Here is a 115,343-nt window from a genome sequence, read left to right as displayed (position 1 = left end):
CTTCGACCTGGCCGGAGGGGTGAAGCTGGCGATCTGGGGACACGATGACCTCGTTCACGACACCGGATTGCCAAAGGGCACAATTTGCTCCACCGCCGGCAGTATCGGTCACAATGTCCTGCAGCGCGAGGATGTCGATGACATCATGACAAGAGCCGAGCAAGCCGGAGCCGTTGTCATCAAGACACCGCAGGACACGTTCTATGGCGGCTATGCAGGCTACTTCGCTGACCCCGACGGGCACTTGTGGGAGATTGTCTGGAATCCTCAGATGCTGCCGGAGGACTAGGACCGTCATTGTCAGGCCCTTGGCTTGTTTCAGGGGGCCTGGTGTCCGCAAAGGGCTCAAACCGGCCTTGCGGCGGCGCGGCAGACCTGCCGTATCCCGAACGGCTTCACTGGCGCCGCTTCCGGCCCGGAGCCGGCGTTCGTGCGATCCAGCCTAACGACTGCTCCCAAGCCTTTCGAGACGTGCGTGTTAGTCCTCCTATTGTATTGTCGGGCCTAATCGCTGGTCTGCTCTCCGGATCCATGTTGACGAGATCTGGACGTCAGAGACTGCTTGGTAATGCGCCGTAAGGGCCGGAACGCCAGTGGAGGACGGCGAAGCCGTTGCGGTGCCAGTCTGGCTTTGGCATGTATGTTCGTCAATGTGGACTTGGAGAGCACTTGCTCTTTGGTGGACGGAAGATTGCTAAATGGGAAAAAGAGCGAAAAATCATCACATTGTTCCTGAGGTTCTTCAGCGCCAGTTTGCTATCGCGGATGACCCTAAGCGTATTTGGCGCGCCAAAAGACACATGAATGGCAATTATCGAAAACTGGAACGGAAACTCATTAATAAGTCTTTTGTGATCCGTGACTATTATACAATTCTAGAGAACGACGAACGTTCTGACCGGGTAGAACGAGATTATTACGGTATGATCGATAACTTTCTGGGGCAGTGGCTTCCAGAAGTAATAGGTATCTTTCAAGAAGGCAAAATCCCCTCATTCAACCCGAAAAATTTGGATGATACTCGGAAGGTCGTTATGGCCATGCTGAAACGCACGCCAGACTTTATAAAGGACCTTGACGATTTTGCGGTGGGGCGAGATCTCGTTGAGACCTGCTTAAGGGAAGCTCCCGAAGATACATCTGCCAGCCAAAGGGAAATTTGGGAAGCGGAACTTGCCGACGAACAAAGGCTTCGTGACATAGGAAGGCACATCCGAGTTGCCGCTTCCCTCAAAAATAGTCAGCGGATAGAAGAGGCGTTAGCTGAGCGGTCTCCACGTTGGGCAATCTCTGAGACCAAGCATTCATACGTACTGTCCAGCATGATGGCTTATCGAATTGGGAATGGTGGTCCTAATGGGCTTTCCAATCCCGAAATGGAAATTTGGATGCCAATCACACCGAAGATTGCATTTGTATTGGTACGCGACCCGGACAATACAATTCCGATGATAGTAAAGGATGAACCTGAGCATATTCGTCAGATCAATGAATATGCTATGAACAACTGCTTCGAGTTGGCTTCTCATTCGGAATTATTGTTGAAGTCACTCCTGAGGCAATAATGCTTCGATGGTGCCGCGCACCATCTTTCCCAGATGGATCCTTGATCCGAGCCTCATCGATCTGGATCACCTTGCCAATCTCTTTGCCGTCAATATCGTCAGTCATGCCTTGCTCCCTTCCGTAACAATAGAGGGAATCGTCTCAACCTGAAAATGTGCGAAAGATTTTGTACGTTATCCTTTTTCTGATAGAGACCGCGAAGACGCATGCAGGATAATGTGTGCTTGAGGGGGGCGGAATGGCTGAAGAGTTCGTCGAAGTTCGGAGAAACATCACCGCATTTATGGCGTCGCTTCGTCATACCATTGAGCGGCCCTTCCGTGGCCGGGCACCAAAGGCTGAGGAGCAACGCGAGCGCTATACGCGCACGATAATGATGGTTGAAGAAGCGCGCATCCGCTTCAACACCTACACTCGCTACCGCGAAGAGCCCACACGAGGCGAATGGGCTTCTGCACGCGATGAGCTTCTGTCATTCGTGAACGCTTTTGTGCACTCCGACGTCGTTGATCCCGCTGTGTATGACCGACCTTTCGTGCTCAGGCCGATGATTTCCCACGACCGCGATAATCCAAGCGCATTCATGCAAATGTTCATGGATGGTGAGAACCGTGTGGCAGTTTCCGACGCCTTGATTAGATTCAGAGAGTATGTCGAAGGTTCAGGTGCTGGACTTGCGGAAACGCAGGGATCCCTAACCTTAGACGATTTAGATCGTATCGTGCCTCGTCAACAAGTTGCACCAGTTCAATTCGACATTGTCGAAGATCGCATCGTTGTCGCGAGCCGCGCACCTAAGACGGCTGAGGCGGACCGGGCTAACATTCAGTCTGCGTTGGAACACATTCGCGGAAGCGGCGAACAGCTTCTAAACAATCTGGCGAATTCCAACTGCGATCGGCGGTTACTTGAAAGTGTGAGCGAGCTTCACTCGCAACTGATATCAGAAGGTAACGTCGTCAAAATCGGGTTAACGAACATGGCCTGCGGCGTTATGGGAGCGCAATTTCAAGAGGAGCTTCCCGACGCCATCGCAGGAATGTTAAATGCGTATAATGCGAGCATATCCCTTTACGTTGCTCAGTTCCCTGAGTGGGAGCAGTTCACGCAAAGAGCATCGTTGATTGACCTTGACGAAGATGATGTTGCTGAAGTCGATATTGCCGCAGACGAGGTTATCGCGTTTCTTTCCCAACACCCTGCGCTTGCCGATCCTGAAGTTCCTAAGACTATTGCGCACATTCGCCAATTTCTCGCACTTCCGGGGACATCATCTAAGCGTGCGGCGTTCGCCATGATTCGCACGATTGAGAACTTGGTTTCAAGTATCGTTCGGCATAGCCTAAACTTCTTCAACAAAACTACGGAAAACATGGTGGACGTAGCGTCAAAGGCCGCCGCCAAACTCATAATAGGGCTTCTTGGCGTTGCCTTAATGAGCGCGTCGGGGATTGGCCCGGCAGCAATGCGCGCTGGCGCCCCATGGGTTAAACAAGCTGCCGAGATCGTCCAGAAGCAGATTGAGAAAGCGGCGGAGTGATTGTCCTCCAATACCTTGGTGCTCAGCACGGCCGCCTCCCGCCCAAACGCCCTCTTCATGCCCCCGCTACAACGCCCTGCTGCCGCCCCTACCCTCGTCCGACAAACGGCATCTTCGTCGCCATGACCGTCATGGTCAGCACATTGGCGTCCAGCGGCAGGCCGGCCATGTAGACGACGGCCCGGGCCACATGGGCCGGGTCGATGGTGGGTTCGCTCATGGTCTCGCCATTGGCCTGCAGCACGCCGCCGCTCATGCGGGCGGTCATGTCGCTGGCGGCGTTGCCGATGTCGATCTGGCCGCAGGCAATGTCGAAGGGGCGGCCGTCGAGGGCGGCGGATTTGGTCAGGCCGGTGACGGCGTGCTTGGTGGCCGTATAGGGTGCCGAATTGGGCCTTGGCGCCGTTGCCGAGATCGAGCCGTTGTTGATGATCCGCCCGCCGCGCGGGCTCTGGGCCTTCATCATCCGGAAGGCCTCCTGGGTGCACAGGAAGACGCCGGTGAGATTGGCGGCGACGACCCGGTTCCATTCCTCGAAGCCGATGTCCTCCAGCGGAACGGAGGAATTGGAAATGCCGGCATTGTTGACCACCAGGTCGATGCGGCCGAACCTGCCGGCGATGTCGTCGAAGAGCGCGCGCACGGAGGCCGGGTCGCCCACATCGGCCGTGCAGCAGGTCACCTCGCCGCCGGTTTCCGCCGAAAGCTCGGCGGCGGCCGCCTCAAGCACCTCCTTGCGGCGGCCGGAGATGACCACACGCCAGCCTTCGGCGCTCAGACCCTTCGCCATGGCCCGGCCGAGGCCGGTGCCGCCGCCGGTCACGAGGGCGATCCTGCCTGTCACGTCGAATCCCTTGTCTGTCATGCGTGCGTGCCTCCCAGCTCGTCTTCAAGATGTATGCGAATGATGTCGTCAAAGCATGTTTCGGCACGAAAGCCCAGTTCGCTTGCCCGCCGGGCATCGAAATCGGTCGGCCATCCGGCGACGATCCCGGCGATATGCGCATCCGGGACGCGGCGGATGAGGCGCACGGCCCTTTCGCCCGCCACGCGGCGCAGTGCCGCGATCTGCTCGCCGACCGTGGCCGAAAGCCCCGGCATGGACAGGCTGCGGCGCGGGCCGATGCGCGCGCTGTCCATACAGGCGGCGTGGACGAGGAAACCGATGGCGGCGCGCGGGCTGGCGAACCAGTGGCGCACCTCCTCCCCGACCGGCAGAACGGCCTCCTTGCCGGCCAGCGGCTCGCGCAGGATGTTGGAAAAGAACCCCGAGGCCGCCTTGTTGGGCGTGCCGGGCCGGATGCAGATGGTCGGCAGGCGCAGGCCGATGCCGTCGAGAATGCCCTTGCGGGTATAGTCGGCCAGCAGCAGTTCGCAGATCGCCTTCTGGGTGCCGTAGCTGGTCAGCGGCGCGGTCAGGAAATCGTCGCCGATCCGCTCCGGAAACGGCTGGCCGAAGACGGCAATCGACGAGGCGAAGATGAGGCGCGGGCAATAGGGCGCGCGCGCACTCTCGTGGCGGATGGCCTCGAACAGCATGCGGCTGCCGTCCAGATTGACCGCGTAGCCCTTCCCGAAATCGGCTTCCGCCTCGCCGGAGACGACGGCGGCGAGATGAAAGATCATGTCCGGCCGCCCGGCGATCAGCTTTTCCGCCGCGCCGGGCATGGCAAGATCCAGGGTCACCGGGGTCGAAATGGCCTGAAGGGACGGCGGCACCGGCGGCGCGAAGGCATCGGCCAGGGTCAGCCGGCCGACCTGCGCGCCGAAGACGGACGGCTCCGCCGCCAGCCTGTCCACCAGCTTGCGGCCCACCATTCCGGCGGCGCCGATGATGAGTATATGCATCCAGTTCCTCCTCCCGGGCAGGACCGGACCGGCGGCTCTTTCGCCCTGAAGCAAATCGTGTAGCCTAGGCTGCCCGCCCTGCCGCGCGTTTTCGCGACTGTAGATCCCGAGCAGCACAATCCGGCCATGGACGTTCAAATGCAACACCCTGTTCCCCTGTTCGAACCGCTGACCCTGCCCTGCGGGGCCATTCTGAAAAACCGGATCGCCAAGTCGGCCATGTCGGATTCGCTGGGGGACGGGACGGGCCACCCGACGGCGGAGCAGATACGGCTGTACCGGCGTTGGGCCGAGGGCGGCGCGGCCCTGTCCATCATCGGCGAGGTTCAGGCCAGCCCCGGTTACGCCGAAAAGCCGGGCAACCTGGTGCTCGACGCGGCCTCCGACCTGGGGCGCTTCCGGGAGCTTGCCCGGGAGGGCGGCACAAACGGCATGCAGCTCTGGCTGCAGCTCGGCCACGCCGGGGCGCTTGCCTATGGGCCCACCAGCACCCCGAAGGGCCCCAGCGCGCTCGATCTGCCGGGACTGCGCTGCGCGCAGATGCCGGAGGACGAGATCCGCCGGTTCCCGCTGGAGATGGCGCAAACGGCATTGCTGGCGCGGCAGGCCGGTTTCGGCGGGGTGCAGATCCACGCGGCGCACGGGTTCCTGCTCAGCCAGTTCCTGTCGCCGCTGTTCAACCGGCGTGTTGATGCCTATGGCGGCGCCATCGCCAACCGCATGCGCCTGCTGCTGGAAACGATCGACGCGGTGCGGGCCACTGTCGGGCCGGACTTTCCCATCGGCGTGAAACTGAATGCCTCGGACCAGCTGGACGGCGGACTGACCGAGGACGAGGCCCTGGAGGTGGTGGCGGCGCTGGACGGGACGTCCCTCGACCTGATCGACATCAGCGGCGGCACCTATTTTCCCGGCGCGAAATCCGCCTCCGACAGCGCCGGACGCGGACCGTATTTCATCGCCTTCGCCAGACGCGCCCGCACGGTGACATCAAAGCCGCTGATGCTGACGGGCGGCTTCAAGACGCGAGCACAGGCCGAGGAGGCTTTGACCGGCGGCGCGGCCGATGTCATCGGCCTGGCACGGGCGCTGGCCCTTGAGCCCGCCCTGCCCGCGCTGTGGACAGCCGGCAAGATGCCCGAGCCGGCGTTTCCCAGATTTTCCGAAGCCCCGGAGGGCGGCATTACCGCCTGGTACACGATGCGGCTGACCGGGATCGGCTCCGGCGCGGAACCGCCGCCCGCCACCGACCTGGAGCCGGCCATGCGGGCCTATGAGGCGCGCGACAGGCAGCGCACGGACATCTGGCTGCGCCATTTCGGCGGCCCGGACAGGCAGGAAGGCTGAACAGATGGCCGGCACGCCCGCTTTTTCCGTTGCCTTGCCGGGACCTCAGTTCTTACACTCCGGACAACCTTCAGGCGCCATCAGGATCGCTCCATGACTTCCAGACCCTACTACGCTCCAAGCGGCGGACATCCGCCGCAAACCCAGCTTCTGACCGACCGTGCGGTCTTCACCGAAGCCTATGCGGTGATTCCCAGGGGCACGATGGGCGACATCGTCACCAGCCTTCTGCCCTTCTGGGAAAAGACCCGGCTCTGGGTTCTGTCGCGGCCGTTGTCCGGTTTCGCGGAGACCTTCTCGCAATACATCATGGAAGTGCAGCCGGGCGGCGGCAGCCGGACCCCGGAGACGGACGCGCGCGCCGAGGGTGTGCTGTTCGTGGTCGAAGGCAGCATGAGCCTTGTCGTCGAAGGCAATCTGCACCTGATGGAGGAAGGCGGCTATGCCTATCTGCCCGCCGGTTGCCGCTGGACCCTGACGAACGAAAGCGACGGACCGGTGCGGTTCCACTGGATCCGCAAGGCCTATGAGGCCGTCGACGGGCTGGACAGGCCGGAAGCCTTCGTGTGCAACGAAAAGGACATCGCGCCCAACTCGATGCCGGGAACGGAGGGCAAATGGGCAACGACCCGTTTCGTGGAGCCGGACGATCTGCGCCATGACATGCATGTCAACATCGTCACGCTGGAACCGGGGGCCGTCATTCCCTTTGCCGAGACCCATGTGATGGAGCACGGCTTGTATGTGCTGGAGGGCAAGGCCGTCTATCACCTGAACCGGGACTGGGTGGAAGTGGAGGCCGGCGACTACATGTGGCTGCGTGCCTTCTGCCCGCAGGCCTGTTACGCGGGCGGGCCCGGCAAGTTCCGTTATCTGCTCTACAAGGACGTCAACCGTCACATGAAGCTGCCGTGATCCCATGACGCGCAGGATTGCAACCGAGCCACTGACCCGCGCGGCCTTCGCCCCCTTCGGCGAGGTGATCGACGCCAGCGGCACGCCGTCCATGATCATCAACGAGGGCAAATGCGGCCGCTACCACGATCAGGCGGTGCTCGACATGCGCGGCGAGAATGCCCGCGCGGGCATCAGCGTGTTCCTGTCGGAAAAACGCACCCTGCCCTACCGTCTGGAGCTGGTTGAGCGGCATCCGCTGGGCAGCCAGGCCTTTCTGCCGATGACCCAGGCCCCCTTCCTGGTGATCGTGTGCCCCGACGACAACGGCACGCCGGGCCGGCCCAGGGCCTTCGTCACCGAGCCGGGCCAGGGCATCAACCTGCGCCGCAACACCTGGCACGGCGTTCTGACTCCCCTGAGCGATCCGGGTCTCTTTTCCGTGGTCGACCGGATCGGCGACGGAAACAATCTGGAGGAATTCCGCTTCAACGAGTCCTATGAAGTGGTGCCAGGGCATTGAGGAATTGAATCCGGTTTTCCGGTCAATCCGTTGTTTCCAAACATAAAGTTACTTCCCACAGGAAGCACCGTCTCTGCCTGCTTGCGCCCGCCGATCCCCTGAGGGAGAGACGGAAGGACAGGGACGCCCCTGCCCTTGCCGTCGTCATTCGGCCGGTGCGGGCACGGCTGCCGGCGTGGCGGTTTCCGCCGGTGTGCGCGTCTTCTTCGGCGGGCGGACCCGGAAGAACAGGGCGTAGAGCACCGGTGCGGCGATCAGGGTCAGGATGGTAGCGAAAGCCAGGCCGCCCATGATGGTGACCGCCATGCCGCGGAAGAAGGCGTCGGACAGAAGCGGCGCCATACCGAGGATGGTGGTGATCGCCGCCAGCATCACGGGCCGCATACGCGACACGCAGGCATCGACGATCGCATCGTATTTCTCCCTGCCCTCGCGGATCAGCAGATCGATCTCCTCGAGAAGCACGATGGCGTTCTTGATCAGCATGCCGGACAGGGACAGGAACCCGAGCAGCGACATGAAGCCGAAGGCGGTGTCCGTTCCCAGCAGGGCGAGCGCCACGCCGTTGATGCACATGGGCACCATCAGCCAGATGATCAGCGGCTGGCGGACGGAGCCGAACAGCATGATCGAGATGATCAGCATGACCAGGAAGCCGAGCGGAAGCTGGGCGCCGAGCGAGGCCTGCGCATCGTTGGTGCTCTCGTATTCCCCGCCCCATTCCAGGGCATATCCGGGCGGAAGCTCCATGGCCTCGATCTGCGGGCGGACTCGTGCGAGCGCGGAAGCCGCGGTTTCCCCCGCCGTGGTCTCGGCCTTCACCGACAGGGTGCGCACCCGGTCGCGCCGGTGGATCAGCGTGTCCTGCGGTTCCATCACGAATTCGCTGACGACCTCGTCGACGGGGATGTACCGGCGCTGGCTGTTGCTCCACACCAGGGAGTCGGAGACGCTCTCGTTCACGGAGATGCCGTCGGTGTCCGCCTTGCGGGCAATGATCGGGATGCTCTCGTCCACGTCCCGGTAGGACCCGACCTGAACGCCTTCCGTGGCGAATTTCAGGGCCAGGGACAGTTCTTCGCGGGTCACGCCGGAGATACGGGCCCGGTTTTCATCGAAGATCGGCCGCACCACGAGTTCCCGCTGACGCCAGTCGGTGTTGACGTCGGCCAGGGCATTGTCGGGCTGCGAGAAGATCGCCTGGGCCTCGTCGCCGAGGCGCTTGAGCACATTCGCGTCCGGGCCGGAGAAGCGGGCCTCGATCTTGGCGCCGCTGCCGGGACCGAAAACCAGGCGTTTGGTGATGATCTGGGCCGCCGGGAAGCGTTCGGCGAAGGTCCGCCGCAGGTCCAGCGCCAGCGTGTCGATGTCATCGCGGCTCGTGGTGCGGATGATCATGTGTCCGTAGGCCGGGTTCGCATCCTCCGGCGCATAGGTCAGCATGAAGCGCGTTGCCCCGCCGCCGGCGAAGGACGTCACGTTCTCGACGCGCTCGTCGGCCAGGACGATCTTTTCCATTTCCTTGAGATCTGCCTCGGTGACACGGATATCCGTGCCCTGCGGCGCCCAGTAGTGGACATAGAAGATCGGCGTGTTGCTGTCCGGGAAGAACGCCTGCTTCACATTGCCGAACGCCATGACGCAGGCAACGGTGATGCCGATCAGCACCAGGACCGTCAGCAGGCGCGCATGCAGCGCGCCGACGAGAAAGCTCCGGTAAAGGGCATAGAGAAAGCCCTTGTAGGGATCGTGATCGTCCAGATTTCCCGTGGCGGTGCGGAAGAAATACTTGCCGAACAGCGGCGTGACGGTGATCGCGAAGACCCAGGACAGCAGCAGCGAGATCCCGATCACCGCGAAGAGGGAGAACAGGAACTCCCCGGTTGCGTCGGGCGACAGGCCGATACCGGAAAAGGCCATGATGCCGATGACCGTGGCGCCCAGAAGCGGCCACATGGTCTGCGCCACCACCTTGCTGGCGGCGTCGATGGCCTTCTGGCCGCGCTGCATGTTGATCATCATGCCTTCGGCCACCACGATGGCATTGTCCACCAGCATGCCCATGGCGATGATCAGCGCGCCGAGGGAGATGCGCTCCATCTCGATCTCGAAGATCCGCATGAAGAGAACCGTCGCCATGACGGTAAGCAGCAGCACCGTGCCCACCACCATGGCGGCACGCCAGCCCATGAACAGGGCCAGCACCGCGATCACGATCACCACCGAGGCGGCGAGATTCAGGATGAAGCCGTTGACACTGTCGTTGACGACCACATTCTGCTCGTAGATCGGATGGATCTGCATGCCGACGGGAAGCTGTTCCTCGATCGCGGCAAGCTTCTGCACGACCCGGTCGCCCACCTCGACGATATTGGTTCCATCCACCTGGGAGACACCGATCGTCACCGCCTCATGGCCGTCGTGCCGGATCAGCCGGCTCGGGCGCTCCGGTTCGCCCAGTTCCAGCGTGGCAATGTCGGACAGGCGGATCATGGCGGTGGAACCGGGCCGGCCGATGACCAGGTCCTGAATGCTGCGGAAATCGTCGAAGGCGGATGCGGTCATCAGCCGGATGCGCTTCTGTCCGGAAACCGCGGACCCGTTGGTCTGAATACGGTTTTCCGCATCCAGAACGCCGATCAGGTCGCTGTTGGAAATGCCGAGGCCGGACATCTTGTCATGATCGACGTTCAGATAGATGACATCTTCCGGTTCGCCGGCGATCTCCACCTTGCCGACACCCTGCACCGTGAGCAGCTCCCGGCGGATCCGCTTCACCGTCTCCCGGATTTCCCGGTTGGTGTAGCCCTCCGCCGTGAAGGCGTAGAAGAGACCGTAGACATCGCCGAAGTCGTCATAGACCAGCGGCGTGCCCACGCCCGTGGGCAGATTGCGCACCTCGTCGGACACCTTGCGCCGCAATTCGTCCCAGACCTGGGGCAATTCGGTGCCGTCATAGGTCGGCTTGATCTCCACGCTGATCCGCGACAGTCCCGGTTCGGAGACGGAGGTGATCAGGTCGAGCTGCGGCATCTGCTGGATCGCGGTCTCAAGGTTCTCGGTGACCTCGTTTTCCACTTCGGCAGCCGTTGCGCCGGGATAGCTGGTGATGACCTGCGCCTGCTTGATGGTGAAGGCCGGGTCTTCGAGGCGGCCCACCGTGGTGAGCCCCCACAGGCCGCCCAGAAGCGCCATGATGACGATCATCCACGTGTTGACCGGCTTCTGGATGGAGTAACGTGCAATATCCAATTTTCTGATCCTTTTCCTGTCCGTACGGGATCAGTGCAGACGGCGCACGACCTGGCCGTCGCTGAGATAGGCAACGCCCGCCGAAACGATTTCGTCGCCCTTTTTCAGGCCGGAACTGACCGGGATGTAGTCCCCCATCACCGTTCCGATTTCGACCGGCTGCTTGGAGACAACCCCGGTCGCTTCGTCGAGTTTCCAGACAAAGGCATTGCCGTCCCCGTCAACCGCGACGGCATCGGAGGGCACCAGCAATTGTTCGCCGAGTTTCAGCCCCTTGGGAGAGAATCTGACGAAGACGGATGCGGTCATGCCGGGAGACAGTTGCTCGGCGCCGGCCTTGGGCATCGCCAGCGTGACCCGGTAGGTCTGGGTGACCTCGTCCACCTGGCTGGAATGCTCCCGATAGGTCAGCGGAAACCGCTTGTCGCCGAAGGCGGCGAAAGTCGCCTCGATGGAGGCCACATCCTGTTCCGTCACACGGGCGAAGAGGGCTTCGGCGACGTTGATGTCCACATGCACTTCGGAAACGTCATGAATCTGGACCACCGGCGTTCCGACGCTGACCGTCGTGAAATTGTCGACCAGCCTCACGGAGACGATCCCGTCGAAGGGCGCGCGCAATTCGGTGTAGTCAAGATTCTGCTTGGCTTCCTTCAGCTCCTCCACCGCAAGGTCGTAGATGTTCTTCTGCTCGTCATAGGCCGACTGGGAAATGATCGAGCGCTTGTGCAGGGTTTCCAGCCTGTCGAGTTCCCGCTTGGCCTGCTCCGAGCGAAAGGTGGCTTCGCGGACGGCGCGGTCGAAATCGGTGGTATCCAGCTTGGCGATCAGCTCGCCTTCCTTGACGCGCTGACTTTCCAGAACCGGAAGCTGGACGATCTTTCCGGGCACCTGGAAGGACAGGTCGACCGTCTGGACGGCGGCCACCCGGCCGGCAAAGCGGCGCTCCAGCAACCCGACCTGATCGGTCACGGTGAAGATTTTCGCCGGCCGCGGCGCGGCATGCAGTTCCGCCTCGGCCTTTGCGACGGGGTCGAGAACATCATCCTGACAGGCGGACAGGAATCCGGCGGCGAACAGAAGCGCGGCCAGGCGGCCAAAGGAAACTTTGCGAATGGCGGTCATCGGTGATCGATCCTAGTTCTTGTTTTCCTGCAGGCGCTTGCGAAGTTCCTTGAAAACTTCCAGACGCTCTTCGTCGGAGAAAATCGCAACACAATGGGCTTCGGAGAAATGCAATCCCTCCAGGCTGGCCCAGATGGCGCAGGCCTTGCCGGTTTCGGCTGTTTCGGCGGCGATCGCTTCCTTCAGCCGCATCTTGGCTTCCAGAAAGGGTTTGCTGAGTTCGGGGCGGTCGGCCGTCGTTGCCCGCATGGCCTGCGCCACATCCCTGTGCTCGCTCAGCCAGCCTTCCGTGACATCAATCATGGCGCTGAGTGTCGGAGAGACCGACGTCCGGTGCCTGGCCCGCGCCGCGACGATCTCCGCCTCGAACTGACCGGCAAGATACTCGACCATCCCGGTGATCAGGGCATCCTTGGTCGGAAAATTGTACAGGACGCCGCCCTTGGAAAACCCGCTTTCCTCGGCAACCGCATCGATCGTGAAACTCGGTGCGCCGGACCTCTTGATGACCTCCAGGGCCGCCTTCAGGATTCCGGACTTGGAATCCTGTGATTTCCGGGCGTTTCGAACTGTCATTTATTTACCGTCCAGTCAGTACAGATTTGAACGCATATAAACCGTCCGGCCGGTACAGACAAGGGAAGTTATTCCGCATTGCAGCAAAAATTTTATGCACGCCCGCCGGGCGCAGGCCGATCAGGTCGGGATCGGGGAGACGGGGCGTTTTCGCTTCCCGTCCGGGGGGAAGCTTCGCGGCACAGCCGCGCTTCGCAGCGGCTTCCGGCGGCCCTCAGAACCGGACCCGCCGCATTCGGGCAGCGCCCGCGCAAGTCGCACGACCGGATCCCGCCTTCGGAAAATGCAGCAGGTAGCGCTTGAAGAATACCCGGACGGCCCGCCCGCGATGATCAGGCCGCAGCCCCCTTGACGTCGGCCTCGGAGGCCGCCCTCTCGGCCGCTGCGGCTTCTGCCGCCATGCGGTCGCGCTCGCGTGCCTCGAGTTCGGTGCGTTCGGCAAATTCGATGAATTCGCCTGCCGGCATGGGCTGCGCGAAGAAATATCCCTGCGCCGCTGTCACGCCGAGTTCCAGGAGCCGTTCGATCTGCTCTTCCATCTCGACACCTTCGGCAATGATGCCCATGCCCAGATTGTCGGCCAGCTCGACCATGGAATCGACAATCGTGGTGGAGCTGTCGTCCGAGCTGATCGTATCGATGAACATCTTGTCGATCTTGATGATGTCGACACCGAGCTTCTGCAGATAGGCCATGCCGCCGTGGCCGGTTCCCACGTCGTCGAGCGCGACACGCACACCGAGCGCCTGGAGTTCGGCAATGATCTTGCGGGCCAGCTCCATGTCCTCCAGCGGATGGCGTTCCGTCACCTCGACGACGATCTGCTGATAGGAGATTCTGGATTTTTCGAATATCGCCTTGATATCCGACACGATCTCCCGATCCCGGAAGTGGCCGGCGAAGAGGTTTATCGACAGCTTCAGATCGGGATTGTCGCCGTAAAGCTCGCCGACTTCCTCCACCGCCACGCGCATCATGTGCCGGGTCATTTCGAAGATATGGTCGTTGTTTTCCGCATAGGCCATGAACTGGCCCGGTGAGACGATCACGCCGTTCTGGCGCCGCCAGCGCATCAGGACCTCACAGCCGCGCAGACGATGGCTCTCGATGTCCATGACCGGCTGATAAAAGGGTATGAACTCGCCGTTGCGGATCGCCGCCGCGAACTCGTCATTCGCCTCGCTCTCGGGCCGCCAGGAGAACCAGACGCCGATGGCGACGAACAGCAGGGCAATGCCGGCGCAGGCGGCGGCGGCCAGCACCTTGAGATCCTGCACGGCCTGTCTGGCGGATGAAGCGGGCGCGGTCACCGTTGCAACGAGCGGGTAAAGCTCGGAAGCCGTTTCCACGGACAGCATCGCTTCGGGATCGGAGTCAACGGAATTATAGCCGCCGACGCTGTACCAGAGCAGGTTGTTTCCCAGGCGCAGTTCGGTCCGTCTGTAGGATCGCAGGTATTCCGGTCCCGGATCCATTGCAATCACCGCAGGCGTGACTTCCGCGAACAGCCGGGTCTGGTTCTTGAGGTCCCAGCTGATCACCGCCGCATGGGCGCCGAGGAAGCTGCGCTCGAGCATGCCGATACCGACAAGCGGGCCATCCGCGCGAATAGGCGGCAGGATGATCTTTCCGGCCAGATCCCGGTCCGGAATGATGCACATGCGCTGCCCGGAAGCGTCGGCAAGGCCGATGGCATCGATCATGCCATGCTCGACAATCTGCTTTTCGAAGATGACCCGGTCTTCGGCGCTGCAGGTCTGGACATCGTCCCGGTCGAGCCTCTGCAGCAGCGAGACAGTGGTGCTGATGGCCTCTTCCGCCCGGTGGACGGAGACATTGCCCATGGCCTCCATCTCGGTGATGGCGCGCCGCTCCGCGTATTGGTTCAGGATTATATTGATTGCAAACAGGGGCGTGGTCGCCAGCAGAAGGGCAACCATGACCGTCTTTGCGAACCCGATATAGCGGAAGGACAAAACGCATGCCTGTTTGTGAATAACTCCTTTCGACAATCGCCGATCTGGGTAAACAAGGACTGAATATGCGGGCGTTTCATCCAGATCAAAGCCGCCTGCCCGGCAATCCGGCTAGGTTGCGGCAACAGTTCGCCGACTGGCGGCGGGACCGGAAAACCGGCCTGTCCGGAATGTGCGCAGGAAAGACAGGCAGGCGTATTCGCCGAGTGCTCCTGACACCGGATTTGCCAGTGGCTAGACTGTCGCGACGACACCGCAGCGGGTGTCGTGAAACCAACAGACGAGCATCCTGTCCGCGTCCGGAAGAACGCGAACTCGACCCAGGGAGACCTCCATGCAGGCATTGTTTATCGGCCAGGCCTATATCGACGTAACCTTTCTGACCGATCGCCTCCCGACCGGCGATGAAAAGACGATCGCCAAGGACTATGCCATCAGCTTCGGCGGCAACGCGGTGACTGCGGCGTTCTGCTGCGCCAAGCTCGGCGGCAAGCCGGATCTCCTGTGTTCCCAGGCAGATGACTGGCTGGCACGCATGTTCCTCGACATGGCGGCGGCCTACGGCATCTCCGTTCACGGCCGCAAGGTCCGGCAATCCTCCCTCTCTTTCATCATGCCGCAGGGGGGCAAGCGGGCGATCGTGCGCTGCCGCGACAATGACTTTCTCCACCCCTTTCCGCCCCTGACCATTGCCGGCATGAAAGCGCTTCATCTCGACGGACACATGCCGGATGCGGCGCTGTACTACGCGGAAACCTGCCGGAACCAGGGCACACTGACGTCGCTCGACGGCGGGGCGGTCCGGGAGAATACCGACGAGTTGCTCAACCATATCGACATCGCGGTGGTCTCGGAACGCTTCTGCGAGCAGCTCGGCAAAACGACCGGCGAAACGCTGAGCTACCTGCGCGCGAAGAACTGCCCGGTGGGCGCCGTGACCCTCGGCGAACACGGCATGGTCTGGTATGAAGCCGGCGGCCCGGACAAGGTCCTGCCTGCCCTTGCCGTGCCGCCCGAAAAGGTCGTGGACTCCAACGGTGCGGGCGACGTGTTTCACGGGGCCTATATCGCCTCCTACCTGCACTGGCCGGAACACAGCTGGGACAGGCATTTCAGATTCGCCCGCGGCGCCTCCGCCCACGCCATCCAGCATCTGGGCAACGAAGCCAGCCTGCCGAGCATGGAAGATGTGGAACGAGCCAACGCCACCTTTCCGGAAAAGGCCGACGGGTAGGCGGCAAAGGGGACCGGTTCGAAAGCCCCCGCCTTCCCGGTGCAGCCGCTTTCGGACGGTGTGCGATCCGCCGCGGGCCATGTCCATCGGCTCCGAGGCAGGCACGCAGGACCGTCCCGGGCAAGCTCCCGCTTTCATCTTGCTCCGCATTGGAACTTGGGCCATACCGTCATAGTTTATGCGGGCGTGACCTGAAACGGCGCTTCCCGTCGATTGCTGGAGATTTCATGATGTTTTTTCACTCCCCCCGGCTTGCCGCCGGTCTTGCCATCAGCCTTTTCACCCTTCCGGGCCTGCCGGCCCTGGCATTTGATCCGAGCGGCAACGATGTTGCCGACACCTTTCTGACCCTTCTGGACTCGGAAGAAGGAACCGTTGAGAGCTACGGCTCTATCGACACATCCGCGGATACCGTAACGATCCGGGATCTGGTCATCACCAATGACGAGAAGGACGATGCCAAGGTCACCATCGGCACCACGCAGCTGATTGACGGCACCGTACAGGACAACGGGCGCCTCAAGCTCAGCGGCCTCGCCATGGAAAACCTGGAACTTGCTGCCGACGACGGTGGCATGACCCTGAACAGCCTCAAGGCAACCGGCCTGCTGCTGCCATCGGCCGAGGAAGTCAAAGCGGACAAGGCTCCCGTCAATCCGGGCTACAGCACGCTTGAAATCAACGGCGTCCTGATACGAGGCGAAGACGGCCAGATCGCCGATATCGCGAAAATCACCTCGTCGATCGACGGCATGGACGGCGACCTGCCGACGGCAGGCAGTTTTTCTGTCTCCGGAGCCAGGATCGATGTCGACAAGCTTGAAACCAAGGAAACCAAATCGCTCAGCGAGCTGGGCTACAAGACGCTGACAGTCGATCTTTCCGCTTCGGGCAAATGGGATCCCGAGACCGCAACGCTCACCGTTCCGGAGCTGAAGGTCGATGCCCAGGATGCGGCCAGCCTGTCACTGTCGTTTTCCCTTGGCGGCGTGACCCGTGAGGTGATCGAGCAGCTCAATCAGAACTCCGACAAGCCACAGCAGGCCATGGCCACCCTGCAGACAATCACCGTGCAGTCCATCGGCATCCGGCTGGATGACGACTCGCTCACCGGCCGCGTCCTCGACGCAGAGGCGCAGAAAGCGGGTGTCGAGACACCTGTCTATGTGGAACGCCTGACCGGAAGCCTGCCGATGATGCTCGGCATGCTGCAGAATCAGGAATTGCAGGACAAGGTGCAACAGGCGGTCACGCAGTATCTGACCACTCCGGGTTCCCTGGAGATCAACGCCGCACCGGGCGTGCCGGTCCCCATGGCGCAGATCATGGGAACCGCAATGCTCGCCCCGCACATGATCCCGCAGATCCTGTCCGTCACCATAGCGGCAAACGACCGGTAACGTTCCGGCTCGAGCGTTGCACAAGAAAATGCCCGGATGAAAACGATCCGGGCATTTTGCGATTTTCCATGTGAGACCAGTTATTCGGCCGCTTCGACCCGGTTCTGAAACTGCAACTCGCAAAGACGGCGATAGATGCCGTCGTGCTCGAACAGTTCGTCATGGGTTCCGCTTTCAATCACCCGCCCCTGATCCAGTACGTGGATCCTGTGGGCATGGCGCACGGTGCTCAGGCGGTGCGCGATGACCAGCGTCGTCCGGCCGGCCATCAGGGTTTCCAGTGCCGTCTGGATCTTGGCTTCCGATTCCGCGTCCAGTGCGGACGTCGCCTCGTCGAGAAGCAGGATCGGCGCATCGCGCAGCATGGCTCGCGCAATTGCCACGCGCTGACGCTGGCCGCCCGACAGACGTCCTCCCCCCTCGCCGGCTGCCGTGTCATATCCGTTCGGCAGCGCCAGAATGAAGTCATGGGCATTGGCAGCCTGAGCCGCGGCCTCGATTTCGCTCTGACTGGCGCCAGGCTTTCCGACCGCGATGTTGTCGCGGATGCTCATGTTGAAGAGATAGGACTCCTGGCCGACATAGGCGATGTTGCGGCGCAATGATTCCAGAGAGACATCCCTGACCGGCTGACCGTCTATGAGAATTTCGCCCTTCTGAGCATCGTAGAACCGTTCGATCAGCGCGAAAACGGTGGATTTTCCGGCCCCTGAGGCTCCCACCAGCGCGGTTGTCCTGCCACCTTCGGCGACCAGCGAAAGCCCTCGCAGCGCAGCCCCCTCGCCATAGGAGAAATGCACATCCTTGAGGGCAACCTCGCCGTTGGTGACCTGCAGGTCCGGAGCGTCCTCGCGCAGTATCAGATCCGGCGCCTCATCCATCAGCTCATACATGAGCCGCACGCCGACTATCGCCTTGTTCAGGTTGACATTCAGCCGGGCAAGACGCCGTGCCGGATCGTAGGCAAGCAGCAAGGCCGTGATGAAGGCGAAAAACGCTCCCGGATCCTTGTCAAGTTCAACGACCGAGTATCCGCCGTAGAAGATGACAAGCGCGATGGCGAAGCCGCCGAGCGTTTCCATCAGCGGCGAGGTCCGGGCTGTCAGGGACGCGATCTTGTTCGACTGGTGCCGCACCTGGGAAACGGAGGCATCCATGCGCCGCTGCATCGCCGGCTCCATGCCGAACGCCTTGACGATGCGGATACCAAGGACCGTTTCCTGCATGGTCGCGCCGATCTTGGCGTTGGAAACCACCTGGCGCTTGGCGTAGGTCTTGACCCGCCTGACCAGAATGCTGACGCCGATGACCGCCGGCGGCATGATCAACAGGGCCAGAAAGCTCATCAGCGGATCCTGGACGACCATTACGCCCACCAGACCGATGAGCGTCAGCACGTCCCGCCCGAGCGTCAGCACGAGCATCTCGATGACGGAGCGGGCACTGCCGGCGCCGGTGTTCACCCGGATCGACAGTTCCGGCAGGGACATGCGGTCGAAATAGGCCTGGTCCTGCTCGGTCATGCGCCTGAAGAGCCGGTTCTGCAGGTCGGCGACAATGGAATTGCCGACCCGGGACAGAACCACCATCTGGCCGTAGGTTGAAAACCCCTTCAGCGTGAAGATGAGAATCACCGCACCGGCAATCGCGTAGATCATCATCTTGTCGCGATTGATGAAGACCTCGTTGATGACGTCTTTCATGATCCAGGCGCTGGCCGCAGTCGTGGCAGCGACCACCCCCATGAACACGAACGCAAGGATGTAGCGCGGGATATAGGACCGGATATTCTCGCTGAGCAGCCGTTTGACGAGCTGGACGGTTCCGTCCGGATCTTCCCAGACCTGCCATTTCGCAGGGTTAAACACGAGGCACTGCCTTTCCGTAAGTTACCGAACCCGAAATGCGGGAGGCCAGCGGAGCCGGCCTCTAAGCCCTCTGCAAGAGAGGTACTCCCATTTCATGCCTGGCCGCAAGTGGACCCCGGTCAGTCCCCAGTCAGTCTTCCGGCAGGTTCAGACGCAGGTGCAGGTCGCGAAGCTGGGCGGGCGTCACGTCGCCGGGCGCTCCCATCATCAGGTCTTCCGCCTTCTGGTTCATCGGGAAGAGCATGACCTCGCGAATATTGGCCTCGTCCGCCAGCAGCATGACCATACGGTCGATGCCGGCCGCGCAACCGCCGTGCGGCGGAGCGCCGTACTGGAACGCATTGACCATGCCGCCGAACCGCTTGTCGACTTCCTCGGCCGGATAGCCGGCGATCTCGAAGGCCTTGTACATGATTTCCGGCTTGTGGTTCCGGATGGCGCCGGACAGCAGCTCATGACCGTTGCAGGCCAGATCGTACTGATAGCCGAGAACCTCGAGCGGATCCCCTTCCAGCGCTTCCATTCCGCCCTGCGGCATGGAGAACGGGTTGTGCTCGAAGTCGATCTCGCCGGTTTCCTCGTCGCGCTCGTAGATCGGGAAGTCGACGACCCAGGCGAATTCGAAGCGATCCTTGTCGGTGTGGCCGAGTTCCTCGCCGATGATCACCCGGGCCTTGGCCGCCACCGGTTCGAACTGCTTCGGCTTGCCGGCAAGGAAAAAGGCCGCATCGCCGGACTCGAGACCGAGCTGCACACGGATGGCCTCGGTGCGTTCCGGACCGATATTCTTGGCGAGCGGACCGGCGGCTTCCGTGGAACCGTCTTCCGCCTTGCGCCAGAAAATATAGCCCATGCCCGGCAGGCCCTGTTCCTGGGCAAACTTGTTCATCCGGTCGCAGAACTTGCGGCTGCCGCCCTTGGGCGCAGGAATCGCACGGATTTCCGTGCCCGGCTGCTCCAGAAGATTTGCGAAGATGGCAAAACCGGATCCGGCGAAATGCTCGGAGACGATCTGCATCCTGATCGGGTTGCGCAGGTCCGGCTTGTCGGTTCCGTACCAGAGTGCCGAATCCTTGTAGGAAATCTGCGGCCAGTTGCGGTTGACCGGACGGCCCTTGCCGAAGCGCTCGAAACAGCCGGCAATCACCGGTTCGATGGTGTCGAACACGTCCTGCTGGGTAACGAAGGACATTTCCATGTCGAGCTGGTAGAAATCCGTCGGAGAACGGTCGGCACGCGGGTCCTCGTCGCGGAAGCATGGTGCGATCTGGAAATACCGGTCGAAACCGGAAACCATCAGCAGCTGCTTGAACTGCTGCGGCGCCTGCGGAAGCGCGTAGAATTTGCCCGGATGCAGCCGGGAGGGCACCAGAAAGTCACGGGCGCCTTCCGGTGAGGACGCGGTGATGATCGGTGTCTGGAATTCGTTGAAGCCGATGTCCCACATGCGGTCGCGCAGGTCGCGCACCACATTGGACCGCAGGATCATGTTTTCGTGCAGCTTCTCGCGGCGCAGGTCCAGGAAGCGGTATTTCAGGCGGACTTCTTCCGGATACTCCTGATCACCGAAAACCGGCAGCGGCAGTTCCCGGGCAGCCCCGAGCACTTCCAGCTCACGGATGAAGACCTCGATCCCGCCGGTCGGCAGATCCGGATTGACGGTTTCTTCCGACCGCTTCTTCACGTTCCCGTCGATGCGGATACACCATTCCGAGCGCACGGATTCGGCCAGCTTGAAAGCGGCTGAATCCGGATCGACCACACATTGGGTCACGCCGTAATGGTCGCGCAGATCGATGAAGAGCACCCCGCCATGATCTCGGACCCTGTGGACCCAGCCGGAAAGACGGATGGTCTCTCCCTCATCGGACAGACGGAGATCACCGCAAGTGTGGCTACGGTAGGGGTGCATTCTCGTTCCTCGACAGTTCTTGTTTTTCCATGGAAAACCATTACGGCCCGCCAGAGGCAGGCCGTGTCCGGCTGCAAAAGCCATGTTGCGCGGCGAAAGTCAAGGGAGAGGCTTGTGCAGCGCTTGCCGGTCCCCTTGTTTGCATTGCCGACCGGCGGGTGTCGGTTTCAGGCCTCCACGGCCTGCAGCAAGGGATGCCACTGGCCGCGGACCTCGTGGGCACGTGCGTCGGAATAATCGAACACGCCGGAGCCCGCCGCAGCATGGCGGGCGTAGGCCACCCGATCGGAAATCCGGGCGAGCACGGGATAGCCTTTCCTGGCGAGTGTCTTTTCCAGATCACTCACCTGGGTCGAGCGGCGGTTGATCCGGTTGGCGACCACGAAAATATCCGCCTTGCCCTTGCGGACGCGCTTGATGTCGGAAATCCCGTCCAGGAATTTCAGCGTCGCGTCCCAGTCGAAGGCGGAGGCCAGGACCGGCACGACGATGTCGGTGGCTTCGGCAATGAGGTTCCTGGCGAGCTCCGACCGCAGCCCGCCCGGGCCGTCGATCACGATGGCGTCCAGCTTCCTGTCCCTGTCGCCGATCGCCTCTTCCTTGCTCCAGTTGAGGCCCTCGATCCTTGCAAGATTTTCCGGCCGGCGCCTGACCCACGACAGACTGGACTTCTGACGGTCCGCATCCGCCAGCGCAACGTCGTCCCCCCGAACCGCGAAGGCCACCGCAAGATTCGTGGCGATCGTGGTCTTGCCGCATCCGCCCTTCGAATTCACCACCAAAATCCTGCGCATATGCTCTCCCCGTTTCGAATCCGCGTGCCGTCAGCCTGCCAGCTCAACATAGGCGCACATATTGCGCCTTTTCAAGGGTTCCCGGACGGATTTTTTACCATTTCGTGGCGACAAAGCGGCAGAACTCGGGTATAGCTCTCGGTCACCATGCATGTGATTACAAAAACAAAAGACCTCGCCGCTGCCTGTCAGCGCCTTGCAGCCAACGACTATGTGACAGTGGACACGGAATTTCTCCGTGAAACCACTTTCTGGCCCAAGCTGTGCGTGATTCAGATGGCCGGGCCGGATCTGGCCTTCATCGTCGACGCCCTCGCCGAAGGGCTCGATCTGGAACCCTTTTTCGACCTCATGCGCGACGACAGTGTGACAAAGGTGTTTCACGCCGCGCGCCAGGATATCGAAATCGTCTATCATCTGGGCGGGCTGATTCCCGCACCGCTGTTCGACACCCAGGTCGCGGCGATGGTGTGCGGCTTCGGTGATTCCATTTCCTACGATCAACTGGTCTACAAGGTCACCGGTGCCCAGATCGACAAGTCGTCCCGCTTCACCGACTGGGCGCGGCGGCCGCTGACGACCAAGCAGCTCGATTACGCGCTCGCCGATGTCACCCATCTGCGCGATGCCTATCAGTTCCTGAAGGCCAATCTTGCCGAGCAGAACCGCAGCCATTGGGTTCAGGACGAGATGGAGGTCCTGACCTCCGTGGGCACCTACCGCACGGATCCCGAACAGGCCTGGAAACGGTTGAAGCTGCGGGTGCGCAAGCCGATCGAACTGGCCGTGATGATGGAAGTCGCCGCCTGGCGTGAGACGGAAGCGCAGGCGCGCAACGTTCCCAGAAGCCGGGTGATCAAGGACGACGCCATCTATGAACTCGCCGCCCAGCAGCCGCAGGACAGCGAAGCGCTCGGACGGCTGCGAACCATTCCGCGCGGGTTCGAACGCTCCAAATCCGCCGACGACATTCTCAAGGCGGTGAAACGCGCGCTGGATCTGCCCAGGGACAAGCTGCCCAGGCTGCCGAAGGGCCGACAGGCGCCGGACGGATCAGCGGCGGCGGTTGATCTGCTGAAAGTTCTGCTGAAACTTGTGAGCGAAGCCAACGGCGTTGCGGCGAAGGTGATCGCCACGGTCGACGATCTTGAAAAGATCGCCGCAGACGACGATGCCGATGTTGCCGCAATGAGGGGCTGGCGCCGGGAACTCTTCGGGGAAACCGCGCTGAAGCTCAAGCACGGCGAAGTCGCGCTCGCCTTCCGGAACAAGCAGATCGTGGCGCTCGACCAGCCGCCCCAGGAAGACCTGGAAACAGTGGCGGCGGAGTAGGCACCGGTCCGGTCAGCCGGAACGCACCGATACCGCCGTGTCGACCGTCTTGCCGAGCTGATTGACCCGCTTGCGCAGGCGCTCTCCGTCGAGCATGGCGAGATCCGTTCCCAGATTCAGCGTCAGACCGTCTTTCGTCTTCTCGAGACCGACCTTCGGTAAAAGGCCCGCCATTGAGGCGCTCAGCAACGAGGCGACACGCAAGGCAGCGCCCAGCACCTTGGCCCGGATACGCAGCCGGTCGGTGAAAAGATGCAGGACGACAGGCGACAGGGCCCCTTCCCGCAACCCTTCGTGCCGATAGAACACGGCCGCCGAAAGATAGGCGCGGCTGGCGTGATCGAGACCGACGAAGGATGCGTTGGAAATGATGTTGAGGCTCTGCTCCCCCCGGTAGTCCGGATGCGCCCGCCAGCCGATATCCGACAGGAGACAGGCCGCATGCCGCAGCCGGGTCTCGTTGGCGGTTTCCTCGATCTCCAGTTCCCTGAACAGGGCATCGGTCCACGCGATGAGTTCCTCGGCGTGGTCCGGTGAGCGGGACCGCAGGATGCAGAGTTCCCGGGATGCCTCGATGACCGGATCGTGGGCCTGCATCTCCGGCGGCAGTTTTTCGTGCAGCAGCCCCTCGCGAACGCCGGTTGCGGAAAACACGAGGCGCTCGGCCTTCATGGCGGTCAGAACCTGTTCCAGAACCACGGCCCCGACGGGCACCAGCGGGCGACGCTGCTTGGAGACGACGTCCGACTTTTCGACGCCCTCGAGATTGGGCACCGCGATCTTCCGGCAGAACTCGATCGCCTCCTCGGCGTTGATTTCGTAGTTATGCATCACGTGCAAGGGGTAATTATTCTGGATCAGATGGAGACGACCCAGGGAGCGCCACGTGCCGCCCACGGCGTAGAATGTCCGCTCTCCCGGAGCAAGGTCGGGCCAGTCATAGCCCCGGAGCGCCTCTTCGGCGATTTTTCCCGCCTTGGCGAGCTTGCCGTCCGCCTCTTCGGAAAGGCGCAGTCCGCCGAGAGGGAAAGTGGCGCCGACCCCGGGCACGCCCTGCGAGATTTCCACCAGCTCGAGACTGCCGCCGCCCATGTCGCCGACGATGCCGCGCGGTTGCCAGAATCCGGCGATCACCCCGAGAGCCGAATAATAGGCTTCCTCGCTGCCGTCCAGAATGCGGACAGGCGCCTCCAGAAACGTTTCCACCTTGCGGACGAAGGCCGGGCCGTTTTCGGAATCGCGTGCGGCGGCGGTTGCGACGATATGGAGTTCCTTGCAGCCGGTGTGTTCGATCAGTGCCTTGAACCGCGCCAGCTCGCCCAGCGCCAGGTTGACCGAATCCTCCGCCATGCGGCCGGTCGCCGCGACGCCCCGGCCAAGCCCGGCAAGCAGTTTCTCGTTGAAGAGCATGGTGGGCGTGCGGGCAAGGCGCTCGTAGATCACGAGACGCACCGAGTTCGACCCGATGTCCACAACGGCAACCGGACCGGAGCCGTTGAGACGGCCGCGGGCCGGCTTGAACTGGCGTGTCATGCTAACCTCGTTTTTGCCGTTTCAGGAACGGCTTGGGCCGATCGCTCTTCAGGGACTTGCCACGTCCCGACAGGGACGGATTGGTCATGAAATACCGGTGGGCGTTGAAGGGTTCCTCATTCGCTCCGGGCTGAATCCGCTCATGGCTGCCATCGGAAAGGATCCGCCAGCTTTGCTGATTGTCCTTGAGATTGGCGACCATGATCTGGTCCAGCACCTGCTCGTGCACGGTCGGTGTCAGCAGGGGCGCCAGAACCTCGACGCGGCGATCGATGTTGCGCGGCATGAGATCTGCCGAGCCGATATAGACATGGGCCTTCGGGGACGGCAGGCCCTCCCCGTTGCCGAAGCAGTAGATCCGCGAATGTTCCAGGAACCGCCCGACGATGGACTTGACCCGGATGTTTTCCGACAGTCCGTTGATGCCGGGACGCAGGCAGCAGATACCGCGGATGATGAGATCGATCTGCACGCCGGCCTGACTGGCCCGGTAGAGCGCGTCGATGATCTCCGAGTCCACAAGGGAATTCATCTTCATCCAGATCTGCGCCGGTCTGCCGGCCTTCGCGTGGCCGATCTCGGCCTCGGTCAGTTCCAGCATGCGCCGGCGCAGGTTGACCGGCGAAACAACCAGATTGTTGAGTTCGGCCGGCTCCGCATATCCGGTGATGTAGTTGAAGACACGGGCCGCATCTTCCGCGATGCCCGGATCGTCGGTGAAGAAGGACAGGTCCTCGTAGATCCGTGCGGTGATCGGGTGATAGTTGCCGGTCCCGATATGGCAGTAGGTCTTGAGCTGGCCCTGCTCGCGCTTGATGACCATGGAGAGTTTCGAGTGGGTCTTCAGTTCGATGAAACCGAAGACAACCTGCACACCGGCGCGTTCCAGATCGCGCGCCCATTTGATATTGGCCTCCTCGTCGAAACGCGCCTTCAGTTCCACCAGCGCGGTGACCGACTTTCCGGCCTCGGCCGCCTCGGCCAGCGCCTTGACGATGGGGCTGTTGTTTGACGTGCGGTAGAGCGTCTGCTTGATGGCAACGACATCCGGATCGCGCGCGGCCTGGCGCAGATACTGCACGACCACGTCGAAGGACTCATAGGGATGATGGACGATGATGTCCTTCTGGTGGATCGCCGCCAGGCAATCGCCGCCATGTTCGCGAATGCGCTCCGGGAAGCGGGCCGTATAGGGCTCGAATTTCAGGTCCGGCCGTTCCAGATCGACGATCTGCGACAGGTTGTTCAGCGCCAGCAGGCCATTGGCCAGAAAGATCTCGTTCTCGCTCACCTGCAGGGCCCCGGCCACGAAGTCGCGCAGGGCCGGAGGAGTCGTGTCCTGGATTTCCAGGCGGATCACGGAACCGCGGCGGCGCCGTTTCAGTGCGCTTTCGAAAAGCCGCACCAGATCTTCCGCTTCTTCCTCGATTTCAAGGTCGCTGTCACGGATCACCCGGAACGCACCCTTGCCGCGGATCTGGTATCCCGGGAACAGCCGCCCGATGAACAGGCTGACGACCCGTTCGATCGCGATGAACCGGGCGGTGCTGCCGCCACTGACGGGCAACTGGACGAAACGGTCGACCTGGTTGGGAATTCTGAGCAGCGCGATCATGCCGCGTCCGCCGGCCGTGGGCGCCAGCTCGAACACGATCGAAAAACCCAGATTGGGAATGAACGGAAACGGATGCGCCGGATCGATGGCAAGCGGCGTCAGGACCGGAAACACATAGGCAAGAAAATAGTCCTTCAGCCAGGCCAGGTCGTCGTCATCCAGCGTATCGCCCTTGAGGATCTCGATCCCCTTGTCGACGATCTCGTGGCGCAACTCGCCCCAGATCTCCTGCTGCGAGGCCTGCAGCTCGCGAACGGCCTCGCTGATCTTCTGAAGCTGTTCGGACGGGGTCAGACCGTCGTCGGACAGGTTCCTGACCTCGGCCCGGTGCTGGCCGCGCAGACCGGCCACGCGCACCATGAAGAACTCGTCGAGGTTGTTGGCGGAAATCGACAGGAAGCGGATGCGTTCCAGCAGCGGATGGGTCTCGTTCATCGCCTCTTCAAGTACCCGGCGATTGAACTGCAGCCAGGAAAGCTCCCGGTTCATGAAACGGGCCGGAGATGTCGCCAGGCTGGCGCCGGTCTCCCCGTCCCCGCCGGGGTCCCGACCCCGTGCCGGTGTGACCGCCGCAGGGGACGATGAGGGCAGCATATCGGAGAATTCAGACGTTTCGTTCATGGCATCATCCCATCTACCGGTCTGTTGCGCGCGCGCAGGAAATTGCCGCCTGCCCGGTCAAGCGCGCTGTCACTGCGAGGGGAAACCATTGTCCCTGTCCTGCGGACCCGTCCGGATTGCTCCGCCCCGGCGTCGCGAAAGATTTGATACTGAACCACCACATTTCCTGCACTTCCGCTCCCTCAGGGGGAGCAATTCGCCTCAAGCCATTTCATGCGCGTTCAAGCGACCGTGGCCTAGCATGGACTCGTGAGCGGGCAAATGACAGTCCCTTGGCAATCAGGCCGCTCACGCGCCCTTATGCACATTTTCAAGAACGCGGCCGACCAGTGGCTTGCTGATGCCCACACGGCCGGCCAGCGCTTCCCGGTCGATTGCCTCCACCGCACGCATGGCGACCTCAAGCGAGCGTTCCATGCGAACGACCAGATAGTCCACCACGCCGATATCCACGGAAATCTGCCGGTCGGCGAAGAGCTTGACCAGAACCCGGCGCAGCAGATCGTCGTCGGGCTCCTGAATTTCCACGGGCGTGGCCGCGCGCAGACGCGACATGAGATCGGGAAGCGAGATATTCCAGCCTGCCGGCCATGTGCGGCTGGTGATCAGCACGGTCCTGTCCGCCTGCCTTGCCGCGTTCAGCAGATGGAACAGCGCGGTGTTGTCGACACCGCGATGGGCGTCCTCGACCACCGCCGCCGGGGCCGCGACAAGACGTTCGACGGCCCCTTCCCTCAGATCCCTCGCGGCGATGACGGCCGCTCCCGTTTCCTCCTGGAAGGCCCTGACAAGATGGGTCTTGCCGGAGCCCACGGGCCCGGCCAGTACCACCACCGGCGACGGCCAGTGCGGCCAGCGCTCCAGAAGTTCGAATGCCGCGCGGTTCGAGCCACCGACCAGATAGTCCTCGCGGCTGAGCGCGGCTTCATGGGGCAGGTCTAACGGCAACTGGCGCGGTGGTTCCGCCATGGCTCTGATACTTACTCTTCTACACTGTCATCCGGGACCTCGCCCGGCCGTCCGGTTCCCCGGTATACCGGGCTCGCTAGGTACTGCCTAAGAGCAAAGCGCGCAAGCACGCCGATCATGGCGGCGGCCGGAACCGCGATCAACATCCCCACAAATCCAAAGAGATATCCAAAGGCGAAGAGAGCGAACATCAATGTTACCGGGTGCAGGCCCGTGCTCTCACCGACGAGTTTCGGCTGGAGAATATTGCCCTCCAGAAACTGGCCGACCGCAAATACCGCCGCGACGGCGACGATCCATGGCCAATCGGGCCAGAACTGCACCAGCGCCACACCGACGGAAAGCACAAGGCCGAGCCCCGCGCCGACAAAGGGAATGAAGCTGACGAGCCCGGCTCCCATACCGATCAGAAGACCGAAATTGAGCCCGACCGCAGCCAGGGAGACGGCGTAGAATGCCCCGAGGATGAGGCAGACGGACACCTGGCCGCGCACGAAGCCGGCCACGGCCGCATCCATTTCCCGGGCAAGTTCCCGGATTTCGGCAAGATGTTCGCGCGGCAGCCAGCTGTCGATACGCTCGACCATGCGATCCCAGTCCAGCAGCAGATAGAAGGCAACAACCGGCGTAATGACGAACAGGGAAAGGATCGACAGCAGCGCCTGTCCTCCACTCCAAAGGGACTGGGCGAGCTTGCCGACGAAGGATGCTCCCTGACCGATCAGATTGGACATGGTCCCCTGCAGGTCCTCCGCCTCGAGGCCGGCAGCCGCGGCAAGCCCGGACCCGAGACTTTTCGACAGAAGACCCTCGAGCTTTCGGACAAGCTCGGGAAAGTTTTCCAGGAAAGTTGCCAGCTGATTGCCCAGCACCGGCAGCACCAGAACGAAAAACAGCACCAGAACGAAGACGAACGCCAGGAGAATGGTGAGGGTCGCCCACATCCGCCCGATACCGAGCCGCTCCAGCCGGTCGCAGACCGGGTCGAGCAGATAGGCGACCGCCATGCCGGCCACAAAGGGCAGAAGCACGCCGGAAAACACATACAGAAAGGCGCAGAACACCGCCAGGGACAGCAGCCAGAATTGGACCTGACGGCGAAGTGACATGAATGGCTCCTCACGAAACGGATCTTGAAAGTCGTCGCTGACCAGCACATGGGCGCAAAGCCGCCCGCCGGTCAAGCCCGGCAGGCGGCGCAGGCACGACCGGAGACGGCCTGCCCTCTTGTTTTCCGAGGCATCAGACTGTAAGCCGCGTTGGCACAGCCAACCGCACGAAGTTCCGGAGCGCACCATGAGCCAGACCACCCCGCCCAGCAATGGCCTGACCTACGCGGCTGCCGGTGTCGACATCGACGCCGGAAACGAACTGGTCAAGCGCATCAAGCCTCTGGTCAAGGCCACCTCACGGCCGGGCGCGGACAGCGACATCGGCGGTTTCGGCGGCCTGTTCGACCTCAAGAGCGCCGGCTTTACAGATCCTGTCCTGGTGGCCGCCAACGACGGTGTCGGCACCAAGCTGAAAATCGCCATCGAAACCGGCCGGCACCGCACCGTCGGGATCGACCTGGTGGCCATGTGCGTCAACGACCTGGTGGTCCAGGGTGCCGAGCCGCTGTTCTTTCTGGACTATTTCGCAACCGGTTCGCTGGATGTGGAGACCGCGACAGATGTTGTTGCGGGTATTGCCGACGGCTGCCGACTGGCCGGCGCGGCGCTGATCGGCGGCGAGACCGCCGAAATGCCCGGCATGTACGTTCAGGGCGACTACGACCTCGCCGGTTTTTCGGTCGGTGCGGTGGAACGCGGCGCCATCCTGCCGCGCAAGGATGTCGCCGAGGGCGACGTGCTGCTCGGCCTTGCGTCCTCCGGCGTGCATTCCAACGGCTATTCCATGGTCCGCAAGATCATCGAGCTTTCCGGGCTGACCTGGTCCGATGCTGCTCCCTTCGACAGCGACAGGTCGCTGGGCGAAGCGCTGATGGAGCCGACGCGGATCTACGTCAAACCGTTGCTGGCCGCACTCAGGGAAACCTCCGGCATCAAGGCACTCGCGCATATCACCGGCGGCGGTCTTCCGGAAAACCTGCCGCGCGTGCTGCCGGACAACTGTTCGGCGCGGATCGATCTTGCCCGGATCGGTGCACCGCCCGTCTTCGGCTGGCTGGCCGAGACCGGCGGCGTGGCGCAGGCCGAATTGCTGCGCACCTTCAACTGCGGCATCGGCATGGTGGCCGTGGTTGCCAAGGACGAGGCGGAGGCCGTCTGTCAGGTCCTGAGGGACGCGGGCGAAACGGTGACGGCGATCGGCCGGATCGAAGCAGAAGGCAGCAGCCCCGTCCTCTTCGACAACAGCCTGACCTTCTCCGCAGGGTCTTCCGCATGACGCGCAGGAAAACCGCCATCCTGATCTCCGGGCGCGGCTCCAACATGACCGCGCTGATTTCGGCGGCCATGCAGCCGGAATATCCGGCGGAGATCGCCCTTGTGCTTTCCAACCGCCCGGACGCACAGGGACTTGAGCGCGCCGCGGACCTGGGGATCGCCACCGCCGTGGTCGACCACAAGGACTTTGCCGGCGACCGGGAAGCCTTCGAGCGGCAGGTGGATGCGATCCTGAAGGAGCACCGCATAGAGCTTGTCGCCCTGGCCGGCTTCATGCGCATCCTCACGCCCTATCTCGTCAATGCATGGGCGAACCGGATGATCAACATTCATCCGGCTCTTCTGCCCTCCTTCAGGGGTCTGGCCACCCATGAACGGGCCCTGGAGGAAGGGGTCAAGCTTCACGGCGCGACGGTGCATTTCGTCTCGGCGGAGATGGACGACGGTCCGATCATCGCCCAGGGCGCCGTGCCGGTGCTCGACTCCGACACGCCGGATACGCTTGCGGCGCGCGTGCTGGAGGTCGAACACAAGATCTATCCGAAGGCCCTGGCGCTGGTGGCCAGCGGCAAGGCGAGGGTCAAGGGCACACGCGTGACCGCAGGCGGCTGCGAGGACGCGCCTGCCGACCTGGTCTGGCCCTGACGCGCATCGGTCCGCGCCGTCACACGGTTCCCTCCCGAAGATCATTCCATCCGGTTGAACGCGGAGCCACCTGCATTTCGGGCAGGCTGCCGCTCCTTTTTCTGGACACCGCCGGTCTCCTGACACCCGATATCGGCGGCCACGCGGGCTTCACCAGAAGCGGTGCGCCATACCAATATCTGACAGGGTCAATGAACGTGACCCGGCACCCTTCCCGCTCAGAGTGCCCCTGTCGCGAACATCACCCCTCTTCCGTCACGACAGCGTCCATGGGGATATCCCAGGGCAAGGGGAAAATCGTCGGCATGCGGCAGAATTCGAACCCCACGCCGACCGTCAGGGGCTTGCGGTCGAAGGCGGCCAGGGTGCGGTCGTAATATCCGCCACCGTTGCCGAGGCGGAACTTGTCATCATCAACGCCGACCAGCGGCGAGAGGATGATATCCGGCACGTCGGCCTCCCCCCCGGCAGGAACAGGAATGTTCCAGATCCCGCGTGTCATGGCACAGCCGGGGTACCAGGGGAGGAACTGGAGCGGCGCTTCCTTTTCCACCACGACGGGAAGCAGAACCGTGCGGCCTGCCTCCGTCAGATCCGTCATCAGGGAGCGCAGGTCCGGTTCTCCGCGGATGGGCCAGTAGACCGCGATTTTCCCGAAAGATCTCGCCTGCAGAAACCCTTGCAGGTTGGCGATCAATGCGGTGGTCTTGTGCCGCCGTTCGGCGTTTTCCATCCGCTGCCGTCTCTCCATGAGGCGAGTGCGTTCCGATTTGCGGAAGCGGCTGACATCCCTGAAGGTCTGCGGGTCGACGAAATGTCCGCCGACGATCCTGCAGGCATAGCAGACCGGATCTCCCGGACGGTCTTCCTCTTCGCTCATCCGCTTCTTCCGAGTTTCGCGAAACCAATCGGGCCATGCTGTCAGGACCCGCGCCCTGCCGCAAGCCCGCAAAGAGTCGCGTGCCAGCCCCGATCCCATGGTAAAATGCGTCCCTCATGCGAGGAGGCAACCAATGACCACAGGGGAATTGACAGTACTGGTTGGAACCACAAAGGGAGCGTTCCTGTTATCCGGCGGCCCGGAAAGATCCGGCTGGGCGGTGAAAGGCCCCCTGTGCAACGGCTGGCCGATCAACCACGTAATCGGCGATGCGAGAACCGGCACGATCTGGGCCGGAGGGGGCGGAGACTGGTACGGGGCAGGTGTCTGGCGATCCAGCGATGGCGGGGACATCTGGGAACTTTGCAAGCTGACCAGGGGAACGATGGACGAATGGGCCGCCAACGACCCGGACACGGCCGCCTTCCTCAACTGGACCCCGGAACCAGCGCCCTTCGACGATGCCTTTTCGCAGATCTGGTCGCTGGAATTTGCTCATGGCAAGCTTTACGCCGGGACGAAACCGGCATGCTTCCTTGCCAGCTCCAATGGGGGCAGAAGCTTTGAACATCTGGAAGGCCTCGCCAACCATCCCACAGCCGACAGCTGGAACGGAGGCGCGGCGGGTCTTGTGCTGCATACGATCGTTTCCCATCCTGTTGACCCGGAAAAACTCTGGATCGGCATTTCCGCGGCGGGCATCTTCGCCAGCGAGGACGGCGGCATTACCTGGGAGCGGCGCAATCGCCTTTCCAATGGGGCCGACAGCGAAGGCCACAACCATCCAGCCGCACCGCGCGACGGGGAAACCGGCCACTGTGTGCACAACATGATGCGCGCGCCTGGCGATAACGACTTGCTCTACCAGCAGAATCATCACGGCGTCTGGCGCTCGCCCGACGGCGGGCGGAGCTGGGACAATATCACCGACGGCCTGCCCTCGACCTTCGGCTTTCCGGTCCGGGTACATCCGCGCGATCCGCAAACACTGTGGACCATACCACTCAACAGCGATGCTGGCGGCCGGTTTCCGCCCGATGCGGCCGCGGCCGTATGGAAATCGCAAGACGGCGGCGAGACCTGGCAGGCCAAACGTGAAGGGCTGCCCCAGGAGGCCTGCTTCTTCACAGTGCTGCGCCAGGCGATGGCCGGCGACACGCGCGATCCGGCAGGGCTTTATTTCGGCACCAATTCCGGTTCCATCTTCGCAAGTCTCGACGAGGGCGAAAGCTGGCGGGAAATCGCCCGGCACCTGCCGACCGTCCTGTCGGTAGAGGTGCTGGAGCAAGCCCGATCAATTGACGACTGACAGCCGGATAATATACAGTCAATTTCCATTCAATTGACGAAAGCCCGCCCGAATGACCGACTGGTGCCCGGATCTCTCCCGAAGCACAGCGCCACGCTATCTGGCCATCGCGGATGCCATCGCTGCGGATCTGGCGGCCGGACGTCTTGCCGACGGCAACCGCCTGCCCGCGCAACGACAGCTGGCCGCCCGGCTGGATCTCGACTTCACCACGGTCGCGCGCGGCTATGCAGAAGCGCGGCGGCGCGGACTGATTACCGCACGCGTCGGCAGCGGCAGTTTCGTCACCGCGCCGGATGTCGCCTCCGCCCCATCCGCCTCGCTGCCGTCTCAGGAGCCGAGACGCAATCCGGCGCCCGATTTTTCCATGAACCTGCCCCCGGAACCCGACGACCCGGTCCTGCTGGCGCATCTCAGGCAAGGTTTCGGCAGGATCTCCGCAGACCTTCCAGCGCTGCTGCGTTACCAGACGCCCGACGCGGACGGACCGGATCGGCAGATGGCCGTCAGATGGCTTCGGGACGCGGGTCTGTCGCCGGCCCCGCAATCGGTCCAGTTCGCTGCCGGAGCCCAGGCCGCTCTTGCCGGTATTGTTTCCATACTCGCCCGTCCCGGTGATCGCATCGCCTGCGAGGCGGTGACCTATGCCGGCATCCGCTCGTTGTGCAGCCAGATGGGCCTGCGCCTGACCGGTCTGCCGGTCGACGCGGACGGCGTCGATCCGGACGCCTTTCGCAGTGCATGCTCCATTGGCGACCTGGCCGCGCTCTACCTCAATCCGACGCTGCAGAACCCGACGACTCGAACCATTCCCGTCGCACGGCGCAAGGCACTGGCCGCAATTGCCCGGCAATACGGCGTGCCGATCATCGAAGACGATGCCTATGGCGCGCTTTGCCGCAACAGCCCCTTGCCCTTCGCCGCAATCGCCCCGGACGTGACCTGGTACATTGGCACGCTCTCCAAGGCACTGGGCGCGGGACTGCGTCTGGCCCATGTGATCGCGCCCGACAGAAGCGGCACCTGGCAGCTTGCGCGCGCGACGCGTACCGCCAGCGTAATGGTGTCGCCGATAACCATGGCCCTTTCCACCCGCTGGATCGAAGATGGCACGGCGCGCATGTTGCGCGATCACATCCGCATGGAATGCGTCGCGCGGCAGGCGCTGACCAAGACGCACCTGGGGGATGCCCGCTACGAATCCGACCCGGAAGGCTTTCATGTCTGGCTCCATCTGGACAACGGCTGGACCGCCTCGGCCTTCGCCAACCAGATCAGAAGCCTGCCGGTCGGCGTGGTTGAAGCCGAAGCCTTCACGGCTTGCGGGCCGCCGCCCAACGCGGTGCGGCTGTGTCTCGGCGGACCGGCCAGCCGCGACCAGGTCGACGGTGCACTCGACGTCATTGCGGAGACACTGGCCACCGCGCCGGAACGGGCTTCAGCCTTTTTCTAGAAGCTGTCCGCGAATTTGCCGCAGGTAAAAACCTTGCATTGACTGCCATTCGGAACGATTTTGACTGCATATATTTCCTGTCAATTCCATTGGCAGGATCATTGACGGACCGCTTACGCGGCCCCGCCCCAGCAGGAAGGAGCGTTCCATGACCACGCAGCAAAGCTGGCCGACAGTTCCGCCGATCCAGACCGGCATCAAGGGCCGTTGCCCGCGCTGCGGCGAAGGCAGCATTTTCGACGGATTTCTGAAACTCAAGCCCAAATGCGACCATTGCGACCTCGACCTCAGTTTTGCAGATCCGGCCGACGGCCCCGCCTTCTTCGTGATCTGCTTTGGCTGCATACCGGCGGTGGCCTTCGCCATCTGGCTCGAAATCGTCTTCACCGCGCCCTATTGGGTTCATCTGGTGACCACCCTGCCGCTGATCCTGCTGACCTGCATCCCCTTGCTCAGGCCGCTCAAGGGCTGGCTGGTGGCAAGCCAGTATTTCTACAAGGCGGAAGAAGGCCGGCTGGTGACCGCGGACGATCCCGTCTCCGAAGGCAAGCGCTGACGGCAGGCAATCCTGTCCCGCTTGCAGCTCCACTCCCCCCGCAACGTGGTGCCATTGCCACGGGTAGAGCATGTCGCGTTCAAGCGGATTGATGGATGCAGGAAGGCGCCCGAGGCAAGAGCAATCATCGCACTGCGTGCGGAAGGACAACCGTGCGGGCGGGGCTCGGCCGCGCCGTTCGCTCACCAGAAACAATGACAGCAATGACTTCGGCAACATCCTGCGCAAAGGGGATGGCCCTGGCCTTTCCCGGGCGCAGTTGGCTTGTCATGTCCGCCGCGATCTCGTCTTTCATCTGCCCGCGCGCTAAACCGCCCTCACCCACACTGCCGTGTCGTGAAACGCCGCACCGCCATAGGGAGCGACCTGGTCGGCGCCGGTGAGCGTATTGATGCCCTTGCCATCCTCGAAGGCCTCGTTGGGCCAGATGCCTTCGGAAATCACGGTTCCCGGAGCGAGTGTGTCCACGAGACGCGCATGCAGTGTCACCACACCGCGCCGGCTGCCCATCTTCACCTTTACCCCGTCGCCGATGCCGAAGCGGGCGGCATCGTCCGGGCGCAGCCAGACTTCCGGCCGGCCTTCCTTTTTCCGAGAGCTGTCCGTCTCGTTGAAGGTCGAATTGAGGAAGGAGCGCGCCGGAGCGGTCACCAGGCGGAAGGGATGCTGTTCGTCGGCCCCTTCGATGCTGTTCCACTGATCGGGCAGTTCCGGCATCGTTTGCCAGGGGCCGAAAGGCTCGCCCTCCGGCTTGTTGGGCGCGGCGGAGCGACCCCAGTCCGGCCTGAAATGGAACCGGCCGTCCGCATGGCCGAAGCCCTTCAGATAATGCGCGGTCTCGAAATCCGGCTGCAGGTCGATCCATTTTCCCGCCTCCAGATCCTCGAGCGTTCCGTAACCGGAACTTGCCAGCATCCAGGCGATCTGGTCGCGCGCGCCCATATCGAACCCCGGGTGAGGTTTTGATTCAACGCGCCGGGCGATCTCGTTGATAACAAAAATATTCTCGCGAGGCCCCGTCGGCGGCTCGACGGCCTTCGGCCCCAGCATCAGATACTGGTGTCCGCCGCCCTTGTAGATGTCGTCATGTTCGAGAAACTGGGTAGCCGGCAGGACGATGTCGGCCATTTTTGCCGTTTCGGTCAGGAACTGCTCGTGGACCACGGTGAACAGATCCTCGCGGGCGAAACCCTGTTTGACCAGATCCTGCTCCGGGGCGACCGACACCGGATTGGTGTTCTGGATCAGCATCGCCTTGACCGGCGGGCCGCCGAGCAAGGCGGTTTCATCTCCGGTCAGGATGCGGCCGATCAGGCACTGGTCGAGGGCGCGCACGGCAGGGTCCTTCAGCGAACCGGCCTCGATCATCTCCTTGTCGAGCTCATAGATGGCGCCATTGTTGTGAAAGGCGCCGCCGCCCTCGTATTGCCAGGCGCCGGTGACCGCAGCGATGGAACTGGCGGCGTGCATCGAGACAACGCCATTGCGCGAGCGGGTAAAGCCGTAGCCCAGACGGAAGTAGGTTCTCTTCACTTCGCCGATCAGCCGGGCGGCTTCCTCGATGCGGGCAGCCTCAAGCCCGGTGATCCCGGCCGCCCATTCCGGCGTTCTGGACCGGAGATGGGCTTCCAGCTCGGCCGGGCAGTCGGTGAAGTTTTCCAGATAGTCCCGGTCTGCGAAACCGTCGCGGAAGAGCACATGCATGATCGCGCAGGCAAGCGCCGCATCGGTGCCCGGCTTCACGATGAGACCGATGTCGGCCTGTTTCATCGTTTCTGTCCGATAGACATCGACGACGATGATCCGCGCGCCACGTTTCTTGCGCGCCGAAATCGCATGGGTCATGACGTTGACCTGGGTTGCCACCGGGTTGGTGCCCCAGATAACGATCTGGTCGGAGAGCGCCATCTCGCGTGGATCGGGTCCGGCCAGCCGTCCCGTTCCTGCCACGTAACCGGTCCAGGCCGGGTTGGTGCAGATGCTGTCGAACTGGCGCGAATAGCCCTTGGCGTGGCGCAGGCGGTGAATGCTGTCACGCTGCACCAGTCCCATCGTGCCGGCATAGTGATAGGGCCAGACGCTTTCCGCGCCGAATTCGGCCTCGGCAGACAGGAATCTTTCGGCAATCAGGTCGAGGGCGCTGTCCCAGGAGATCTCCTCGAACCTGCCTTCGCCTTTCGCCCCCACCCGGCGCAGCGGTTTCAGCAGGCGGTCGGGATGATAGAGCCGCTCCGCGTAGCGGGCGACCTTGGCGCAGATCACCCCGGCGGTATAGCTGTTGTCCCGCGCCCCGTTGAGGCGCTTGACCCTGCCGTCGGCATCGAAATGCACGTCGAGAGCGCAGGTGGACGGACAGTCATGCGGACAGGCGGAAAAGGCGGTTTCGGGAGGGATCTGGGTCATCTCGGTCCAATCGGATTGAACCGGCAAGGTTCCCGCCCTGCGAGCGCCTGTCAAGACCGTCCGCAGACGAAAAGACCTCCAACCGGAACCGGCTGGAGGTCTCAAGGCAGAGCAGCTTGTCCGCGTTCCACGGAACGCAGGGAGCCTTAGCCGACGAGTTCGACACCGGCGAACCAGAAGGCGATTTCCTCGGCAGCCGTTTCCGGCGCATCGGAGCCGTGTACGGAATTTTCGCCGATGGACAGGGCATAGGCCTTGCGGATGGTGCCTTCGGCAGCGTCAGCCGGATTGGTGGCGCCCATGACTTCACGGTTCTTGGCGATGGCGTTTTCGCCTTCCAGCACCTGAACGACGGTCGGGCCGGAGGACATGAATTCGGTCAGCTCGCCGAAGAACGGGCGTTCCTTGTGAACGGCGTAGAAGGCTTCCGCTTCGCGCAGGGACATCCAGACACGCTTGGAGGCCACAACACGCAGGCCGGCTTCTTCCAGCTTGGCGGTGATGGCACCGGTCAGATTGCGCTTGGTGGCATCCGGCTTGATCATGGAAAACGTACGTTCAATCGCCATGGTTTCGTCTTTCTCGTTTCAGGAGCGCCCGGCGGATCTGCTGGGCCGGCTCGTTCGGGAATTTCGCGGCCTTCATAACGGGGCCATGCGCGGCCCGCAAGGGGGAGAACACATGACAGTCCGGTGTCGGCGCCCTGCCCCGCTTACGGAGTTTACTGGCATTGGCGGCGGCCCCGGCCTAATCTGTACATTCGGCGGCGGAACAAATCGGCGGCCCTGAAGACGGATCACGTATCGAATGACAGGACTGGCCGCGATATCCGGACGCCTCGCAACAAGGGTCAGCGGGGCAGCCATCGCCCTTTTCTGCCTTTCAGCCGCGCCGATACAAACGGGCGCTCAGGCAAACGAAACCCCTTACGCCACCCTGGAAGAAGAGCTGGCGGAGCTTTCCGCCGGGGCCCGCGAGGAACTTCTGCTGTTCGTTGCCGGCAACGCCCTGCACACGCTCTATCACGAGGGCGGCCACATGCTGATCTCTCAACTGGAACTGCCCGTTCTGGGCCGGGAGGAAGACGCCGTCGACAATCTTGCAACGATCGCCATGCTGGAAACCGACACGGACGATATGGATCTGCTGCTGACCCATGCCATGATCGGCCGGTTTCTGATTGCCGAGGACAACAATAACACCCTCGTCTTCCATGGCGAACACGATCTGGACCTGCGGCGCGGCTTCACGATGCTCTGCCTCATGGTCGGCGCGGATGAGGAGGCGTTCCGGGACCATGCCCGCGATCTGGGGCTGCCAGAAGAGCGGATCGAGACCTGCGCCTTCGCCTATAAAGAAGCCTCCGTTTCCTGGCAGGCCGCGACGGAACCCTTCATCCGCGAAAGCGATGTTCCGGCCGGCAGAACAAGGACCGTGCACGACCCGGCGCCCGAAGGGCTGAAGATTCTCGCGCAGTTTCTGGAAAAAAGCGAACTGGTGGAGGATGTGGCCAGGGAATTCGACACGCTTTACGACCTGCCGGCGGACGTCACCTTCCGGACGACCGCCTGCGGTGTGGAAAATGCCTTCTGGGATCCGGGAGCGCGTGAAGTCACGCTGTGCCACGAACTGCTCGGCGCCTTTGCCGACCTTTATCTGGGGATGCTGGTGCGGGAGGAATGATCTCTCCGGCTGCCGGCCGTTCGTGCAGCAAAGCCACAGCCTGCGACTTGATGGGGTCATGGCGAGCTTTCCGCTTGCATCCTCACGCCCGGTTCGCCAAACATCCGGCCATGTTGCAAATTACAGATGTTACCTACAGGATCGGGGATCGCCTCCTGATCGAAAACGCCAGCGTCACGCTGCCCGGCAAGGCCAAGACAGGTCTCGTGGGGCGCAATGGTGCGGGCAAATCCACCCTTTTCAAGATCATCACCGGCGATCTTTCGACCGAAACCGGTTCGGTGCAGATCCCCAAGCGCGCCCGTATCGGCCAGGTTGCCCAGGAGGCGCCCGGGACCGAAGAAACGTTGATGGAAGTGGTCCTGGCCGCCGACAAGGAGCGCAGCCGCCTTCTCGCGGAGGCCGAGACGGAAACCGATCCGCACAGGATCGCGGAGATCCACACCCGCCTTGCCGACATCGGCGCGCATACCGCGGAAGCGCGTGCAGGCACCATCCTGTCGGGCCTCGGCTTCGATGCGGAGGCCCAGCAAAGGCCCTGCTCGTCCTTTTCCGGCGGCTGGCGCATGCGCGTCGCCCTGGCGGCCGTGCTGTTTTCCGAGCCGGACCTGCTGCTGCTCGACGAGCCGACCAACTATCTCGATCTGGAAGGCACGCTCTGGCTGGAAAACTATGTTGCCCGCTATCCGCATCAGGTGCTGCTGATCTCGCATGACCGGGATCTTCTCAACAATGCGGTCGACAGCATCGTGCATCTGGAAGGCGGCAAGCTGACCTATTATACGGGCGGCTACGACAGTTTCGACCGTCAGCGGCGCGAAGCGTTGATCCTTGCCGGAAAAGCCAAGGAAAAGCAGGACGCCCAGCGCAAGCACATGCAGGCCTTCGTCGACCGGTTCCGCTACAAGGCCAGCAAGGCCCGGCAGGCGCAGTCGCGGCTGAAGATGCTGGAAAAGATGCAGCCGATTTCGGCCCTGACCGAGGGAAGCAGCAAGCCGATCCATTTTCCCAATCCCGAACAGCAGCTTGCTCCGCCGATCCTGAAGCTCGAGGACGTGTCGACCGGCTATGGGGAGACGAAAATTCTCTCCAAGCTGACGCTGAATATCGACACGGACGACCGGATCGCCCTGCTGGGGGCCAACGGCAACGGCAAGTCGACATTCGCCAAACTGATCTCCGGCCGGCTCGGCGCGATGACCGGCGAGATCGCCAGAGCCTCCAAACTGAAGATCGCCTTTTTCGCCCAGCACCAGCTGGACGAACTGAAACCGGCGGAAAACGCGGTGGCCCATGTGCGTGCCCTGATGCCCGGGGCACCGGAAGCCAAGGTGCGGGCGCGCGTTGCCCGCTTCGGCCTGCCGACGGACCGGATGGACACCCCGGCCAAGGACCTGTCCGGCGGCGAGAAGGCACGGCTGCTTCTTGGCCTTGCCACGTTTGACGGCCCGCATCTGCTGATCCTCGATGAACCGACCAACCACCTGGATATCGACAGCCGGGAAGCGCTGGTGATGGCGCTCAACGAATTTCAGGGCGCCGTGGTCCTGATCAGCCATGACCGGCATCTGGTGGAAGCCTGCGCCGACCGGCTGTGGCTGGTGGCCAACGGCAAGGTTGAAGCTTACGACGGCGACATGGAAGATTACCGCCGCCTGATCCTGCAGGGACCCGAGGCGGCCCGCAAGGCCCGCGAAAAGGCGGCAGCCGAAGAGGCCGACAAGGCCTCCGCGCAGGAGAAGCGCCGGGGATCGGCGGAAAGACGCAGCCTGCTGAAGCCGCTGAAGCTGAAAATCGCGGTCGCCGAAAAGGAAATCGCGCGGCTTCAGGAAAAGATCGCCAAGCTGGACAAGGCTCTCGCCGATCCGGCGTTTTTCGCGCTCGATCCGGAACGAGCCGCCAAGTTCGCCAAGGAACGGGCCTTTTGCGAAAAGAAGCTGGGCAAGATGGAAGAAGAGTGGCTGGAACTGTCCTCCCAACTGGAGGAAGCCGTGTGACGACGGGACCGGCGTCTTTCAGGCCCGGTCCCCGTTAGCGGACGCAGACCATCAGGAACAATGAACCCTGGAGGGCATGAAATGCCGCCGAACATCACCACTCTCGGCTTCGATGCGGACGATACCCTGTGGCATGACGCGCACGATTTCCGCCTGACGGAAGACCGGTTTGTCTCTCTGCTCACCGATTACACCGACAGGCTTCCGCTGGAAGAGCATCTACTGGCGGCGCAAAGGCGCAATGGGCTGCACTACGGCCATGGCGTCAGAGGCTTCACCCTTTCGATGATCGAAACGGCCATCGAGGTGACTTCCGGCAAGGTGCCCGCCGACGTGATCGCGGAAATTCTCGAAGCCGGACGCGACATGCTTTCCCGGCCGGTAGCTCCCCTGCCCCATGTGGAGGAAACCCTGAAGACGCTCAGGGGCGCATACCGGCTCGTGCTGATCACCGAGGGTGACCTGTTCGATCAGCAGCGCAAGGTCACCGCATCCGGGCTCGACGCCTGGTTCGACGCGGTGGAGATCGTTGCGGAGAAAAGTGTTCCGACCTACCGCACCCTGTTTTCCCGCCACGGCAGCGGACCGGCCGAGGCCATGATGATCGGCAATTCGCTCAAGTCCGACATCCTGCCGGCCCTGGAGGCCGGGGCCTTCGGCGCCCATGTGCCCTATCACGCCACCTGGACCCGGGACGAAGCGGCCGAGCCGCAGGGCGCGGACAGGTTCCACCGGATCGACCATATCGGCAAGGTGCCGCAGCTTCTGGCCCGGCTCGGTTAGCTCAGTCTTTCCGTTCCACCGGTCCGCCCTGTTCCACCCAGTCGGTGAAACCGTCCTTCAGATGGGCTGCCTCGAAGCCCATGTCCCGGAGCGTCGCCACGGTCAGGGCCGAGCGCCAGCCGGAGGCGCAATGGAAGATGAAACGCCTGTCTTCGGCGAAGATCTCCTTGAAATACGGACTCTCCGGATCCACCCAGAATTCGACCATGCCCCGCGGACAGTGGAAGCTGCCGGGTATGAAGCCCGAGCGTTGCCGCTCACGCACATCGCGAAGATCCACAAACACCACATCGGGGTCGCCGGCCAGGGCAATCGCGTCGCGGGTATCGACTTCCTCGATCCGGGCCTTTGCCGCCGCGAGCAGGTCTTTCGATGACAGTTTCAGCTTTTTCATATTGTCCTTTCCGATTGCCGTGCCGGCATCAGGCCTTCTTCTCCCAGCCGCCCGTCTCTGTCTGCTGCCAGTAGGCGATCTCGAACCCCTCGTCCTTGGCTTCCTTCCAGCGCATCCGGGCTTCCTGCACGGCGTCCTGGTCGTTGCCGTCGAACATGTAGATGGCTCTCGTGTAGGACGCCAGCGGCGGCGGCGGCGCCCGGTCCACCAGAAAGCGGACATCCGCGCTGTTGGGATTGTCCTGCTCCGCCGTCAGGTAGATCGGCTGATGCTCCCCGTGGCCATCGGCCCTGGTGCCATGCGGCAGGAAACTGTCGTCGGAGAAGGTCCACAAATGGGCATCGAGCGCGTTGCAGCGCTCTTCCGTTCCGGTCTGCACCACGACCTTCCAGTCCCGCTCCAGGCATTTCAGCAGCAGCTGCGGCAGCGCCATCTCAAGCGGTTTGTGCAGCAGATGATAAAAGACGACTTCGGTGGTCATCGGCGACGGCGGACCCTTGTATTGTCTAATTCGTTTCCCCGTGCCCGGAGCTTTGTCCAGAGGCGGTGGAGAAAGTGATGCAGGCGTGCAACAGCGATGCCGCCAAATGGCGCTGGCGCCATCCCCGGCATGGACATGCAACAAGACTCGTATCATTAACCCTTCGCAAATGTCGATTGGCTAGATTTCGTCTTCGGGGACGATCCAAGGATCATGTGATTTGAGCTGGTGAGCGGTAGTTCCGAACCGGCTTAACAGGGGAATTTTTGAATGCTTGCACGTGTTGTTGTGTTTTGTGCGCTGGTGGCCGTCGTTGCCGGAGCCACAGTTGGAATGGGACTGCTGGTCGAACCGGCAACCGCCTGCCAGGCCTATAAGACCTGCTGAATTATCCAGTCTTGCTCTTTCGAAAAACCCGTCCATGCGACGGGTTTTTCTTTTTGTGCGGACTGCCGCGCCTGACTTGAAGCGTTGGCGTGACCGGACGCCGCGGGGATCAGCGGATATTCGGCTGTAAGCGAACGGGTTTCCAGAGACCGACCCGGCCTGAGCCGATGCTCACCTTCCCAGTTTTTTCGTAAACACGGCCCCTTTCGACGGAACCGTTTCAGCCGCGATTTGTTTTCCTGCTGCCTGCAACGAATTTGCAAGGAGAGGAAAAATGGATCAGAAATTTGCCAGCTCGGCAGTCGTGAACTCAAAGGATGTGAACGGCACCGCCGTCTACGGAATCGAAGGCGAAAAAGTCGGTGAGATCGATCATCTGGTGATCGAGAAAACCAGCGGGACCGTCACATTCGCGGTCATGACCTTCGGTGGGTTCCTGGGACTTGGCCAGGATGAGTATCCCATTCCGTGGAAAAAGCTCAGCTACGATGTGTCGAAGGATGCCTTCGTCACGGACGTCAGCGAGGACCAGCTGAAGGGCGCACCGCAAACGCATCCGCAATGGCACTCCGACCGTGAGTGGGAGAAGCGGTCCTTCGACTATTTTTCCGTTCCCTACTACTGGATGTGAGTCCTTCGCTCAAATCACCCGGCCGGCAGGAACCGGCCGGGATCCGCGGTCCGGCAGTCGCTTTCCCGCAATTTCGGGGAAGGCTCCCCTTATCGGTGCTTCCTCAAGGACCGAAGCGGACGTCCTGACTGCGAACCGCAAGGCTTATCCGGCCGCCCCCGATCCGGGACGACCGGACAAAACAGGAGATTTCAGATGCCGAAGATTACCGAAGCCAAAATCCTCATCATGGCGACACATGGATTTGAACAGTCGGAACTCGAGGTGCCGCTCAACGGCCTGCGCGAGAAGGGAGCGACCGTGGATGTCGCAACCCTTGACGGGAAGGCCATCAAGGGCTGGAAGGACAACGACTGGGGCGACGAATTCAGCGCCGATCTCAAGATCGCCGACGTGAAGGTGGACGACTACATCGCGCTGGTTCTGCCCGGCGGCCAGATGAATCCGGACATTCTTCGCACCGACAAGGAGACGGTGGCAAAGGTCAGGGAATTCGTTTCCGCCGACAAGATCGTCGCCGCCATCTGCCACGCCCCCTGGCTGCTGATCGAAGCCGGTGTGGTGAAAGGCAGGGAGATGACCTCCTACCATTCCATCCGCACGGACCTGAAGAACGCCGGCGCCAATGTGGTCGACAAGGAGGTCGCCATTTCCAACGGCATCATCACCAGTCGTTCTCCGGAGGATCTGGAAGCCTTCGTCGCCAAGATCGTCGAAGAGGTCAAGGAAGGCGAGCACCAGCGCAAGGTCGCCTGAGCGGCTCCTTCCACGATCAAGAAAAAGGGGCACGTCCAGCCGGACGCGCCCCCTTTTTTATCACGCCGGCCTGACGGTCAGCCTTCGTAGTGGTCGGCAACCAGCTGGTTGAGGAGACGCACGCCGTAGCCGGATGCCCAGCTCTGGCAGATGTCGTCTTTCGGAGCGCCGAAAGCTGTCCCGGCAATGTCCAGATGCGCCCAGGGCACATCATTGGCAAAGCGCTGCAGGAACTGCGCCGCAGTGATCGAGCCGGCCCAGCGGCCACCGGTGTTCTTCACATCCGCATTTGGCGTGTCGACCAGCTTGTCGTATTCCTTCGACAGCGGCAGCCGCCAGAGCGGTTCACCGCTTGTCCCGGCGGACGCCAGCAGCTTGTCGGCAAGATCGTCGTTGTTGGAGAACAGCCCGGCATTATGGTTGCCAAGCGCGACCAGGACAGCACCGGTGAGGGTCGCAAGGTCGATCATGATGGCCGGCTTGTATTTCTGCTGGGTGTACCAGAGCGCGTCGGCCAGCACGAGACGGCCTTCGGCGTCCGTGTTGAGGATCTCGATCGTCGTGCCGGACATGGCCGTGACGATGTCTCCGGGCCGCTGTGCATTGCCGTCGGGCATGTTTTCAACGAGACCGATGACGCCAATCACATTCGCCTTGGCCTTGCGGCCGGCGATGGCGTGCATGGCGCCGACCACCGCGGCCGCTCCCCCCATGTCCCCCTTCATATCTTCCATGCCTCCTGCCGGCTTGATGGAGATACCTCCGGTGTCGAAGACGACCCCCTTGCCGACCAGGGCAACGGGCGCGGCGCCCTTCTTGCCACCGTTCCAGCGCATGACCGCCAGACGCGGGGGACGGACCGAGCCCTGGGACACGCCGAGCAGCGCGGCCATCTTCAGCTTCTTCATTTCCTTTTCGCCAAGGACCTCGACCTCGACACCCAGCTTTTGAAGCTCTTCCGCCTTCTGCGCGAATTCGACCGGACCCAGAACATTGGCCGGTTCGTTCACCAGATCCCGCGCCAGAATCACGCCGTCGGCGATGGCCTCGGCGGTGCTCCAGGCTTTTCTGGCGCCCTTCGGATCCGCCACCGCGAGGGTAAGCTTGAGATCCCTGTCCTTGTCGTCGTCCTTCTTCTTCGATTTGTAGGCATCGAATGCATAGGAGCGCAATTTGGCACCCATCGCGAATTCGGCAGCCGCTTCCGCGGAAAGCTCCACGCCTTCCGGGGCCTCCAGAAGAACGGTCGCGCTGTCCGCTTTCGCCTTCTGAAGCTCGGCGAAGACCGCCCCGCCGAAGGCACGCCAGTCATCCTTGCTCAGGTCAGATGACTTGCCGAGGCCAAAGACGATCAGCCGGTCGAGACCGGATCCGGCCGGAGCAACCAGATCGAGGGTCGATTTCTTCTGCCCTTTGAAGCCTGCAATCCCGGCAGCGCGCTGCAGTCCGCTTTCGAGAGTGGAGGCGACCTCACCCGCAATCGTGCCCAGGGACAGGTCCTCTCCGGCCAGGATAACGGCCACGCCCTTCTTCGGAGCCTGTGCTTTTGAAAAGGCGATTTTTGCAAGTTTGATCATTCGTCGGTCCTATGTGTTCTGGAGTCATGTCCGGTACGGGAAAGGCGGTCGCGGCGTCAAACCGTCCCGACCCAGTGCGTGCGGTATCTCCAACAAATCATGGGGTTTCAGCAGCTTTTGGGCAAGTGGGATTAAATTTAATGCGGGTTAACCATTCTTATTCATGGGCCGTTCACTACATTCCGTGTTATTCGAAGCCAAGCTGACTTCAATCCGTCGTTACAAGGGACATGGTCCGGCACCTTCATGAAAACGCTCGAACGTTACATTGTCCGCCGGACTGCCTACGCCTTTACGCTGACGATTGCCGCGATGACGGGCGTCGTCTGGGCCACGCAGGCCCTGCGTCAGCTCGATCTGGTCACCTCCAAGGGGCAGACCATCGTCCAGTTCATCGGCATCACGATTCTCGCCCTGCCCTTCCTGATCGTGATCGTCGCACCTTTCGCGCTGATGATCGCTCTCATTCTGGTGCTCAACGCCCTGTCCGGCGACAGCGAGCTTATCGTGATCGACGCCAGCGGCGGTTCGCGCTTTCTGGTGCTCAAGCCCGTACTGCTTTTTTCAACGGTCGTCATGGTGCTGACAGCCAGCATGTCGCTCTATTTCGCACCGATGGGCCTTGCCCAGCTCAGGACGGAAATCACCCGGGTGCGGGCGGACCTTGTCGCCAATATCGTCAAGCCGGGACGCTTCATCACCGTCGAGAACGGCCTGACCTTCCATATCCGCAACCGGTCCGGCAAGGGCACGCTCGACGGCCTGCTGCTGCACGACACCCGGGATGAGGAAACCGCGTTCACCTATCAGGCGGATACCGGCCTGATCGTCGAAGCGGCAGACAGGACACTGCTGGTCATGCAGAATGGCACCATCCAGCGCCGCCCCAAGAAACAGGGCGATATTTCCATCGTCCGTTTCCAGTCCTACGCCTTCGACCTGTCCAACCTCATTCCCGAAGCCGGTGATCCGGTCTTCAAGGCGAGCGAGCGCACCACGGCCAACCTGATGTCGCCGGACCGGAACGATGCCTATGCGCTCAAGAACCCGGAAAAACTGACCGCGGAGCTGCACGAGCGTTTCAGCCAGCCACTGTACTGCCTTGCCTTCGGTCTGATTGTCTTCGCCTTTCTGGGCAAGGCCCGCACGACGCGCCACGGCCGGGGCATAGCGGTCTTCGGAGCGATTTGCGCCTGCGTCCTCCTGAGAACCACGGGATTCGGCGTCACGGCCATATCGGGCGGATCGACCGCGCTTCTGGGTCTGCTCTATGTGGTTCCCGCCGCCGGTGCCCTGCTTGCCCTTGCCTCGATCTTCCGCGAACAGCGCGGCGCGGAGCCCGAGTGGCTCAATGCCCTTCAAATGGCTATTCATGATCGGATCGAAGCCATGAACAACCGGCTGAAGGGAGGCGCGGCATAATGCTCGGCGGCACCCTTTCGGTCTATTTCTCCGGCCGTTTCCTGAAAGCGATTCTCGGCCTGCTGCTGTTTTCCGCCGTCCTGATCTATCTGTTCGACGTGCTCGAACTGGTGCGGCGCGGCGGTGACCGTGAAGGGTTCTCCGTTCTGCGGGTCGCGCTGATCTCCGCCCTGCGTGTGCCCCTCCTTCTGGAACAGGTCATACCCTTTACCGTTCTGTTCGGCTCCATTGCGGCCTTCGTCACGCTCAGTCGCGGCCTGGAACTGGTGGTCACACGGGCGTCTGGCATTTCCGTGTGGCAGTTTTCCCTGCCGGCGATCGTCGTGGGCATCGTGCTCGGCGTGCTTTCCATCACGGTCTACAATCCCGTCGCCGTCTGGTTTCAGCAGAAATCCGACGAAGTCGCGGCCGGCCTGTTCGGATCGGAGGAGAGCTTTCTTCTGCAGACTTCCAACGATGTCTGGGTGCGCCAGGACGGTCTGGACGGAGAATCGGTGCTGCTTGCCAAGAAGCTTCTGGACGGCGGAACCCGCCTGATCGGCGTGACGATCTTCACCTTCGACGAGGACGGAACCTTCCGGGAAAGGATCGAGGCCGACGAAGCCCGCCTGGGAGAGGAAATCTGGTACCTCGACAATGCGACCGTCTACACGACCGAGCGCGATCCACAAACTTATGGACGCTATGAGGTCAGCACCTTTCTGACCGCCACAGAGGTCCGGGAAAGCATCGGCTCGCCCGAATCGATTTCCTTCTGGAAACTGCCCCGCTTCATCGAACTGGCCAGAAATGCCGGGTTGCCCGCCTACCGATACAATCTGCAGTATCAGACCCTGCTGGCAAGACCGCTACTTTTGGTCGCCATGATTTTGATCGCAGCGGCAGTTTCCCTTAAAGTTTCGCGGTTTGGCGGATTGGGGAGCATGATTCTGGGTGGAATCCTTTCCGGGTTCGTGCTTTACGTTCTAACCGAGCTTGCCAAGGACTTCGGAGGTGCGGGTATCGTGCCTCCCACAGTGGCTGCGTGGGCGCCTGGAATATTTGGAGTACTAATGGGGTTGACGATTCTCTTGCATCAGGAAGACGGGTAAGGATCTATGTCTTTTCCGTTTTTCCTGAACACAGAGATTTTGTCCGCAAGGGGCAGACGGCTGGTGGCGACGGGTGCGTTTGCCATTGCAGCGTCCCTTTGCCATGGGTTCACGGTCCCGGTGCACGCCCAGGACCTGACGGCGGGTCTTGCCGGAGACCTGGACCCGGATGCCAATCTGCTGCTGGAATCCAGCGAGATCACCTATGATTTCGACCGTGACCTGATCGTCGCCAGGGGCGATGTGCAGGTCTATTACGACGGCAACACCGTGCAGGCGGAACAGATCATCTTCGATCGCAAGAGCGAGCAGCTCAAGGCGACGGGGAACGTCATCTTCATCGAGTCCAGCGGCAATATCGTGCGTACCGAAGAGATGACCCTGTCGGAAGATTTTTCCGAAGGTTTCGCCCGGGCGCTGCAGATCGATACGACCAAGCGCACGCGATTCCTGGCCGAACAGGCGCGCCGTGAAGGCGACAACATCACGACCATCGAGAACGGCGTCTATACGGTCTACACCAAGCCGACGACCCCACCGGACAAGCCGCCGCTCTGGCGGGTCAGGGCCGAGAAGATCATCCATAACCAGCAGGAAAAGATCATCCGGTTCGAAAATGCCGCCTTCGAGGTTTACGGCCAGCCGATCGCCTATATGCCCTATCTGTCCATGCCCGATCCGACGATCAAGAGGAAATCCGGTTTTCTCATGCCGAGCGGCATCGTTTCGGACAAGCTGGGCTACGGGGTAACCGTTCCCTATTACTGGGCGCTCGACCCGTATTATGACCTGACGACTACCCTTACGCCCCTGACCAAGCAAGGGCTTTTCGGAGACGTGGAATACCGTCACAGGTTCGAAGCCGGTGAGGTCAGCCTGTCCGCCGCCGGGCTGTTCCAGGCCAGTCCCGGAGAATTCTCGACCTCCAGGGCAGACGAGCGCTGGCGCGGTGCCATCAATTCGAAGGCCTCTTTCAGCCTGTCCCAGGACTGGACCCTCGGCTGGAATGTCACCTACAAGAGCGACCGGGCCTTCTTCCAGGACTATTCCTTCACCAGCTTCGGCGACAACAACGAAACCTCGGAAATCTATCTGGAAGGCAGGACAGACCGCAATGCGCTGACGATCCGGACCTATGCGTTCCAGATTTCCCAGGAGGACTATACGGACAGTGACTTCGACGCCGACGGGTTTTCCCCGGTCGGCAGCTCCCTGCAGGACAAGCAGCCGCTCGTGCTGCCCGTCATCGACTATGACTATGTTTTCGCCGATCCGATCCTGGCGGGCGAGCTTGCGCTGACGGCGAATTTCACTTCCCTCACCCGTGACGAAACCGATGCGTTTTCGATCGATGGCGGCACGACGGCGAAGTTCCGGGGCGTGGACGGAACGTTTTCGCGCCTGTCCGTGAAAGGCAACTGGCGCCGGACATTCATCGATCCGCTCGGCCAGTCCTTCACACCCTTCGCCTACATGCGCGGCGACCTGTTTTTTCTGGCCTCGCCCGATTCCGACGTGACCGCCCTGACCGGAGAGAGTTTCGTCGGGCGCGCCATGCCCGCCATCGGTCTGGAATACCGCTACCCGTTCATCGCCACATTCAATGGCGGCAACCAGATCCTTGAGCCGATTGCGCAGATCATTGCCCGCCCCAACGAACAGCGTATCGGGGAGCTGCCGAACGAAGATGCCCAGAGCATCGTCTTCGACACCACGACCCTGTTCGACTATGACAAGTTTTCCGGCTTCGACCGGGCCGAAGGCGGCACCCGTTTGAACGTCGGTCTGAACTACAAGCTGCAGCTGGACAGCGGTTATTACGTCAGCGGTCTGTTCGGTCGCTCCTACCATCTGGCCGGAGAAAACTCCTACGCGATTCCGGACATCCTGGGGGCAACCGAGGACTCCGGTCTTGCCACGAGCCTTTCCGACTATGTCGGCAGCCTCTATCTGGACACGCAATACGGCGTGAAGCTCGGAGCGCAGGCGCGCCTGGACAAGGACGACTTCTCGATCAACCGCCTTCAGGCCCAGGCCTCCGCCATTTACGGGCCGGTGGTGTCCTCTATTGCCTATGCCTACCTGGATGCCCAGCCCGATGTCGGTATCGACGATCCGCGCGAGGAACTCCTGGGCTCGGCGAGCCTGCGGCTGCAGGAGAACTGGCGTGTCTTCGGTTCGATGCGCTACGACCTGGAAAACAGCGACGTCGTTCAGGACGGCTTCGGGGTCGGTTATGACGACGAGGGCTTCTCCCTGTCCGTCTCCTACGCTGAAGACCGCAGCCGCAATGACGGCGACGAAGTCGACCGCACGCTCTATTTCCGCGTCGGTCTCAGGACGATCGGCAATACGCAGGTGTCCAGCGGCGCGCTGAACTAGTCCGCCGAACGCCGCCAGAGCAGTCCCGACAGTGCCGCGAAGTCATCATACCGCCATGAAATAAGGCATGATGCGCGGAAACTTTGAATTTGTAGCCGCGATATGCGACACAAATGATTACAGACACATCAGAACCTGAGGCGATTCCTTCAGACCGCCTCCGGTTCAGGTTTCGGTTTGGCCACGGGCCAGCACGGATGGTTAGGCAATGCGACTTCGTTTCGTCCCGGTTTTCTTCAGTCTTGCGCTTGCTCTTGCGCTCCCGTTCTCGGGAGCCGCACTGGCTGCGATCAAGGTCATCGTCAACGATGTTCCCATTACCGACTATGACATCACCCAGCGCGCGCGGCTGATCACCCTGACACAGCGGAAGTCGGCCTCGATTGCAAAGCGCGAGGCGGAACAGGAGCTGGTCGACGATCAGGTCAAGCTCGCCGAAGCCCAAAGGGTCGGTGTCGAGGTCAGCCAGTCAGAAGTCGACAACGCCTACAACAACATTGCCCGCAATGTGAAAATGTCCCCTTCCCAGCTGTCCAAGGCGCTGAGCAGCGGCGGTGTCAAACCGGACACACTCAAGAACCGCCTGAAGGCGCAGATCGCCTGGAACCAGGTCCTGAGCCGCCGGTTCAGCGGCAATATCGAAGTCGATGAATCCGATATCATCGCGGCGCTCAAGAAGACCGATGAGGAAGACCGGCAAAAGTCGGTCGAATACGATCTCAAGCGCGTGATCGTCGTCGTGCCGAAGAACTCCTCCGGCGGCTTCAAGTCCAAGCGCAAGCAGGAAAGCAACCAGATCCGCGCTGCCTTCAGCGGCTGCGACGACTCGGGCGCCATTCTGGGAAAATACAGCGAAGTGGTCGTCCAGCCGATCGGCCGCCGGCTTGAGACCGAACTGCCGAAAGGTCTGCGCACGGAAATCCAGAGCATGGAACCGGGCAAGCTGACCAAGCCGACCACGACTCCTGTCGGCTATGAAATGATCGCGCTTTGCGGCAAGCGGGAAATCGCCTCGGATATTGCCGTGCGCACGGAACTGGAAAATGAGCTGCGCGCCAAGGAGGGGGCAAGCCAGTCGCGCCGCTACCTCATGGAAATCCGTCGCCGCAGCACCATCATCTATCGTTAAGCCGACATGGGCACGCGGAAACAACCGATCGCCGTCACCATGGGGGAACCCGCCGGTATCGGGCCCGATCTGGTTCTTCTGGCCTGGGCCAACCGCAAGGCTCTGCAGCTGCCGCCATTCTATGTGCGTGGCGATGAAGCCCTCCTCGCCAGCCGGGCAAAGACGATCGACCTGAATATCCGCATCGAGAGCGTGTCGCCGGATCAGGCCAGCACCCATTTTCCAAAGTCGCTGCCAATCGTGCAGACCGGCCCGGCCCTGTCGGACCGGCCCGGTGTGGAACAGGCCGAAACCGCGCCATCGGTCGTCGCCTCCATCGAGGGCTGTGTTGAAGACATCCGCAACGGCCTTGCATCCGCGGTGGTGACCAATCCGATCAACAAGGCGGCACTCTACAGAACCGGATTTACCTATCCCGGTCATACGGAATTTCTCGGTGCCCTCGCCGAAAAACACTGGCCCGGCGCCCCGGCGACGCCGGTGATGATGATTGCCGGTCCGGAACTGATGGTCGTCCCGGTGACGATCCATATCGCAATCAAGGATGTTCCTGCGGCGCTGAACGAAGATCTCATTGTCGAAACCGCGAAAATCACGGCCAACGATCTGCGCACCCGTTTCGGATATACCAATCCGCGGCTGGCGCTCTGCGGCCTCAACCCGCATGCGGGAGAAGGCGGCACCATGGGCACGGAAGACCGCGATGTCATCGCTCCGGCGGTTGCACGGCTCAAGGCGGAAGGGATCGCGGCAACCGGCCCCCATTCCGCCGATACGCTGTTTCACCCCCAGGCGCGCAACACCTACGACTGCGTATTGGGCATGTATCACGATCAGGTGCTCATTCCGGCCAAGACAATCGGCTTCGACGAGGGCGTGAATGTCACCCTCGGGCTGCCGTTCGTGCGCACCTCCCCGGACCACGGCACCGCCTATGATCTGGCAGGCAGCGGTACGGCCCGCATCGACAGCTTCTCGTCCGCCGTGCGCATGGCGGATGCGCTTGCCCATCCCGATCAGGTGTAATGTGGCCCAGATAGATGATCTGCCACCGCTGCGCGACGTGATCGCGGCCCATGGCCTGGATGCGAAGAAATCCCTCGGCCAGAACTTTCTGCTCGACCTGAACCTGACATCGCGCATCGCCCGCTCGGCGGGCTCCCTGGAAGATTGCACGGTCCTGGAAATTGGTCCCGGCCCGGGCGGTCTCACGCGGGCGCTGCTGGCCGCTGGCGCCAGGAAGGTCGTGGCGGTCGAAAAGGACAGCCGATGCCTGCCCGCCCTTGCGGACATTTCGGCCCGGTATCCCGGCCGGCTGGACGTCATCGAAGGCGACGCTCTCAAGCTGGATCCCGTTGCCCTGACCGGTGGCGGCAACGTTCGTATCGCCGCCAATCTGCCCTATAATGTCGGCACGCAGCTTCTCCTCAACTGGATCACCACTGCGGACTGGCCGCCCTTCTGGTTGTCGCTGACACTGATGTTCCAGAAGGAAGTCGGCGAGCGGATCACTGCCCCGCCCGGCTCAAAGGCCTATGGCCGCCTCGGCGTGCTGGCCGGATGGCGGTGCAAGGGCGGAATCCTGTTCGACATCAGTCCAAAGGCCTTCACGCCGCCACCGAAAGTCACCTCGGCGGTCGTGCATCTGACCCCCGACCCGGCCCCCCTTCCCTGCGCATTGAACGCCCTGGAACGGATCACGGCCGCCGCCTTCGGCCAGCGCCGGAAGATGCTGCGGGCAAGCCTCAAGGCCCTGTCGCCCGAGGCCGAAGCAATGATCGTGGAGGCCGGCCTCGAGCCGACCGCGCGGGCGGAGGAAATCGACATCGCCGGATTCGTCGACCTCGCCAATGTTTTCAGGGCTGCCGGGGCGGTCTAGAGAATCTCGCGTTGAATAGACTTCAGGAAATCGCCCGAATGGGTTTGCGATGCAGACGCTGCCTCGGGCGTGTTTCAGGAACGCCTGCCTTTGACGGGCGGTCTGAAGCCGCGCGTGCCCGGATCAATCCGCCACTTCGCCCAGTTCCTTGTGGAGATCTTCGACCATCCCCTGAATAAGGGGGCCAATCTTCGGCGACCGGAATTGCTTCAGCCGCTCCGCCCGCAGGATTGCGCGAACGTTCTCGAAAGCGCGTTCCAGATCGTCGTTGACGACCACATAGTCGTATTCCCCCCAGTGGGACATTTCCTCGACCGCGGTCTTCATGCGCTTGGCGATCACTTCGTCGGTATCTTCCGCACGCCGGTGCAGACGGGATTTCATCTCGGCGATCGACGGCGGCAGAATGAAGATGGAGACCACGTCGGAACGCATTTTCTCGTAAAGCTGGAAAGTGCCCTGGATATCGATGTCGAAAAGGATGTCCCGGCCGTTCTCGATGGCGTTCTCCACAGGCGCCCGCGGCGTTGCATAATAATTGCCGTGAACCTCCGCCCATTCGAGCAGTTCGCCATGGTCGCGCATCTGCTCGAACCGCTTGGCATCCAGAAACTGGTAATGCACGCCATCGACTTCGCTGGAGCGGCGTGGTCTGCTGGTCACGGAAATGGACAATTCCAGATTGTCCTCCTTTTCCAGAAGCAGGCGGGCGATGGTCGATTTCCCGGCGCCCGAAGGGGACGACAGGACCAGCATCAGCCCGCGGCGCTGCTGCTCGGCCTCATCCGCACTGACAATGGTTCCGGTGCGCGCCTCGCTCATGTGGTCTACTCCAGGTTCTGTATCTGCTCACGCATTTGATCGATAACCGCTTTCAAATCCAGCCCGATGGCGGTCAATTCGACATCGTTGGACTTGGAACACAAGGTGTTGGCTTCGCGGTTGAATTCCTGCGCCAGGAAATCAAGCCGGCGGCCGATTGCCCCGCCCGTGTCCATCAGGTCGCGGACGGCGGCGACATGGGCATGCAGACGGTCGAGCTCTTCACGGATATCGGCCTTTGTCGCCAGCATCACCGCTTCCTGATGAAGGCGCTGAGAATCGAGCTGGCCATCGGCGGCGTCCATCAGCTCATGAACCTGCTTGTGCAATCTCGCCCTGATCGCCTCGGGACGGCGGGCGGGCAGGTCTTCGGCGGCCTGCGTCAGCTCTGCGATGGTGTCGATCTGCTTGCGCAGGATGCTGCTGATCGCCTTGCCTTCCGTATGGCGCATGTCGACAAGATCGATCAGGGCAGCATCCAGAGTGGTGAGCAGCGCGTTGTGCAGGGCGGCCTGCGCCTGCGGGTCCTCTTCCGGCTCCTTGAGTTCGAACACGCCTTTCTGGGACAGGATGCCGTCAAGTGACGGCGGCGCGAGATCGGGCACCCGGTTTTTCAGAAGGTCGATGGTGGAGAGCACCGCTTCGAGCGCTTTCTCATTCACCTGAAGCTGCAGCTCGGACTGATCCCGCTGCATGGCCAGGCCGATGGTGACATTGCCGCGCCTGAGAACCCTGGCGCAGCGATCCCTGATCTTCGGCTCGAGCGTTTCAAGTCCCGCCGGAATGCGAATGCGCAGATCCAGGGACTTGCCGTTGACGGACCTGAGTTCCCAGGTCCATCGGACCGGCCCCGCGTCCCCCGGCGCGCGCGCAAATCCCGTCATGCTGGCCAGTGCCATGAGCCCCCCTTGCGGACAAATCCGGCGCGAAATCCGCCTTGCATTGCAGCTATTCGATCAATTGGACGTTGCCGGCTGTGTCTGCTGGTTCCGTTCTGCCTCACGCTGCTCGCGTTCGATCCGGCGCCATTTCCGGACGTTTTCCTGATGCTGTTCATAGGTTTCGGCGAAAATGTGCCCGCCGGACCCGTCGGCAACAAAATAGAGATCCTGGGTCCGCGAGGGATTGGCAACGGCCTCCATGGCCGCCCGGCCGGGGTTGCCGATCGGTCCCGGCGGCAAACCGTCGATCTGATAGGTGTTGTATTTGTTTTCCGCCTTCAGCTCCGACTGCTTGATCGCAGACCGGTCCTTCTGCCAGGCCTCCCCGCCGTAAAGGCCGTAGAGAATGGTCGGATCGGACTGCAGGCGCATGTTCTTGTTCAGGCGGTTGACGAAGACGCCGGCCACGCGCGGCCGCTCATCGGCCAGTGCGGTTTCCTTTTCGACGATGGACGCCAGGATCACCAGCTCTTCCGGCGAAGCGACCGGAAGGTCCTGGGAGCGGCGCTCCCAGATCTCCGCCAGCAGCTTTTCCTGCGCGGCCTTCATCTGGTCCAGGACTTCCTGACGCGAGGTTCCGCGTGCAAAGGTGTAGGTCTCCGGCAGCAGGTCCCCTTCGGCGGGAATGTCCGTGATTTGCCCGGTCAGAACCGGATGCTCCCGGACCCGCTCGACGATCTGCGCGGTCGTCCAGCCTTCCGGTATGGTGACGGAATGCGTGACGGCATTGCCTTCGACCAGATCGGTCATGATCTGCTGCATGGACACGCCCGGAGCAAAGGCATATTCCCCGGCCTTCAGCCGGGTGGCATTCTTGTAGAAACGGATACCGAGATTGAAGATCCACTCATCGATCAGAGCGTCCGCAATCACGCCCTTGCTGGAAAGCCGGTCGGTGATGCCGGAGAGCCCGGCGCCGGAGGAAATCACCACCGTGGCGTCCTGGGCAAGCGGACCGGTTTCCTCGAACTTCTTCTTGCCGAAATACAGCGCACCGCCGAGCACGGCGAGACCGAACACGGCAAGCGTGATGATCAAGTTGATCAGAATAACCAATGGATTGCGAACGTGACGGGACCGCTGCGGCGGTCCTGGAGCCGGTTCCGGCTGCAATGCTTCACGCGGGCTTTTCGGCTTAATGCGCATATCTGCTCGCACCTCCAAAACTGAGCCCCGGATCCCTGAACCAGGCTCGAAACCAACCTGCTTTCATACGGGCTCACATGAAAGCGGAAAAGTTGATCGATTTTAAAATGTTAGAGCATGCTGACCGCTCTCTGGCGATCGAAGAATGCCCGAACATTCCGGCGGTCACAATCAACGTCTCGGGCCGCATCCCGGGAATCGGGGGCGGCCCGAGAGAACTTGAATGGGTTATGCGGCAACTTTGCGGAAGACAAGCGAGGCATTTGTGCCGCCGAAGCCGAAAGAGTTCGACAGGGCGACGTTGATGTCCATCTTTTTCGGCTTGTGCGGCACCAGGTCTATTTCGGTCTCGACCGACGGATCATCCAGATTGATGGTCGGCGGCGCCATGCCGTCACGGATGGCCAGGACCGAGAAGATGGCCTCGACTGCCCCGGCCGCACCCAGCAGGTGACCGATGGAGGATTTGGTCGACGACATGGTGAGGCCCGACGCATGTTCGCCGGCAAGCCGTGACACGGCCCCCAGTTCGATCTCGTCGCCCAGTGGTGTCGACGTGCCGTGCGCATTGACGTAGTCGACATCTGCCGGGGTGATCTCGGCCCGTTTCAGGGCCGCTTCCATGCAGCGATAGGCACCGTCGCCGTCGGAGGACGGTGCGGTGATGTGAAAAGCGTCGCCGGACAGACCATAGCCGATAACCTCGGCGTAGATGGTCGCGCCACGGCGCACGGCATGTTCATATTCTTCCAGAACCACAACGCCGGCGCCCTCGCCCATGACGAAGCCGTCACGGGCCTTGTCATAGGGGCGCGAGCCCTGCTCGGGACTGTCGTTGAATGCGGTGGACAGGGCCCGGCACGCGGCAAATCCGGCGAGTGCCAGACGGCACACCGGCGATTCGGTTCCACCTGCCACCATCACATCCGCATCGCCGAAGGCGATCAGACGGGACGCATCGCCAATGGCGTGCGCACCGGTGGAACAGGCGGTCACCACGGCGTGGTTCGGACCCTTGAGGCTGTGCCGGATGGAGACATAGCCACCGGCCAGATTGATGAGACGGCCGGGTATGAAAAACGGACTGATGCGCCGCGGGCCTTTTTCCGCCAGCAGATTCGCACCTTGTTCGATCCCCTGAAGCCCGCCGATTCCCGAACCGATCAGCACGCCGGAACGGGCCTGCTGCTCGTAGGTTTCCGCCTTGAATCCGGAGTCGGCCATTGCCTGATCGGCAGCAGCCATGGCGTAGATTATGAAGTCGTCGACCTTGCGCTGTTCCTTGACTTCCATCCAGTCGTCCGGATTGAACGCGCCTTCGTCGGAGGGGCCGCGCGGTATCTGACAGGCAATCTGACAGGCCAGATCGTCGACCTTGAAATTGCTTACCTTGTTGGCACCGCTTTTGCCTTCGAGGATCTTTTTCCACGTGACATCAACACCACTACCAAGCGGCGTCACCATGCCCACACCAGTTACGACAACTCGCCTCATAAACCTGCACTTGCGTTGGAAAGGCCAGGCGGGGAGAAACCCCGCCGGCGCCATCTTCAGATCATAACCAGGAAGGGCAAGCCCTTACTTGTTGGCTTCCAGGAACTTGACGGCGTCGCCAACAGTCAGGATGGTTTCTGCTGCGGTGTCCGGGATTTCCACGCCGAATTCTTCTTCAAACGCCATGACCAGTTCAACGGTGTCAAGGCTGTCTGCGCCCAGGTCATCGATAAAGCTTGCGCCTTCCACGACCTTTTCCGCATCCACACCGAGGTGCTCAACGACGATTTTCTTTACCCGATCCGCGATATCGCTCATCTTTTACTTCCTTAGTTTTCGTCTGTTCATCTCTGGCGAAACTGCCCCGGACCGGTTTCCAGGAAAGCGGTGGGAGGAGATCGCTGTCTACAAGATGCCTGCGCGCAGGCGGCGCGGAATTCCGAACACGGAATTTCAAACCTGACTGCGCAATTCGTAACAATCGGCGGGTTCGTAACACACTTTGTTGCCCTTTACCAGCCGGTCCAGACCGCATGGCAGCGGCCCGGATTCTTTTTGCCTGCTCGGCGAAACTTCCTTTTAAATCATAGCCATGCCGCCATTCACATGCAGCGTCTGACCGGTCACATAAGCGGCTTCGTCACTGGCAAGATAAAGCGCTGCGGCGGCAATCTCCGTCGATGTGCCCAAACGGCCCGCAGGGACATTCGCAAGAATCGATTCTTTTTGTTTGTCGTTCAGCGCCTCGGTCATCGCGGTTTCGATGAAACCCGGCGCGATGGTGTTGACCGTGATGTTGCGGCTGGCGACTTCGCGGGCGAGCGACTTGTACATTCCGATCATCCCGGCCTTGGCCGCCGCATAGTTGGCCTGCCCCGGATTTCCGGTGACGCCGACAACGGAGGTAATGCCGACGATACGGCCGGAACGGCGCTTCATCATGCCCTTGATCGCCGCCCGGCACAGATGAAAGCCGGAGGTCAGATTGACCTCCAGAACCTGATCCCATTCCTCATCCTTCATGCGCATGAAGATGTTGTCACGGGTAATGCCGGCATTGTTGACCAGTATGTCCACGGAGCCCATCTTTTCCTCCGCCGTGGCAAGCAGCGCTCCGACGGCCTCCCGGTCCGACAGGTTGGCGGGCGTGACGAAGGCGCGCGCGCCAAGATCCGCGGCAAGGGCTTCCAGCTTCTCCGCACGGGTCCCCGACAAAGAAACGGTTGCGCCCTGCGCATGAAGCACGCGCGCGATGGCTTCGCCGATCCCGCCGGTCGCACCGGTGACGAGAGCGTTTTTCCCTTCCAAGCTGAACATCTTGGGGTCCTTCCCTGTTCCTGAATGGGTCCCGCAGCGGGGCTTGAAGCCCGATGGCGGGAGATTAGAGCGTAAGGCCGCAGTCCGTTATCCGGAGATCTTTTCCAACAGGGCGTCGATATCTTCCGGCGTGTTGACGGCAAGACCGGTAGCTTCCTTGTGAATGCGTCTGACCATGCCGGTCAGCACCTTGCCGGTTCCGACCTCGACAAATGTGTCGACGCCGTTCTGCGCAAGCCAGGTGATGCTTTCGCGCCAGCGCACGGTGCCGGTCACCTGATCCACGAGCCGCCCCCGGATTTCGCCCGGATCGGTAATCGGACCGGCGATGACATTGGCCACCAGCGGAACCACCGGGGTGCGGATTTCCGCATTGGCGAGCGCTTCGGCCATCTTGTCGGCGGCAGGCGCCATCAGCGCGCAGTGGAACGGCGCGCTGACCGGAAGCAGCACGGCGCGGCGGGCCCCCTTGGCCTTGGCAATCTCGATGGCGCGTTCGACAGCGGCCACGTGACCGGAGACGACCACCTGGCCCGGTGCATTGTCGTTGGCCGCCTGGCAGACTTCGCCCTGGGCCGCAGCCGCGGCAACTTCCACCACAACGTCGAAATCCAGCCCCAGAAGAGCAGCCATTGCCCCCTGGCCGACCGGAACAGCGTTCTGCATTGCGTCACCGCGCACGCGCAGCAACCGCGCGGCGGTCGCGATGTCGAGACTGCCGGCAGCCGCGAGTGCGGAGTATTCTCCCAGAGAATGCCCGGCAACATAGGCAGCGCTGGCGGACAGATCGAAGCCTCTGGATTCCAGGACGCGCATGGTGGCAAGGCTGACAGCCATGAGCGCCGGCTGGGCATTGGCCGTCAGCGTCAGCGCATCCTCAGGCCCGCTCCACATGATTTCGGAGAGCTTCTGATTGAGCGCTTCATCCACTTCGTCGAAGACGGCTTTCGCTTCCGGGTAGGTATCGGCAAGGATCTTGCCCATACCGACACTCTGGCTCCCCTGTCCGGGAAAGGTGAATGCGATGGTCATCTGGAAAACGCCTCCGTGACACGTGTGAAATCCCCGCCCTAGGGCAAAAGATCTTCGGCTTCGATTGAAAGCGGCGCAGCGAACCGCTCGGGGCCGCATGTCGAACTTGGCGCGAGGCTATGATACGCTCTTGCCCGGACTGTCAAGGCCCAGCGTTCAATCAATTGCAAATTCAAGCCCTTTTACGCGGTTTCCACGCCGCCTGCATCCAAAAACCGGCATTCCCGCTTCCATGCTTATATGAGACCCCGACACACACTGTCCTGCAAAAGCGCGCTTCCGGGCCGCATTCCGGCAAAAGGCAGCGCTCAGATCAGTGCACAGCGGTTCCCTGGTTATTTGGCCGATTGCGCTTGCATTTTCCCTGAAACGGAGTATAGAGCGCGCTTCATCCGGGGTATGGCCGGGGGCTGAACGGAAGGGCTTTGAGCCAGGATCCCTGAAAAGATCCGACTTCCCGTGTTCCCGCTCTCGTTAGAATTCTCGTGCCTTTCCGAAGCTGCGAGGAGGCTCTGCGCCAGCCCTGCGTTGTCAACACGAAGAAAGGCTTGTTTCATGCCTCTTTACGAGCACGTATTCCTGGCACGCCAGGACGTTTCGGCCCAGCAGGTCGAACAACTCGTCGAACAGTACAAGGGCCTCATCGAAGGCGCTGGCGGTACTGTCGGCAAGGTAGAGACCTGGGGTCTGCGATCCCTCGCCTACCGTATCAAGAAGAACCGCAAGGCTCATTACACCCTGATGAACATCGACGCTCCGCATGCAGCGGTTGCCGAGATGGAACGCCAGATGGGTCTGAGCGAAGATATCCTGCGTTTCATGACCTTCCGCGTCGACGAACTGGACGAAGAACCGTCCGCGATGATGCAGAAGCGTGACCGTGACGACCGCCGTGGCGGTCGCGGTGACGGACCTCGTGACAGAGGTGATCGTGGCGACCGCCCGGGTGGCAGCCGTCCTCCGCGCCGTGCAGAAGGGGAGTAATTGATCATGGTTGATGTTGCACAGCTTCCGAGCCGCCGTCCTTTCTTCCGTCGCCGGAAGACCTGCCCGTTCTCCGGTTCCAACGCACCGAAGATCGACTACAAGGACATCCGTCTCCTGCAGCGCTACATTTCCGAGCGCGGCAAGATCGTTCCGAGCCGCATCACCGCGGTTTCTGCGAGAAAGCAGCGTGAACTGGCCCGTGCGATCAAGCGCGCCCGCCTGCTCGGCCTGCTGCCTTTCCTGATCAGCTAAGCATCTCCCGTCTCTGGAGACGCCTTCTCCCGGATCTTTCCGGGAGACCCGAATTGGGGCCGCGGGCAAACGGCCTCTAACCACCGCCAACGGTGGGACAGTCGGAGAAATACAATGCAAGTTATCCTTCTTGAGCGTATCGCCAAACTCGGCCAGATGGGCGACACCGTGCGCGTTCGCGACGGCTACGCCCGTAACTTCCTTCTGCCGCAGGGCAAGGCGCTGCGCGCCAACAAGGCCAACCTGGAGCGTTTCCAGAACGAGCGTGCGCAGCTTGAAGCCCGGAACCTGGAGCGCAAGAGCGAAGCCGAGGCCGTTGCTTCCAAGCTCGACGGTGAAAGCCTGACCATGATCCGCTCTGCCGGTGAAACCGGTCAGCTCTATGGTTCGGTTTCCACACGCGATATTGCCGATGGCCTGACCGCCGAAGGCTTCAGCGTTGCCCGCAGCCAGGTCGAACTGCGCAACCCGATCAAGACGATCGGTCTGCACAGCGTCCTGATCCGGCTCCACCCGGAAGTTGAAGTCTCCGTGACGATCAACGTCGCCCGCTCCGCGGACGAGGCAATCCGCCAGGCTGCCGGTGAGGATCTGACCACTCCGGAAATGGACGTCTTCGAATTTGAAGAAGAAGAAGAAGACGAAACCGAGGCCGAAGGCGATGACGACGCCGCCGAGGCCGTCGAAGAAACTGTCGGCGACAAGGAAGAGTAATCTCTTCACTTATCGGACCCGGCTAAATTTGAACGGCGCTGCCTGCAGCGCCGTTTTTATTTTGCCGGCAACTTTTCCTCCCCGTCCGGCACCCGGGCTAATCCGGGAATTTCAATCTCCGCCGCAAGGCATTGAAACCCATGGCTAATCCTTAACCGTCTATTCATCACTCCAAAAATATCTGCAATTTCAATAGCTAAGACCTAGCGCCTTGAGTCCACAACGGCCTTTCGAGTCAAGCGGGATTCGATTCTATCCCCGCTGATCTGTGGATGTCAGCGTGAATCAGAAAGAGCACTTTTTGAACCTTGAGCCTGTTACCGTCTGAGGGTATTCCGAAAGAAATCGGGTCATCGGGGGACGAAATGAACGGCAAACTGAAGAAGGTCGAAACGGAAGAGGATATCCAGCGCCTCGCCCCGCACAACGCGGAGGCGGAACGGCAGCTTCTGGGTGCGATCCTGGTGAACAACGAGACGTTCTACCGGGTCTCCGACTTTCTCGAGCCGCACCATTTTTTCGTTCCGCCCCACCAGGATGTCTACGAAAAGATTTCCCATCTCATCCGGGCAGGCAAGACCGCGTCTCCGGTCACGCTGAAGACATTCTATCCGGCCTCCGCGAAGATCGCCGACCTGTCGGCCACCCAGTTTCTGCTGCGCCTTGCCGGCGACGCGGCGTCGATCATCAATGCGGAGGATTACGGCCGCGCGATCTATGATCTGGCCATCCGCCGCAACCTGATCCGCATCGGCGAGGACATGGTCAACATCGCCTATGATGCGCCGATCGACGTGCCGCCGACCCAGCAGATTGACGACGCCGAGCGCCGACTGTTCGAGCTGGCAGAAACCGGCCGCACCGAAGGCGGCTTCGTCTCATTCAGCGACGCCTTGTCGGAAACCATCGAGATGGCCCATGCCGCCTACAACCGCGAAGGTGCGCTCTCCGGCATCTCCACGGGCCTGCGCGAACTCGACCGGCTGATGGGCGGGCTGCAGTCCTCGGATCTGATCGTTCTGGCCGGGCGGCCCGCCATGGGCAAGACCTCGCTGGCAACCAATATCGCCTATAATATCGCCCAGTCCTACAAGGCGGAAGAACGGCCCGACGGCAGCCTGGAGACCGTCAACGGTGGCGTGGTCGGCTTTTTCTCGCTGGAAATGTCCGCCGAACAGCTCGCAACGCGTATCATTTCCGAGCAGGCGGAAATCTCGTCGTCCAAGATCCGGCGCGGCGATATCACCGAGGCCGAATTCGAAAAGCTGGCGGCCTGCGCCCAGACCATGCAGACGGTACCTTTGCATGTTGACCAGACCGGTGGCATTTCCATCGCTGCACTTGTGTCCAAGGCAAGGCGGCTGAAGCGCCAGCGCGGGCTCGACCTGCTGGTGGTCGACTATATTCAGCTGCTCTCCGGCTCCGCCAAGAACTCCGGCAACCGGGTTCAGGAAATCACCGAAATCACGACGAACCTGAAGGCGCTGGCCAAGGAACTCAACGTTCCCATCATCGCCCTGTCCCAGCTCTCCAGACAGGTGGAATCGCGCGATGACAAGCGGCCGATGATGTCGGATCTGCGTGAATCGGGCTCGATCGAGCAGGACGCCGACGTGATCCTGTTCGTTTATCGCGAGGAATATTACCTTTCCAAGACCGAACCGGAAATCGGCTCTCCGGAATATGCGGCCTGGGAAGCCAAGCACGATGCGGCCAAGGGCAAGGCGGAAGTGATCATCGCCAAGCAGCGTCACGGACCGACCGGTACGGCTTATCTGCACTTCCAGGGCGAATTCACCCGCTTCTCCGATCTGGCCGAGGACGAGCACCTGCCCGAGCGCTACGAATAGGATACCGCCGACAGGATACGCATCGTCCCCGCGGCGCGTTGAAAAAAGGACCGCGCGCTCAAAGGCCGCGGCCGGCTTGTTTTCGGAATTGGCGAAGTCCCCGTTTCTTGCGATAAACTCCACAGCGATTCAACGTCATCCCGCCTGACTGGAGCAGCATTCCTACCGTGTCCATCCCAGAACCTCCCCCCTTCCCCTCCGACCTGTACGGCGGACGCCTGACCATCGATCTGGAAGCCCTTGCGGCGAACTGGACCGAATTGAACGGCAAGGTGGACAGCCGGACCGAATGTGCCGCGGCCATCAAGGCGGATGCCTATGGTCTGGGCCAGGAGCGGGCCGGACAGGCGCTGTTCGAAGCAGGATGCAGAACGTTCTTTGTCGCGGTCGCGACCGAGGCGATCGCCTTGCGCGCGCAGCTGCCGCAGGCGGTCATATATGTTCTCAACGGCCTTTTTCCGGGAACCGAGGATCATTTTGTCCGGCACCATATCCGACCCGTTCTGGGTTCGTTTTGCGAACTTCGCGACTGGGCGCACATCTGCAAGGCCGCCGGGCAAAACCTCCCGGCCGCGGTCCATGTCGACACGGGCATTCACCGTCTCGGCCTGTCCCCGGCCGAATTTTCGGCCGCGATGGCCGACAGCGACCTGCTCGGGCCGTTTGTCCCGTCGCTGGTCATGAGTCATCTGGCCTGCGGTTCAGTCCCCGCCCATCCGATGAACCGGCGACAGCTCGACCTCTTCCGCGAGATCACGGCTCCCTTCCCGCAGATCCCGCGCTCCCTGGCAAATTCCGCCGGCATTCTGATGGGCTCCGACTTTCATTTCGATCTCGTCCGGCCGGGCATCGCGCTCTATGGCGGGCAGGCAATCGATACCCAGGCCAATACCATGCGGCCGGTGGCCAGGGTCGAAGCACGCATCATGCTCGTGCGCGATGTGCCCGAGGGTGATACCATCGGCTACGGCGCCCGCCAGACGGCCACACGCCCCCTCAGGAACGCCGTGGTCTCGGCCGGCTACGCCGACGGCATGCTGCGCCGTGCCAGCTCCTCGGACGAACGGCCCGGCGGCTTTGCCATGATCGGCGGTTACAGAGCCCCCATCCTGGGCTGCATTTCCATGGACATGATCACCCTTGATGTGACCGATGTGCCTCAGGAGCTTCTCCAAAGGGGCGCCCTTGTGGAAATGCTGGGACCGAATGTTGCGGCTTCGGATCTTGCGGCTTATGCGGAGACCATCGATTACGAATATCTGACAAGTCTCGGGCGGCGCTTCGAACGTGTCTACGCCCCTCTTACCTGATCGGAGCTACGGTTCATGGCCCGGCGGCCCTCGTCCTATGTCTGTCAATCCTGCGGGGCGGTTTCCGCCAAGTGGGCCGGACGCTGCGAATCCTGCGGTGAATGGAACAGTATCGTCGAAGAGCAGACGGGCGGCGGGATCGGCGGCGGGCCGGGCCGGGCCGCGCGTAGCAAGGGCCGGGTCATTCCGCTGGTCGGACTGACCGGAGATGCCAAGGAAGCCGCGCGCATCAGGACGGAAGTGCCCGAGCTCGACCGGGTGACCGGAGGCGGGTTCGTTCGAGGCTCGGCGCTGCTGGTGGGTGGCGATCCGGGAATCGGCAAATCCACGCTGCTGATCCAGGCCGCGGCCCAGCTTGCCAGCCTGGGACACAAGACTGTCTATATCTCCGGCGAAGAGGCCGTCGGCCAGGTGCGGCTCCGGGCCGAAAGGCTCGGCCTTGCGGAGGCTCCCGTCTCGCTTGCGGCCGAAACAAGCGTCGAGGACATTCTGGCGACGCTCGAATCCGATACCGCCCCTGCCCTGCTGATCCTGGATTCCGTCCAGACACTATGGACGGACAAGGTCGAGTCGCCACCGGGCACGGTCACCCAGGTGCGCGCCTCGGCGCAGGCCATGGTGCGGTATGCCAAGAAGAACGGCACGACCATGGTGCTCGTCGGCCATGTGACCAAGGACGGCCAGATCGCCGGCCCGCGGGTGGTCGAGCACATGGTGGATGCGGTGCTCTATTTCGAGGGCGACGGGGCGCACCAGTATCGTATCCTGCGCTCGGTCAAGAACCGCTTCGGCGCCACGGATGAAATCGGCGTCTTCGAAATGACCGGCAAGGGCCTTGTGGAAGTTCCCAACCCGTCGGCCCTGTTTCTGGGCGACCGGAACTCCAGCGCCCCGGGAGCGGCGGTGTTCGCCGGCCTGGAAGGCTCGCGCCCGCTGCTGATCGAGATCCAGGCTCTGGTGGCCCAGTCGTCCCTGGGGACGCCCCGCCGGGCGGTGATCGGCTGGGACAGCGCACGCCTGTCGATGATCCTGGCGGTGCTGGAAGCCCGCTGCGGCGTCCGCTTTTCCCAGCACGATGTCTACCTGAATGTCGCCGGCGGCCTGAAAATCAACGAGCCGGGAGCCGATCTTGCCGTGGCGGCCGCCCTGATCTCTTCACTCAGCGGACTTGCCCTTCCGGCCAATTGCGTCTATTTCGGCGAAGTCAGTCTGTCCGGGGCCATCCGGCCGGTGGCCCAGGCCCAATCCAGACTGAAGGAAGCGGAGAAACTCGGCTTCGATCAGGCCTATTGCCCGGAAGGCAATCTGAAGGACAGCACGTCGTCCTTCCGGACGACCGGATTGGCGGAACTTGGGGACTTTGTCGCCAAACTCTCGGTCGAGGCTGGTACCTCGGGGGAAAGTTGACGCATGATGGACACGAGTTCGAACTGAAGGTTTCCGCTCGCGATCGAGCGCCAGAAGAGGATTTTTCAGGAACATGCCGATAACGCTGCTGGACGGACTGCTCTTGGTCATCATGTTCATTTCGGCGGTCCTCGCGATGATCCGCGGATTTGTCCGGGAAGTGCTTTCCATTGTCTCCTGGGTTGCGGCGGCGGCAGCGGCCTTTCTGCTCTACGAGCGGGTGCTCCCCTATGCGAAACAATATATACCGCACGATCTGGTCGCCATCGGCGTATCTGCCGCAGCCGTCTTTCTGGTCACGCTGATCGTCGTGAGCTATATCACCATGAGGATCTCCGATTTCGTGCTGGACAGCCGCATCGGAGCCCTGGACCGGACACTGGGCTTTGTCTTCGGTGCCGTGCGCGGACTGCTTCTGGTCGTGGTGGCGATGATGTTCTTCAACTGGTTTGTCCAGCCCGAGCAACAGCCCGGCTGGGTGCTGAATGCCAAATCGCGGCCAATTCTCCTGTCCATCGGCGAGCGTGTGGTCGCCGTGCTTCCGGAAGATCCGGAAAAGGCAATCCTTGACAAGATCCGCGAAAACAACCTGAGTGGCAGCACCACTGCCACGCCGGCTGAAGAACCGGCCTACAGCGATACCGAGCGCCAGGGACTTGAACAACTGACGACGGACAGTAATTGACGCGGTCAGGCAGCGCGTCCGGGAATGCTGAAAATCTGATCTAGGCCGTCCCTCCCCGCCGGCCGGAACGAAGGAGTGTTCGCCATGAACGGCGGAGCCGACTTGCATGAACCGTTTGACATCAATGATGACACGCTGCGCGAAGAGTGCGGCGTGTTTGGCATTCTGGGTCACGAGGATGCCAGCGCCCTGACAGCCCTCGGCCTGCATGCCCTTCAGCACAGGGGCCAGGAAGCGGCCGGGATCGTTACCTACGACAACGAGCAGTTCCGGGCGGAACGGCATCTCGGGCTCGTGGGGGATCATTTCTCCGACGCGGAGACGATCGGCCGCCTGAGCGGCATGGCCGCCGTCGGGCACGTGCGGTATTCCACAACCGGCGAGACGATCCTGCGCAACGTCCAGCCCCTGTTCGCCGAACTTGACGGCGGCGGCATCGCCGTATGCCACAACGGCAATTTCACCAATGCCCTCACCTTGCGCCGGCAATTGATCCGCGACGGGGCGATCTGCCAGTCGACCTCGGATTCGGAAGTCGTTCTCCAGCTCGTCGCCCGCTCCCGCAAGAACAAGATCGTCGACCGTTTCATCGAGGCGATCAACCAGATGGAAGGCGCCTTTTCGCTGGTCGCCCTGACGGCCAAGAAACTGATCGGCGCACGCGATCCGCTCGGGATCCGGCCGCTGGTTCTGGGAGATCTCAACGGCGCCCCGATCCTGGCCTCCGAGACCTGCGCACTCGACATCATCGGCGCGAAATTCATCCGCGAAGTCGAGAACGGCGAGGTTATCGTCTGTTCCCCGACCGGTATCGAATCCTTCTTCCCGTTCGGCAAGCACACCGCCCGGCCGTGCATTTTCGAATACATCTATTTCTCGCGCCCCGATTCCATCGTCGGCGGCCGCAGCGTCTATGACGTGCGCCGGGAAATGGGCAGGCAACTTGCCCGGGAAACCCAGGTGGCCGCGGATGTCATCGTCCCGGTGCCCGACAGCGGTGTTCCTGCCGCCATCGGCTATAGTCAGGAAAGCGGCGTGCCCTTCGAACTGGGCATTATCCGCAACCACTATGTCGGGCGCACATTCATCGAGCCGACCCAGCAGATCCGTGCACTCGGCGTGAAGATGAAACATTCGGCCAACCGCGCTCAGATCGAAGGCAAACGTGTCGTGCTCGTCGACGACAGTCTGGTGCGCGGCACCACATCCGTCAAAATCGTTCAGATGATGCGCGACGCCGGAGCCAAAGAAGTGCACTTCCGGCTGGCCAGTCCGCCGATCCGCTATTCCGATTATTACGGCATCGACACGCCCGTGCGCGAAAAGCTGCTGGCCGCCAAATACGGCCTGGAGGAAATGCGCGCCTATATCGGTGCCGATACGCTGGCCTTCCTGTCCGTGGACGGCATCTACAAGGCCATGGGCTATGAGGGCCGCGACAATGAGAACCCGCAGTTCACCGATCACTGCTTCACCGGAGACTATCCGACACCGCTGACGGATCTTTCCGGAGAGCAGGACTTCATCCGTCCGCCGCGACTGGTGGAAGTCGGCTAGGGCGAGACCTCACAATCGACGGCGAAATGACCCGAGACACGGAGCATATCGCGTTCGGCCGACCGCAGACGAGGTTGCTCCAGCCCCCTTCAACCGAACAGCAGACACCCGATCCGGTCACCTCCGGCCGGGTGTTTGCTGCGTCAAAAAGATCAACCGGAATTTTTTCCACGAAAGAAACCGGACCCAAGAGACAGCCGATGGAAAAAGACTTCGAAGACCGGATCGCCCTGGTGACGGGCGCATCCCGTGGTATTGGCTATCAGGTCGCCAAACAGCTTGGCGCGCGCGGCGCACATGTCATCGCCCTGGCACGCACGGTCGGTGGCCTTGAGGACCTGGACGACGAAATCCAGGCCGCGGGTGGCCAGACGACTCTGGTTCCGGTCGACCTGACCGATTTCGATGCGCTCGACCGGCTTGGCGCGGCAATTTACGAACGCTGGAAAAAACTCGACATCCTAGTCGGCAACGCCGGCATGCTCGGCGTCCTGTCACCGCTCGGCCATATCAGCCCGAAGGACTTCGAAAAGGTCCTGGCGGTGAATGTGACCGCCAACTGGCGGTTGATCCGTTCGCTGGACCCGCTGCTGCGCCAGTCGGACGCCGGCAGGGCGCTGTTCCTGACTGCCGTGCAGGCACAGACCTGCACCGCGTTCTGGGGCCTGCAGGCCACCAGCAAGGCAGCGGTTGAAGCCATGGCCAGGACCTGGGCGAATGAAAGCCTTCAGACCGCGATGAAGATCAATCTGGCGGATCCGGGCCCGACCCGCACAGGCCTGCGCGCCAAGGCCATGCCGGGCGAGATTCCCGAAAACCTGCCGAGCCCTGAAGTCGTCGCGCAAGACCTGCTGAACCTGGTGAAACCGGATGTCCTGGAAACGGGCCGGCTTTTCGATCGGGTCAGCCATGAGTGGGCGCAGCGCTGAGGCCCGCCTCCCCTCTCACGTTTTTCAGGAATGCGACACGCTCATCGGCCGCCTAGAAGGCATGTTTGACAACAGCATTCCGGCTTCAATGCGGGCCGGGATCCGGACGGACAGACTCTCAGGGATTTTCCGGACGTGCGGGAGCCGCAAGGCCAAAGGCCAAAGCTTCGCCTTGTAACCGGATGAGACGGGCAGCGGCGGCGCCAGCTGCATGCCGGTCGACCCGGATGGAAACCCGATCCCTGTCGACCAGCACGTTTGATCCCGGAGCGTCCGGTTTTCCGGTCAGGCCGCTTCGAAGGGGGCGAAGGAGCTGTCGGCGATTTCCTGCAGATCGTTGAAGACACCGGGCGCTCCGACGACCACGCGGGCACCGTGCGTCAGGACGCGGTCGATGTCCTGTTCCATGACCTTCCCGCCCGCTTCGCTGGTGATCAGCATGCCGGCAAGGCAGTCCCAGGCATTCATGTGGGATTCCACATAGCCGATGAGGCGGCCGGACGCGGCATAGGCAAGCATGAGGCCGCCGGACGCATTGCGGAAGAAGACGCCGCCCTTGGAAACCAGGGCGCCAACCACATTCACCGCGTCGGTCACCGCGGAGCGGCCGTTGAACCCGACCCCGACAGAGCCGTTGGAAAGGCTCTGGCTGTCCGAGGCCTTTATCGGTTTGCCGTTGAGAAACGCCCCGTGACCGGCGGCAGCCTTGAAGGTTTCATTCGACACCGGATCGTGGATGACGCCGGCAATCACCTGTCCCTGGTACACACAGGCGATGATCACGCACCACTGCGGGATACCGGCGACGAAATTCGCCGTTCCGTCGATGGGATCGGTCACCCAGGTGTAGCCTGAGGTGCCCTCTTCCATGCCGTGTTCCTCGCCCAGAATGGCGTCTTGCGGATAAGCCTTGGCGATCTCGCCGCGAATGAGCGTTTCCACATTCCGGTCGGCTTCGGAGACGAGATCCTGGTGGCCCTTCTGCGTCACCGTCAAGGTGTCCAGCTTGCGGAAATATTCCAATCCGAGCTCACCTGCCTTACGGCTCAGGGTTTCGGCGAAATCAAGCCGTTCTTGTGACATCAAAAGAGTTCCTTCAAAGAGTTTTGGCGGAGGAAAAGCTGTTCAGGGACAGGCGGACAGCTTTTGCGTGAACGTTCGAAACAAAGCGCACCCGGCGGCTACTGGATTTTCCGCTTTTTCTTGATCGCGTAAGGGTTTTCGCCTTTGCGGTAGGACAGGCGGATCGGTGTGCCGTGTATGTTGAAGGTGGCCCTCAACGTATTGACCAGATAGCGGGTATAGCTCTCCGGCAGCTGTTCCGGCCGGGAACAGAAGACCACGAAATGCGGCGGACGGGTTTTCGCCTGCGTCATGTAGCGCAGACGCACGCGGCGCCCGGCGACAGCCGGCGGCGGATGGTTGACCGTCACCCGTTCCAGCCAGCGATTGAGCTTGGAGGTGGAGACACGCGAATTCCAGGCTTCATAGGCCGTGAAAATGCTTTCGACCATCCTGTCGATGCCCTGCCCCTGAAGGCCGGACAGGGTCGCGATCTGGACACCGCGAATCTGGTTGAAATAGCGTTCGTTGGCGTCGCGGATCTTCTTCCAGGCCGCTTCCCGGTCCTCGACCAGATCCCACTTGTTGATCGCGATCACCAGGGCGCGGCCTTCGCGGGCGACGAGGTCGATGATCTGAAGGTCCTGCTTCTCGAAGGACATGGTGGCGTCCAGCGTCACCACCACGACTTCGGCGAACTTGATCGCACGAAGGGCGTCGGCGACGGAGAGCTTCTCGAGTTTTTCCTGCACACGCGCCTTGCGGCGGATGCCGGCGGTGTCGAACAGCTTGATGTGCCTGTCGCGCCAGGTCCAGTCGACGGAAATGGAATCGCGCGTGATGCCGGCTTCCGGGCCGGTCAGCATGCGATCTTCGCCGAGCATCTTGTTGATCAAGGTGGACTTGCCCGCATTCGGCCGACCGACGATCGCCACCCGCAACGGCCGGTCCAGAGTGCCGACAGGATCCTCCTCGCCGACAATCTCGCCATCCTCGTCGACATCGACGTTGGTGATCGCCTCTTCGCGTCTTGCGTCCTCTTCCTCGGTAATCCGGTCCACATGCGGCTTCAGCGCCTCGTAGAGATCCGCCAGACCCTCGCCGTGCTCGGCGGAAATGGCGATCGGTTCGCCCAGACCCAGCGAATAGGATTCATACAGGCCGCTTTCGCCTGCCCGTCCTTCCGCCTTGTTGGCGAGCAGGATCACCGGACGGGTCGTCTTGCGCGCGACATCGGCGAAATGGGCATCCAGCGGCGTGATCCCGGCCCGGGCATCGATCACGAAGAGAACCGCATCCGCCGTTTCGATGGCTTCCTCCGTCTGACGGCGCATGCGACCCGCCAGCGTGCTCATGTCCGCGTCTTCGAGGCCCGCCGTGTCGATGATGGTGAAGCGCAGGTCGCCCAGGCGGGCATCGCCCGGCCGCCGGTCGCGCGTCACGCCGGGGGTGTCGTCAACCAGAGCCAGTCGTTTGCCGACCAGCCGATTGAACAAGGTGGACTTGCCGACATTCGGCCGTCCGATAATGGCGACTGTAGCGCCCACTGCAATTACTCCTGATGGCGGGCCTCCCGAAGGGCCCGGCCTGAGATCAGCCCGCTTTCATGCGAGAGCGCATGAAAGCAGAAATCCGATCGATTTAAAAATGCCGGAGCAGCCTCTCCGAGTCCCTGTGGACTCGCGTACTCCAAAAGCTAGTTAAATGCGGCGACGCCGTCACTGCCGGTCAGAACGATCACACGTCCCCCCGCCACGATCGGCGTCACATAGACGTCCGTATTGGTGCGCTGGCTCAACATGATCTTGCCGGAGGCCGCATCCACGAGAGCCACCTGCCCGTCGCTGGAAAACGCCACAAGGCTTCCATTGGCCAGAACGGGACCCGCCCAGTTGCGGCGACGTTTCTTCTTTTCCGGGCGCGGCAAGGGCGTCGCCCAGAGGGTTTCCCCGGACTTCAGGCTGAGCGCCACCATCCGGTCATCCAGATCCACCATGAACAGCGTGCTGCCGGACACGACGGGCGTGTGAACGCTGCCAAGATCCTGTTCCCATTTGCGCTGTCCGTTGCGGGCATCCACCGCGACCGTACGGCCGGCGACCCCGGTCGCATAGACCGTGTTGCCCGACACGACAGGGCTTGCCGAGACATCCGCCAGGCCCGACAGGGCAAGCGTGCGGAAGCCGCGCGACACGCCGTCCACCCATTCGGGTTCACCGGTCTTGATGTTGATTGCCATGATTTCCCCGGAGGAGAACGGGACGATCACCCGGTTGCCCGAGATCGCCGGATTGGCGGCGGACAGAAGCCCTGCGGTTTCCTCGATCCCGGCATAGGTCCAGGCAAGGCTGCCATCGGACTGGGAGAGCGCATAAACCTCGTTGGACTGAGAGACCACGAACACATGCCCGGCACCGGCCACCGGTGCGCCGCGCGCAGGCGTGTCCAGGTCGGTCTTCCAGATCACACGACCGGACCCGGCCTCAAGCGCGGCAAGCTGCCTGTAGCTGGTGGCCGCATAGACCACACCGCCGTCGACGGCGACGCCGCCCCCCGGCCCGATGTCGCGTTCGCCTTCCGGCCGCAGGTTCTGGGTCCACTGGCGAGCTCCACCCGTCGACAGGGCGACTACTTCGCCGTTCGGCTTATAGATATAGATCCGGCTGCCGTCGCTGACGGGACGGGCCGAAATCCTCAGCGCTGAGGAGGTGATACCGCGTCCGGAGGATCCCACCTGCGCGCGCCAGGCCCTGTTGCCGGACACGGAGACGGCCACATTGCCGGGATCGTTGGTCAGACCGCCACCGGCAGTGGTCCAGCTTTGTCCGCCGGTCGCCGGACCGATCTTTGCGCTCTGGCCAAGCGCCTGGGTCGCCGGATCCGCTCCGTCGAATACCGGCTGACGGTCGCCCGGCAGGGTCTTCTCGCGGCTGAAAGGATTCACGCTGTCTGCGAATTCGCTCATCGAACCGCAGCCGGTGAGCGCCAGAGACAGTGCCAGTACACCCAACAGGCCGCGCCGGCTGGAAGAAACGGTCGCAAAAATCACCTAGTTGTTTCCTTCACTGTCCGCGTTCGTGTCGCCGTTCTTGGCGCGAATCACATCGGCCAGGAGCGCCACCCGGCGGTTTAGATCGACCGGCGTCTCAGGATCTTCCTCAATCGCGGCGATCCATTGACGGGCGGTTTCAATATCGCCGTTTTTCCAGGCACTCAGAGCAAGAAGTTCCCGCGCAGCTGCCCGGAAGGGTCCGGTGTCTCCCGTCAGTCCTTCCACACGGTCGGCAACGCTGGTGTAATCTTCCATGTCGACAACGAGATATCCGGCACGAAGGGCGGCGACATCCTTCATTCCTTCCATGAGGCCACTTTCGGCAGCCAGGGCATCGAATTCCGCAAGCGCCTCTTCCGTCTGGCCCGCGTTCGCCAGATCCGTCGCCTTGCGGAACCTCGCCAGAGCGGGATAACCGCCGGTGGCCGAGTCGAGCTGATCATAAAGCGTGGCGGCTTCGTCGTATTTCCCGGCTTCGGACAGCTGCACCGCTTCGAAGAACATGTCCCCGGAAGTCTGGGACTGCGTCTCCTGCCAGTAGAGCCAGCCGCGATAGCCGCCCGTGCCAACCACGATCAGGACCGCAACACCGATGATCCACAGACCGAAGCGGTCCCAAAGCCGACGGTACTTTTCCTGGCGGATGTCTTCATCGACTTCACGAAATATATCGGACATGCGTGTCTTTTTCCTGCATTCATTCGAATTGTCCGGCACACCGGCCGGACTGCGCCCCTGTTTGAGTGGCGCACATTATCCATTTGATCCGTCTCGGGCAATTCCCCGAACGGGCTTAACCTGTATTTCGTGGCGCAAGTGGGGCAATGCCTGCCGAAAAGGCGCGATCCGCCGGAATTTCCGCGGCACGGTCCCCGGTTCAGGTCACGGAAACGCCGATCAGCAGCGCATGCAGTTTCCAGACGAACAATCCGTAGAGGACCAGTCCGGCCAGAATCACGGCCGCATCGGACCATTTCCGGGGCTTTCCGGCGACAAATTCCAGCTGTCCCGCACCCGGTCCGCGGCGCTTGAGCGAAATCCTGTCGAACACCGCCCAGGCCAGAAAGGACCCGAAGAGCACGACCGATGCCAGATCGCCGTTGGCAAGAAGATGGGTAAAGGCCCAGGTCTTCACCGCGACCAGCATCGGGTGTTTCAACCTGGCTCTGATCGCGCAGGGAACATAGGCTGCAACGAGAAAGATAAAGGCCGGAATCATCAACAGCAGAGTGATGTGACGCATCCAGACCGGCGGGTCGTAAATCAGCGGCGACCCGTCGAATCGTGCGGAGCCATAGCCGTAGACGATCAGGACGAATCCCACCGCCGAGATCACTGAAAACAGCCCCTTGTAGCCGATCTCTCCGAGTTTGGAGACAAACGCGGCGCGCAGGGACGGTGCCGTCGGAAGAAGATGTATTCCAAGGAACAAAATCAGGCCGGCAACCAGCAAAACCATTTCCGCCTCCCTCTGTAGGTCCGTGAGGTGGTCCTCAGGACCGTCTCACGGCTAATTTGCGGTGATACAGTTCTTGCAGGTGCCGCGCAATTCGATTGTCGTTCTGTCGAGGATGAAGCCTTCGCTTTCCGTCCATTTCTTCAGCGAAGACATGGCCTCGTCCGGCGTGAACTCGCGCACGTCGCCGCATTTTTCACAAATGGCGAAGGCAGCCGCCCCATGCCCCCCCGCGCAATCCTTGTGGCTGCAGGCGACAAAGGCATTCAGGCTCTCCAGGCGGTGAACCATTCCGAATTCAACCAGCTTGTCCAGCGCTCTGTAGACCTGAAGCGGCGCCCGGAAACCATTATCCCTCAGAAGATCCAGAATGGCATAGGCGGTCAGGGGACCGCCCGCATCGGAAAGGGACTGGAAGACCAGTGCCTGGTTTTTCGTCAGTTCATGGTGAGCATGCGCACTCAAGAGCGGTCTCCTCGTATCAACGCCCCCATCCTTCTCACGATTAGGCCTCCCGGGACAAGACTGACCGCAAACAGCACCATGGCCGCCACGACAATCGACGGTCCCGACGGAGTGTCATAATGCAGTGAAGCATAAAGCCCGCCGATGGCGGACAGGGCACCGGCCAGAGCCGCGATCACGGCCATCTGCTCCGGTGAAGCGGAGAAACGGCGCGCGGCGGCGGCAGGAATGATCAGCAGCGCGGTGATCAGCAATGCACCGATGATTTTGAGGGATATGGCAATCACCGCCGCCGTCAGCACCATGAAGACGAGATCCGTGCGATCGGGCTGCTGTCCCTCACCGGCCGCCAGATCGGCACTGACGGTTGCCGCGAACAGACGCCGCCAGATCAGTGCCAGGACACACAGAACCAGTCCGCCGCCACCATAGACCATGGCAATGTCCAGCCTTGTCACCGCAAGGATGTCACCGAACAGCAAACCGAGAAGGTCCACACGGACCCAGGTCATGAAGGCCAGGCAAACCAGCCCCAGAGCCAGCGCGGAATGGGACAACAGACCCAGGAGCGCATCCGACGACAGGGTGTCGCTGCGCCGCAGGAAAAGCAGCACAACGGCCAGGAGCACGGAAACACCCGCGACCGCCAGGGTGGTGTTGATTTCCAGCAGCAGCGACAGGGAGACGCCAAGCAGCGCGGCATGCGAGAGCGTGTCGCCAAAATAGGCCATCCGGCGCCAGATGACGAAACAGCCCAACGGGCCCGCAACCACCGCGACTCCAACGCCCGCAACCAGGGCCCTTGTGAAAAAATCATCCAGCATTGCCGACATCTCTGTCTTTGCCCGCCCCGTCAACGGCGGTTTCGTCCGCCACATGGTCGTCACCGCCATGCCCGTGATGGTCCCCAGGGCCGTGCGAGCACACCGTGCCATCGGCATGCCGGACTTGCCCGTCCGGCAGGTGAACGTGGTCATGATGATGTTCATAGACAGCCAGGGAGGCGCCGGCGCGCGCGCCGAAAAGAGCATGGTAGCTGTCATCCCGGCTGACGTCCGAGGGCGTGCCCCGGCAGCAGACATGGCCGTTCAGGCAGATGACCTGGTCCGCGGCCGCCATGACGATGTGAAGATCGTGGGAGATCATCAGGATGCCGCAGCCGAGCGAGCCGCGAATTTCGGAGATCAGCTCGTAGATCGCGATTTCGCCGGCATAGTCCACACCTTGCACCGGCTCGTCGAGCACCAGGAGATCCGGTTTCCGTCCGATGGCCCGTGCCAGCATGACACGCTGAAGCTCACCACCCGACAGGGTCCGCATTTCCGAATTCATCAGTCTGCCGGCGCCGGTCTGCTCCAGAGCCTCCCTGCATTGCGCGTCCGAAAGCGGATTGGTCAGACGCAGGAAGCGCCGGACGTTCAGCGGCAGAGTCCAGTCTATGGCAAGTTTCTGGGGAACATAGCCGACCTTGAGGCCCGGACGTCTCGACGCACGCCCCTCGCTTGGCTTCAGGATGCCGAGCGCCATTTTGGCGGTCGTGGATTTGCCGGAGCCGTTCGGTCCGATCAGCGTCACGATTTCGCCCGGCGAAACCGTCAGATCGACCCCGCGGACAAGCCAGTCCGAGCCCCTGCGAATTCCCGCCCGCTCCAGCTGAACCAATACGCTGTCCTGCCGTGGCACTGGCGTGTCTTCTTGTGTGAAAGCTTGTTGTTTCATGATGTTGCGAGACTGTCTTGCCCGTCCTGCCAAGCGACTGCTTGTGTTATGTTATAACACACATAGCGTTCTTGCCCGCTGCTTGCAACTTCCACCGGCGAAGTTTATCTCTCTGGGCGGGCTGGCAGGCGCCGACTTTACGTTTCGCAAACAAATTTCGGGAGCAGGCTTATGATTTTTCCGTGCATTCTGTCCGGTGGTATCGGTTCGCGGCTCTGGCCGCTGTCGCGCACGGACAGACCGAAACAGTTTCTCACCCTGTTCGACGGCGAAAGCCTTTTCCAGAAAACCTGCAAGCGCGTCAACCATCCGGATTTTGCCGCGCCGATCGTGATCGGCAGCAACGCGCATCGCTTCCTGATCGGAGAACAGCTTTCCGAAATCGGGATGGAAGCCAATTCCATCCTGCTGGAACCGGTGGGCCGCAACACCGCCCCCCCGGCGCTCATGGCCGCCATGATCGCGGCGGAGGCCGATCCGGATGCCCTCGTTCTCCTGCTTCCCTCCGATCACCTGATCAAGAAGGAGGACGTCTTCCTCGACGTCGTCTTCGCAGCCGAAGACGCGGCGCGCAAAGGCGCCATCGTCACATTCGGGATCACCCCGAGCGAACCGAACACCGGTTACGGCTACATCAAGGTAACCGGGGGCGACGCCCCGGTCCGCCCGGTGGAGGCCTTCGTCGAAAAGCCCGATCTCGCCCGTGCCGAGGCATTCCTCAAGGATGGCGGATATGTCTGGAACGCCGGCATCTTCCTGTATTCGGCACAAACGATGATCGACGCCTTCAGGACCCTCCAGCCGGAGATGTTCGAAGACGTTTCCGCGGTGATGGACTCCCGGCACGGGGATCTGGATTTCACGCGGCTCGACCAGGAAAGCTTCGAGAAACTCTCCGACATCTCCGTCGACTACGCGATCATGGAAAAGGCGGACAATGTCGTATGCGCCCCGATGGCGCCCGAATGGGACGACCTGGGGTCATGGTCGGCGATCTGGAACGTTCTCGACAAGGACGGCGACGGCAATTCCGCCCTTGGAGACGCCCGCTTTCTGGACAGCTCGGGCTGTCTTGCCTATGCGGGCCGCGGACTGGTCTCGCTTATCGGCCTTGAGGACGTCATGGTGATCGCCACCACGGACAGTGTTCTTGTGGCCCACAAGGACAAGGCCCAGGACGTGAAAAAGATCGTGGAGCAGCTGAAGGCCGAAGGCCGCACGGAGGTGGATATCCACCCGCGCTCCTATCGGCCCTGGGGGTATACGGAACGCATCAATGACGGCGACCGCTTCGCGGTCCAGTCGATGATGATCAAGCCCGGCAAGCGTCTGAGCCTGCAGAGCCACCTGCACCGGGCCGAGCACTGGATCGTTGTTTCCGGCACGGTGGAAATCACCATCAACGGGCAGACCAGTCTGCTGACGGAAAACCAGTCGGCCTATGTTCCGCTCGGCGCGAAACATACCTTGCACAATCCCGGCAAGATTCCGGTGCGGATGATCGAAGTCCAGTCGGGAACCTATCTCGACGAAGACGATATTCTGCGACACCCCGAAACATCACAGTAACCGCGAACACATGCCGAAATCCGTGATGCATTCTTGCCTTCACCCCTGATTTGCGGCAAGATTTTACGCCCCGACCGCCGGATCCCTCCGGCCTCTCCCCTGCACCGAGATCAGGAACAATACATGCACCACGTATTCATATGCGACTACGTCCGGACGCCGATCGGCCGGTTCGGCGGTATCCTCTCCGGTGTGCGTGCGGACGATCTCGGGGCGATCCCGATCGAAGCGCTGATGGAGCGCAATCCGGATACGGACTGGGCGGATGTCGATGATGTCTTCTATGGCTGTGCCAACCAGGCCGGGGAAGACAACCGCAATGTCGCGCGCATGTGCGCGCTGCTGGCGGGCTTGCCGGAGACTGTCCCCGGCCTGACCCTCAACCGGCTGTGCGGGTCCGGAATGGATGCGGTCCTGAGCGCCGCCCGGGCCATCAAGGCCGGAGAGATAGATCTGGCGATTGCCGGCGGTGTCGAGAGCATGTCCCGCGCGCCCTTCGTCATGCCGAAGGCAGATGCCGCCTTTTCCCGGCATGCCGAGATCCACGACACGACGATCGGCTGGCGCTTTGTCAATCCGCTGCTGAAGAACCAGTACGGCATCGACTCCATGCCGGAGACGGCGGAAAACGTCGCCGAGGAATTCGGCATTTCACGACAGGACCAGGATGCCTTTGCCCTGCGCAGCCAGCAGCGCGCCGGAAAGGCGCAGACCTCGGGCCGCTTCGCCGAGGAAATCGTGCCTGTGATGATTCCGCAGCGCAGGGGAGATCCGGTTCTGGCCGATACGGACGAACACCCCCGCCCTGCCACGACGGCGGAGCAGCTGGCCGGCCTCAGGACGCCGTTCCGGGACAACGGATCGGTGACCGCAGGCAATGCGTCCGGAGTCAACGACGGCGCGGCTGCCCTGCTGATCGCCTCGGAAGCGGCGGTCGAGAAATACAATCTCAAGCCGATCGCCCGGATTGTCGGCGGCGCCACGGCGGGCGTGCCGCCGCGCATCATGGGTATCGGCCCCGCCCCCGCCACACGCAAACTGTGCGCCCGGCACGGCATCGCGCTCGCGGAATTCGATGTCATCGAACTGAACGAAGCCTTCGCTGCCCAGGCCATCGCCGTCATGCGCGATCTCGGTCTGCCGGAAGACAGCGACAGCCTCAACCCGAACGGCGGCGCGATTGCCCTCGGTCACCCTCTTGGCATGTCCGGTGCCCGGATTACCGGCTCGGCCGCACTCGAGCTGAAAAAGCGGGATGGCAAACTGGCGCTTGCAACCATGTGTATCGGTGTCGGACAGGGCATCGCGATCGCCCTGTCGGCCGTCTAGAGCCTGTCGCGTTCAAGCGGATTCATGGCTTCAGCAAGACGCCCGAAGCTGCGTTTGCAGCGCAAATGCGTTCGGGCGATTTCCTGAATTCAATTCAACGCGAGATGCTCTTGGGATTGAAAGCGCAGGCAAACCGTCAACCGCTCGCGCGAAAATACGCGAGATGCGCGCGTCCTGCCCGCTCAGGAGCGCCGATACCGCAAGGCAGAGCCTTTCGGAGCAAGGGACGCAGGTCCCATGACAGTGGCGATGATCAGATACCGGTGCTTCACGGTCTGCCGCGCTGAAAGCATCCGGCCGGCGTCCAGAGCATGGCCACGGGCGTCGACCCGCCGCTGCCTCGACATCTTCCGGTCGACCTCGTCGAGCCTTTCTGCGAGACCTTCGAACAAGAGCGCCGGCGTGCGCAGCGTTCTGACATAAATCGACACGGCTTCGTCTGCCGCTTCCCGCCAGTTAACGTTTCGCACGTCGCCATAGGCTGCAACCGCCAGTTCCCTCAGTTCCACCGCATCCTCGACCAGAGGCCGCACCAGCTGGACGGTACGCTCGGGCTCGTTCGCGACAAAAAGTGCCGAAAAGACAGAAAAAGATACAAAAACAAAGATATGCAAATTTCTGAGCAGGTAACGCATTACAACCCCAAGCAATGGTTAACAGATAATTAATCTATCCAGAGTCGTAAAACAGGGGTACAGGGCGTGCAACCGTAAATGGTCGATTTTAAGTTGTATTTTAACGGGTTTGGTTAATTCGCGCGCGATGCATACATTGCCGCGACAGCCGGACTCCCGCTCATCGCGGGAGTTCCGGAAAAATGTTTTGGTGACGGGTCGGTTACCGGTTCAGCTACGGCCGTGATGCGCATGCCAGTGCCAGGCGATGTCGATCCGCCGAGCCACCCACACGTCCTCGTGGGCGAGCACATAGTCGAGGAAACGGGCAAGCGCGGCCGCCCGGCCCGGACGTCCGACCAGACGGCAATGCAGACCGATATTCAGCATTTTCGGCGCACCGTCTTTCCCTTCCGCATAGAGCGTGTCGAAGGAATCCTTGAGATAGGTGTAGAACTGATCCCCGGAATTGAAGCCCTGGATGGCCGCAAAGCGCATGTCGTTCGAGTCGAGCGTATAGGGAATCACGAGATGGTCGCCATTCGGACCATCCACCCAATAGGGCAGATCATCCGCATAACTGTCTGAGTCATAAAGGAAACCACCCTCCTCCATGACCAGTTTCCGGGTCTGCATGGAACACCGGCCGGTGTACCAGCCCAGCGGCCGGGCACCGGTCACTTCCTCGTGGATGCGGATCGCCTCCAGAAGCTGACGACGCTCCTCCTCCTCGTCCATGTCGGCGTATTCGATCCATTTCAGACCGTGGGAGGCAATTTCCCAATCGGCTTCCTTCATGGCCGCAACCACATCCGGGTTGCGCATCAGCGCGGTGGCGACCCCATAGACCGTGACCGGCAGGGAGCGTTGGGTGAACATGCGCCAGATGCGCCAGAAACCGGCCCGCGAGCCGTATTCATAGATGGATTCCATATTCCAGTGGCGCTTGCCCTGCCAGGGCTGCGCCCCGACGATTTCCGAAAGGAAGGCCTCGGAGGCCGGATCGCCGTGCAGAATGTTGTTTTCACCGCCTTCTTCGTAGTTCAGCACGAACTGAACCGCGATCTTGGCTCCCCCGGGCCACTCGGGATCCGGCGGCGTCCGGCCGTATCCAATCATGTCGCGCGGATATGAATCGCTCATCTCTAACTCCAGGCAAACTTCTCCCGCGCACAAGAGAGCGCATCCGGACAAGCCGTGCAAGCATGCAGATAATCGGCCACGTCAAATATGCGGGTAGGTAAAATTTTACAGGACCTGTTACCGGGGCCTTAGAAGCTGCCCGACTATAAACCCCGGATCAATCAAGGAGGACGTCATGATCGAAAGGACCGGAGGGATGAAACTCTCATCCGCAGGACTCCTGCTTCTTCTCGCCGCTGCGGCCATGACCCTGTTCGCCGACTTCGGCCCGCCCCAGACAAACGGCGCCAAAGCGAACGTCGTCTACCAGACCCTGGCCGACTAGGCCCCGCCCCATCTGGAGCCATTTCGAACGGAAAAGGCTCCGGATTTTTCAGATATCGCGCCGATGTTGGCCACGTGCCGCGACAGGTATCGGCTGCGGATCGTTCTGCAGGGGAAAGCGCTTCGCCCGCAATGTGGGGGGGCGCTCGTTATCGTTTTCTCCAAGCAGCATGACGGCCGATCCCATGACAACGGACCCGAGGGTGATCACCAGCCCTATGGCCAGCATCACGACCGGCACGACCGGATCGGCCGAGTTAAGCACCAGAACCCGCAGATTCCCGATATTGGCCCAGAATATCCCGCCCAGAACCAGACCGGCGATGGCGATGCCCGCCAGGCCGTTTATGAGAAGAAGGCGGAACAACGGATTGCGCGGCAATTTCAGCCGACCGGACACCTTGTCAGACCTGTTCATCCATGTGTCTCCCGATGCTGCGAGTGCCAAAAGACCCGCGTCAGTCCAGGGTGTGAACTCCCAAATGAAGACCAGGTCGCCTCAAACCATTTCATCTTCATCTATCAGTTCACACCCTAGCGTTGCCGCCGTCCCTTCAACAGGGGGTCATATGCGGCAAATAGGCTCAAACCGACCTGGGTCGCCGGATTTCATCTGTCCGGAATTGAGATTTCGTGCCTCCGACACTTGATTGCAACCGTCAACCCATATATCCATCCGATATATCGAGTCGTTACATGTCATTTCTGACAGGTCTTCAGGTGTGCCGCTGTTTCCGTCAATCCAGCCATGCCGAAAGGACCGCTCAGCCGGGACAGCCCCGGTCGCGGAGAATTCAATGAGCGTACGTAGCCTATGTCTTGCGATCCTGTCCTTCGGGGATGCCACCGGATACGAGATCCGCAAGGAATCCACCGAGGGGCGGTTCAGCTATTTCGACGATGCGAGCTTCGGGTCGATCTACCCGGCTCTGGCGCGTCTTGAATCGGAAGGGCTGGTGACCGTGCGCGAGGAGCCCCAGACGGGCAAGCCGGCACGGAAGGTCTATTCCATCACGGAGGCTGGCCGGACGGAATTCATCGAAACGCTCTGCGAGCCGCAGGCGCCCGATACCTTCAAGTCACCCTTTCTTCTCATTGCCCTGAATGCGGCCAATCTTCCGGCCGATGTAATCCGCCGTGCGGTGGAACGACGTAAAGCGCAGGTGCACGAGGAACTGCGCCTGCTGACGGATATGCACAAGGACGAGGAATGCGCTCACCCCGGATCCGACTGGACCCGGGATTACGGCATCGCCTGCATGAATTTCACCCTCGCCTATCTGGAAGAAAACGGCGAGGCACTGATCAGGATTGCCGAGAACGCGGCCAGACCGCTTTCGACGGCTGCGGAATAAGCCTGACGTTTCGGAGACAAGACCTATGCGCGTGAAGTTTTCCTACATCCTGGCAGCCGGCATTGCGGCCGGTATCGGATTGTGGATGTATACCGGCACGATCGTGATCGGCGGTGTCGGCGACGGCGAAAACGCGACGCCTTCTCCGGCGCAGCGGATCAGCGACGCCAAGAGCACACCCTTTCGCGTTCGGGTGAAGAAACTGGTCGCAACCGAGCGGCGGGCGGTTCTGGAAGTGCGCGGGCGAACGGAGGCCGAGGCGAAGGTCGCCGTGCGGACCGTCACCACCGACACCGTGGTCGAGCGTCCCGCCCGAGAGGGCAGCCGTGTGTCTGCCGGCGATATCCTTTGTGTCCTCGACCGCGGAACCCGTGAGGCAAGTGTCCTGGAGGCCAAGGCGGTGCTTGCCCAGGCTGAGCTGGATCACGACGCCGCCACCCAGCTGAACAGCAAGGGCTTCACCGCGCAAACCCGCGTGGCCGCCGTCCTCGCCCAGCTCGATGCGGCCCGAGCCCGTCTGAAGGAAGCCGAACTCGAACTTCAGCGCACAGTGATCAGATCGCCGATCGACGGTGTCATCGAAAGCCCGATGGCGGAAGTCGGGGCGCATCTCGAAAAGGGCGAAATCTGCGCGACGGTTATCGATTCCGATCCCGTGATCGCCATCGGCCAGGTCTCGGAACTGTCCATCAGCCACGTTTCCGTCGGCATGCCGGCAACGGTCAAGCTGGTGACCGGAGAAACCCTCCAGGGCAAGGTGCGCTATATCTCGCCTTCGGCCAATCCCGACACGAAGACCTTCCGCATCGAAGTGGAGCTTCCGAACCCGGACGGCAAGGCCCGGGACGGGGTGACCGCGGTCACCATGCTGTCTCTGCCGGCCGAAAAGGCGCATCTGGTCTCTCCGGCGATCCTGACCCTCAACGACGCCGGCCAGATCGGTATTCGCGCCGTCGACGAGAACAACAGGACCGTCTTCTATCCCGCACGGGTCCTGGACGGTGAACAGGACGGCATGTGGCTCGGCGGTCTGCCGGACGAAGTTGTCGCCATTACGGTGGGGCAGGAATACGTCTCGGACGGACAAATCGTGGAACCGGTTCTTGAGGCGGCGGAGGCAAGCCAATGATCGACATGCTCGAAGGCGTCCTGAGGCGTCCCAAAACGGTGTTCGTCATGATGCTGGCGCTGATCATTGCCGGCACCGCGACCTATATCTCCATCCCGAAGGAAGCCAGTCCGGACATCGACCTGCCGATCTTCTACATCTCCATCGTTCAGCAGGGCATTTCGCCGGAGGATTCGGAACGCCTTCTGGTGCGGCCGATGGAAACGGAACTGCGCGGCCTGGACGGCCTGAAGGAGATCACTGCCATCGCGTCGGAAAGCCACGCGGGGATCGTCCTGGAATTCGACATCTCCTTCGACAAAGACGAGGCGTTGGCGGATGTGCGCGACAAGGTCGATCAGGCAAAAAGCAATCTTCCCGAGGAAGCGGAAGAGCCGACGATCACCGAGATGAACTTCGCACTGGCGCCGACCATGATCATCGCCCTTTCGGGCAATGTTCCGGAACGCACGCTCTATCAGCATGCCCGGCGGCTGAAGGATGAAATCGAGGCGATCGACACGGTGCGCTCTGCGGATCTGACCGGCCATCGGGAAGAGCTGCTGGAAGTGCTGATCGATACCCAGAAACTGGAATCCTATTCGATCACCCAGCAGGAACTGCTGAACACGCTGCAGCTCAACAACCAGCTCGTTCCGGCTGGCTTCATCGACGGCGGCAAGGGCCGTTTCAACGTCAAGGTGCCCGGCCTCGTGGAAACCGCCGAGGACGTTTACTCCCTGCCCCTGAAACAGAGCGGCGAAGGCGTCGTCACCCTGGCCGACGTTGCCGAAATCCGGCGCACCTTCAAGGATGCGAGCGCCTATACGCGCGTCAACGGCAATCCCGCGATCTCCCTCCAGGTGATCAAGCGGATCGGCACCAACATCATCGAAAACAACACCGCTGTGCGGGAGGTGGTCGAAAACGCCTCGAAGGACTGGCCGGAGACGATCCGCGTCGACATGATGCTCGACCAGTCCAACAACATCTTCGAAGTGCTTGGCTCGCTGCAGTCCTCGATCCTGACCGCGATCTTCCTGGTGATGATCCTGGTTCTGGCGGCGCTTGGCCTGCGCTCCGCCCTGCTCGTCGGCCTCGCGATTCCGACCTCCTTCATGGTCGGCTTTCTCATCCTCGGCGGCATCGGCCAGACGGTCAACAACATGGTCATGTTCGGCCTGGTGCTGACTGTCGGCCTGCTTGTCGATGGCGCGATCGTCATGACGGAATATGCGGACCGGAAGATCCATGAAGGCATGGAGGACCGGGAGGCCTATATCCGTGCGGCGAAACTGATGTTCTGGCCGATCGTCTCCTCCACCGCGACGACACTTGTGGCCTTCCTGCCGATGCTGCTGTGGCCCGGGGTCGCCGGCGAGTTCATGAGCTATCTGCCGATCATGGTGATCATCGTTCTGACCGCGTCGCTGTTCACGGCGATGGTGTTCCTGCCCGTGACCGGCGGCATCCTTGCCCAGATCTCCCACTGGATGAGCCGCCATGCAACCGTTCTGCTGGCCCTGACAATTGCGGTCCTGTCCAACCTCGCGGTGATCGCTGGCCCCTTCTTGCCGCTGGTCCTGACGGGCCGCGTTCCCGCAGACCTGATCCTGCCCCTGACAGTTGTGCTCGGCCTTCTGGCCTTTGCCGTGATGGGCTATTTCTCCTACCGCATCCTGCGCCCCTTCGTGCGCTGGTCCCAGGACCGGGCCGCAAAACGTGCTGAACTGGACCGGATTGAAGCCGCCAAGCTTTCAGGGTCCGAAGCCTTTGACGTCAAGAACGTCCGAGGGTTCACCGGCATCTATGTCCGCATCCTGAAACTGTTTGCCGGCAGCCCCATCGGAAACGTCGCCGCGCTTCTCGTGCTGGTCGTCAGTTGCGCCGCAATTATCGGCGCCTTCATCGCCAATCCCACCGGTGTGCAATTCTTCATCGACGAGGAGCCGGAACAGGCCGTGGTGCTGGTGTCCGGCCGTGGCAACATGTCGGCGGCGGAAGCCAGGGATCTGGTCGTCCAGGTGGAAGACCGGATCATGTCCATCCAAGGTGTCGAAAACGTCATCACCAATGCCTTCACGCCGGGCGGCTCTTCCGGCGGGCCGTCGGTCGGCGATGTTCAGGACAAGCCTGCCGACGTCATGGGCGAAATCAACATCGAACTTGCCGATTTCTGCTGCCGGCGCGTGGCGAAGGAAATCTTCGCCGATATCCGCGCACAGACGGCCGACATTCCCGGCATCAAGGTGGAAACCCGCAAGATCGAGGGAGGTCCGCCCACCGGCAAGGATGTCCAGCTTGAAGTCAAGTCGACCGACTATGACGACATGGTCGCGGCGGTTGCCAGGATCCGGGAGCACATCAACGGCGAAGAAACGCTGATGGACCAGGAGGACGACCGGCCCCTGCCCGGCATCGAATGGCAGATTTCCATCGACCGGGAACAGGCCGGCCGCTATCAGGCCCATATCGCCTCTGTCGGCAACATGGTCCAGCTTGTCACCAACGGCGTTCTGATCGGCACCTACCGTCCCGGCGACAGCGAGGACGAGGTGGACATCCGCGTGCGCCTGCCGGAAAACGAACGCAGCATCGGCCGCTTCGACCAGTTACGCCTGCAGACCAGCCTCGGACTGGTGCCGATGGCCAATTTCGTCAGCCGTGTACCCGCGGCGAAAGTGTCGGAAATCGTCCGACGCGACGGTCTCTATTCGATGATGGTGAAAGCGACAGTCGATCCGGACTCAGGCTCCAATCCGACGGAACAGGTTGCCGCCCTGCAGACCTGGCTGGACGGCCAGGAATGGCCGGACAATGTCTATCTGAAGTTCCGCGGCGCGGACGAGGATCAGCAGGAGTCGGGTGAATTCCTGATGAAGGCGATGTTTGCCTCGCTCTTCCTGATGTTCCTGATCCTGCTGACCCAGTTCAATTCCTTCTACCAGACCTTCCTGACACTCTCGACCGTGGTCCTTTCGGGCTTCGGGGTGCTGCTGGGCATGCTCATCACCAACCAGCCGTTCTCGATCATCATGACCGGGACCGGGGTGGTCGCGCTCGCCGGGATCGTGGTGAACAATGCCATCGTGCTGATCGATACCTACAACCGCTTCCTTGAAGACGGGCTGCCTCCTCTGGACGCAATCCTGAAAACCTCCGCCCAGCGAATCCGCCCGATCCTGCTGACCACGATCACCACCATCGCCGGCCTCATTCCGATGGCCACGATGGTCAACTTCGATTTCTTCAATCATGTGATTTCCTACGGCAGCATTACCGCGGTCTGGTGGGTGCAGCTGGCAACGGCGGTGATCTCGGGCCTGGCCTTCTCCACCCTGCTGACGCTGCTGATGATCCCGGTCATGATTGCGGTGCCGAGTGTATGGTCGGCGACCTTCTGGAAAATCGTGGCCCGTTTCCGGTCCGGTCCTGCCGTCGTGACGGCATCGAATGACCGCCCGGCCGGGACAGATGAACCGGATCAGGACAGGGTCGCGGCCACGGTGGTCACCCTGCCGAAACAGAAACCGTCCGAAGCTTCCCCGCAGCAGGACCTGCCGCACGCCGCCGAGTAAGGCCTTGGCGGACCGGAAGGTCTGCCGGTCTCCGGCGACCACGATTGCAAGGCCCGTTCCGCACGCCAACGGTGCGGCATGGGCCACCCTTGCAGACAGGGTCCGCCAGCCATATAGTTGCTCTATACAACTATATGGATTTCAAAGATGTCAGACCCCTCTCCCGCCCTTGTGAAGGACATCCGCGCCGCGTCCCGGAAACTGGTCCGGGAATTCGGTTTTCTCGACAAGACCATTGCCGGGACGGATTTGTCCGGCTCGGGTGTCCATGCGATCATGGAGATCGGGCTTCACCCCGGCCTGACGGCCAGGGACCTCGCCGTGCGGCTGAAACTGGAGAAATCCACTGTCAGCCGCTTGCTGAAAACCCTTGAAAAACGAGGCGAAATCGAACTGGCCCGGTCCCAGACCGATCGCCGGGCCTTCGGCCTGAGCCTGACGGCGGCTGGTCAGGAGACCTTCCGGGCCATCGACCGCTTCGGTGAACAGATGACCCGCGGCGCGCTGTCGAGGGTAAAGGGCATATCGGCGGCAACCGTTGCCGGGAGCCTCGCCGCCTATGCCGAGGCGCTGTCATCTCCAGAAGAAGCGCCGCAAGCACCACGATCCGCTTTCGAGATCGTGGAAGGTTATCAGACCGGCATGATCGGCGATGTCGCCGCCATGCATGCCCGTACCCACGGAGGGATTGTCGGAACGGGACCGGCCTTCGAAAGCGTGGTCTCAAGGGCAATGGGTGACTTCATGCGACGGATCGGCAATCCCGCGAACAACAGCTGGAGCGTGGTCGAGGACGGTCAGGTGATCGGTTCGATCACCATCGATGGCGAGGATCTGGGTGGCAATACGGCCCATCTGCGCTGGTTCATCCTGTCCGAACGTCTGCGCGGAAAAGGGCTCGGCAAGGCGCTCCTTCGCAAGGCCCTTTCCCACTGCGACAGGCTCGGGTTCGACGAGATTCATCTCTGGACCCTGAAGGGCCTGGATACGGCCCGCGCCCTCTACGAAAGAAGCGGCTTCGAACTGGCGGACGAATATGTCGGCGACCAATGGGGCAAGGCGGTCACCGAACAGAAATTCATCCGCAAACGGCCGACGTGACCTTCCTCCTCCGGAGAGGAGCTTCCAAAGAAGGGCACCCCGGTGCCGGGCAACTTGAATACCGGCCTAGCCGCCGTGGTCCTTGTCCCGATCGCCGAGATTGTCGAGATCGGTGTCGCATTCGTCGCCATCGTCATCCAGGGCAAGCGATGCATCGGCCAGGACCAGCTTGCGGTGTTCGCGCCAGGAAAACGGAATGCTCAGCAGATACAGCACCGAGCCGCCGGCCAGCATCCGGAACGGATAACTGACGACAAGCGCCACGATCAGCACGGCGACGACGAAAAGAGGCAGCACGTAGTCCCGCCGGACCCGGGTGCCGAATGACTTTCCGGAAAAGGTCGGCAGACGGCTGATCAGCAGGAAGGCGATGAGGATCGTATAGGCCGCCACGAAGGCCTCGTCGGCAAACCAGTGCGGAAACAGCCCGAGAAAATCCAGATAAAGCGGCAGCAGCACCGTCAAGGCGCCCGCCGGTGCCGGAACGCCGGTAAAGAAACGATGTGTCCAGGCCGGCTTTTGCGGATCATCCAGGGCCACATTGAAGCGGGCAAGGCGAAGGGCCGCGGAAATGGCGAAGATCAGCGCCGCAATCCAGCCGATCGACCCGGCCTCCTTCAGGATCCAGAGATACAGCATCAGGGCCGGCGTGACGCCGAAGTTGACGAAATCGGCGAGCGAATCCAGTTCCGCCCCGAAGCGGGACGTGCCTTTCATGTAGCGCGCGACCCGGCCGTCGACACCGTCGAGAACCGCCGCAAGAAGGATGGCGCCCACGGCGAAATCCCAGACGCCCTCATAGGCCATGCGCACGGCCGTCAGGCCGGAACACAAGGCCAGCAGCGTGACCAGATTCGGGACGATCAGGCGCAGGGGAACGCGGCGGAACCTTGGCTGCCTCCGGTGCCCGCCCGGCTTGGGGTCATGGGACTCAACCACCGTCGACCTCAGCTCACACGCGTCAGAGGCTGGGAGGCAGCCTGCGGCAGTGCCAGATCGGCCAGGATGGTTTCCCCTGCGATCATCGTCTGGCCGAAGGCGACTTTCGGCACCGTTCCCACCGGGAAATAGACATCGAGCCTGGAGCCGAAGCGGATAAGACCGAACCGGTCACCGGCCGAGATCGTTTCTCCTTCGCGCACGAAACAGACGATCCGCCGCGCGACGAGGCCGGCGATCTGGACGACGCCGATTTGCGTGTCCCCCGCCTCGATCACCAGACCGTTGCGCTCATTGTCCTCGCTTGCCTTGTCCAGATCCGCGTTCAGGAACTTGCCGGCACGATAGGCGACACGTGTGATCCTGCCGCCGAAGGGAGCACGGTTCACATGGCAGTTGAAGACATTCATGAAGATCGACACCCGCATCAGGGGTTCGCTGCCCAGTTCCAGCTCCGCCGGCGGCCGGGACAGGCCCACATGGCTGACGACGCCGTCGGCCGGGGAAATCACCAGGCTGTCGCCCACCGGCGTGACCCGCTTGGGATCGCGGAAGAAGTAGCACACCCACCCGGTGAGAAAGAGCCCGATCCAGAACAGGGGATCGATGAACCAGCCGATGACCAGCGTCGCAACCAGGGCAATCGCGATGAAAGGCCAGCCTTCCCTGTGGATCGGCACCATGGCCTTGCTGACGGAATCTACAATCGACATTCTAACTTTCCGGGTTCAGAACAGGTCAGCAGCGTCCTGCGTTGATCGCCTCGCCGGAGGAACCGGCAGATGATATGCACCTGTTGCGTCTTTTCTTCCCTCCGCTTCTAGAGGCTTTTGCAACGGAAGAGAACAGGGTTTGCGGCATTTCAAGTGCTTTTCGCCGCGCCTTGCGCGCGACCGCGGTCGCTGACGGCCTGTCATCGCTTTCCCGACAGTCCGGACGGCCAGGTCCGGAGACCGGGAAACCGACGAAAGTGGTGTGTTGCGGCGGGATGAACCGGCCAAGAGACGGATCGCGCGGCCTGAACGCCGCGCGATGACATCCTGTCCACTCCCGGCTCCTATTTCGCCGGGAGATAGTCCGCCGGCTGGCCACGGGTGACGACCCCGAGTTCGTCGTTTTCGCGCGCTGCCCGCAGACGTTCCTCGGCTTCGTCCGCCTCGCGCTGGCGTGCCCACATGGATGCATAAAGACCGCCGCTGTCCAGCAGTTCCGTATGGGTTCCCCGCTCGGCGATCTCGCCGGCTTCCAGCACGATGATCTGGTCCGCATTGACAACCGTCGACAACCGGTGGGCAATGACCAGTGTCGTGCGGTTCTGGGAAACCTCGTCGAGGGCGGACTGGATTTCCCGCTCCGTATGGGTATCGAGCGCGGATGTGGCCTCGTCGAGAATCAGGATCGGCGGCGATTTCAGGATCGTACGGGCAATCGCCACCCGCTGTTTCTCTCCGCCGGACAGTTTCAGGCCGCGTTCCCCCACTTCCGACTCATACCCCTTGGGCAGCTTTTCGATGAAGTCATGGATCTGCGCCATGCGGGCCGCATCGCGGACCTCCTCGTCGCTTGCATCCGGGCGGCCATAGCGGATGTTGTAGGCAATGGTGTCGTTGAAGAGCACCGTGTCCTGCGGCACCATGCCGATGGCGTGGCGCACGCTCTCCTGCGTGACGTCGCGCACATCCTGCCCGTCGATCTCCACCGATCCCCCAGTCACGTCATAGAAGCGGAACAGGAGACGCGAGATGGTCGACTTGCCCGCGCCGGAAGGTCCGACAATGGCGATGGTCCTGCCGGCAGGCACTTCGAAGTCGATCCCCTTGAGGATCGGCCGGTCGGGATCGTAGTGAAAGCGGACATTCCTGAAGGTGATCGTGCCTTCCACGGTCCTGAGCGGCTTTGCGTCCGGCTTGTCACGGATTTCCGTGGGCACCAGCAGAAGATCGAACATGGATTCCATGTCCGCGAGCCCCTGGCGGATTTCCCGGTAGAGGAAGCCAATGAAATTCAGCGGAATGGAAATCTGCATCAGCAGCGCGTTGATCAGCACGAAGTCGCCGATATCCTGCTCTCCGGCCAGTACGGCCAATGCCGACAGCCCCATGCAGGCGGCCATGCCGAAGCCGAGGATCACCGACTGACCGAGGTTGAGCCAGGCCAGGGAGGTCCAGGTCTTGGTCGCCGCGCTTTCGTATTTCGCCATGGAGGCATCGAAACGCTCGGCCTCCATCTTCTCGTTGCCGAAATATTTGACGGTCTCGAAATTCAGCAGGCTGTCGATGGCCTTGGAGTTGGCATCGGTGTCGCTGTCGTTCATCTCGCGCCGGATTTCGATCCGCCAGTTCGAACATTTGATCGTGAACCAGACATAGGCAACGATCATTACCGCAACGATGACGACGTAGAAGAAGCCGAACTGGTACCAGATCACCGCAGCCATGAGGGCGAATTCCAGAATCGTCGGAATGCCGTTCAGGATCGTGAAGCGGACGATGGATTCGATGCCCTTGACGCCACGCTCGATGACCCGGCTGAGCCCCCCTGTCCGCCTGGCAAGGTGAAAGCGCAGGGACAGTTCGTGCAGGTGCCGAAAGGTCAGGAAGGCGAGCTGACGCACGGCGTGCTGCCCGACCCGGGCAAACAGCGCGTCTCGCAGCTGGTTGAAAGCCACCGCGAGCACCCGGGCGGCATTATAGGCCAGGACAAGCATGACCGGTGCAACGAGGAAGGCCGGCAGATCCGGCGTTCCTTCTCCCGTCAGCGCATCGGTCGCCCAGGCGAAGAAATACGGCGAGAGCACGGTGACGAATTTCGCGATCACCAGCGCGAAGATGGCCAGCAGAACCCGTTTCTTCAGATCGGGACGTTCCGAGGGCCAGATATAGGGCCACAGATTGGTAAGCGTTGTCAGCGTGCTGCCTTCGTCGGCGCTGACCGCCTTGATCGAAGCCTGTCGGGGTTGGCTGCCTGTTGCCGCGTCAGTTGGCTTTCGCGGCGAGGTGGCTGATGGGTCTGTCACAAGAATTCTCCGGACTGCCGCAGCAGCCTGTATTTCATCGTTATTCGCTGTTGAGAGCCGGTTGTTCCCCCGGAGGACCGGAAGGGTCATCTGTATCGAGACGGGCCCAGAACTCGTTGGCGCTTTGCTCCGCCTGACGCAGCTTTTCCCGGTTCAGCAGGTAGTGGCAATTGCGCCCACGGGTGTCGCAGGACAGAAGACCTGCATCCTTGAGCACCTGCAGGTGCTGGGAAACGGTCGACTGGGCCAGCGGCAGGTGATTGACGATCTCCCCGCAACAGGCACCGGCCTGCCGGGCAAGCTGTCTGACGATCGCAAGACGCGCCGGATGGCCCAGCGCACGGAAGATGGCGGCGAGCTCCTCGCAATTCGACATTTGCTCCTTCGACGCCGCGCATCCGTTTTCCGACGGCAATCCCGTCCCGCTCATTTCTCGGCTCCCGCGAAGCTCTCCTGTTTTCCGGGCACACAGGGCATCGGTCGACAGGTTGTCAGGGTCGGACAGGGCATCCCGCCGTCCGCAAGGCGCGGACAGGAAACCCGAATTGTCTTATCGGTGATATGCGATGGATCGCCCTGAAAACAAGGGGGCCGACAAAAAAGACGGGACGCCGGCTGCGGCATCCCGTCCCTTGTAGGGAGCGTTCCGGCCCGGCGTCAGCCGTTGTCGGCCGGTGCCTGCGGCCAGTTCAGGTCACCTTCAGGCGTCAGGAAGACCTGTCCGGGATAAATGAGGTCCGGATTGCGGATCTGGTCCTGGTTGGCCTGGTAAATGGTGGTGTAGCGAACGCCGTCGCCATAAAGACGGCGGGAAATCCGCCACAGATTGTCGCCCTTGCGGATGATGACCACCGGCAGGGACTTGCGAACCTCGGCCCCCTGCCCTTCGCCGGCACCGCTGGCACCGGTCGCAACAACCTTGGTCAGGACGATCTGTTTGTCCTGTTCCTTTTCAAAGGTCACGGCGGCGCGTGCATCCACAGAGTTGCCGTCCTCGGCGATCAGGTCCGCACGCACCTCCACATTGCCTTCGGCAACGTTCTTCGTGCCCTGCACAAGCCACTTGCCGCCGGAATCGACCTTCGCCTCTCCCTGAAAATCCTCGCCCACATAGACGCGAACGGAGGATCCGGGCTCACCCGTGCCGGCGACGTAAACCTTGTCCTTTTCCGATTCGACCGCTTCGACCGTCACGGTCGGCGCCGCCGGACCGGTATTGCCGGCTGATCCCGCTTCCGCGCCTGCTGCAGGGGCCTGGACGGCGTTGCTGCCGGCGGTCTCAAGTGCGCTCTTGGAAGCGGCCGGCGCATCCGTGGTCTCAGGAGCCGCTGCCACCTGCTGCGGCGCATCGGCAGAAGTCTGCGCGGCTGGCTTCGTCCCGGCCCCCGCCTTGCCATCTGCTGCGGGTTCCGTTTCTCCGGCGGCAGTCCCGGAGGAGGCGATCACGGACTCGGAGCCGTCTGCTCCCGCTGTTTCCGGCTCTGCCGGGGCCACGGCCACGCTCTCTTCCTTTGCAGTTTCATCTTTTGCGGCAGCCGGATCTTCCGCGTCGGGAGCGTCCCCGGCCCGGGCCACATCCTGTCCGGCATCCGGTTTCTGCAGGATGTCGGACGGGCCTTCCGGCGAATTGAGGACAACAAGAGGCTGCTCGTTTCCGCCTTCCGGAACGGACACCGCCACACGCTGCTCGGATTGCGAGAGCGTAACGCCCTTTTCGTCATGGACTTCCAGTCCGACGTCATAGTCACCGGGTTTCAGCGGTTCGTCGAGAATGATGGTCCATTCTCCCGCTTGGTTGGCGATGCTCTTGCCGACCACCTCTCCATTGGCGGTCAGGGCGACGATCGCGCCAGCGACGGAGCGTCCGGCCACGACGGTCTCGCCGGTGGGTTCGACACCGACCACATCGAAGCTCGGCCCTTTCAGGGCGGCCGTGTCGGCAGCCTGCCCGTCCGGTTCCGCCGAGGTTGTCTCCGCGACCTGATCTGCGGGGGACTGCGTGTCCTCGACGGCGGCCTGATCCCGCTCGGAAGCACCGGTTCCGGCAGGCGCGGAAACGGTCTCCGCGGGTTTCTGGAACGGCAGATGCCCGGTCTCGTTATAGATATATGCCGTAATCGCCACTGCCGCGGCCGGCACCGCTATGATCAATCCCCGGATCAGTGTCTGCTTGTTCATTGCTCATCCCATCAGAAAAGCGAAGGCATTCTCCGGTGCTTTTCTGAAACTGTCCCCTTCAGCACGACGCGGTATCGGACGCTGTCGCATAATTCCATCAGCTGTCATGCATAACCGCCTTTTAGAGGCGCGGCAAGAAATCCTGCTTGAAGACCAGAGGCCTGCAAACAGAATGCTTGACGATCCACCCGGCACGATGCCACATCTTTGAGTCATGAATACGGTCTCAAGAAATCAGCTTACAAGCGTGTGTGTGTATTGCGGCTCCAGCTTCGGCTCGGATCCCTCGCACGAGGCAGCCGCAACCCGGCTCGGACAACTCATTGCCGAAGCGGGGTTGCGCCTGGTCTATGGCGGCGGCTCCGTCGGACTGATGGGGACGGTCGCCAATTCCGCCCTGGAATCGGGAGGCACCGTCACAGGGATCATCCCGCGTTTCCTGGAGAAGCGGGAAGTGATGCTGGATTCCCTTGAGGATCTGATCGTCACCAAGGACATGCACGAGCGGAAGCATCTGATGTTCCAGAAGTCGGATGCCTTCATCGCACTGCCCGGCGGCATCGGAACGCTCGAGGAAGCCGTGGAGATGATGACCTGGGCGCAACTGGGTCAGCACCGCAAGCCGGTGGCACTTGCCAATATCAACGGTTTCTGGTCGCCGCTGCTGAAACTTTTCGATCACATGCGGGCGCAGGGCTATATCCGGCCCGACAGCGAAGTCCCCTATCTGGTTGCCAATCGGATCGACGACATCCTGCCGATGCTGCGCCGGTCACTGTCAGGGGACCCTGAGGAAATCGCGTCCGAATTCGTCTCGGTTTCGGATCTGTAAAACCTGTCGCGTTGAATTGGCTTCAGGAATTTGCCCGGGTGCATTTGCGATGCAATCGCGGCCCCGGGCGTCTTCCCGACTCCATGACTGCGCTTGAGCGTGAAACGCTCTCCAAGATGTGAACCCCTAGGTCACGATCTTCCGGCTGTTCCGGTACCGCCGCCAGCCGTCATAGGTGAAGACGGCCAGTGCGGCCCAGATCAAGGCAAAGCCCATCAACCTGGTCTCGTCCAGCGGCTCTCCCCACAGATAGACCGCCATCAGGAAATGCATGGACGGTGCGAGATACTGCATCAGTCCGAGCATGAAGAGCGGCACCCGCCGGGCCGCCGAGGAAAAGCAGATCAGCGGCAGCGCCGTGACGATGCCGGTTCCGGCCAGGGCCGCCAGCACAGGCAGGTCGTTGAGGACGAGGGCATCCACGCCCCAGCTCAGCTGCAGCAGCACATAGGCAGCGGCCAGCGGAAACAGCAGCAGCGTTTCCACAAACAGGCCGGGCGTCGCCTTCACCGGCGTGACCTTGCGGACATAGCCATATCCGGCGAAGGAAAACGCCAGAACGAGGGAGATCCACGGCAGTCCCCCGGCCAGAACAGCCTGCAGGACCACCGCCAGCACCGCGATGCCAACCGCGATCCACTGCCCGCGCGAGAGTTTTTCGTGCAGCACCAGAAGCCCGACCAGGATGCTCACCAGCGGATTGATGAAATAGCCGAGGGAGACATCAAGCACCTGTCTGTTGGAAATCGCCCAGACGAACACCAGCCAGTTCACGGCGATGAGACTGGCCGAGACGCTCAGGCCCATGAGCACCTTCGGCTGTCGGAAAACCTCCTGAACCTCCGGCCAGCGGCCGCGAAGATAGAGATACAGCCCGACAAACAGCACCGACCACAATATGCGGTGGGAGACGACGATATCGGCCGGAACGGTTTCGGTCAGCTTGTAGTAGAGCGGAAAAAAGCCCCACATGCCGTAGGCCGCGAGGCCGAACAGGAGACCTTGACGCAATTCGGCCTGCGCGTCGGTGTAGGGCACCGTCTGCGACATGGAAGTTCCTTTTCCCGATCGCCCGGCCCGCACGCAATGTCGCGTGAGGCGGTGCGATGGATCGAATATCGGTGGGTCTGCAGCCCTGGTGCGGACTGGCAGGAAGCTGCTTTCGCGACCTTCGTCAAGCGACGTTCGCCTTCATCAGCGCGAATGTGATGGAATCCGTCAGAGCCTGGAAGGAGGCATCGACGATATTGGAGGAGACGCCGATCGTGAACCACCGGCGGCGGGTTTTCGTGTCGTGGCTTTCGATGAGGACCCGTGTGACCGCGCCCGTTCCGCCATTGAGGATGCGAACCTTGTAGTCGACCAGTTCCAGGCCCTCAATGGCGGACTGATATTTTCCCAGGTCCTTGCGCAAGGCCATATCAAGCGCATTGACCGGACCGTTTCCTTCAGCCACCGACATCCGGGTCTCCCCGTCGATTTCGACTTTCACCACGGCTTCCGAAACAGTGACAAGATCGCCGATGGCATTGAACCGGCGCTCCACCATCACGCGGAAGGCGTTGACTTCGAAGAACCGGGGCACATCGCCGAGTTCGCGGCGGGCGAGCAGTTCGAAGGAGGCATCGGCAGCTTCATAGGCATAGCCTTCCGCCTCGCGTTCCTTGACCTTTCCCAGAAGACGGTCCAGCCGGGGATCGGCCTTGTCGACCTTGATCCCCACCCGGGCAAGCTCTCCGATCAGATTGCTCTTGCCGGCCTGATCGGACACCAGAACGCGGCGCTGGTTGCCGACGCTTTCCGGCGTGACATGCTCATAGGTCTGCGGATCCTTCAGGATGGCGGACGCATGAATTCCGGCCTTGGTGGCAAAAGCGGTTTCGCCGACATAGGGCGCCTGCCTGTCCGGAGACCGGTTCAGCACTTCGTCGAACGCATGGGAGATCGCGGTGATGTCCCTGAGCTGGTCGTCACTGACTGCGATCTCGAAGCGGTCCGCGAAAGCGGCTTTCAGCTTGAGCGTCGGGATCAGCGTGATCAGATTGGCGTTGCCGCAGCGCTCGCCCAGTCCGTTCAGCGTGCCCTGTATCTGGCGGACCCCGGCATCTACGGCCACCAGAGCGTTGGCCACCGCATGACCGGTGTCATCATGGGTGTGAATTCCGAGATGCGAGCCGGGCACGACGTCCTGAACCCGTGTAACGATATCGAAGATCTCGTCCGGCAAGGTGCCGCCATTGGTGTCGCACAGCACGACCCAACGGGCACCGGCCTGATAGGCGGCGCGTGCGCAGTCGAGGGCATAGTCCGGATTTGCCTTGTAGCCGTCGAAGAAATGCTCGCAGTCGATCATCGCCTCCTTGCCTGCGGCAACGGCCGCGGACACCGTGTCCGCGATGGACTCCAGATTTTCCTCGTTGCTGCAGCCCAGCGCCACCCGCACATGGTAGTCCCACGCCTTGGCGACAAAACAGCATGCATCGGAGCTGCTGGACAGGATCTCCTGGAGACCCGGATCATTGGCGGCGGACCGCCCTGCCCGCTTTGTCATGCCGAAGGCGGTGAAAAGCGCGTTTTCCGTACGCTTCCTGCTGAAGAATTCCGTGTCGGTCGGGTTGGCGCCGGGATAGCCGCCCTCGACGTAATCCACCCCGAGGCGTTCCAGAAGGCCGGCCACCACGATCTTCTCGTTGACCGAAAAATCGACACCGCTCGTCTGCGCGCCATCGCGCAGGGTCGTGTCGAATAGATAGAGACGTTCCTTGGTCATTGGCGTTTCCTGCCCGAGCCGGGCTGCATCACCGCAAAAGCGCAACGCAACCGGTCCTTTTTGTCTTGTTATCCGTTATCCGTTGTCCGTTTCGCCGGGCTGAACCGGCGGCCAGGTGTCCGTGTCGTGGTCGGGATGCTGGTTCGAGACGATTGAAGCCAGAAAGGCCAGCGTCCCGAAGTCGTCTTCAGTTGTGCGCGCCGGAATGTCGGCCATGTGGTCGGCATAGGGAAGCTTGCCCTCCACGCCGTACTGGATGACCGGAGAAATCGCGCTCGGATCGTCAAAAGCCCCAATCGCGAGCGCAACTCCATCCGGCGCTTCATACGTAAGCGGTGTCCCGCACTCCGGGCAGAAGCCGCGAGCAACCACGTTGGAGCTGTGAAACCGCTTTGGCTCGGCCCTCGTCCAGACGAGGTCCGCCTCGTTCGCTACGCCGACCAGGGGCGCGTAAAAGCCGCCGAACGCCTTCTGGCACATGCGGCAATGGCAGATCGACGCCTTGCCGAGTGGCCCTGAAACCCTGAACCGGATGGCACCGCATTGGCACCCGCCCGTGTGAACGTCACTCATGTCGCTTCGCAGCTCCAGCTTTCGGTCTCATGGTCGGGATGTTGCCGGTTCGTCGCCGCCACATCCCCGATACCACCCGGCAGGTCGTCCCGATTGGAGCGGGTTTCGCTCAGAGTGAACAAATCGCCATAGAACGGCACCCGCCCCTCAACCCCGGACTGTTCAACCGGGGTCACGGCCGCAACATCGTCAAGGCTGCCGTGGGTGAAGGCGATATGGTCGTCTCCCACCGTCTCGAAGGTGAGCGGCGTGCCGCAATTCCCGCAAAACCCGCGCCGGACCGGTTTCGAGGAATGGAACCAGGACGGTTCTCCGCGGGTCCATTGAAAATCTTCTTTCGCCGCGCCGATCAGCGGCAGAAAGAAATTCCCCGATGCCTTCTGGCACATGCGGCAATGACACAGATGCGGGTAGCCGACCTCCCCCGTCACCCGGTAGCGCACGGCACCGCACTGGCAGCCGCCGGCAAGATCTTTTGCGTCACTCGCCATCAGAAATTTTCCTCGCGGCAGGTGTCCGGCCGAGATGTCCCCGCAAAGGACAGGGGGGCTGCTGCATGTGCGCCAGACCGACCCTCACCTCTTGACCTCCCAGGTTGTCACCCGTTCGCCGGTTTCGGAGTCTTTTGAATCCTTTAGGAGAATTCCCTGAGATGTCAATTCATCGCGGATGCGGTCCGCTTCGGCCCAGTTCTTGTCCCGGAGCGCTGCCAGACGGGCCTCGACCGAGGCCTCGACGGCTGCCGGATCAATACCCGTCAGGTCGGCCTTGACAGGCGACAGGCCGAGCAGCGCCGCCGACGCGGAATAGGTCGGCAGCTTTTCCGGGTCCCTTGCCGCCTCGACCGCCAGGGCGTGCAGGGCCTGGATGGCGGCCGAGGTGTTCAGGTCGTCGCAAAGCGCCTCGACGACTTCAGGCGCGGGGTCGGTCCGGGTTGCCACCGGGTCCGGCCATTTGGCCAGAAGATTCTCCGCTTCTTCCAGCTTGCGCACCGAAAAATCGATCGGCTCGCGATAGTTGGTCATCAGCATGGCGAGCCGCAGCACTTCGCCGGGCCACTTCCTGCCGCCAAAGTTTTCCGTCTCCAGAAGTTCCTGGATGGTGAGGAAGTTGCCCTCCGATTTGGACATCTTCCTGCCTTCGACCTGCAGAAAGCCGTTGTGGAGCCAGTAGTTGGCCATGGTTTTCGTGCCATGGGCGCAACAGGACTGGGCGATCTCGTTTTCATGATGCGGGAAGATCAGATCCAGCCCGCCCCCGTGGATGTCGAACACCTTGCCCAGATGATATTCGCTCATGACCGAGCATTCGATGTGCCAGCCGGGACGCCCGCGGCCCCAGGGGCTCTCCCAGCCCGGCTCGTCACCGGAAGACAGTTTCCACAGCACGAAATCGCCCGGATTTCTCTTGTGCGCATCGACGGCGATACGGGCGCCGGCCTTCTGTTCGTCCAGCTTGCGTTTGGAAAGCCGGCCGTAATCGGGCATGGAAGCGGTGTCGAAGAGCACTTCCCCGCCAGCGACATAGGCATGTCCCTTTTCGACCAGCACCTCGATCATGGCGATCATGCCGGGGATATGTCCGGTCGCGCGCGGCTCGAAGGTCGGTTCCAGAATGGCGAGCGCGGCGATGTCCTTGTGGAACTGGTCCGCGGTTTTCTTCGTGACCTTCGCGATGGCCTCGTTCAGCGGCAGATCGGGATAGTCCCTGAGGGCTCTCGCGTTGATCTTGTCGTCAACGTCGGTGATGTTGCGCACATAGGTGACATGATCAGCGCCATAGAGATGCCGCAGCAGGCGGAACAGGACATCGAACACGATCACGGGCCGGGCGTTGCCGATATGGGCGAAGTCGTAGACAGTCGGCCCGCAGACATAAAGACGCACGTTTTCATCGTTGATCGCCCGAAAGTCTTCCTTGCGGCGCGTCAATGTGTTGGTGAGCTTCAAGCCCTTGAAAGTGCCGGTTGGTCCGGTCTCAGCGGCGCTCATGTCAAACGGTCTCCTGGCCGGCTGGCCGGGCGGTCCGTCTCAGGGGAAATCTTGCCATGAGGGAGCGGCCACAGCCAGCGGTGTCGCTAGCTGCAAATAATGGTGATCGAAATGATGTTCCGTGTGGCCGTCATCATGGGCGCTTTATGGACCGGAAGACGGAATGCGGTCAAGGCCGCAATTGTCGACAATTGCCGAAACCGGCGTCGTGACGTTTGCGCTTCGCACGACTTCGACTACTCTTTGCCGATTGGGAATCAAAGGGGGCTTTTCCCGTGAAATGCATTAATTCATTCCGTTCTATTTCTGCCGTTTTCCTGCTCTCGCTTGGTCTGGCACTCGCTCCGGCCCTGTCCGCCGGTCCGGCGCAGGCTCAGTCCGCCGCACCCGAGACCTCCGGAACCGAGACGAGCCAGCCACCGGCCGTCGGTGAACCGGCGACACCGATTGCACTGGCCATTCAGGCCACCCTCTCCGACGACATTCCTGAGGGGCTGGCGCTCCACTACCAGAAGAGAGCCTTCGCCCCTGTCTGGTTCGATGAAAACGGCATCAGCGAGAAGGCGCATCTGGCGATCGCGGCAATGGCCGCGGCCAACGACCATGCGCTCAATCCCAACAATTACGGTCCGCTGGACCTCGTTCATCTGTCGGAAACCGCCCGCACCCCGGATGAATGGGCCGCGTTCGACCTGCAGCTTTCCGTCCAGTTCCTGCGCTACGCCACCCACCTGTCCTCCGGCCGCATCCAGCCCAACAAGGTCAACAAGGCGCTGAACCTCTTCCCGGACCGGCCGGAGCCGGAAGTCCTATTCGAAACGGCGGAAAATGCTGTCGATTTCAGCGCGTTTCTGGAAACTCTCCCGCCGCAGTCCGACAATTACGCCCGGCTGAAGCGACGGCTTGCCCAATTCCGGAAAAAGGCCGCGGAGGGCGGGTTCACACCTGTCCCGGAAGGTGAAGTGCTCAAGCCGGGCATGAGCGATCCGCGCGTTGCCGTGCTGCGGACCCGCCTGATGGAAGAGGATATACCGGGCGCCGGCGATCATACGGGCGATATCTATGACGGCGCACTGGTCGAGGCGGTGAAGACCTTTCAGGACTATCACGGTCTGGAGATGGACGGTGTCATCGGCAAGAACACGCTGGCGCGCATCAACATCCCGATCCAGGAAAAGCTCATCCAGATGGAGCTGAACATGGAACGGCGGCGCTGGATGCGGGATGACCTGGGAGACTTCTACGTCTTCGTCAATCTCGCGGACCAGAACCTGAAGGTCGTGCGCGGCGGCAATACCATCCATACGGTTCGGGTCGTCGTCGGCAAGCCCTATCACGCCACACCGGTCTTTTCCGACCGCCTGGAATATGTGGAGATCAACCCCTACTGGAATGTGCCCTATTCCATCGCGACAAAGGAATATCTTCCCAAGCTGAAGAAAAATCCCTCGGCCCTGAGCGCGCAGAATATCCGGATATTCGAGAATGAAAGGGAAGTTCCGGCCACGCAGGTTGCCTGGAACAGCTACTCGGGCGGCAATTTTCCCTTCCGGCTTCGCCAGGATCCGGGGGATGGAAACGCGCTCGGGCGCGTCAAGTTCATGTTCCCCAACAAGTTCAACATCTATATTCACGACACGCCGTCGAAAACCCTGTTCTCGCGCTCCGAACGCGCCTTCAGCCACGGCTGCATAAGGGTTTCGGATCCCTTCGCTCTTGCCGATGTCCTGCTGCAGGAAGTCAGTTCAACGCCCGGTCACTGGGAACAGGTCCGCGACGGCGGAGAGCGGAAGGTCGTCAAGCCGCAGACCCTCATCGAGGTTCACCTGACCTATCTGACCGCCTGGATGAACAAGGATGGTTCCACCCACTTCAGAAAGGACATCTACGGGCGTGACAAAGTCCTGCTGGATGCACTGCGGACCGCCATGACGCAGAACCTTTAAGGGCAGCAACTTGTTGATTATCATAGAGTTTCAGTTTTGTTTAGATAACTGAACGCAAGCTGAACGTGCCACTCAGCAGGAGTTCAAGGCAGCGCCGGTAATCTCCGGGCAATCGAAACGGATTGCCGCCAGGAGACGACCATGTTGAACCGCCTTTTTGTCCTCATCTTCCTTACCATCGTGCTGGGTGGCCCGTTTGCCGCCATCATCGCGATCACCGACGGCACCAAGGCATTCGGCCAGGAAATGCAGCAGAAAAGCATGTGCCTGCTGTCCGGAACGGGCTGCGGCAACGGAAACATCATTGTCACGGCCGCAAGCCGGATATAAAAGCAACGTCAGATTGGCTTTTCCTCCCTGATGCACAGGATTGCGCGAGCGGAAAAGCGGATCGTCTATCAGCGTTGGCGCATCGTTTCCGCCATTGTCCGATCGCGGCGTGCTCCAGGGCAGGAACAGGTGCTCCTGCTTGCAGTTCTCCGGCATGTTTGGCAAGGTTGCTTCATGGACTATGACCTACTTGAAGAGAAGGCGGAAGCCGCCGCGGAGTTCCTGAAAATGATGGCGTCCGCTCCGCGCCTTCTGCTGATGTGCCTCGTTCTGGAAGAAGAGCGCAGTGTCGGGGAACTGGCGGAGAAGACGGGATTGCGCATGCCGACGGTCTCCCAGCAGCTTGCGCTCCTGCGCGCCCAGGGGCTGGTGACCACCCGCCGGGAAGGCACCACCATCTACTACAGACTTGCCAGCGAACCGGTAAAAGACATCATGGCAATGCTCTACAAGCATTTCTGCGCCGGAGCCGACCTGCCGGTGGCCAGTCATCTGGAAAGCCTCGAGGCGGAGTGATCCGCTTGCGGCGCCGTATGCTGCTTCCGCGTCAGTCTGTCAGGAAATCACCGCACTTCGGCGGCATCTGATCGCCCCAGGGCATCAGCGGAACGGTCGAGGTCGAGTTCTTCGGACTGCCTTCGATCAGCTTGTCGGAATAGACCAGATAGACGAGCACGTTGCGCTCGACGTCGCAGCCCCGCACAATCCGCATCTTCTTGAATACGAAGGACCGGCGCTGCCGGAACATTTCCTCGCCCTGTTCGAACGGCTCCTTGATGGTGACCGGCCCCACCTGACGGCAGGCCAGCGAAACGTCGGAGACTTCCTCGGCAACTCCAAGCCAGCCGGAAACACCGCCCTTTTCGGGAACCGTGAAATGGCAGGCGACGCCTTCGACAATCGGATCGTCGATCGCGTAGGTTGCCAGCTTGTGGTCCGGTGTCAGGAATTTCCAGACCGTTGATTTCTTGAAGATCAGATCCGGCTCGTCTGCGGCACGGGAGGCCCCTGCCCCCTGAACGCACAGGGCAAGAGCAAGAACGGTTGCGGTCAGGAAACGCATTGGAACCTCCGGGTGTGAAACGACTGACATGTGGGGTTGTCGGGACCGTCGTCAATAGGTCCCGTCCGAAGTCCCTGACCGCAGGATCGCGAAAGACTTCCGCAAGACCGGGACATGCGCCGCAACCGTGCGCAGATCCCGCTTCTGCGTAAAGAAAGGCCAGCAGATTGTCAGCGGGCGTTTTCCAGAACCTTTGCGGCGTCATCCCCGCCCGCAGTGTCTTGCGTCGCCCCGGGCTGCGCGGTTTCGTCCGCATCGGCACTATCTTCGCTGACCGGATCCCGATCGCCCGCTTCACCGGCCTGTTCCAGGGAGGCGGCAAATTCACTCTCGGCGACAAGCTCACTGTCGCTCTGAGCGGCTTCGCCCTGCTCCGGTGCAGCCTCTTCGGCCGGCTCCTCGGCCCCGCTGCCTGACGGGGTCTCCCCGAGGGCATCTTCCAGATCCGCCAGGCGTTCCCGTGTCCAGATCTGGGGCTGATCCAGTCCCAGTCCTTCGTCATAGGCCCTGGCGACATTCAGGGGCAAATTCATCTCGAAACCGGTCATGGCACCGAATTGCGGCGCCAGCGCATCCTGCACGGCCAGGAAGGTATCCTTCAGGCCGAGGCTCTGGGCGACGCAGGCATTGGCGGCGTCCTGCAGGGTCGTGACGAAATCCCGGGTCGTCTCGATGGCCGCCGTGACGGCGGCAGCACCGATTGCCGCACGGCCGCAACCAGGCATGAGTGCACTGGGCCGGAAGGCGGAGATCCGGTCGAGGGCGCGCGGCCAGTCGGCCAGATGCGCATCGCCGCAAAAGGGCACTGCGGACGTCTGAACCAGATCGCCCGCGAACAGCACCGCCCGTTCCGGCACCCAGACCACGAGGTCGCCCATCGTGTGTCCCCGGCCGAGATGCATCAGCCGCACATCCAGTCCGCCAAGGTCGATCGTCATGGAGGACGCGATGGTCATCGTCGGTCCGACGATGCCGGTGTCTTCCGCCAGCCCCTCGAAAAGGGCAGGCAGGCGTTCCCTGGAAACGCGGATCTCATCCCTGCCGCGGGTGTCCAGCATCCGCCGGGTCAGATCGGAGGCGACAATCTCTCCCGGCTCGAAAGCCGGAGCGCCGAGGCAGCCGTCTGCGTGAAAATGGGTCAGAACAACCTGCTTGACGGGCTTGTCGGTGACATCCCTGATTTTCAGGAGAACCTTTTTCGCCCGTTCGGGCGTCGCCTGAGCGCCCACCACCAGAACGCCCTTTTCGCCGATGACAACGCCGGTGCTGGAGCACCCGTCGGCGCTATAGGCATAACAGCCGGGCGCGAGTTTTTCGAACCGCTCGTTTTCGCCCGGAGCGATGCCGGACTTGTTCGTGTTGTCTACCATTGCGGCCTCGCTTTCCTTGCCGGCTGGCGGTCTGCCTGATCTTTTTGCATGCGGACAAACGCCTTTTTCTGTTGACTGCAGCGTCTCAGTTTCCATCGCTGATTCGCAAACTTTCATTCCCCAATTCGTTAACTAGTCCTTTCTTATCAACAGATAGGTCCACTCATCTCGCAGCTTTTCGACTATATACCGTCAAGCTCTCCGCCGTTCTTGCTTGCCTTACCTCCCGGTCATCGTAGAACCCAAGGTTGTCTTTCGCGATTTTATCAGTTGGTTATACTTGCCGGCATCCGATCATGACCGGCAGACGACAACTTTTTCTGCCGCCCCTGACAAGCGTCCGGTATGACAGTGCAAAATGAAAATTCCGAGGCAGCCTCCAGTCCATGTCCGAAGACTCCCTTCCCCCCATTGATCCGTCCCCCGGCGAGGACGAAACCCGGACGGTTCTGAAGCTCAATCGCTTCCTGCCCTACCGGCTCAACCACCTGGCCGAGACGGTCAGCCGATCCTTTTCAAAGATCTATGCCGGCAAATACGGCATCGGAGTTCCGGAATGGCGGGTGGTCGCCACCCTCGGAGAGCACCACGCCATGACGGCGCGCGACATCAGCCGGTCGACCGCCATGCACAAGACAAAGGTGAGCCGCGCCGTGGCGGCGCTGGAACAGCGCGGGCTGATCGTGCGCGGCAGGAACCCGGACGACCAGCGCGAACAGCTGCTCAAGCTCAGCCCCCGGGGCTGTGCCATGTATGAGGGGCTGATCCCGGAAGCCCTTGCCTATTCCGCACGGCTGGAGGACGCCCTCACGCAGGAGCAGAAAGCCCTGCTGGACGATATTTTCGAACGTCTCCTGGCCGCCGCAAGTGACCAGCCGCCGGAGTAATTAATGCACAGGAAGGTTGCGCCAAACCGAATTCACGAGAACTCCTGAAGCCGCCCTGCCCCAGGCGGCGACCCCGGTCCACCGCGCAACACCGCCCCCCGGAGAACCGCCTCCGGTATTAACCTAACGTCAGAGCTTTCATTGCTATTGGTGAGCCAACAGCGATAGTAAAGCCGACGGTCAGGATCGACGGAGGCGGACCCGGACCGGTGTCCGGACGTTTGTCGATTTCGAAATGTCAGAACATGCGGCGTTCAAGGCGACGCCGTCTGCTCCGGGCCGGTCCGGCGCAATGTCATGCGCTGCAGGGGAAGGGTATGTGGCTTCGCAGTACCGCCAGGTCTGACGATTTCGTGCGTGCGCTGCTCGTGTGCGCGGCCTTCCTGCTGCCCGTGAACACTGCCGCAGCGGCCAGTTGCTCCGCACTGAAGGCCGAATTGGGGCGGCTGGACTCCGGATCCTCCCCTGCCGCCAGCAAATGGACCACCGCCAGGCGTGAGCAGCAAAAGGCCCTTGCGGCGGCAGAGCGCGATGCCGGGTATTTCGGCTGTGCGGCGGCGGCAACGCCCAAATGCAAGAGCCTCAACAGCAAGATCAAACGCATGAGGGCCAATCTGGCCGCGATCGACCGTCAGATCGCCAAGGCGGGCCGCGGCTCCTCGGGCAATTCAAGACGGCTGAGACAGGTCAGGGCGCAGCTTGCCGCAAAGAACTGCAACGCGCCGGCCGCCTCCCGGCAGGCCGCCGGGAACGATGCGAAACCGCGCTCCCTGCTGTCGCGCCTGTTCAATCCGCAGCCCCGGACGGAACCGCGCTCCAGCGCGAAGGTAAACCTTGCCTCCGCCAGAACCGGAGACCGGGAAATCGCCGCCGTGCGCGCCGGGAAAAAGAACGCCGCCTCGCGCCTGCGTCTTCCCTCCGGCGGCACCTTCCGCACCCTTTGTGTGCGCACCTGCGACGGCTATTTCTTTCCGCTCAGCTTTTCGACCGGCAAGAACCAGTTTGCCTATGACGAGGCCCGCTGCTCGGAAATCTGTCCTGCTGCCCAGACCGAGCTTTATGTCTACCGCAACCCGGGCGGTGACCAGTCGCAGATGATCTCGCTGGCCGGCTCGCTTTATGCGGAACAGCCCTTCGCCTATCGCTACAAGTCGGAATTCGTCGCGGACTGCAGCTGCCGTCCCACGCGCCAGTCCCGCGCTCCTTCCGACTGGACGGAACTGACTTCGGAATCCGGCAACCGGGTCTTCTTTTCCGATATCAGCGCCGGAGTGCCGAGAAAGACACTGCAGCCGAGCCTTGGCGGAACCTTCGAGGACAGGGCGCAGACGCCCTCACCCCTGTCGCGGCCGCCGCTGCAGCGCAGTCAGTTGCCGCCCCACGAAGACCCGGACACGCTGATCAACCTGGAAAAGGGATTCGATGTCACCGTGCCGCTGCACCAGGAAGCGACACACCTGTCCGCCACCCGCGACCGGCCTGCCGGACCGTCCGGTACCATCAACGGATTGCCCTTGCTGTCCATGCGCGCGGGCAACGGAAACGGGGAAGACCTTGCCTCCCCCCTGTCACCGGTGTTCAAAAGCGAGGACCCGGGCTTCCGTCCGGCTCCCGGTCACAAGGCTTCCGTCAGGGTAGTCGGTCCAGAATATTTCGTCGCCCAATAAGGGGGAGCAGGGCTTTCATGTCCGGCCCGTGATCCATGCCGGTCAGGACGCGCCGCAGCGGCATGAACAGCCCCCGGCCCTTGCGTCCGGTCTGCGATTTCAGTGCCGCGGTCCACAGGCCCCAGGTGTCCGGGGTAATCTCCCCTTCCGGCAGCAAGTCCCTGGCGCCGGCGACAAATTCCCTGTCCTCCTCCTCGATCCGGCTGTCCACCGGACCGGTGACGACCTTCCAGTAGTCGAGGGCATCGGCGGCCGTCTGGCAATTGCCGCGGACCGTCTCCCAGAAGTCTTCCCCCGCGGCGATCCCGAGGCCTTCCAGCCGCTCCTTCACCGCGTCGTACGGCAGTTCGTGGACCAGACGGGCATTGAGGTTCCGCAGTTCGTCAGGGTCGAATTTCGCCGGAGACCTCGACACGCTGGAGAGGTCGAACTTCCCGACAAGTTCATCCATGGTCGCGACAGGCTCGACAGCCTGGCTCGTTCCGGTCAGAACGGCAAGCGAGGCCACCGCCATGGCTTCCAGTCCGTCTTCCCGCAGGGAGCCGATCGACAGGGTGCCCTTGCGTTTCGACAGGCCTTCCCCGTCCCGCGTGGTCAGCAGGTTATGATGGCCGAAGACCGGTGCCGTGGCACCGAGCGCCTCGAAAATCGCGATCTGGACACCCGTGTTGGACACGTGGTCCTCACCGCGGATGATATGCGTCACGCCCATGTCGATGTCGTCGACAATCGAGGTGAAGGTGTAAAGGCTGGTGCCGTCCGCACGGATGAGAACCGGGTCGGAAAGCGATGCCAGGTCCACCGCCTGCGTGCCCCGGCAAAGGTCGTCCCAGGAGACTTCCGTGCGTTTCGTCTCGAACGGGTCGCCGTCGTGATTGGGAAGCAGGAAGCGCCAATGGGGCTTGCGCCCCTCCGCCTCGAAGGCAGCCCGTTCGTCCGCCGTCAGCCTGAGCCCGGTGCGGTCGTAAACGGGCGGACGGCCGAGGGCGCGCTGGCGCGAGCGGCGCCGTTCCAGTTCGTCCGGCGTCTCGTAACAGGGATAAAGCAGCCCCGCGTCCTTGAGCTTGCGCGCGGCGGCATCATAGCTCGCGACACGTTCGGACTGGCGCTCGATCCGGTCCGGCTCGACGCCCAGCCAGCGCAGGTCCTGCTCGATCGACTCGACATATTCCTGTTTGGAGCGCTCCAGATCGGTATCGTCAAAGCGCAGGATGAACTGTCCGCCCGTTTTTCTGGCGAAAAGCCAGTTGTAAAGGGCCGGACGGCTGTTGCCGATGTGAATGTGGCCGGTCGGCGACGGCGCGAAACGTACGATGACAGTCATGCGGCCTCAGTTAGCCGGGGAGCGCGCAGACGGCAAGCCCAAACTCATTCCGGTTTCAAGATTGTTCCACTCTCCCGGTACGTCCGGGCCATCACGGTCAGGACCACGCAGAAGACGAGGCAGTAGAGGCCCATTGCCCGGACCTGCGTGTCGAACGGCACGCCCAGGTCGATCAGCCAGCCGACCAGTCCGGGACCGGCAGCGGAGGCGAAGACGGTGATGGAGAAGGCACTGGCACGAATGGCGCCCATGTGGCGGGTTCCGTAGGCCTCCGGCCAGAAGGAGCTGACCAGGGTGCTGTTGAAGCCGTTGGAAATGCCGATGAGAGCCATGAAGATGAAGGCGGACAAGGGGGCGTGGTACTGGGCCAGCACAAGGCAGGCCAGCGACAGCGGCACGAGCGTGAAGGGCAGCAGCTGACGGGCGGAAAAACGGTCGATCAGCGGACCGATGACCAGCGAGGCACAAACCACGCCGGCGGCCATCCCGAGAAAGGCACTGGCAAACAGTTCCAGCGACCAGCCGCGCAGGTTGACCAGATAGACCTGATGAAAAAAGATCGCCGTGGCGATGAAGGCCGGTGCGTTGATGCCGCAGGAGACCAGCCAGAAGCGCGGGTCGCGAAGCACTTCGCCGCGGGTCCATTGCCGGCCCTCGGCCTTGACGGAGGCGATGTCCGTCGCACTTGGCACCCTGTCCCTGGAAAGCAGGACCATGAGCACCGGGAGTGCCGCCAGAAGCAGAACCAGCGCGGCGACCGTCCACGCCCCGCGCCAGCCGAAGATGCCCGCGAGGGTCACGAAACACAGCGGAAACAGCGCCTCGGCGGTGGGCAGCCCCAGAAGGGCAATGGACACCGCCCTGCCCCGCTGGGCGGAAAACCAGCGCCCGGCGGCCGTGACCGCAGTATGGGTCATCATGCCCTGCCCGCACAGACGCAACCCGTAATAGGACAAGGCGATCATCCAGACGGAAAAGGATGCCGCCATGGAGAAACTGAACAGGGCCAGGGCGCTGATCACCACGGCGGCCACCGTGCGCACGGGAAAGTGGTCGACGCTCTTGCCGACATAAGGCAGCGTCAGCGCACTGCCGAGTGTCGCCAGCATGTAGAGCAGCCCCAGGTCGCCGTGACTGAGACCGAACTCAAGCCGCAGCTCGCCCGTGGAAAGCGAGATGAAAAACGTCTGGCCGACGCCGGAAAACATCGCGAGCAGATAGCTGGCCGACAGCCAGCGCGCATTCTCGCGCAGGAATTTCAAATAGGACATCCGCTCAGAACACGCCTTTCAACAGTCCGCCCGGCAACAGTACCCCGCGCCGGAACACAGTAACGCCCCCGGAGGAACCGGTCACCACCCGGAAGATTGCAGCTCCGCCCGTGCAGACCGCTGTTGCCGGAGGCCTCGAAGGCGGGAAACCGGATCGGCGACCGTGCCAGAACCGATCGATCTGAAGATGTCCGGACATCCGGCCCGCGTCTTGCGCGCGGGAGATGTGCAAAGGGTATTCAGGCCGTGTCAGGAACGGTCACGGAACCGGTTGGTAATGGGATAGCGGCGGTCCTTGCCGAAATTCCGGTCGGTGATCTTGACGCCGGGAGGCGCCTGCCGGCGCTTGTATTCGGCAATATACAGAAGATGCTCGATCCTGTGGATCAACGTCCGGTCATGGCCGCGCTTTTCGATCTCGCCGACGGACATTTCCTCCTCGACAAGACACTTGAGGATATCGTCCAGAATGTCATAGGGCGGAAGGGAGTCCTGGTCGGTCTGATTTTCCCGCAGTTCCGCAGTCGGAACCTTGGTGATGATATTGGCCGGGATCACCTCTCCGGACGGCCCCAGCAGGCCTTGCGGCCGGTTGGCGTTGCGCCAGGCCGCCAGATGATAGACTTGGGTCTTGTAAAGATCCTTGATCGGATTGTAGCCGCCATTCATGTCGCCATAGAGCGTTGCATAACCGACCGACATTTCCGACTTGTTGCCGGTGGTCAGGACCATCCAGCCGAACTTGTTGGAGACCGCCATCAGGATCACGCCCCGCGTGCGCGACTGCAGGTTTTCTTCGGTCGTGTCCTCTTCCGTGCCCTTGAAGAGATCGCTCAGGACACTGCGGAATCCCTCGACCGGTTCGGATATGGGAACCGTGTCGTAGCGGATGCCGAGGGCGGACGCGCAGGCGGCTGCGTCCTTGATGCTTTCTTCCGAGGTATAGCGGTAGGGCAGCATGATCGCGTGAACCTTGTCGGCTCCCAGCGCATCGACCGCCATGGCCGCGCAGATCGCGGAATCGATCCCGCCCGACAGTCCGAGAACCACGCCCGGAAAGCCGTTCTTTTTCACGTAGTCGCCCAGACCGAGCACACAGGCCCGCCAGTTCGCCTCGTCAAGATCCGGCAGGGACCGGGTAACGCCGTTCTCGCAGACCCAGGTCTCCCCTGCACGCACCCAGTCGGTGACTGTCAGGGCGGATTCGAACTGCGGCATCTGGAAGGCCAGCGACCGGTCGCCGTGAAGGGCGAAAGAGCCGCCATCGAACACAAGCTCGTCCTGACCGCCAAGCTGATTGCAGTAGATCAGCGGCAGCCCGGTCTGCACGACCCGGGCGACGACCACCTGCAGGCGTTCCTCGGCGCGGTTTTCCCAGTAAGGCGATCCGTTGGGAACCAGCAGCAGTTCCGCACCGGTTTCCTCCAGGCACTCGCAGACTTCATCGTTCCAGATGTCCTCGCAGATAGGCAGACCGATGCGCACGCCGCGGAAGTCGACCGGTCCCGGCAGGGGGCCGGCGGCGAAGACGCGCTTTTCGTCGAAGACGCTGTAGTTCGGCAGATCGTATTTGTAGCGTACCGCCCTGATCTCTCCCCGGTCGAGAAGAAGCGCGGCGTTATAGACCTTGCCGTCGGCATCGTCCTTCCAAGGCGTGCCGATCACAAGCGCCGGGCCGCCGTCGGCTGTCTCCGACGCCAGCGCCTTCGCCGCGTCCATGCAGCGGCGGACGAAGGCCGGCTTCAGCACCAGATCCTCGGGCAGATAGCCGGCAAGGATGAGTTCGGAGGTCAGCACCAGGTCGGCGCCGTCCGCAGCCGCCCGGGAACGCGCCTCGCGCACGAGATCCGCATTGCCATCAACGTCACCGACGGTCGGGTTGAGCTGAGCAACAGCCAGTGTGAAGCGATCTGAAATCATGGGAGGCGTGCCGGAAAGTGTCATGACATCATGATGTAGCCGCAAGGCCTGACGGTTGCAATCACCCAGGCCGGCAGAATGCGAGAAGATGTTTCAACCCATTGAAAAAAGACATTTCCCTGTCTCGAATTCGCCTGCCGCGGCGAGCTGGTCTTCGTCAAGGAGCCAAAGCGCAGGACATGGAAATGGCTATTTATGAGGTCACATCCTAAAGCAGCGCCATCCCGGTTTCCGGGAGCCTCTCCGCTGACGGGGCCATGCCGGACAGGTCGAGAGTGTCGGATTCGCGGCCCGTCCACTCGGTGCCGGGGCGTGCTATGCCTCTGGTGCGGCCATACAGACGCTGGCGTTCCAGAATCCCGCCGATATGCTGGTAGAGAATGACCGGAGCGATCGGCTTGGCGACGAAGCCGTGAATGCCATTCTCGATGGCCTCCAGGATCGTGGCCCGCCTCGCATGGGCGGAGACGACGAGAACCGGCGTGGTGCTGAGAATGCGGTCCCGGTCGGCGCGCAGGATTCGCAGAAACTCGCTGCCGCCGAACATGGGCATCGACCAGTCGCACAGAACGATATCCGGCCTCCGGTCCACCACCAGCTCGAGAGCCTCTGCACCGTCACCTGCTTCGAACAGGGTCCGGATCCCGAAACCGGACAAGACCGACCGCAGGATTGTGCGCATATGGGGATGGTCCTCTGCAATCAGGCAGGAAACTCCGGAAAGGTCCCACTGTTCACGCAAATCCCGTTTCCCTCCCGGGATCATGGCCTCACAATCGAGAACATGACCCAACGTAA

Annotated in this window: 100 protein-coding genes (1 of these 100 cut by a window edge); 46 read left to right on the top strand and 54 right to left on the bottom strand. The window is 61.9% G+C overall.

All coding sequences use genetic code 11. From position 1 onward, the window contains the following. The 3 genes from DCO57_RS01055 to DCO57_RS01045 all read left to right on the top strand — a co-directional run. Positions 1 to 289, top strand: the 3' portion of a protein-coding gene (locus tag DCO57_RS01055; protein ID WP_116697319.1) for a VOC family protein. It extends 134 nt beyond the left edge of the window; the window shows 289 of its 423 coding nt (coding positions 135-423); its start codon lies beyond the left edge, outside the window; it ends in the stop codon at positions 287 to 289. A 409-nt stretch (positions 290 to 698) separates the two neighbouring features. Next, a complete protein-coding gene (locus DCO57_RS01050; protein ID WP_116696997.1) occupies positions 699 to 1,565 on the top strand; it encodes a DUF4238 domain-containing protein in 867 nt (288 codons plus the stop codon). Positions 1,566 to 1,804: 239 nt separating this feature from the next. Continuing rightward, positions 1,805 to 3,106, top strand: coding sequence for a hypothetical protein (locus tag DCO57_RS01045; protein WP_116696996.1), 1,302 nt, complete (start codon positions 1,805 to 1,807; stop codon positions 3,104 to 3,106). Positions 3,107 to 3,194: 88 nt separating this feature from the next. On the opposite strand, the gene DCO57_RS01040 is transcribed toward DCO57_RS01045, so the two are convergent. Then, positions 3,195 to 3,971 (bottom strand): SDR family oxidoreductase, encoded by a 777-nt coding sequence (locus DCO57_RS01040; RefSeq protein ID WP_116696995.1) that lies wholly within the window; start codon positions 3,969 to 3,971, stop codon positions 3,195 to 3,197. Beyond that, positions 3,968 to 4,954, bottom strand: a complete 987-nt coding sequence (gene denD, locus DCO57_RS01035) for a D-erythronate dehydrogenase (protein WP_116696994.1) — start codon at positions 4,952 to 4,954, stop codon at positions 3,968 to 3,970. The genes DCO57_RS01040 and denD overlap by 4 nt, the downstream gene beginning before the upstream one ends. Before the next feature lie 138 nt (positions 4,955 to 5,092). On the opposite strand from denD, the gene DCO57_RS01030 reads away from it, so the two are divergent. The 3 genes from DCO57_RS01030 (at position 5,093) to DCO57_RS01020 (ending at position 7,718) form a co-directional block, all read left to right on the top strand. Beyond that, positions 5,093 to 6,301 carry an NADH:flavin oxidoreductase/NADH oxidase family protein gene (locus DCO57_RS01030; protein WP_116697318.1) on the top strand — a complete coding sequence of 403 codons (1,209 nt, stop codon included), beginning with the start codon at positions 5,093 to 5,095 and terminating at the stop codon, positions 6,299 to 6,301. A 93-nt stretch (positions 6,302 to 6,394) separates the two neighbouring features. After that, the gene (locus DCO57_RS01025) at positions 6,395 to 7,216 is read left to right on the top strand and encodes a bifunctional allantoicase/(S)-ureidoglycine aminohydrolase (protein WP_116696993.1); all 822 of its coding nucleotides are present in this window, start codon (positions 6,395 to 6,397) and stop codon (positions 7,214 to 7,216) included. A 4-nt stretch (positions 7,217 to 7,220) separates the two neighbouring features. Beyond that, the gene (locus DCO57_RS01020) at positions 7,221 to 7,718 is read left to right on the top strand and encodes an ureidoglycolate lyase (protein WP_116696992.1); all 498 of its coding nucleotides are present in this window, start codon (positions 7,221 to 7,223) and stop codon (positions 7,716 to 7,718) included. 144 nt (positions 7,719 to 7,862) lie between these two features. On the opposite strand, the gene DCO57_RS01015 is transcribed toward DCO57_RS01020, so the two are convergent. The 4 genes from DCO57_RS01015 to DCO57_RS00995 all read right to left on the bottom strand — a co-directional run bounded on the left by DCO57_RS01015 (position 7,863) and on the right by DCO57_RS00995 (position 14,647). Beyond that, a complete protein-coding gene (locus DCO57_RS01015; protein ID WP_116696991.1) occupies positions 7,863 to 10,970 on the bottom strand; it encodes an efflux RND transporter permease subunit in 3,108 nt (1,035 codons plus the stop codon). A 30-nt stretch (positions 10,971 to 11,000) separates the two neighbouring features. Next, a complete protein-coding gene (locus DCO57_RS01010) occupies positions 11,001 to 12,095 on the bottom strand; it encodes an efflux RND transporter periplasmic adaptor subunit (protein ID WP_116696990.1) in 1,095 nt (364 codons plus the stop codon). A 12-nt stretch (positions 12,096 to 12,107) separates the two neighbouring features. Continuing rightward, entirely contained in the window at positions 12,108 to 12,671 is a 564-nt protein-coding gene (locus DCO57_RS01005) for a TetR/AcrR family transcriptional regulator (protein ID WP_116696989.1), read from the bottom strand. A gap of 332 nt (positions 12,672 to 13,003) precedes the next feature. After that, positions 13,004 to 14,647, bottom strand: coding sequence for an EAL domain-containing protein (locus tag DCO57_RS00995; protein WP_208977718.1), 1,644 nt, complete (start codon positions 14,645 to 14,647; stop codon positions 13,004 to 13,006). A 334-nt stretch (positions 14,648 to 14,981) separates the two neighbouring features. Between DCO57_RS00995 and DCO57_RS00990 the strand changes: the two genes are divergently transcribed. After that, entirely contained in the window at positions 14,982 to 15,881 is a 900-nt protein-coding gene (locus DCO57_RS00990) for a sugar kinase (protein ID WP_116696987.1), read from the top strand. 227 nt (positions 15,882 to 16,108) lie between these two features. Continuing rightward, positions 16,109 to 17,281, top strand: a complete 1,173-nt coding sequence (locus DCO57_RS00985) for a hypothetical protein (RefSeq protein WP_208977717.1) — start codon at positions 16,109 to 16,111, stop codon at positions 17,279 to 17,281. A gap of 80 nt (positions 17,282 to 17,361) precedes the next feature. Here the strand turns inward: DCO57_RS00985 and DCO57_RS00980 are convergent, their stop codons facing one another. The 3 genes from DCO57_RS00980 to DCO57_RS00970 all read right to left on the bottom strand — a co-directional run bounded on the left by DCO57_RS00980 (position 17,362) and on the right by DCO57_RS00970 (position 21,855). Further along, a complete protein-coding gene (locus DCO57_RS00980; RefSeq protein ID WP_116696986.1) occupies positions 17,362 to 19,149 on the bottom strand; it encodes an ABC transporter ATP-binding protein in 1,788 nt (595 codons plus the stop codon). A gap of 130 nt (positions 19,150 to 19,279) precedes the next feature. Next, positions 19,280 to 21,061, bottom strand: a complete 1,782-nt coding sequence (aspS, locus tag DCO57_RS00975; RefSeq protein WP_116696985.1) for an aspartate--tRNA ligase — start codon at positions 21,059 to 21,061, stop codon at positions 19,280 to 19,282. Positions 21,062 to 21,228: 167 nt separating this feature from the next. Further along, positions 21,229 to 21,855 carry a ParA family protein gene (locus DCO57_RS00970; RefSeq protein ID WP_116696984.1) on the bottom strand — a complete coding sequence of 209 codons (627 nt, stop codon included), beginning with the start codon at positions 21,853 to 21,855 and terminating at the stop codon, positions 21,229 to 21,231. Between the two features lie 153 nt (positions 21,856 to 22,008). Here DCO57_RS00970 and rnd point away from each other — a divergent pair, with 153 nt between their 5' ends. Continuing rightward, positions 22,009 to 23,187, top strand: a complete 1,179-nt coding sequence (gene rnd / locus DCO57_RS00965; protein ID WP_208977716.1) for a ribonuclease D — start codon at positions 22,009 to 22,011, stop codon at positions 23,185 to 23,187. Positions 23,188 to 23,199: 12 nt separating this feature from the next. On the opposite strand, the gene DCO57_RS00960 is transcribed toward rnd, so the two are convergent. From DCO57_RS00960 to DCO57_RS00945, 4 genes are all read right to left on the bottom strand, one after another. Continuing rightward, complete coding sequence (locus tag DCO57_RS00960; protein ID WP_116696982.1) at positions 23,200 to 24,720, bottom strand: Ppx/GppA phosphatase family protein; 1,521 nt, start codon at positions 24,718 to 24,720, stop codon at positions 23,200 to 23,202. Position 24,721: 1 nt separating this feature from the next. Then, on the bottom strand, positions 24,722 to 26,956 hold the full coding sequence (locus DCO57_RS00955) for an RNA degradosome polyphosphate kinase (RefSeq protein ID WP_205756048.1): 2,235 nt from the start codon (positions 26,954 to 26,956) through the stop codon (positions 24,722 to 24,724). A 288-nt stretch (positions 26,957 to 27,244) separates the two neighbouring features. After that, positions 27,245 to 27,925 carry a DnaA/Hda family protein gene (locus DCO57_RS00950; protein WP_116696981.1) on the bottom strand — a complete coding sequence of 227 codons (681 nt, stop codon included), beginning with the start codon at positions 27,923 to 27,925 and terminating at the stop codon, positions 27,245 to 27,247. 11 nt (positions 27,926 to 27,936) lie between these two features. Next, positions 27,937 to 29,034 carry an AI-2E family transporter gene (locus tag DCO57_RS00945; RefSeq protein WP_116696980.1) on the bottom strand — a complete coding sequence of 366 codons (1,098 nt, stop codon included), beginning with the start codon at positions 29,032 to 29,034 and terminating at the stop codon, positions 27,937 to 27,939. 187 nt (positions 29,035 to 29,221) lie between these two features. Here DCO57_RS00945 and purM point away from each other — a divergent pair, with 187 nt between their 5' ends. Both purM and purN read left to right on the top strand, forming a co-directional pair. After that, the gene (gene purM / locus DCO57_RS00940; RefSeq protein WP_116696979.1) at positions 29,222 to 30,313 is read left to right on the top strand and encodes a phosphoribosylformylglycinamidine cyclo-ligase; all 1,092 of its coding nucleotides are present in this window, start codon (positions 29,222 to 29,224) and stop codon (positions 30,311 to 30,313) included. Continuing rightward, positions 30,310 to 30,957: a phosphoribosylglycinamide formyltransferase gene (gene purN, locus DCO57_RS00935; RefSeq protein ID WP_116696978.1), complete on the top strand. Its 648-nt coding sequence runs from the start codon at positions 30,310 to 30,312 to the stop codon at positions 30,955 to 30,957. The genes purM and purN overlap by 4 nt, the downstream gene beginning before the upstream one ends. A gap of 241 nt (positions 30,958 to 31,198) precedes the next feature. Here purN and DCO57_RS00930 read toward each other — a convergent pair whose 3' ends face one another. After that, positions 31,199 to 31,837: a 5-formyltetrahydrofolate cyclo-ligase gene (locus tag DCO57_RS00930; RefSeq protein WP_116696977.1), complete on the bottom strand. Its 639-nt coding sequence runs from the start codon at positions 31,835 to 31,837 to the stop codon at positions 31,199 to 31,201. Positions 31,838 to 31,970: 133 nt separating this feature from the next. On the opposite strand from DCO57_RS00930, the gene DCO57_RS00925 reads away from it, so the two are divergent. The 3 genes from DCO57_RS00925 (at position 31,971) to DCO57_RS00915 (ending at position 35,155) form a co-directional block, all read left to right on the top strand. Beyond that, positions 31,971 to 33,146: an exo-alpha-sialidase gene (locus tag DCO57_RS00925; protein WP_116696976.1), complete on the top strand. Its 1,176-nt coding sequence runs from the start codon at positions 31,971 to 31,973 to the stop codon at positions 33,144 to 33,146. A gap of 52 nt (positions 33,147 to 33,198) precedes the next feature. Next, on the top strand, positions 33,199 to 34,599 hold the full coding sequence (locus tag DCO57_RS00920; RefSeq protein ID WP_116696975.1) for a PLP-dependent aminotransferase family protein: 1,401 nt from the start codon (positions 33,199 to 33,201) through the stop codon (positions 34,597 to 34,599). Between the two features lie 148 nt (positions 34,600 to 34,747). Beyond that, positions 34,748 to 35,155, top strand: a complete 408-nt coding sequence (locus DCO57_RS00915; protein WP_116696974.1) for a DUF983 domain-containing protein — start codon at positions 34,748 to 34,750, stop codon at positions 35,153 to 35,155. Positions 35,156 to 35,461: 306 nt separating this feature from the next. On the opposite strand, the gene DCO57_RS00910 is transcribed toward DCO57_RS00915, so the two are convergent. After that, complete coding sequence (locus tag DCO57_RS00910) at positions 35,462 to 37,558, bottom strand: molybdopterin oxidoreductase family protein (protein ID WP_116696973.1); 2,097 nt, start codon at positions 37,556 to 37,558, stop codon at positions 35,462 to 35,464. A gap of 146 nt (positions 37,559 to 37,704) precedes the next feature. Beyond that, complete coding sequence (gene ndk / locus DCO57_RS00905) at positions 37,705 to 38,127, bottom strand: nucleoside-diphosphate kinase (protein WP_116696972.1); 423 nt, start codon at positions 38,125 to 38,127, stop codon at positions 37,705 to 37,707. A gap of 238 nt (positions 38,128 to 38,365) precedes the next feature. On the opposite strand from ndk, the gene DCO57_RS00900 reads away from it, so the two are divergent. From DCO57_RS00900 to DCO57_RS00890, 3 genes are all read left to right on the top strand, one after another. After that, complete coding sequence (locus tag DCO57_RS00900; RefSeq protein WP_116696971.1) at positions 38,366 to 39,241, top strand: DUF4344 domain-containing metallopeptidase; 876 nt, start codon at positions 38,366 to 38,368, stop codon at positions 39,239 to 39,241. A 110-nt stretch (positions 39,242 to 39,351) separates the two neighbouring features. After that, on the top strand, positions 39,352 to 41,238 hold the full coding sequence (locus tag DCO57_RS00895) for an ABC-F family ATP-binding cassette domain-containing protein (protein ID WP_116696970.1): 1,887 nt from the start codon (positions 39,352 to 39,354) through the stop codon (positions 41,236 to 41,238). Positions 41,239 to 41,319: 81 nt separating this feature from the next. Continuing rightward, positions 41,320 to 42,021, top strand: coding sequence for an HAD family hydrolase (locus tag DCO57_RS00890; RefSeq protein ID WP_116696969.1), 702 nt, complete (start codon positions 41,320 to 41,322; stop codon positions 42,019 to 42,021). A 1-nt stretch (position 42,022) separates the two neighbouring features. Here DCO57_RS00890 and DCO57_RS00885 read toward each other — a convergent pair whose 3' ends face one another. Continuing rightward, positions 42,023 to 42,415, bottom strand: coding sequence for a rhodanese-like domain-containing protein (locus DCO57_RS00885; RefSeq protein ID WP_116696968.1), 393 nt, complete (start codon positions 42,413 to 42,415; stop codon positions 42,023 to 42,025). A 28-nt stretch (positions 42,416 to 42,443) separates the two neighbouring features. Then, positions 42,444 to 42,896, bottom strand: coding sequence for a DNA polymerase III subunit chi (locus DCO57_RS00880; protein ID WP_116696967.1), 453 nt, complete (start codon positions 42,894 to 42,896; stop codon positions 42,444 to 42,446). 661 nt (positions 42,897 to 43,557) lie between these two features. On the opposite strand from DCO57_RS00880, the gene DCO57_RS00875 reads away from it, so the two are divergent. Further along, complete coding sequence (locus tag DCO57_RS00875) at positions 43,558 to 43,914, top strand: PRC-barrel domain-containing protein (protein WP_116696966.1); 357 nt, start codon at positions 43,558 to 43,560, stop codon at positions 43,912 to 43,914. 195 nt (positions 43,915 to 44,109) lie between these two features. Continuing rightward, complete coding sequence (locus tag DCO57_RS00870; protein WP_116696965.1) at positions 44,110 to 44,670, top strand: type 1 glutamine amidotransferase domain-containing protein; 561 nt, start codon at positions 44,110 to 44,112, stop codon at positions 44,668 to 44,670. Positions 44,671 to 44,747: 77 nt separating this feature from the next. Here the strand turns inward: DCO57_RS00870 and DCO57_RS00865 are convergent, their stop codons facing one another. After that, positions 44,748 to 46,247, bottom strand: a complete 1,500-nt coding sequence (locus tag DCO57_RS00865) for a leucyl aminopeptidase (RefSeq protein WP_116696964.1) — start codon at positions 46,245 to 46,247, stop codon at positions 44,748 to 44,750. 246 nt (positions 46,248 to 46,493) lie between these two features. Between DCO57_RS00865 and lptF the strand changes: the two genes are divergently transcribed. The 6 genes from lptF to rsmA all read left to right on the top strand — a co-directional run bounded on the left by lptF (position 46,494) and on the right by rsmA (position 54,150). Further along, entirely contained in the window at positions 46,494 to 47,669 is a 1,176-nt protein-coding gene (gene lptF, locus DCO57_RS00860; RefSeq protein ID WP_116696963.1) for an LPS export ABC transporter permease LptF, read from the top strand. Continuing rightward, on the top strand, positions 47,669 to 48,760 hold the full coding sequence (gene lptG / locus DCO57_RS00855; RefSeq protein ID WP_208977715.1) for an LPS export ABC transporter permease LptG: 1,092 nt from the start codon (positions 47,669 to 47,671) through the stop codon (positions 48,758 to 48,760). The genes lptF and lptG overlap by 1 nt, the downstream gene beginning before the upstream one ends. 63 nt (positions 48,761 to 48,823) lie before the next feature. Then, positions 48,824 to 51,142, top strand: a complete 2,319-nt coding sequence (locus DCO57_RS00850) for an LPS-assembly protein LptD (RefSeq protein WP_208977714.1) — start codon at positions 48,824 to 48,826, stop codon at positions 51,140 to 51,142. 208 nt (positions 51,143 to 51,350) lie between these two features. Beyond that, positions 51,351 to 52,271: a peptidylprolyl isomerase gene (locus tag DCO57_RS00845; protein WP_116696960.1), complete on the top strand. Its 921-nt coding sequence runs from the start codon at positions 51,351 to 51,353 to the stop codon at positions 52,269 to 52,271. Positions 52,272 to 52,277: 6 nt separating this feature from the next. Next, positions 52,278 to 53,297: a 4-hydroxythreonine-4-phosphate dehydrogenase PdxA gene (gene pdxA, locus DCO57_RS00840; RefSeq protein WP_116696959.1), complete on the top strand. Its 1,020-nt coding sequence runs from the start codon at positions 52,278 to 52,280 to the stop codon at positions 53,295 to 53,297. A gap of 1 nt (position 53,298) precedes the next feature. Continuing rightward, positions 53,299 to 54,150: a 16S rRNA (adenine(1518)-N(6)/adenine(1519)-N(6))-dimethyltransferase RsmA gene (gene rsmA, locus DCO57_RS00835; RefSeq protein ID WP_116696958.1), complete on the top strand. Its 852-nt coding sequence runs from the start codon at positions 53,299 to 53,301 to the stop codon at positions 54,148 to 54,150. Between the two features lie 123 nt (positions 54,151 to 54,273). On the opposite strand, the gene gmk is transcribed toward rsmA, so the two are convergent. The 7 genes from gmk to fabD form a co-directional block, all read right to left on the bottom strand. After that, complete coding sequence (gmk, locus tag DCO57_RS00830) at positions 54,274 to 54,972, bottom strand: guanylate kinase (RefSeq protein ID WP_116696957.1); 699 nt, start codon at positions 54,970 to 54,972, stop codon at positions 54,274 to 54,276. Between the two features lie 5 nt (positions 54,973 to 54,977). Then, entirely contained in the window at positions 54,978 to 55,871 is an 894-nt protein-coding gene (locus DCO57_RS00825) for a YicC/YloC family endoribonuclease (protein WP_116696956.1), read from the bottom strand. Positions 55,872 to 55,928: 57 nt separating this feature from the next. Then, positions 55,929 to 56,951, bottom strand: a complete 1,023-nt coding sequence (gene mltG / locus DCO57_RS00820) for an endolytic transglycosylase MltG (RefSeq protein WP_208977713.1) — start codon at positions 56,949 to 56,951, stop codon at positions 55,929 to 55,931. Between the two features lie 336 nt (positions 56,952 to 57,287). Continuing rightward, complete coding sequence (fabF, locus tag DCO57_RS00815) at positions 57,288 to 58,553, bottom strand: beta-ketoacyl-ACP synthase II (RefSeq protein WP_116696954.1); 1,266 nt, start codon at positions 58,551 to 58,553, stop codon at positions 57,288 to 57,290. Positions 58,554 to 58,637: 84 nt separating this feature from the next. Continuing rightward, positions 58,638 to 58,871 carry an acyl carrier protein gene (locus DCO57_RS00810; RefSeq protein WP_008194310.1) on the bottom strand — a complete coding sequence of 78 codons (234 nt, stop codon included), beginning with the start codon at positions 58,869 to 58,871 and terminating at the stop codon, positions 58,638 to 58,640. Between the two features lie 261 nt (positions 58,872 to 59,132). Next, complete coding sequence (fabG, locus tag DCO57_RS00805; RefSeq protein WP_116696953.1) at positions 59,133 to 59,870, bottom strand: 3-oxoacyl-[acyl-carrier-protein] reductase; 738 nt, start codon at positions 59,868 to 59,870, stop codon at positions 59,133 to 59,135. An 87-nt stretch (positions 59,871 to 59,957) separates the two neighbouring features. After that, positions 59,958 to 60,902 (bottom strand): ACP S-malonyltransferase, encoded by a 945-nt coding sequence (gene fabD, locus DCO57_RS00800; protein WP_116696952.1) that lies wholly within the window; start codon positions 60,900 to 60,902, stop codon positions 59,958 to 59,960. 555 nt (positions 60,903 to 61,457) lie between these two features. Here fabD and rpsF point away from each other — a divergent pair. From rpsF to DCO57_RS00750, 9 genes are all read left to right on the top strand, one after another. Continuing rightward, positions 61,458 to 61,886, top strand: coding sequence for a 30S ribosomal protein S6 (gene rpsF, locus DCO57_RS00790; RefSeq protein ID WP_116696950.1), 429 nt, complete (start codon positions 61,458 to 61,460; stop codon positions 61,884 to 61,886). Between the two features lie 6 nt (positions 61,887 to 61,892). Continuing rightward, positions 61,893 to 62,141 (top strand): 30S ribosomal protein S18, encoded by a 249-nt coding sequence (gene rpsR / locus DCO57_RS00785; protein WP_068410465.1) that lies wholly within the window; start codon positions 61,893 to 61,895, stop codon positions 62,139 to 62,141. Between the two features lie 114 nt (positions 62,142 to 62,255). Next, complete coding sequence (gene rplI / locus DCO57_RS00780) at positions 62,256 to 62,855, top strand: 50S ribosomal protein L9 (protein WP_116696949.1); 600 nt, start codon at positions 62,256 to 62,258, stop codon at positions 62,853 to 62,855. Positions 62,856 to 63,220: 365 nt separating this feature from the next. Continuing rightward, a complete protein-coding gene (locus tag DCO57_RS00775) occupies positions 63,221 to 64,705 on the top strand; it encodes a replicative DNA helicase (RefSeq protein ID WP_116696948.1) in 1,485 nt (494 codons plus the stop codon). 167 nt (positions 64,706 to 64,872) lie between these two features. After that, positions 64,873 to 66,015, top strand: a complete 1,143-nt coding sequence (gene alr, locus DCO57_RS00770; RefSeq protein WP_205756047.1) for an alanine racemase — start codon at positions 64,873 to 64,875, stop codon at positions 66,013 to 66,015. 15 nt (positions 66,016 to 66,030) lie between these two features. Further along, positions 66,031 to 67,422, top strand: a complete 1,392-nt coding sequence (gene radA / locus DCO57_RS00765; RefSeq protein WP_116696947.1) for a DNA repair protein RadA — start codon at positions 66,031 to 66,033, stop codon at positions 67,420 to 67,422. Positions 67,423 to 67,495: 73 nt separating this feature from the next. Then, on the top strand, positions 67,496 to 68,107 hold the full coding sequence (locus DCO57_RS00760) for a CvpA family protein (protein WP_116696946.1): 612 nt from the start codon (positions 67,496 to 67,498) through the stop codon (positions 68,105 to 68,107). Positions 68,108 to 68,191: 84 nt separating this feature from the next. Beyond that, positions 68,192 to 69,664, top strand: coding sequence for an amidophosphoribosyltransferase (purF, locus tag DCO57_RS00755; RefSeq protein ID WP_116697313.1), 1,473 nt, complete (start codon positions 68,192 to 68,194; stop codon positions 69,662 to 69,664). Between the two features lie 200 nt (positions 69,665 to 69,864). Next, on the top strand, positions 69,865 to 70,593 hold the full coding sequence (locus tag DCO57_RS00750; protein ID WP_116697312.1) for an SDR family NAD(P)-dependent oxidoreductase: 729 nt from the start codon (positions 69,865 to 69,867) through the stop codon (positions 70,591 to 70,593). A 285-nt stretch (positions 70,594 to 70,878) separates the two neighbouring features. Here DCO57_RS00750 and DCO57_RS00740 read toward each other — a convergent pair whose 3' ends face one another. The 8 genes from DCO57_RS00740 to DCO57_RS00705 form a co-directional block, all read right to left on the bottom strand. Continuing rightward, on the bottom strand, positions 70,879 to 71,676 hold the full coding sequence (locus tag DCO57_RS00740; RefSeq protein WP_116696944.1) for an inositol monophosphatase family protein: 798 nt from the start codon (positions 71,674 to 71,676) through the stop codon (positions 70,879 to 70,881). A gap of 98 nt (positions 71,677 to 71,774) precedes the next feature. Next, positions 71,775 to 73,202 (bottom strand): ribosome biogenesis GTPase Der, encoded by a 1,428-nt coding sequence (der, locus tag DCO57_RS00735; protein WP_116696943.1) that lies wholly within the window; start codon positions 73,200 to 73,202, stop codon positions 71,775 to 71,777. Between the two features lie 149 nt (positions 73,203 to 73,351). Next, on the bottom strand, positions 73,352 to 74,704 hold the full coding sequence (locus DCO57_RS00730) for a PQQ-like beta-propeller repeat protein (RefSeq protein WP_208977712.1): 1,353 nt from the start codon (positions 74,702 to 74,704) through the stop codon (positions 73,352 to 73,354). After that, positions 74,705 to 75,385 (bottom strand): tetratricopeptide repeat protein, encoded by a 681-nt coding sequence (locus DCO57_RS00725; RefSeq protein WP_116696942.1) that lies wholly within the window; start codon positions 75,383 to 75,385, stop codon positions 74,705 to 74,707. 199 nt (positions 75,386 to 75,584) lie between these two features. Next, entirely contained in the window at positions 75,585 to 76,166 is a 582-nt protein-coding gene (locus DCO57_RS00720) for an NnrU family protein (protein WP_116696941.1), read from the bottom strand. A 51-nt stretch (positions 76,167 to 76,217) separates the two neighbouring features. Continuing rightward, positions 76,218 to 76,628 carry a Fur family transcriptional regulator gene (locus DCO57_RS00715; protein WP_116696940.1) on the bottom strand — a complete coding sequence of 137 codons (411 nt, stop codon included), beginning with the start codon at positions 76,626 to 76,628 and terminating at the stop codon, positions 76,218 to 76,220. After that, positions 76,625 to 77,452, bottom strand: a complete 828-nt coding sequence (locus DCO57_RS00710; protein WP_116697310.1) for a metal ABC transporter permease — start codon at positions 77,450 to 77,452, stop codon at positions 76,625 to 76,627. Before DCO57_RS00710 ends, DCO57_RS00715 begins: the two co-directional genes overlap by 4 nt. Next, positions 77,442 to 78,311, bottom strand: coding sequence for a metal ABC transporter ATP-binding protein (locus DCO57_RS00705; RefSeq protein ID WP_244287851.1), 870 nt, complete (start codon positions 78,309 to 78,311; stop codon positions 77,442 to 77,444). Before DCO57_RS00705 ends, DCO57_RS00710 begins: the two co-directional genes overlap by 11 nt. A gap of 207 nt (positions 78,312 to 78,518) precedes the next feature. Here DCO57_RS00705 and DCO57_RS00700 point away from each other — a divergent pair, with 207 nt between their 5' ends. Together DCO57_RS00700 and pcaF are read left to right on the top strand one after the other, a co-directional pair. Continuing rightward, positions 78,519 to 79,916, top strand: coding sequence for a mannose-1-phosphate guanylyltransferase/mannose-6-phosphate isomerase (locus DCO57_RS00700; protein ID WP_116696938.1), 1,398 nt, complete (start codon positions 78,519 to 78,521; stop codon positions 79,914 to 79,916). Between the two features lie 123 nt (positions 79,917 to 80,039). Next, positions 80,040 to 81,245 (top strand): 3-oxoadipyl-CoA thiolase, encoded by a 1,206-nt coding sequence (gene pcaF, locus DCO57_RS00695; RefSeq protein WP_116696937.1) that lies wholly within the window; start codon positions 80,040 to 80,042, stop codon positions 81,243 to 81,245. A gap of 182 nt (positions 81,246 to 81,427) precedes the next feature. Here the strand turns inward: pcaF and DCO57_RS00690 are convergent, their stop codons facing one another. Continuing rightward, positions 81,428 to 81,880, bottom strand: coding sequence for a hypothetical protein (locus DCO57_RS00690; RefSeq protein WP_133192605.1), 453 nt, complete (start codon positions 81,878 to 81,880; stop codon positions 81,428 to 81,430). Positions 81,881 to 82,090: 210 nt separating this feature from the next. Continuing rightward, positions 82,091 to 83,002 (bottom strand): allantoinase PuuE, encoded by a 912-nt coding sequence (gene puuE / locus DCO57_RS00685; protein WP_116696935.1) that lies wholly within the window; start codon positions 83,000 to 83,002, stop codon positions 82,091 to 82,093. A 175-nt stretch (positions 83,003 to 83,177) separates the two neighbouring features. Here puuE and DCO57_RS23445 point away from each other — a divergent pair, with 175 nt between their 5' ends. Beyond that, entirely contained in the window at positions 83,178 to 83,327 is a 150-nt protein-coding gene (locus DCO57_RS23445) for a hypothetical protein (RefSeq protein ID WP_165814592.1), read from the top strand. A gap of 48 nt (positions 83,328 to 83,375) precedes the next feature. On the opposite strand, the gene DCO57_RS00680 is transcribed toward DCO57_RS23445, so the two are convergent. Further along, on the bottom strand, positions 83,376 to 83,744 hold the full coding sequence (locus tag DCO57_RS00680; RefSeq protein WP_205756046.1) for a hypothetical protein: 369 nt from the start codon (positions 83,742 to 83,744) through the stop codon (positions 83,376 to 83,378). Between the two features lie 379 nt (positions 83,745 to 84,123). Here DCO57_RS00680 and DCO57_RS00675 point away from each other — a divergent pair, with 379 nt between their 5' ends. The 4 genes from DCO57_RS00675 (at position 84,124) to DCO57_RS00660 (ending at position 90,468) form a co-directional block, all read left to right on the top strand. Next, a complete protein-coding gene (locus DCO57_RS00675; protein WP_116696934.1) occupies positions 84,124 to 84,681 on the top strand; it encodes a PadR family transcriptional regulator in 558 nt (185 codons plus the stop codon). 25 nt (positions 84,682 to 84,706) lie between these two features. After that, positions 84,707 to 85,810: an efflux RND transporter periplasmic adaptor subunit gene (locus DCO57_RS00670; RefSeq protein ID WP_116696933.1), complete on the top strand. Its 1,104-nt coding sequence runs from the start codon at positions 84,707 to 84,709 to the stop codon at positions 85,808 to 85,810. Beyond that, the gene (locus DCO57_RS00665) at positions 85,807 to 89,367 is read left to right on the top strand and encodes an efflux RND transporter permease subunit (RefSeq protein ID WP_116696932.1); all 3,561 of its coding nucleotides are present in this window, start codon (positions 85,807 to 85,809) and stop codon (positions 89,365 to 89,367) included. Before DCO57_RS00670 ends, DCO57_RS00665 begins: the two co-directional genes overlap by 4 nt. 147 nt (positions 89,368 to 89,514) lie before the next feature. Continuing rightward, positions 89,515 to 90,468, top strand: coding sequence for a helix-turn-helix domain-containing GNAT family N-acetyltransferase (locus DCO57_RS00660; protein ID WP_116696931.1), 954 nt, complete (start codon positions 89,515 to 89,517; stop codon positions 90,466 to 90,468). 66 nt (positions 90,469 to 90,534) lie between these two features. Here DCO57_RS00660 and DCO57_RS00655 read toward each other — a convergent pair whose 3' ends face one another. The 5 genes from DCO57_RS00655 to DCO57_RS00635 form a co-directional block, all read right to left on the bottom strand. After that, complete coding sequence (locus tag DCO57_RS00655; RefSeq protein ID WP_116696930.1) at positions 90,535 to 91,407, bottom strand: phosphatidylcholine/phosphatidylserine synthase; 873 nt, start codon at positions 91,405 to 91,407, stop codon at positions 90,535 to 90,537. Positions 91,408 to 91,415: 8 nt separating this feature from the next. Next, the gene (locus DCO57_RS00650; protein ID WP_116696929.1) at positions 91,416 to 92,120 is read right to left on the bottom strand and encodes a phosphatidylserine decarboxylase; all 705 of its coding nucleotides are present in this window, start codon (positions 92,118 to 92,120) and stop codon (positions 91,416 to 91,418) included. A 344-nt stretch (positions 92,121 to 92,464) separates the two neighbouring features. Further along, positions 92,465 to 94,348, bottom strand: a complete 1,884-nt coding sequence (locus DCO57_RS00645; protein WP_244287864.1) for an ABC transporter ATP-binding protein/permease — start codon at positions 94,346 to 94,348, stop codon at positions 92,465 to 92,467. A gap of 115 nt (positions 94,349 to 94,463) precedes the next feature. Beyond that, positions 94,464 to 94,853 (bottom strand): metalloregulator ArsR/SmtB family transcription factor, encoded by a 390-nt coding sequence (locus DCO57_RS00640; protein WP_205756044.1) that lies wholly within the window; start codon positions 94,851 to 94,853, stop codon positions 94,464 to 94,466. 227 nt (positions 94,854 to 95,080) lie between these two features. Beyond that, positions 95,081 to 96,601 (bottom strand): LysM peptidoglycan-binding domain-containing protein, encoded by a 1,521-nt coding sequence (locus DCO57_RS00635; protein ID WP_116696927.1) that lies wholly within the window; start codon positions 96,599 to 96,601, stop codon positions 95,081 to 95,083. 214 nt (positions 96,602 to 96,815) lie between these two features. On the opposite strand from DCO57_RS00635, the gene DCO57_RS00630 reads away from it, so the two are divergent. Beyond that, a complete protein-coding gene (locus tag DCO57_RS00630) occupies positions 96,816 to 97,433 on the top strand; it encodes a TIGR00730 family Rossman fold protein (RefSeq protein WP_116696926.1) in 618 nt (205 codons plus the stop codon). Between the two features lie 126 nt (positions 97,434 to 97,559). Here DCO57_RS00630 and rarD read toward each other — a convergent pair whose 3' ends face one another. The 5 genes from rarD to cysS form a co-directional block, all read right to left on the bottom strand. Further along, entirely contained in the window at positions 97,560 to 98,483 is a 924-nt protein-coding gene (gene rarD / locus DCO57_RS00625; RefSeq protein WP_116696925.1) for an EamA family transporter RarD, read from the bottom strand. A 124-nt stretch (positions 98,484 to 98,607) separates the two neighbouring features. Continuing rightward, entirely contained in the window at positions 98,608 to 100,203 is a 1,596-nt protein-coding gene (cimA, locus tag DCO57_RS00620) for a citramalate synthase (protein ID WP_116696924.1), read from the bottom strand. 75 nt (positions 100,204 to 100,278) lie between these two features. After that, entirely contained in the window at positions 100,279 to 100,776 is a 498-nt protein-coding gene (locus tag DCO57_RS00615) for a GFA family protein (protein WP_116696923.1), read from the bottom strand. Continuing rightward, positions 100,773 to 101,267, bottom strand: a complete 495-nt coding sequence (locus DCO57_RS00610) for a GFA family protein (RefSeq protein WP_116696922.1) — start codon at positions 101,265 to 101,267, stop codon at positions 100,773 to 100,775. Before DCO57_RS00610 ends, DCO57_RS00615 begins: the two co-directional genes overlap by 4 nt. 84 nt (positions 101,268 to 101,351) lie before the next feature. Then, positions 101,352 to 102,767: a cysteine--tRNA ligase gene (gene cysS, locus DCO57_RS00605; protein ID WP_116696921.1), complete on the bottom strand. Its 1,416-nt coding sequence runs from the start codon at positions 102,765 to 102,767 to the stop codon at positions 101,352 to 101,354. Positions 102,768 to 103,042: 275 nt separating this feature from the next. Here cysS and DCO57_RS00595 point away from each other — a divergent pair, with 275 nt between their 5' ends. Continuing rightward, entirely contained in the window at positions 103,043 to 104,713 is a 1,671-nt protein-coding gene (locus DCO57_RS00595) for a L,D-transpeptidase family protein (protein WP_208977711.1), read from the top strand. Positions 104,714 to 104,785: 72 nt separating this feature from the next. Here DCO57_RS00595 and DCO57_RS23440 read toward each other — a convergent pair whose 3' ends face one another. Then, the gene (locus DCO57_RS23440) at positions 104,786 to 105,208 is read right to left on the bottom strand and encodes a hypothetical protein (protein WP_165814591.1); all 423 of its coding nucleotides are present in this window, start codon (positions 105,206 to 105,208) and stop codon (positions 104,786 to 104,788) included. 9 nt (positions 105,209 to 105,217) lie between these two features. On the opposite strand from DCO57_RS23440, the gene DCO57_RS00585 reads away from it, so the two are divergent. Further along, positions 105,218 to 105,559 (top strand): metalloregulator ArsR/SmtB family transcription factor, encoded by a 342-nt coding sequence (locus DCO57_RS00585; RefSeq protein ID WP_116697308.1) that lies wholly within the window; start codon positions 105,218 to 105,220, stop codon positions 105,557 to 105,559. 31 nt (positions 105,560 to 105,590) lie between these two features. Here the strand turns inward: DCO57_RS00585 and DCO57_RS00580 are convergent, their stop codons facing one another. After that, positions 105,591 to 106,106, bottom strand: coding sequence for a CreA family protein (locus DCO57_RS00580; RefSeq protein ID WP_116696918.1), 516 nt, complete (start codon positions 106,104 to 106,106; stop codon positions 105,591 to 105,593). Between the two features lie 170 nt (positions 106,107 to 106,276). Beyond that, a complete protein-coding gene (locus tag DCO57_RS00575; protein ID WP_116696917.1) occupies positions 106,277 to 107,476 on the bottom strand; it encodes an MBL fold metallo-hydrolase in 1,200 nt (399 codons plus the stop codon). A gap of 386 nt (positions 107,477 to 107,862) precedes the next feature. Between DCO57_RS00575 and DCO57_RS00570 the strand changes: the two genes are divergently transcribed. Both DCO57_RS00570 and DCO57_RS00565 read left to right on the top strand, forming a co-directional pair. After that, a complete protein-coding gene (locus DCO57_RS00570) occupies positions 107,863 to 108,363 on the top strand; it encodes a MarR family winged helix-turn-helix transcriptional regulator (protein ID WP_116696916.1) in 501 nt (166 codons plus the stop codon). Between the two features lie 317 nt (positions 108,364 to 108,680). Beyond that, positions 108,681 to 110,030, top strand: a complete 1,350-nt coding sequence (locus tag DCO57_RS00565; RefSeq protein ID WP_116696915.1) for a DUF2865 domain-containing protein — start codon at positions 108,681 to 108,683, stop codon at positions 110,028 to 110,030. Here DCO57_RS00565 and gltX read toward each other — a convergent pair. The 4 genes from gltX to DCO57_RS00545 all read right to left on the bottom strand — a co-directional run bounded on the left by gltX (position 109,993) and on the right by DCO57_RS00545 (position 115,287). Next, the gene (gene gltX, locus DCO57_RS00560) at positions 109,993 to 111,354 is read right to left on the bottom strand and encodes a glutamate--tRNA ligase (protein ID WP_116696914.1); all 1,362 of its coding nucleotides are present in this window, start codon (positions 111,352 to 111,354) and stop codon (positions 109,993 to 109,995) included. The genes DCO57_RS00565 and gltX overlap by 38 nt on opposite strands. A gap of 44 nt (positions 111,355 to 111,398) precedes the next feature. Beyond that, positions 111,399 to 112,625: an MFS transporter gene (locus DCO57_RS00555; protein ID WP_116696913.1), complete on the bottom strand. Its 1,227-nt coding sequence runs from the start codon at positions 112,623 to 112,625 to the stop codon at positions 111,399 to 111,401. 249 nt (positions 112,626 to 112,874) lie between these two features. Continuing rightward, the gene (locus DCO57_RS00550) at positions 112,875 to 114,545 is read right to left on the bottom strand and encodes an NAD+ synthase (RefSeq protein WP_116697307.1); all 1,671 of its coding nucleotides are present in this window, start codon (positions 114,543 to 114,545) and stop codon (positions 112,875 to 112,877) included. 208 nt (positions 114,546 to 114,753) lie between these two features. Then, a complete protein-coding gene (locus DCO57_RS00545) occupies positions 114,754 to 115,287 on the bottom strand; it encodes a response regulator (RefSeq protein ID WP_208977710.1) in 534 nt (177 codons plus the stop codon). Between the last annotated feature and the right edge of the window lie 56 nt (positions 115,288 to 115,343).

This window comes from Labrenzia sp. 011 (assembly GCF_003075075.1).
In the GTDB taxonomy this organism is placed as follows: Bacteria; Pseudomonadota; Alphaproteobacteria; order Rhizobiales; family Stappiaceae; genus Roseibium.
The sequence above is the reverse complement of the archived record's forward strand: the minus strand, read 5'-3'. Positions and strand labels throughout refer to the sequence as shown.

Excerpts from the sequence above, each read along its gene's own strand:
- DCO57_RS01030 (WP_116697318.1), top strand. The coding sequence starts at position 5,093 with ATGCAACACCCTGTTCCCCTGTTCGAACCGCTGACCCTGCCCTGCGGG.
- DCO57_RS00845 (WP_116696960.1), top strand. The coding sequence starts at position 51,351 with ATGCGACTTCGTTTCGTCCCGGTTTTCTTCAGTCTTGCGCTTGCTCTT.
- rpsR (WP_068410465.1), top strand. The coding sequence starts at position 61,893 with ATGGTTGATGTTGCACAGCTTCCGAGCCGCCGTCCTTTCTTCCGTCGC.
- DCO57_RS00580 (WP_116696918.1), bottom strand. The coding sequence starts at position 106,106 with ATGCGTTTCCTGACCGCAACCGTTCTTGCTCTTGCCCTGTGCGTTCAG.
- DCO57_RS00895 (WP_116696970.1), top strand. The coding sequence starts at position 39,352 with ATGTTGCAAATTACAGATGTTACCTACAGGATCGGGGATCGCCTCCTG.
- DCO57_RS00875 (WP_116696966.1), top strand. The coding sequence starts at position 43,558 with ATGGATCAGAAATTTGCCAGCTCGGCAGTCGTGAACTCAAAGGATGTG.
- DCO57_RS00565 (WP_116696915.1), top strand. The coding sequence starts at position 108,681 with ATGTGGCTTCGCAGTACCGCCAGGTCTGACGATTTCGTGCGTGCGCTG.
- DCO57_RS00680 (WP_205756046.1), bottom strand. The coding sequence starts at position 83,744 with ATGAACAGGTCTGACAAGGTGTCCGGTCGGCTGAAATTGCCGCGCAAT.
- DCO57_RS00675 (WP_116696934.1), top strand. The coding sequence starts at position 84,124 with ATGAGCGTACGTAGCCTATGTCTTGCGATCCTGTCCTTCGGGGATGCC.
- DCO57_RS00955 (WP_205756048.1), bottom strand. The coding sequence starts at position 26,956 with ATGAACGAAACGTCTGAATTCTCCGATATGCTGCCCTCATCGTCCCCT.
- DCO57_RS00750 (WP_116697312.1), top strand. The coding sequence starts at position 69,865 with ATGGAAAAAGACTTCGAAGACCGGATCGCCCTGGTGACGGGCGCATCC.
- DCO57_RS01005 (WP_116696989.1), bottom strand. The coding sequence starts at position 12,671 with ATGACAGTTCGAAACGCCCGGAAATCACAGGATTCCAAGTCCGGAATC.
- DCO57_RS00650 (WP_116696929.1), bottom strand. The coding sequence starts at position 92,120 with ATGTCGATTGTAGATTCCGTCAGCAAGGCCATGGTGCCGATCCACAGG.
- DCO57_RS00640 (WP_205756044.1), bottom strand. The coding sequence starts at position 94,853 with ATGAGCGGGACGGGATTGCCGTCGGAAAACGGATGCGCGGCGTCGAAG.
- DCO57_RS00700 (WP_116696938.1), top strand. The coding sequence starts at position 78,519 with ATGATTTTTCCGTGCATTCTGTCCGGTGGTATCGGTTCGCGGCTCTGG.
- rpsF (WP_116696950.1), top strand. The coding sequence starts at position 61,458 with ATGCCTCTTTACGAGCACGTATTCCTGGCACGCCAGGACGTTTCGGCC.
- aspS (WP_116696985.1), bottom strand. The coding sequence starts at position 21,061 with ATGCACCCCTACCGTAGCCACACTTGCGGTGATCTCCGTCTGTCCGAT.
- lptG (WP_208977715.1), top strand. The coding sequence starts at position 47,669 with ATGCTCGGCGGCACCCTTTCGGTCTATTTCTCCGGCCGTTTCCTGAAA.
- DCO57_RS00880 (WP_116696967.1), bottom strand. The coding sequence starts at position 42,896 with ATGACCACCGAAGTCGTCTTTTATCATCTGCTGCACAAACCGCTTGAG.
- DCO57_RS01040 (WP_116696995.1), bottom strand. The coding sequence starts at position 3,971 with ATGACAGACAAGGGATTCGACGTGACAGGCAGGATCGCCCTCGTGACC.
- DCO57_RS00990 (WP_116696987.1), top strand. The coding sequence starts at position 14,982 with ATGCAGGCATTGTTTATCGGCCAGGCCTATATCGACGTAACCTTTCTG.
- DCO57_RS00635 (WP_116696927.1), bottom strand. The coding sequence starts at position 96,601 with ATGAACAAGCAGACACTGATCCGGGGATTGATCATAGCGGTGCCGGCC.
- purN (WP_116696978.1), top strand. The coding sequence starts at position 30,310 with ATGACGCGCAGGAAAACCGCCATCCTGATCTCCGGGCGCGGCTCCAAC.
- DCO57_RS00665 (WP_116696932.1), top strand. The coding sequence starts at position 85,807 with ATGATCGACATGCTCGAAGGCGTCCTGAGGCGTCCCAAAACGGTGTTC.
- gmk (WP_116696957.1), bottom strand. The coding sequence starts at position 54,972 with ATGAGCGAGGCGCGCACCGGAACCATTGTCAGTGCGGATGAGGCCGAG.
- DCO57_RS00870 (WP_116696965.1), top strand. The coding sequence starts at position 44,110 with ATGCCGAAGATTACCGAAGCCAAAATCCTCATCATGGCGACACATGGA.
- DCO57_RS01010 (WP_116696990.1), bottom strand. The coding sequence starts at position 12,095 with ATGACCGCCATTCGCAAAGTTTCCTTTGGCCGCCTGGCCGCGCTTCTG.
- DCO57_RS00570 (WP_116696916.1), top strand. The coding sequence starts at position 107,863 with ATGTCCGAAGACTCCCTTCCCCCCATTGATCCGTCCCCCGGCGAGGAC.
- DCO57_RS01045 (WP_116696996.1), top strand. The coding sequence starts at position 1,805 with ATGGCTGAAGAGTTCGTCGAAGTTCGGAGAAACATCACCGCATTTATG.
- rarD (WP_116696925.1), bottom strand. The coding sequence starts at position 98,483 with ATGTCGCAGACGGTGCCCTACACCGACGCGCAGGCCGAATTGCGTCAA.
- DCO57_RS00885 (WP_116696968.1), bottom strand. The coding sequence starts at position 42,415 with ATGAAAAAGCTGAAACTGTCATCGAAAGACCTGCTCGCGGCGGCAAAG.
- fabF (WP_116696954.1), bottom strand. The coding sequence starts at position 58,553 with ATGAGGCGAGTTGTCGTAACTGGTGTGGGCATGGTGACGCCGCTTGGT.
- denD (WP_116696994.1), bottom strand. The coding sequence starts at position 4,954 with ATGCATATACTCATCATCGGCGCCGCCGGAATGGTGGGCCGCAAGCTG.
- DCO57_RS00690 (WP_133192605.1), bottom strand. The coding sequence starts at position 81,880 with ATGCGTTACCTGCTCAGAAATTTGCATATCTTTGTTTTTGTATCTTTT.
- pcaF (WP_116696937.1), top strand. The coding sequence starts at position 80,040 with ATGCACCACGTATTCATATGCGACTACGTCCGGACGCCGATCGGCCGG.
- DCO57_RS00985 (WP_208977717.1), top strand. The coding sequence starts at position 16,109 with ATGATGTTTTTTCACTCCCCCCGGCTTGCCGCCGGTCTTGCCATCAGC.
- lptF (WP_116696963.1), top strand. The coding sequence starts at position 46,494 with ATGAAAACGCTCGAACGTTACATTGTCCGCCGGACTGCCTACGCCTTT.
- DCO57_RS00615 (WP_116696923.1), bottom strand. The coding sequence starts at position 100,776 with ATGAGTGACGTTCACACGGGCGGGTGCCAATGCGGTGCCATCCGGTTC.
- DCO57_RS01025 (WP_116696993.1), top strand. The coding sequence starts at position 6,395 with ATGACTTCCAGACCCTACTACGCTCCAAGCGGCGGACATCCGCCGCAA.
- DCO57_RS00630 (WP_116696926.1), top strand. The coding sequence starts at position 96,816 with ATGAATACGGTCTCAAGAAATCAGCTTACAAGCGTGTGTGTGTATTGC.
- DCO57_RS00720 (WP_116696941.1), bottom strand. The coding sequence starts at position 76,166 with ATGGTTTTGCTGGTTGCCGGCCTGATTTTGTTCCTTGGAATACATCTT.
- pdxA (WP_116696959.1), top strand. The coding sequence starts at position 52,278 with ATGGGCACGCGGAAACAACCGATCGCCGTCACCATGGGGGAACCCGCC.
- DCO57_RS00740 (WP_116696944.1), bottom strand. The coding sequence starts at position 71,676 with ATGTCACAAGAACGGCTTGATTTCGCCGAAACCCTGAGCCGTAAGGCA.
- DCO57_RS00950 (WP_116696981.1), bottom strand. The coding sequence starts at position 27,925 with ATGGCGGAACCACCGCGCCAGTTGCCGTTAGACCTGCCCCATGAAGCC.
- DCO57_RS00930 (WP_116696977.1), bottom strand. The coding sequence starts at position 31,837 with ATGAGCGAAGAGGAAGACCGTCCGGGAGATCCGGTCTGCTATGCCTGC.
- DCO57_RS00910 (WP_116696973.1), bottom strand. The coding sequence starts at position 37,558 with ATGACCCAGATCCCTCCCGAAACCGCCTTTTCCGCCTGTCCGCATGAC.
- DCO57_RS23445 (WP_165814592.1), top strand. The coding sequence starts at position 83,178 with ATGATCGAAAGGACCGGAGGGATGAAACTCTCATCCGCAGGACTCCTG.
- cysS (WP_116696921.1), bottom strand. The coding sequence starts at position 102,767 with ATGAGCGCCGCTGAGACCGGACCAACCGGCACTTTCAAGGGCTTGAAG.
- purF (WP_116697313.1), top strand. The coding sequence starts at position 68,192 with ATGAACGGCGGAGCCGACTTGCATGAACCGTTTGACATCAATGATGAC.
- DCO57_RS00775 (WP_116696948.1), top strand. The coding sequence starts at position 63,221 with ATGAACGGCAAACTGAAGAAGGTCGAAACGGAAGAGGATATCCAGCGC.
- fabG (WP_116696953.1), bottom strand. The coding sequence starts at position 59,870 with ATGTTCAGCTTGGAAGGGAAAAACGCTCTCGTCACCGGTGCGACCGGC.
- DCO57_RS00760 (WP_116696946.1), top strand. The coding sequence starts at position 67,496 with ATGCCGATAACGCTGCTGGACGGACTGCTCTTGGTCATCATGTTCATT.
- DCO57_RS00610 (WP_116696922.1), bottom strand. The coding sequence starts at position 101,267 with ATGGCGAGTGACGCAAAAGATCTTGCCGGCGGCTGCCAGTGCGGTGCC.
- purM (WP_116696979.1), top strand. The coding sequence starts at position 29,222 with ATGAGCCAGACCACCCCGCCCAGCAATGGCCTGACCTACGCGGCTGCC.
- fabD (WP_116696952.1), bottom strand. The coding sequence starts at position 60,902 with ATGACCATCGCATTCACCTTTCCCGGACAGGGGAGCCAGAGTGTCGGT.
- DCO57_RS00945 (WP_116696980.1), bottom strand. The coding sequence starts at position 29,034 with ATGTCACTTCGCCGTCAGGTCCAATTCTGGCTGCTGTCCCTGGCGGTG.
- DCO57_RS00960 (WP_116696982.1), bottom strand. The coding sequence starts at position 24,720 with ATGACACGCCAGTTCAAGCCGGCCCGCGGCCGTCTCAACGGCTCCGGT.
- gltX (WP_116696914.1), bottom strand. The coding sequence starts at position 111,354 with ATGACTGTCATCGTACGTTTCGCGCCGTCGCCGACCGGCCACATTCAC.
- DCO57_RS00660 (WP_116696931.1), top strand. The coding sequence starts at position 89,515 with ATGTCAGACCCCTCTCCCGCCCTTGTGAAGGACATCCGCGCCGCGTCC.
- DCO57_RS00925 (WP_116696976.1), top strand. The coding sequence starts at position 31,971 with ATGACCACAGGGGAATTGACAGTACTGGTTGGAACCACAAAGGGAGCG.
- DCO57_RS00550 (WP_116697307.1), bottom strand. The coding sequence starts at position 114,545 with ATGATTTCAGATCGCTTCACACTGGCTGTTGCTCAGCTCAACCCGACC.
- DCO57_RS00900 (WP_116696971.1), top strand. The coding sequence starts at position 38,366 with ATGACAGGACTGGCCGCGATATCCGGACGCCTCGCAACAAGGGTCAGC.
- ndk (WP_116696972.1), bottom strand. The coding sequence starts at position 38,127 with ATGGCGATTGAACGTACGTTTTCCATGATCAAGCCGGATGCCACCAAG.
- rplI (WP_116696949.1), top strand. The coding sequence starts at position 62,256 with ATGCAAGTTATCCTTCTTGAGCGTATCGCCAAACTCGGCCAGATGGGC.
- DCO57_RS00825 (WP_116696956.1), bottom strand. The coding sequence starts at position 55,871 with ATGGCACTGGCCAGCATGACGGGATTTGCGCGCGCGCCGGGGGACGCG.
- DCO57_RS01020 (WP_116696992.1), top strand. The coding sequence starts at position 7,221 with ATGACGCGCAGGATTGCAACCGAGCCACTGACCCGCGCGGCCTTCGCC.
- DCO57_RS00710 (WP_116697310.1), bottom strand. The coding sequence starts at position 77,452 with ATGCTGGATGATTTTTTCACAAGGGCCCTGGTTGCGGGCGTTGGAGTC.
- DCO57_RS00915 (WP_116696974.1), top strand. The coding sequence starts at position 34,748 with ATGACCACGCAGCAAAGCTGGCCGACAGTTCCGCCGATCCAGACCGGC.
- DCO57_RS00575 (WP_116696917.1), bottom strand. The coding sequence starts at position 107,476 with ATGGTAGACAACACGAACAAGTCCGGCATCGCTCCGGGCGAAAACGAG.
- cimA (WP_116696924.1), bottom strand. The coding sequence starts at position 100,203 with ATGACCAAGGAACGTCTCTATCTATTCGACACGACCCTGCGCGATGGC.
- radA (WP_116696947.1), top strand. The coding sequence starts at position 66,031 with ATGGCCCGGCGGCCCTCGTCCTATGTCTGTCAATCCTGCGGGGCGGTT.
- DCO57_RS00865 (WP_116696964.1), bottom strand. The coding sequence starts at position 46,247 with ATGATCAAACTTGCAAAAATCGCCTTTTCAAAAGCACAGGCTCCGAAG.
- DCO57_RS00810 (WP_008194310.1), bottom strand. The coding sequence starts at position 58,871 with ATGAGCGATATCGCGGATCGGGTAAAGAAAATCGTCGTTGAGCACCTC.
- DCO57_RS00555 (WP_116696913.1), bottom strand. The coding sequence starts at position 112,625 with ATGTCCTATTTGAAATTCCTGCGCGAGAATGCGCGCTGGCTGTCGGCC.
- DCO57_RS00725 (WP_116696942.1), bottom strand. The coding sequence starts at position 75,385 with ATGTCCGATATATTTCGTGAAGTCGATGAAGACATCCGCCAGGAAAAG.
- DCO57_RS00670 (WP_116696933.1), top strand. The coding sequence starts at position 84,707 with ATGCGCGTGAAGTTTTCCTACATCCTGGCAGCCGGCATTGCGGCCGGT.
- DCO57_RS01050 (WP_116696997.1), top strand. The coding sequence starts at position 699 with ATGGGAAAAAGAGCGAAAAATCATCACATTGTTCCTGAGGTTCTTCAG.
- DCO57_RS00920 (WP_116696975.1), top strand. The coding sequence starts at position 33,199 with ATGACCGACTGGTGCCCGGATCTCTCCCGAAGCACAGCGCCACGCTAT.
- puuE (WP_116696935.1), bottom strand. The coding sequence starts at position 83,002 with ATGAGCGATTCATATCCGCGCGACATGATTGGATACGGCCGGACGCCG.
- DCO57_RS00970 (WP_116696984.1), bottom strand. The coding sequence starts at position 21,855 with ATGCGCAGGATTTTGGTGGTGAATTCGAAGGGCGGATGCGGCAAGACC.
- DCO57_RS00890 (WP_116696969.1), top strand. The coding sequence starts at position 41,320 with ATGCCGCCGAACATCACCACTCTCGGCTTCGATGCGGACGATACCCTG.
- DCO57_RS00585 (WP_116697308.1), top strand. The coding sequence starts at position 105,218 with ATGGACTATGACCTACTTGAAGAGAAGGCGGAAGCCGCCGCGGAGTTC.